This is a genomic window from Achromobacter sp. 1011811831 (assembly GCF_059760905.1).
The window spans coordinates 1-115343 of sequence record NZ_JCBANG010000001.1; the positions used below are offsets into that span (position 1 = coordinate 1).

General features: G+C 68.7%; 71 protein-coding genes (1 of these 71 running past the window's edge). 37 read left to right on the forward strand and 34 right to left on the reverse strand.

What is annotated here, in order from left to right:
• The first annotated feature begins 275 nt into the window (after positions 1–275).
• From AC6LJ9_RS00005 to AC6LJ9_RS00050, 10 genes are all read left to right on the forward strand, one after another.
• Positions 276–1190, forward strand: coding sequence for a LysR family transcriptional regulator (locus tag AC6LJ9_RS00005; RefSeq protein ID WP_498146012.1), 915 nt, complete (start codon positions 276–278; stop codon positions 1188–1190).
• 601 nt (positions 1191–1791) lie between these two features.
• Positions 1792–2469 carry a LuxR C-terminal-related transcriptional regulator gene (locus AC6LJ9_RS00010; RefSeq protein WP_498146013.1) on the forward strand — a complete coding sequence of 226 codons (678 nt, stop codon included), beginning with the start codon at positions 1792–1794 and terminating at the stop codon, positions 2467–2469.
• A gap of 240 nt (positions 2470–2709) precedes the next feature.
• On the forward strand, positions 2710–3501 hold the full coding sequence (locus tag AC6LJ9_RS00015) for a SapC family protein (RefSeq protein ID WP_498146014.1): 792 nt from the start codon (positions 2710–2712) through the stop codon (positions 3499–3501).
• 14 nt (positions 3502–3515) lie between these two features.
• Positions 3516–4370: a hypothetical protein gene (locus tag AC6LJ9_RS00020; RefSeq protein ID WP_498146015.1), complete on the forward strand. Its 855-nt coding sequence runs from the start codon at positions 3516–3518 to the stop codon at positions 4368–4370.
• Positions 4363–5967: a TolC family outer membrane protein gene (locus AC6LJ9_RS00025; protein WP_498146016.1), complete on the forward strand. Its 1605-nt coding sequence runs from the start codon at positions 4363–4365 to the stop codon at positions 5965–5967. Before AC6LJ9_RS00020 ends, AC6LJ9_RS00025 begins: the two co-directional genes overlap by 8 nt.
• A 103-nt stretch (positions 5968–6070) precedes the next feature.
• Complete coding sequence (locus AC6LJ9_RS00030) at positions 6071–37807, forward strand: DUF4347 domain-containing protein (RefSeq protein ID WP_498146017.1); 31737 nt, start codon at positions 6071–6073, stop codon at positions 37805–37807.
• Positions 37800–39623, forward strand: coding sequence for an efflux RND transporter periplasmic adaptor subunit (locus tag AC6LJ9_RS00035; protein WP_498146018.1), 1824 nt, complete (start codon positions 37800–37802; stop codon positions 39621–39623). The genes AC6LJ9_RS00030 and AC6LJ9_RS00035 overlap by 8 nt, the downstream gene beginning before the upstream one ends.
• A gap of 10 nt (positions 39624–39633) precedes the next feature.
• Positions 39634–41787: a hypothetical protein gene (locus tag AC6LJ9_RS00040; protein ID WP_212314029.1), complete on the forward strand. Its 2154-nt coding sequence runs from the start codon at positions 39634–39636 to the stop codon at positions 41785–41787.
• 140 nt (positions 41788–41927) lie between these two features.
• Complete coding sequence (locus AC6LJ9_RS00045) at positions 41928–43910, forward strand: preprotein translocase subunit SecA (RefSeq protein ID WP_498146019.1); 1983 nt, start codon at positions 41928–41930, stop codon at positions 43908–43910.
• A 12-nt stretch (positions 43911–43922) separates the two neighbouring features.
• Positions 43923–44714: an efflux RND transporter periplasmic adaptor subunit gene (locus AC6LJ9_RS00050; protein WP_498146020.1), complete on the forward strand. Its 792-nt coding sequence runs from the start codon at positions 43923–43925 to the stop codon at positions 44712–44714.
• Positions 44715–44751: 37 nt separating this feature from the next.
• Here the strand turns inward: AC6LJ9_RS00050 and AC6LJ9_RS00055 are convergent, their stop codons facing one another.
• The 3 genes from AC6LJ9_RS00055 to AC6LJ9_RS00065 form a co-directional block, all read right to left on the reverse strand.
• A complete protein-coding gene (locus AC6LJ9_RS00055) occupies positions 44752–45483 on the reverse strand; it encodes a DUF3726 domain-containing protein (RefSeq protein WP_498146021.1) in 732 nt (243 codons plus the stop codon).
• Entirely contained in the window at positions 45483–47201 is a 1719-nt protein-coding gene (locus tag AC6LJ9_RS00060) for a hypothetical protein (RefSeq protein ID WP_498146022.1), read from the reverse strand. The genes AC6LJ9_RS00055 and AC6LJ9_RS00060 overlap by 1 nt, the downstream gene beginning before the upstream one ends.
• Before the next feature lie 176 nt (positions 47202–47377).
• Complete coding sequence (locus AC6LJ9_RS00065) at positions 47378–48250, reverse strand: LysR family transcriptional regulator (protein ID WP_498146023.1); 873 nt, start codon at positions 48248–48250, stop codon at positions 47378–47380.
• Between the two features lie 131 nt (positions 48251–48381).
• Here AC6LJ9_RS00065 and AC6LJ9_RS00070 point away from each other — a divergent pair, with 131 nt between their 5' ends.
• From AC6LJ9_RS00070 to AC6LJ9_RS00080, 3 genes are all read left to right on the forward strand, one after another.
• On the forward strand, positions 48382–49812 hold the full coding sequence (locus AC6LJ9_RS00070) for an aldehyde dehydrogenase family protein (RefSeq protein ID WP_498146137.1): 1431 nt from the start codon (positions 48382–48384) through the stop codon (positions 49810–49812).
• Between the two features lie 12 nt (positions 49813–49824).
• Positions 49825–50811 (forward strand): dipeptidase, encoded by a 987-nt coding sequence (locus AC6LJ9_RS00075; RefSeq protein WP_498146024.1) that lies wholly within the window; start codon positions 49825–49827, stop codon positions 50809–50811.
• Positions 50812–50927: 116 nt separating this feature from the next.
• Positions 50928–52505 carry a BCCT family transporter gene (locus tag AC6LJ9_RS00080; protein WP_498146025.1) on the forward strand — a complete coding sequence of 526 codons (1578 nt, stop codon included), beginning with the start codon at positions 50928–50930 and terminating at the stop codon, positions 52503–52505.
• 57 nt (positions 52506–52562) lie between these two features.
• Here AC6LJ9_RS00080 and AC6LJ9_RS00085 read toward each other — a convergent pair whose 3' ends face one another.
• The 3 genes from AC6LJ9_RS00085 to uvrA all read right to left on the reverse strand — a co-directional run bounded on the left by AC6LJ9_RS00085 (position 52563) and on the right by uvrA (position 60183).
• Entirely contained in the window at positions 52563–53195 is a 633-nt protein-coding gene (locus tag AC6LJ9_RS00085; RefSeq protein ID WP_498146026.1) for an aminotransferase class IV family protein, read from the reverse strand.
• Between the two features lie 73 nt (positions 53196–53268).
• Complete coding sequence (locus AC6LJ9_RS00090; protein WP_498146027.1) at positions 53269–54405, reverse strand: aminodeoxychorismate synthase component I; 1137 nt, start codon at positions 54403–54405, stop codon at positions 53269–53271.
• 6 nt (positions 54406–54411) lie between these two features.
• Complete coding sequence (gene uvrA / locus AC6LJ9_RS00095) at positions 54412–60183, reverse strand: excinuclease ABC subunit UvrA (RefSeq protein WP_498146028.1); 5772 nt, start codon at positions 60181–60183, stop codon at positions 54412–54414.
• Between the two features lie 213 nt (positions 60184–60396).
• On the opposite strand from uvrA, the gene AC6LJ9_RS00100 reads away from it, so the two are divergent.
• The 4 genes from AC6LJ9_RS00100 to AC6LJ9_RS00115 all read left to right on the forward strand — a co-directional run bounded on the left by AC6LJ9_RS00100 (position 60397) and on the right by AC6LJ9_RS00115 (position 63157).
• Entirely contained in the window at positions 60397–61194 is a 798-nt protein-coding gene (locus AC6LJ9_RS00100) for an IclR family transcriptional regulator (RefSeq protein WP_212314017.1), read from the forward strand.
• A gap of 37 nt (positions 61195–61231) precedes the next feature.
• Positions 61232–61882, forward strand: coding sequence for a bifunctional 4-hydroxy-2-oxoglutarate aldolase/2-dehydro-3-deoxy-phosphogluconate aldolase (locus tag AC6LJ9_RS00105; RefSeq protein ID WP_498146029.1), 651 nt, complete (start codon positions 61232–61234; stop codon positions 61880–61882).
• Positions 61875–62792, forward strand: a complete 918-nt coding sequence (locus AC6LJ9_RS00110) for a sugar kinase (RefSeq protein ID WP_498146030.1) — start codon at positions 61875–61877, stop codon at positions 62790–62792. The genes AC6LJ9_RS00105 and AC6LJ9_RS00110 overlap by 8 nt, the downstream gene beginning before the upstream one ends.
• A 236-nt stretch (positions 62793–63028) precedes the next feature.
• Positions 63029–63157, forward strand: a complete 129-nt coding sequence (locus AC6LJ9_RS00115; protein WP_006226408.1) for a hypothetical protein — start codon at positions 63029–63031, stop codon at positions 63155–63157.
• A gap of 182 nt (positions 63158–63339) precedes the next feature.
• Here the strand turns inward: AC6LJ9_RS00115 and AC6LJ9_RS00120 are convergent, their stop codons facing one another.
• Positions 63340–64287, reverse strand: coding sequence for a LysR family transcriptional regulator (locus tag AC6LJ9_RS00120; RefSeq protein ID WP_212314011.1), 948 nt, complete (start codon positions 64285–64287; stop codon positions 63340–63342).
• A gap of 233 nt (positions 64288–64520) precedes the next feature.
• On the opposite strand from AC6LJ9_RS00120, the gene AC6LJ9_RS00125 reads away from it, so the two are divergent.
• Positions 64521–65456 (forward strand): glycosyltransferase family 2 protein, encoded by a 936-nt coding sequence (locus AC6LJ9_RS00125; protein WP_212314010.1) that lies wholly within the window; start codon positions 64521–64523, stop codon positions 65454–65456.
• A gap of 63 nt (positions 65457–65519) precedes the next feature.
• Here AC6LJ9_RS00125 and AC6LJ9_RS00130 read toward each other — a convergent pair whose 3' ends face one another.
• From AC6LJ9_RS00130 to AC6LJ9_RS00195, 14 genes are all read right to left on the reverse strand, one after another.
• The gene (locus tag AC6LJ9_RS00130) at positions 65520–66269 is read right to left on the reverse strand and encodes an ABC transporter ATP-binding protein (protein WP_212314009.1); all 750 of its coding nucleotides are present in this window, start codon (positions 66267–66269) and stop codon (positions 65520–65522) included.
• Positions 66270–68063, reverse strand: a complete 1794-nt coding sequence (locus AC6LJ9_RS00135) for a branched-chain amino acid ABC transporter ATP-binding protein/permease (RefSeq protein WP_498146031.1) — start codon at positions 68061–68063, stop codon at positions 66270–66272. It lies immediately after the preceding gene.
• Positions 68060–69097: a branched-chain amino acid ABC transporter permease gene (locus tag AC6LJ9_RS00140; RefSeq protein WP_212314007.1), complete on the reverse strand. Its 1038-nt coding sequence runs from the start codon at positions 69095–69097 to the stop codon at positions 68060–68062. The genes AC6LJ9_RS00135 and AC6LJ9_RS00140 overlap by 4 nt, the downstream gene beginning before the upstream one ends.
• A gap of 246 nt (positions 69098–69343) precedes the next feature.
• Entirely contained in the window at positions 69344–70495 is a 1152-nt protein-coding gene (locus tag AC6LJ9_RS00145) for an ABC transporter substrate-binding protein (protein WP_212314006.1), read from the reverse strand.
• Between the two features lie 186 nt (positions 70496–70681).
• The gene (locus tag AC6LJ9_RS00150) at positions 70682–71410 is read right to left on the reverse strand and encodes an SDR family NAD(P)-dependent oxidoreductase (protein WP_212314005.1); all 729 of its coding nucleotides are present in this window, start codon (positions 71408–71410) and stop codon (positions 70682–70684) included.
• Positions 71411–71442: 32 nt separating this feature from the next.
• Positions 71443–72228 (reverse strand): cyclase family protein, encoded by a 786-nt coding sequence (locus AC6LJ9_RS00155; protein WP_498146032.1) that lies wholly within the window; start codon positions 72226–72228, stop codon positions 71443–71445.
• 70 nt (positions 72229–72298) lie between these two features.
• Entirely contained in the window at positions 72299–73540 is a 1242-nt protein-coding gene (locus AC6LJ9_RS00160) for an SDR family NAD(P)-dependent oxidoreductase (RefSeq protein ID WP_498146033.1), read from the reverse strand.
• Entirely contained in the window at positions 73537–74706 is a 1170-nt protein-coding gene (locus tag AC6LJ9_RS00165) for a thiolase family protein (protein WP_498146034.1), read from the reverse strand. Before AC6LJ9_RS00165 ends, AC6LJ9_RS00160 begins: the two co-directional genes overlap by 4 nt.
• A complete protein-coding gene (locus AC6LJ9_RS00170) occupies positions 74703–76355 on the reverse strand; it encodes an AMP-binding protein (protein WP_498146035.1) in 1653 nt (550 codons plus the stop codon). The genes AC6LJ9_RS00165 and AC6LJ9_RS00170 overlap by 4 nt, the downstream gene beginning before the upstream one ends.
• 9 nt (positions 76356–76364) lie before the next feature.
• Positions 76365–76856, reverse strand: a complete 492-nt coding sequence (locus AC6LJ9_RS00175; protein ID WP_498146036.1) for an aromatic-ring-hydroxylating dioxygenase subunit beta — start codon at positions 76854–76856, stop codon at positions 76365–76367.
• Positions 76857–78173 (reverse strand): aromatic ring-hydroxylating dioxygenase subunit alpha, encoded by a 1317-nt coding sequence (locus AC6LJ9_RS00180; protein ID WP_498146037.1) that lies wholly within the window; start codon positions 78171–78173, stop codon positions 76857–76859.
• A 40-nt stretch (positions 78174–78213) separates the two neighbouring features.
• On the reverse strand, positions 78214–79191 hold the full coding sequence (locus AC6LJ9_RS00185) for a PDR/VanB family oxidoreductase (RefSeq protein ID WP_498146038.1): 978 nt from the start codon (positions 79189–79191) through the stop codon (positions 78214–78216).
• Between the two features lie 34 nt (positions 79192–79225).
• A complete protein-coding gene (locus AC6LJ9_RS00190; protein WP_498146039.1) occupies positions 79226–80785 on the reverse strand; it encodes an indolepyruvate oxidoreductase subunit beta family protein in 1560 nt (519 codons plus the stop codon).
• 9 nt (positions 80786–80794) lie between these two features.
• A complete protein-coding gene (locus AC6LJ9_RS00195; RefSeq protein ID WP_498146040.1) occupies positions 80795–83020 on the reverse strand; it encodes a thiamine pyrophosphate-dependent enzyme in 2226 nt (741 codons plus the stop codon).
• A 394-nt stretch (positions 83021–83414) separates the two neighbouring features.
• Between AC6LJ9_RS00195 and AC6LJ9_RS00200 the strand changes: the two genes are divergently transcribed.
• The 6 genes from AC6LJ9_RS00200 (at position 83415) to AC6LJ9_RS00225 (ending at position 89804) form a co-directional block, all read left to right on the forward strand.
• Entirely contained in the window at positions 83415–83918 is a 504-nt protein-coding gene (locus AC6LJ9_RS00200; protein WP_498146041.1) for a MarR family winged helix-turn-helix transcriptional regulator, read from the forward strand.
• 222 nt (positions 83919–84140) lie between these two features.
• Entirely contained in the window at positions 84141–85712 is a 1572-nt protein-coding gene (locus tag AC6LJ9_RS00205; RefSeq protein ID WP_212320572.1) for an ABC transporter substrate-binding protein, read from the forward strand.
• 59 nt (positions 85713–85771) lie between these two features.
• Positions 85772–86761 carry an ABC transporter permease gene (locus AC6LJ9_RS00210; RefSeq protein ID WP_498146042.1) on the forward strand — a complete coding sequence of 330 codons (990 nt, stop codon included), beginning with the start codon at positions 85772–85774 and terminating at the stop codon, positions 86759–86761.
• Complete coding sequence (locus AC6LJ9_RS00215; RefSeq protein ID WP_392412240.1) at positions 86761–87675, forward strand: ABC transporter permease; 915 nt, start codon at positions 86761–86763, stop codon at positions 87673–87675. Before AC6LJ9_RS00210 ends, AC6LJ9_RS00215 begins: the two co-directional genes overlap by 1 nt.
• A gap of 156 nt (positions 87676–87831) precedes the next feature.
• Positions 87832–88806: an ABC transporter ATP-binding protein gene (locus AC6LJ9_RS00220; RefSeq protein WP_103272650.1), complete on the forward strand. Its 975-nt coding sequence runs from the start codon at positions 87832–87834 to the stop codon at positions 88804–88806.
• Entirely contained in the window at positions 88803–89804 is a 1002-nt protein-coding gene (locus tag AC6LJ9_RS00225) for an ABC transporter ATP-binding protein (RefSeq protein WP_498146043.1), read from the forward strand. Before AC6LJ9_RS00220 ends, AC6LJ9_RS00225 begins: the two co-directional genes overlap by 4 nt.
• A gap of 83 nt (positions 89805–89887) precedes the next feature.
• On the opposite strand, the gene AC6LJ9_RS00230 is transcribed toward AC6LJ9_RS00225, so the two are convergent.
• Together AC6LJ9_RS00230 and AC6LJ9_RS00235 are read right to left on the reverse strand one after the other, a co-directional pair.
• A complete protein-coding gene (locus tag AC6LJ9_RS00230; protein WP_498146044.1) occupies positions 89888–90388 on the reverse strand; it encodes a hypothetical protein in 501 nt (166 codons plus the stop codon).
• A 179-nt stretch (positions 90389–90567) separates the two neighbouring features.
• Entirely contained in the window at positions 90568–91365 is a 798-nt protein-coding gene (locus AC6LJ9_RS00235) for an AraC family transcriptional regulator (protein WP_498146045.1), read from the reverse strand.
• Positions 91366–91457: 92 nt separating this feature from the next.
• On the opposite strand from AC6LJ9_RS00235, the gene AC6LJ9_RS00240 reads away from it, so the two are divergent.
• From AC6LJ9_RS00240 to AC6LJ9_RS00265, 6 genes are all read left to right on the forward strand, one after another.
• The gene (locus AC6LJ9_RS00240) at positions 91458–92411 is read left to right on the forward strand and encodes a DMT family transporter (protein WP_103272654.1); all 954 of its coding nucleotides are present in this window, start codon (positions 91458–91460) and stop codon (positions 92409–92411) included.
• Between the two features lie 97 nt (positions 92412–92508).
• Positions 92509–94182, forward strand: a complete 1674-nt coding sequence (gene ettA, locus AC6LJ9_RS00245; protein ID WP_103272655.1) for an energy-dependent translational throttle protein EttA — start codon at positions 92509–92511, stop codon at positions 94180–94182.
• 127 nt (positions 94183–94309) lie between these two features.
• On the forward strand, positions 94310–94519 hold the full coding sequence (locus tag AC6LJ9_RS00250; protein ID WP_498146046.1) for a type II toxin-antitoxin system VapB family antitoxin: 210 nt from the start codon (positions 94310–94312) through the stop codon (positions 94517–94519).
• Positions 94506–94883 carry a type II toxin-antitoxin system VapC family toxin gene (locus tag AC6LJ9_RS00255; RefSeq protein WP_498146047.1) on the forward strand — a complete coding sequence of 126 codons (378 nt, stop codon included), beginning with the start codon at positions 94506–94508 and terminating at the stop codon, positions 94881–94883. Before AC6LJ9_RS00250 ends, AC6LJ9_RS00255 begins: the two co-directional genes overlap by 14 nt.
• A 61-nt stretch (positions 94884–94944) precedes the next feature.
• Positions 94945–95478 carry an isochorismatase family protein gene (locus AC6LJ9_RS00260; protein WP_498146048.1) on the forward strand — a complete coding sequence of 178 codons (534 nt, stop codon included), beginning with the start codon at positions 94945–94947 and terminating at the stop codon, positions 95476–95478.
• Between the two features lie 190 nt (positions 95479–95668).
• Entirely contained in the window at positions 95669–95896 is a 228-nt protein-coding gene (locus tag AC6LJ9_RS00265; protein ID WP_103272657.1) for a YMGG-like glycine zipper-containing protein, read from the forward strand.
• A 131-nt stretch (positions 95897–96027) separates the two neighbouring features.
• Here AC6LJ9_RS00265 and minE read toward each other — a convergent pair whose 3' ends face one another.
• The 4 genes from minE to AC6LJ9_RS00285 all read right to left on the reverse strand — a co-directional run bounded on the left by minE (position 96028) and on the right by AC6LJ9_RS00285 (position 100128).
• A complete protein-coding gene (gene minE, locus AC6LJ9_RS00270) occupies positions 96028–96300 on the reverse strand; it encodes a cell division topological specificity factor MinE (RefSeq protein ID WP_212319664.1) in 273 nt (90 codons plus the stop codon).
• A gap of 3 nt (positions 96301–96303) precedes the next feature.
• A complete protein-coding gene (gene minD, locus AC6LJ9_RS00275; RefSeq protein ID WP_103272659.1) occupies positions 96304–97119 on the reverse strand; it encodes a septum site-determining protein MinD in 816 nt (271 codons plus the stop codon).
• A 117-nt stretch (positions 97120–97236) separates the two neighbouring features.
• Positions 97237–98103 carry a septum site-determining protein MinC gene (minC, locus tag AC6LJ9_RS00280; RefSeq protein ID WP_498146049.1) on the reverse strand — a complete coding sequence of 289 codons (867 nt, stop codon included), beginning with the start codon at positions 98101–98103 and terminating at the stop codon, positions 97237–97239.
• A 228-nt stretch (positions 98104–98331) separates the two neighbouring features.
• The gene (locus tag AC6LJ9_RS00285; protein ID WP_498146050.1) at positions 98332–100128 is read right to left on the reverse strand and encodes a glutamine--tRNA ligase/YqeY domain fusion protein; all 1797 of its coding nucleotides are present in this window, start codon (positions 100126–100128) and stop codon (positions 98332–98334) included.
• 153 nt (positions 100129–100281) lie between these two features.
• Here AC6LJ9_RS00285 and AC6LJ9_RS00290 point away from each other — a divergent pair, with 153 nt between their 5' ends.
• Complete coding sequence (locus tag AC6LJ9_RS00290) at positions 100282–101625, forward strand: cytochrome ubiquinol oxidase subunit I (protein ID WP_498146051.1); 1344 nt, start codon at positions 100282–100284, stop codon at positions 101623–101625.
• Positions 101622–102677 carry a cytochrome d ubiquinol oxidase subunit II gene (locus AC6LJ9_RS00295; RefSeq protein ID WP_103272663.1) on the forward strand — a complete coding sequence of 352 codons (1056 nt, stop codon included), beginning with the start codon at positions 101622–101624 and terminating at the stop codon, positions 102675–102677. The genes AC6LJ9_RS00290 and AC6LJ9_RS00295 overlap by 4 nt, the downstream gene beginning before the upstream one ends.
• Positions 102678–102762: 85 nt before the next feature.
• Here the strand turns inward: AC6LJ9_RS00295 and recQ are convergent, their stop codons facing one another.
• Both recQ and AC6LJ9_RS00305 read right to left on the reverse strand, forming a co-directional pair.
• Positions 102763–104592, reverse strand: coding sequence for a DNA helicase RecQ (gene recQ / locus AC6LJ9_RS00300; protein WP_212319672.1), 1830 nt, complete (start codon positions 104590–104592; stop codon positions 102763–102765).
• A gap of 94 nt (positions 104593–104686) precedes the next feature.
• Positions 104687–106027, reverse strand: coding sequence for a fimbrial protein (locus AC6LJ9_RS00305; RefSeq protein ID WP_498146052.1), 1341 nt, complete (start codon positions 106025–106027; stop codon positions 104687–104689).
• 229 nt (positions 106028–106256) lie between these two features.
• Here AC6LJ9_RS00305 and AC6LJ9_RS00310 point away from each other — a divergent pair, with 229 nt between their 5' ends.
• From AC6LJ9_RS00310 to AC6LJ9_RS00330, 5 genes are all read left to right on the forward strand, one after another.
• The gene (locus AC6LJ9_RS00310; RefSeq protein WP_103276329.1) at positions 106257–106958 is read left to right on the forward strand and encodes a response regulator; all 702 of its coding nucleotides are present in this window, start codon (positions 106257–106259) and stop codon (positions 106956–106958) included.
• Positions 106959–107107: 149 nt separating this feature from the next.
• A complete protein-coding gene (risK, locus tag AC6LJ9_RS00315; protein ID WP_498146053.1) occupies positions 107108–108643 on the forward strand; it encodes a sensor histidine kinase RisK in 1536 nt (511 codons plus the stop codon).
• A gap of 87 nt (positions 108644–108730) precedes the next feature.
• Positions 108731–109804: a Holliday junction branch migration DNA helicase RuvB gene (gene ruvB, locus AC6LJ9_RS00320; RefSeq protein ID WP_212315148.1), complete on the forward strand. Its 1074-nt coding sequence runs from the start codon at positions 108731–108733 to the stop codon at positions 109802–109804.
• An 89-nt stretch (positions 109805–109893) separates the two neighbouring features.
• Complete coding sequence (locus AC6LJ9_RS00325; protein WP_498146054.1) at positions 109894–110871, forward strand: threo-3-hydroxy-L-aspartate ammonia-lyase; 978 nt, start codon at positions 109894–109896, stop codon at positions 110869–110871.
• A gap of 81 nt (positions 110872–110952) precedes the next feature.
• Positions 110953–111864: a complex I NDUFA9 subunit family protein gene (locus tag AC6LJ9_RS00330; RefSeq protein WP_498146055.1), complete on the forward strand. Its 912-nt coding sequence runs from the start codon at positions 110953–110955 to the stop codon at positions 111862–111864.
• A 27-nt stretch (positions 111865–111891) separates the two neighbouring features.
• On the opposite strand, the gene ruvA is transcribed toward AC6LJ9_RS00330, so the two are convergent.
• The 5 genes from ruvA to dusB all read right to left on the reverse strand — a co-directional run.
• A complete protein-coding gene (gene ruvA, locus AC6LJ9_RS00335) occupies positions 111892–112464 on the reverse strand; it encodes a Holliday junction branch migration protein RuvA (protein ID WP_103272670.1) in 573 nt (190 codons plus the stop codon).
• Between the two features lie 96 nt (positions 112465–112560).
• Positions 112561–113106 (reverse strand): crossover junction endodeoxyribonuclease RuvC, encoded by a 546-nt coding sequence (gene ruvC, locus AC6LJ9_RS00340; protein ID WP_212315136.1) that lies wholly within the window; start codon positions 113104–113106, stop codon positions 112561–112563.
• Positions 113106–114695, reverse strand: coding sequence for a bifunctional phosphoribosylaminoimidazolecarboxamide formyltransferase/IMP cyclohydrolase (purH, locus tag AC6LJ9_RS00345; protein WP_498146056.1), 1590 nt, complete (start codon positions 114693–114695; stop codon positions 113106–113108). Before purH ends, ruvC begins: the two co-directional genes overlap by 1 nt.
• A 105-nt stretch (positions 114696–114800) precedes the next feature.
• A complete protein-coding gene (locus tag AC6LJ9_RS00350) occupies positions 114801–115040 on the reverse strand; it encodes a helix-turn-helix domain-containing protein (protein WP_006217670.1) in 240 nt (79 codons plus the stop codon).
• A gap of 36 nt (positions 115041–115076) precedes the next feature.
• A protein-coding gene (gene dusB, locus AC6LJ9_RS00355) for a tRNA dihydrouridine synthase DusB (protein ID WP_498146057.1) crosses the window boundary here: on the reverse strand, positions 115077–115343 show its 3' end. Its footprint extends 759 nt past the window's final position; 267 of the gene's 1026 nt are visible here — the last part of the coding sequence; its start codon lies off the right edge, out of view — the gene reads right to left on this strand; the stop codon is at positions 115077–115079.

Here is a 115343-nt window from a genome sequence, read left to right on the forward strand (position 1 = left end):
GCGCCGGCCGGCGCGTCGCCGCCTGGACAGGCGGCGGCCTCGGGGCTGGCGGGGATGGCGGCGCTCATGGGCGCCTCCGGCCGCTGGGCGCGGCGATGGATGGCGTGGACATGCTTGTCTCCAGGTTGTCGCCGGCCATGGCGCGGCCGGGCGGCGCCGGCGCGTCGTGGTCGCTGGCTTGTTATCCGGGAATGATCCGGCAGTCTGGCAAATTAATAAATAGAATCTGGAAAATTAAACAGATCACCAGAATGAATATTGGTGGAGACAAGCGCATGGACTTGAAAGACCTGGACCTGAACCTGCTGGTCGTCTTCAACGAGCTGCAGAAGCATGGCCGGGTGGCGGCCGTGGCGCAAAGCCTGGGCATCTCGCAGCCCGGCGTCAGCAACGCGCTGGGCCGGCTGCGCAAGCTGCTGGGCGACGAGCTGTTCCTGCGCACCGCGCGCGGCATGGTGCCCACGCCTTACGCGCAATCGCTGGCCCGGCCCATCGCCGACGCGCTGGGTGCGCTGCACAGCACGCTGAACGCGCGCGCGTCCTTCGACCCGCGCGGCAGCGAGCGCGGCTTCGTGATCGGCGTCAACGACGTGGGCGAATCCTATTTCCTGCCTAGGCTGATGCGCACGCTGGAAGGCATGGCGCCGGGCGTCACCATCCGCACGGTGCGCACCACCTCGATGGACGTGAAGGACGAGATGGAGCGCGGCCGGGTGGACCTGGCGATGGGCTTCCTGCCGGCCTTGAAGGCTGGCTTCTTCCAGCGCCGGCTGTTTCGCCAGCCCTATGTCTGCATCTTTCGCCAGGATCATCCGCTGGCGCGCTCGGGCGTGTCGATCCGCCAGTTCCGCGCCGCCGAGCAGGTGGCCATCGTGTCCGAGGGCACCGGCCATGGCGTGGTGGACGAGGTCATCGAGCGCGCCGGCATCCGGCGGCGGCTGCGGCTGACGGTGCCGCATTTCATGGCGGTGGGGCCGGTGCTGCAGGCCACCGACATGATCGCCGTCGTGCCCCGGCGCTTCGCCGACTGCGCCTGCAAGCCCTTCGGGCTGGCCACCGCGCCCTGTCCCGTGAAGATCCCGGAGTCGGTCATCAATGTGTTCTGGCACGCGCGCAATCACCGGGATCCGGCCAATCAGTGGTTGCGGCAGGTGGTGGTGGACGAGTTCGCCGACCAGGGCGGCGCTTGATTCCGGGGGCGGCGGAGCGGGCCTGGCGGCACGCGGCGGTGGATATGCCGGCCCATCTCGACAATATTATTAATTATCTCGACATTAATAAGGGCAATCGCGAAGCTTATTAACAAGGTTGCGACGAATGCGCTGGAAGGGAGTATTCGGTCCCTCGTCTGGAATACCGTCTTTCCAGGCGAAAGTCGGCGTTGGAAGGGATTTTCGGATCCGGGCTACGAGGGATTGTCCTACGACCAAAGTCTGATGCCGCCCGCTGGGAATGCTGCTATCGTGCGACCGCCACCCCTCGTGGCTGTACGAAAGACTGATGCGCGGCCGGATTATGGAAAACAAGTCGTGAAATTAATTTCATCACAGATTTCAATATATATCGAATTTGTGCCCATATAAATTGAATTGATTTCAGGCTTGGGGTTTTCCATGGAACGCAGGGTAAACACCGGCTGGGATTCCAGTAATCCTGAAAATACCCGGTGCTATGCTCCGCTCCCGGAATTCGCAGTATTGGTATTCAGCCTTCCGCACGAATCTGATCCGCCGTCGGCTGCCATGGCGCATGCACGGCGCCGTATGGCCTTGTCGCTTCCGTCTTGATTCCATGTCCGCCCAATCGTCCGTCTTCGACTTCGTGCTGCGCCAGCCCGTACTGTTGGTCGGGGCGGAGCCACAGGCACGGACCCGGCTCGAGGGCATCCTGATGCAATTCGGCTACGAGCCGGCATCGCTGTGTTCCGCCGGGTCGCTGGCCGAGGCCAGGACCAGCTTCTCCCGCCAGCCCGTGTCCGTGGCGCTGGTGGACCTGGACCTGCCCGACGGCAGCGGCGTGGATCTCATCGCCGAAATGTATGCGGCCAACCCTGACATGACGATCGTGGTGGTGTCGGCCTGGCGCCTCGAGGATGACGTCCTGGCCGCGCTGCGCGCGGGCGCGTCGGGCTATGTGTTCAAGGAGCGCGACGACATCGAGGTCGGCGCCGCCATCCGCAGCGCGCTGAGCGGCGGCGCGCCGCTGGATCCCTTCGTGACGCGCCGCCTGATCCAGGAATTCCGCGGTCCGCCAGTGGAGCAGCCCGATGCGGCGGACCCCCTGAGCCCGCGCGAGAGCCAGATCCTGAGCCTGGTGGCCGCGGGCCTGGGCAACCGCGAAATCGCCGAACAACTGCATCTGTCGCGCTACACCGTCGAGCGCCACATCAAGCACATCTATCGCAAGTTGCTGGTGTCGTCCCGCACGAAAGCCGTGCATGCCGCGCGGGCGCGTGGCTGGCTGAGCTGAACCCGGTCCGAGTCGGGGGTTCGGACTGGTCCGACGCGAAATACCCAATTTCAGGCATAGACGGCTGGCGACACGATTCGGTCTAATTGTTTCTAAATCTCAGGGCGACCGGCGCGCGCTGGAAATGCCCGCCAATGCGCCAAAACCCGCGAATATCCAGGGTTTCCCGAGAGTTGCGCGACAGCCGCTGCGCGCATGTCAACGAAAAGACGAGTAACAGTTTTACAGGGGGTTTACCAAATGTCCGCAACCGCTTTTTACGAACGCGCCGTGGCGCTGGACCGTGCCGCGCACCAAGACACGAAGATCCAGATCCAGCCGGATCACTATGCCTTCGCCCGCGACACCAACGCGCTGCCCATCGCCGCCAGCGAGTTCGCCGACGCCGGCCGCCACTATCCCATCGTCTTCGTGGGCGACGAGCACAACAACTTTCATGTCGCCGTGCTGCTGGGCCTGGAAGACCGCTCCAATCTCTTCGTGACGGCGGATGGCATGTGGCAGGCGGACACCTATGTGCCGGCCTTCGCGCGCCGCTATCCCTTCGTGCTGGGCACCACGTCCGAGGCAGAGCGCCTGGCGGTGTGCATCGACGAGTCCTATCCCGGCATCAACGGCGTCGAGGGCGTGGCGCTGTTCGAGGACGGCAAGGAAACCGGCTACCTGACGCAGATGATGGAATTCCTGCGCGTCTTCCAGGGCGAGATGGAGCTGACCAAGCAGATGGCGCAGCGCCTGAACGAGCTGGGCCTGCTGACGGCCAAGACCATCACCATCTCGCAGGCCGACGGCGAACGCTACCTGAGCGGCTTCTGGGTCGTGGACGACCAGAAGTTCACGGGCCTGGATGACGTGCGCGTGGTCGAGCTGCAGCGCGCCGGCATCCTGCGCCTGATCGAACTGCACCGCGCCTCGCTCGGCAACGTGCCGCGCCTGGCGGCGATGCTGGACGACCAGCGGCGCCAGCGCGCCCAGCAGCAGGAGGAAGTCTCGTCCTCCACCGACGCCGCGCCGCGGCAAGCGGCGGCCTGAGCCTGGCGGCTGGCATGACGACCGCGACGCTGACACCGGCGCCCGGCGCCGGCGACGAACAGGTGCACATCCCCCTGCATACCTTGCGGGGGGAGCGCCGCCTCTGGGCGGACCGCCTGTTGTCGCTGTTCAAGGACAAGCAGATCGACGGCGTCGAATGGTCGATGAAGTTCTCGGCCGCCGGCCTGGTCGGCAACCGCTTCCTGCTCGGCGTGCGTCGCGAGCACTGGCGCCAGCTCGATTTCTCGACGCTGTCGCGCCAGCTGGCCATCCCGCAGTCCCTGTGGCTGCGGGTGATGCAGGACATGGAGCAGGCGCGCGCCATGTTCTTCGCCTACGAGCCTGACATCGGCGACGGCGGCACCTATCGCATCTACCTGGAATTCATGCCCGCGCCCGAGGCGCTGCGCCAGCACGGCGTGCTGCCGCTGGGCTGCGGCTACAAGTGGCATCCGGAAGATGAGAGCGTGGCGGCCGTGACCGCCTATCGCATGCGGCACCTCGACACCCGTGCCGCCTTCGACGGGCACCTGCAAGCCTATCTGGAGCGGCTGGCCCTGCCGGTGCTCCGAGGAACGGCCCGGGACATCATCGCCCGCGCCGCCGAGGCCGCCGATCCGGCGGGCTTCATGTTCCTGGAAGTGGACGAGGCCGACACCCGGCGCGACTCCTTCACCGTGACTTTCCGTGGCGCGCATCTGCCGCTGCGCGATTTCATTCCCGATCTGTTGCGCCTGGCCGGCAGCCTCGCCTTGCCCGAGAGCGAGGTGCTGGCCCTGCTGGTGCCCGACGAGCCGCGCAGCCTCTACAGCCTGGCGGCCGGCACGGCGCGGGACGGACATGAGTTCCTCACTGTTTACTATGACTGATCTCCATCGATACGCCACGCGCCGCCGGCGCTGGATGACGCCGGCCGCCCTGGCCGCCATGCTGGGGCTGACGGCCTGCGCCGCGCGCGCGCCGCAACAGACCGAAGCCACGCCCGCGCAGATACAGACCGACGCGGGCCTGCTGCGCACCGAGCCGGTGGGGCCGCAGGAGCGCGACCACGCGCTGCCCGCGCCCAGCGCCCGCATGGACCAGGTCGCGCCCTTGCCGGCGCCGCGCTTCGACGACAAGACGCAACTGCCGGCGCCCGCCGCGTACCGGGCCGACGAGATGCCGGCCTACAACGCCGCCGAGTTGCCCGCGCAGGCGGATCCCATGACGCTGGACCAGGTTTACATGGTGGCGCTGCAGAACGATCCGCAGCTGCGCGGCGCCTACCAGGAACTGCAGGCGGTGGGCTATGGCGTGATGGCGGCCCGCGCCGGGCTGCTGCCCAGCGTGACGGGCGAGGCCAACCGCTCGCGCGTCAAGCAGAATGTGATCAACAGCCAGAACGCCGTCTACCAGACCGGCCAGGCCAACTGGAACGAGAACGGCTGGGCGCTGACCCTGACCCAGCCCATCCTCGACCTGGGCGCCTTCCACAAGTGGCGCCAGTCGCAGGAAGCCGAGCGCAAGGAAGTGGCCAGCTACGCCTATGCCCAGCAGGACCTGATGCTGCGCACGGCCACCGCCTACCTGAGCATCCTGGCCGCCCAGGACCAGATCGAGCTGACCGAGGCCGAGCGCAACACCACCCAGAAGCAGATGGAGCTGGTGCGGGCGCGCTACCGCAGCGGCCAGGAAACCGAGGTGGGCGTGAGCGAGGTGCAGGCCCGCCTGGACCTGCAGGAAGCCAACACGCTGCTGGCCCGCCACGACTACCTGGACAAGCAGCAGGGCCTGCAGGAAATCATCGGCTACGGCAACGTCAGGCTGCACCGCGTGCGCAAGGACCTGCCCATGGCGGTGCCGCAGCCCAACGACGTGCAGGTCTGGCTGCGCACGGCGCTGGAACAGAACTGGTCGATCCGCGCGGCCTCGGCCGCCGTGGCCGTGGCCGAGAAGGAAGTGTCGGTGCAGCGCGCCGGCTACTACCCGAGCATGGCCCTGCGCGCCTCGACCGGCCGCAACGAGACCGGCGGCAGCCTGTTCGGCGGCGGCAGCACCGTGGGCGACACCCGCGTCACGCTGAACCTGAGCGTGCCCATCTTCCAGAGCGGCTACACCTACGGCATGAGCCATGCGGCCGCCAGCCGGCTGGGCGCGGCCTCGTCCGAACTCAGCCTGGCGCGCCGCAAGGTGCAGCGCCAGGTGTTCTCCTCGTTCCAGAACATCGTCATCGGCATGGACCGCATCAAGGCGCTGGACAGCTCGGTGCAGTCGTTCGAGCTGGCGCTCAGGCAGAAGGAAGAAGGCTTCAGGGCCGGCCTGAACGATGTCGTCAGCGTGCTGGACGCGACGCGCAATCTCTACAACGCCAAGCGGCAGCAGGCCGAGGCGGGATACAACTTCGTGCTGGACGGGCTGAAGCTCAAGCAGGCGGCGGGAACCTTGAACGCGGCGGACATCGCGGCGATCAGCCAGCAGATCCTGTAGTCCTGCCTGGCGGCATGAACAACAGACAGGGCCATCCCGGCGGGATGGCCATTTCCGATCTAGGCCGGAACGGATCCGGCGACATTGAACATCGGGTAGCGATATGAGCATCAAGAAACTGGCGCGCAAACTCTGGACCGGCCGTTCCTCCCGCGAGGTGCAGCAATCCCTGTTCCGGCGGCGGCCGCTGTTCGAGGCGCTGGAGCGCCGCTACCTGATGTCGGCCGAACTGGTGCCGCCGCCTCCGCCGCCGGCCGGCGAGCAGGCGCCGGTGACGATGCCCGCCCAACCCGGGCAGGCCGGCGCGCAGGCCAAGAAGACCAGCGCGCCGGGCGCGCATCCCTACCTGGTCGAGCGCGCCGCCTTCCAGAAGCAGGGCGTGCTGGGCGAGCAGATCTCGCTGGATCAGTATGCCAAGGCCAACGCCGCGCGCCAGGGCGACGCCAAGGCCTGGCTGCCGGGCCAGGCGGCCGGCCAGCCCGCGCCCCTGACCGCCATCGAGGGCTACACCACGCAGTCCGAGCGCACGCCGGTGCGCCAGATCATCTTCGTGGATCCGTCCATCGACAACGCCGAACAGATGGTCCAGGGGCTGTACAGCCTGGTCAGCGGCAAGACCGAAGGCCTGGGCGGGCTGGCCCGGCCCACGGGCGAGGGCCCGCAACTGCAGGTGCTGCGCAGCCATGACACCGAGATCATCGTGCTGGACGGCCGCTATGACGGCGTCGACCAGATCACCCGCATCCTGGGGCAGCACAAGGACCTGGCGGCCGTGCAGATCATGAGCCACGGCACCGCCGGCTCGCTCACGCTGGGTTCGGCGACGCTGGGCCAGGGCCAGCTCGATTCCTACAAGGACCAGCTGCGCGCCTGGGGCGACGCGATGGCCGAACAGGGCGACATCCTGCTCTACGGCTGCAACGTGGCCGCCGGCAAGGGCGGCGTGGCCTTCGTGGACAGCCTGTCCGCCATCACGCGCGCCGACGTGGCCGCGGCCACGCATACCGTCGGCAGCGCCGCGCTGGGCGGCGACTGGGTGCTGGACTACCGTCACGGCGCCATCGAGGCCACCACGCTGACCGTGGCGCGCTGGGATGGCGTGATGGCGACCTCCACCGGCGTGCAGACCGGCGGCTCCACGCTGGTCGGCGTGGCGACCAACGACAAGCTGGTGGCCTACGGCAGCGGCAACACCTTCGTGTTCAACAACAGTTCCACCGCCGCGACCACGACCATCGAACTGCGCCAGGGCATGAAGCAGGAGAACGGGGTCTGGGTGCGCAACCAGGACGACGCCAACGACAACAACACGCTGGACTTCTCGGCGATCAAGGGCAACGTCACCGCCATCATCAGCAACAACGACAGCTACCAGATCCGCTACACCACGGTCGACGCCAACAACAACTGGACCGAGCGCACGGTCAACGTGGTGTTCAAGTCGGCCGACGGCAGCCAGAGCCTGAAGATCGGCGACAAGACCTTCAACCTGGTCGGCACCTCGCAGAACGGCAAGACCTTGCTGGACTACAGCGGCTATGCGACCGGCGTGACGGTGGACCTGTCCGGCCCCACGGCGAGCGGCAATGGCGAAGCCGTGCCGCCGCCGCCGCCGACCGGATTCGGCTACGTGCGGGCGATCAGCGGGGTGAAGGGCTCGGCCCAAGGCGGCAACCGCATCACCGTGGTGGGCGACACCACCGTCACCATCAGCAACGCGCAGGACATCATCAAGGGCAGCGGCGGCGGCAACACCTACATCGTCGGCGCCGGCATCAGCGGATTCACCCTGACCCAGCAGGCTGGCCAAAGCGGCAACACACTGGACCTCTCCCAATTCGGCGCCGACATCACCGCCCGCGTGCAGACGCAGGGCGGCGTGAGCGTCTACCTGGGCGCCGGCGTGGCGCGCGACGGCAGCATCAACAGCCTCGCGGGCGCCACGGCGCTCGTCAGCAATCTCGATATCCAGATCTTCGTCGGCGTGGCGGGCAAGACCACGCTGGACTACTCGGCCTACGAAGACAACGTCAGCGTCAACCTGAACTACCAGGACGAGGCCACCGCGCTGTACGACGCCAGCGGCCTGAGCGGCGTGCTGAACATCGCCAACGTGATCGGCGCGGGCGGCAAGTACGGCAACGACATCGTCGGCAGCCTGGGCGACAACATCATCACCGTGGCCAACAGCCGTGGCGTCAACCGCATCAGCGGCGGCGGCGGCAACGACATCATCTACGGCAACGGCAACCTGAACGGCGGCACCACCGAATACATCGGCGGCGTGGAAAGCGACGCGACGCTGACGGGCGACAGGACCACGGCGGTGCTGACCAACACGCCGCCGGGCGCGACGGCGGCCACCCGGGTCGATCTGCACGGCGTGGGCGCGGTGACCCTGCAGGACTATCGCACCATCGACAGCGCGGCGGCGCCGGGCAGCGCCTATCACGCCGCCACCCTTGTCACGCTGGACGGCTCGGGCTATTCCGGCGACCTGACCCTGATCGGCAGCGCCGGCGCCAACGTGCTGCGCGGCGGCCTGGGCAACAACACGTTCACCGGCTATCAAGGGAACAACGATCTCTGGGCCCGGGCGGGCGCGCTGAGCAACAAGCTGTCCGAGAACGGCAGCTGGAACTTCGTCCTGACCAACACGGGCCTGCAGGCCACCCATGTGGACGACGGCCTGGGCACCAATGGCGGCGCCGGCGCGGTCCTGAGCAACACGCTGCATGGCACGTTCACGGACGCCATGCTGAACGGCGGCCTGAATGCCACCCTGATCGATGCCTCGGCCTTCTCGGGCAACACCGTGCTGGTGAGCGGCCTGATGGCTGGCGGCGTGATCAAGGCCGGCAACGGCGCCAACCGCCAGCACCAGATCATCCTGCTGGGCGGCGTCTACGACATCACCGGTGGCACCGGCCTGAACGCCAGCACCGAGCTGGTGGCCATGGCCGATGGCCTGACGGGCGCGACGGCGGCCGAGCTGAAGGCCGATGCCGACGCCCGCAAGGGCGCGGGCTGGCTGGCCCTGCGCACCAGCAACGCCAGCGCGGGCTGGGACGGCTGGATCCAGCGCGGCGCCACCGACATCACCGGATCGAAGTTCCGCAACATCACGTCCGCCAAGGTGGTGGGCGGGGACTACAGCAACTGGATCGATACCTCCGAGTTCAGGGGGCGGGTCAGCATCGACGGCAGCGCCGGCCGGGCGAACACCTTCATCATCGGCAACGCCTACGTCAGCGACGTCATCGGCTCGGCCGGCGACAACACCATCCGCGTCGCCACGGGCGCCAACAGCCTGACCGTCACCAACGGCCGCCTGACCTTCGCCGCCAGCGGCGGGCAGACGCTGGTCTCGACCTTCACCAACGTCAACGATTTCGCCATCACCGTGCAGGACGATGGCCGCGTCGTCGACACCACCGGCTTCACCGGCGTCACCACCAAGACCTATCTCAGCGACCTGAAGAGCGGCTACCAGGCCAGCAACGGTCCCGCGCTGAGCCTGCTCTTCCCCGCAGCCGGCAACGCCCGCGTGGACGTGGGCCTGGAAGGCATACGCACCATCCAGGACCTGATCGACGCGATCAAGGCCAGCGTGATGGTGGACGCCGCCGGCGCGCCGCTGCGCGTCGCCGTGGAAGGCCCCAATGCCGGCAAGCTGCTGGCCGCCTCCGACACCAGCACGCGCTGGGACTATCTGTACGCGCTGGACGCCAGCCTCAACGCCCAGGGACAGCTGGAAATCCGCTATAGCCAGGATGCGCTGAACGCCGGCCTGTCGGGCGCCTACACCCTGCTGCCCGGCATGCAGGCGCAGCTCAACGCCGACGGCACCACGTCCAGTTCCACGGTGGCCGTGTCGCAGGCCGCCTGGCAGCTGGGCCTGATCGCGCAAGGCGCGCTGCAGCGCGGTTCCGACGCCAATGGCGTGCTGCGCGGCGACGCGCTGGCCGTTGGCCACCGCACCGAGTTCACGCTGGCCGGCGGCAATGCCCTGGTGCGCTCGGGCGGCGGCGACAACACCTATATCGTCAACTACGGCATGGGCGCCAGCGATACGGGCGAAGGCAACCGCATCCAGACGCAGGCCGGAACCGGCACCCATCATCTGGTGGTCAATACGAAGCAGAGCGTGGTGCTGGCGTCCGGCGCCGGGGCGACGGACAGCGTCTATTACCTGAACGGCGCCACTCAGCTTGGCAAGGTGCTGTTCACCGCCGGCGCCATGAACGACGCCGCGCTGTACGCCCGCAACGCAACCGGCTCGGTGACGCTGGACGCCACGGCCTGGAACGCGCCCGTCACGCTGGCGAGCCACGGCGGCTTCAACATCCTGAAGGGCAACGCCAGCAACGTCAGCTTCGTGGTGCAGCAGCCGGCCGTCACCGGCGGCGCGCAGGTTGTCCTGTCGCTGGCGCAGGCCGGCGGCAGCAACAACACGGTGCAGATCTTCAAGTACGCCGCCGAGGCGACCGGCTCGGCTCCGGCCGTCTCGACCTCGCTGTCCGAGCTGCTGCAGGCCAACGGCGCGCTGGTCGGCGTCAAGATGGACGCCAACACCGACAACGTCGGCTACGTGCTGGACCTGGGCGACAAGGGCGTGGTCGACATCGACCCCGGCAAGGCCGCCGCCGGGCGCAACGTGACCGTCAAGGGCGGGACCTACACGGTCGAGCATGACATCACCGTCGACAACCAGCACACGCTGCGCCTGGAAGGCCAGCAGATCACGCTGGGCAAGGACACGGGCGCCAACATCCTGCTGACGGCCGGCGCCATCCAGGTGGTGGCGCAGAGCTATCGCCCGTGGCGCAGCACGGTCGCGCAGATCTACACGGTCGAGGCCGCCATCACGGTCAAGAACGCCACGCTCTGGGCGACCAACGCCAACGGCGGCGGCATCAGCCTGGACGCCAAGCTGGACAGTTCCCTGTACAAGCAGCCCGACAACGGTCCGGCGTCCAGCGGCATCTGGGGCAAGATCACCGGCGGCGCGAGCAAGGCGCTGGAGGCGGTGAAGGCCTTCACCGACACGGCCGGCGCCATGGCCGCCTGGGCCGGCATCAAGTACAGCACGTCCATCAATGTCGGCAGCAATGCCAGGCTGGTGTCCAACAGCGACATCTCGGTCAAGGCCAGCAACACCGTCAAGGTGGAGCTGAGCCCGCTGGTGGCCAAGATCGCCGGCATCGCCGTCGGCGTGCTGGAAAGCTATTCCCGCGTGACCATCGACGGCAGGCTGGTGGCGGCCAAGAGCATCACCGTGCGGGCCGACAGCGACCAGTCGCTGATCATTTCGCTGACGCCGGGCCAGATCGGCGCCGTGCCGGCCGTGATCGGCGTGGGCGTGAGCGTGGTGCTGAGCGATGCCTCCGTGCGCATCGGCAGCGGCGCCAGGCTGGAGACGGGGCTGCGCGCGACCGTCGATCCCTATACCTACGTCGCCAGCGGCGTGGGCGGCGACGTGACCGTCGCGGCCCAGACCAAGCACAAGGTCGGCATCAGCATCTCGGTCTCGGGCAGCATGGCCGAGAGCGACGATACCAAGGTCGTGCCGCCTGCATCGGGCAGCACATCCACCGGCCCCGCCCAGGAGTCGGGCAAGTACGACGCCAAGTACGCCAAGGTCGGCGCGGCGGTGGGCTTTGCCTACAGCCAGGTTAACACCGAAGTCTTCATGGACGGCACGATCGTCGCGCGCGACGCGGGCAAGGTGCTGGTGCAGGCGCTGACGCTGGACGGCGGCAGCGCGATCTCCGTGAAGGCGATCCTGGGCGGCCGCGCCGCCACGGGCGGCGACTATGCCAGCAAGGTGCAGTATGAAGCCAAGTCGGCCGTCATCGGCAAGGTCGCCACGCCTATTTCCGGCGCGGTGACCAAGGGCCTGGGCACCGGCACGCAGTACGTGAAGTCATTCTTCGGCGCGCTGGTCGAAGACAGCAACAGCCGGACCTTCAAGGAGAAGCTGCGCGACGTCAAGGCCAAGAAGGACGCGCAGAAGATCGTTGACTACGACAAGGACATCCAGAAGGAGATCGACAAGCCGTCGACCGAATTCCAGGTCGGCGCCGCGCTGGGCATGGCGATCAACAACTTCAGCACCACGGTGCGCATCGGCGATGGCCAGAACGCCGCGCAGATCACGACCGCGGGCGGCGCCGTGCAGGTCGAGGCGCGCAGCAACTACAACACCAAGCTCACCGTGATGAGCGGCGTCGACGACAAGGTCGTCGCCGACAAGCAGGCCTTCCTGAAAAAGAAGAACGACGTCACCACCGACCAGGTCAAGCGCAACGTCGGCCCGGACGGCTCCGACCTGGGCGCGGCGGCGGCGGTGGTGGTCAGCATCGACGACATCAAGACCATGTCGAGCGTTGCGGCCAACGCCAGCATTTCGACCAAGGGCGGCGCCGTCGCCGTGTCGGCGCAGAGCCTGAACCAGATCGACCCGAACAAGCTCTGGCTGGTCAACCTGTACGCGCCGTTCGACGGCATCGAGGCCAAGTGGAAGGCGGCCGACGGCACCTCGGCCAAGATGGGCGTGGCGACCGGCGCGGCCAAGGCCTTCCTGAGCAATCTCCAGGCCACGCTGACCAGCACGGGTGGCATCTCGTCCAGCTTCAGCAGCTGGGTCAGCGCGACCGCCAAGAGCAAGAAGCTGGCGCTGTCGGGAGCCTTCTCCATCGACGTGCAATCGACCCAGACCCGCACGACCGTGGCGGGCCTGATCGACACGCGCGGCGGCGCGGGCGGCGCGGCCGGCAACGTCGACATCAAGGCGCTGAACTCGACCCAGCGCATGAACCTGGTGGGCAACATCATCCTGCCGTCGATGTCGATCGGCGGGGAAAAATCGCTGAAGCAGGCGCCCGACCGCGAAAAGACGCAGGGCCGGCTGGCCTACGGCAAGGACCTGGCCAAGGGCTTCCTCACGCCCAAGGTGGACGGCTTCGACTACGGCAGCCAATCCAAGGACGGCTCGGCCATCGGCGTGTCGGTCTATGTCAATGTGGCGACCCACGACACCCAGGCCGTCGTCGCCGACACGGCCAGGATCTACTCGAAGGACTTGAACGTCGAGGCCGGCAACGAGCTGGTGTCGGTGACGCTGGGCGCGTCGGGCGGACAGGCCAAGACGGTGGCCGTGAACGGCGTGGTGCTGGTCAACGTGACCAGCGCCACCACCGTCGCCCAGGTGGCGCGCGGCGCCACGGTGGCGGCCACGGGTACGGCGTCGATCCAGGCGCACGACGCGACCTGGGTCGGCACCGTGGCCGGCGCCGCCGCCGGCTCCCAGGCCGTGGGCGTGGGCATGAGCGTGGCCATCAACGACGTCAACCGCGATACCCAGGCCCTGATCGGCCAGCGGCGCGACGACGCCACGCCGGTGACGGGCGCCGCCGGTTCGTTCTCGGCGGGCAAGCTGCTCATCGGCAGCGAGAACAAGGGCTTCGTCGGCAATCTGGCCGTCTCCGGCTCGCGCGTTTCCAGCCCGGTGGCGGGCGCGGGCGACGGCACAGGCGCGGGCGGCGCGGGCGGCACCTCCGGCGGCGGCACCGACGTGCTGGGCACCAAGGCGCCGGCCAGCCAGGGCGGCGCGACGCCGGGCAAGGACAGCGCGGCGCCGGATCCCGACGAGCTGCTGTCGCTGTCGGACATCCTGAAGGAACTGAGCAACTCGACCTCGACGCTGACGCAGGACAGCGGCTCGGGCTCGGGTTCGGGCGGCGGCGGCAGCCAGCAGCAGTCCAAGGCGGGCGTGGCGATATCCGGCGCGGTCGCCGTGAACATGGTCAACGACTTCGCCCAGGCCTACATCAACGCGGCCGGCCTGACGATCACGATCGGCGGCGACGCCACCATCAGCGCGACCAACGGCACCCATGCGCTGGCGCTGTCCGGCGCGGTGGCGCTGGCGCAGTCCGACAATGCCAAGACCAACGTCGGCATCGCCGGCGCCTACAGCATGAACGGGCTGGGCGGCGAGGCGCGCGCCGAGGTGGCCCTGGTGGGCAGCCTGCTGGTGGCCGGCGACCTGGCCCTGTCGGCCCGCCGCACGGGCGTGGCGGTGACGCTGGCGGCCGGCATGGCCGGCGCCAAGGGCCAGAAGGGCGTGGCCCTGGCCGGCTCGGCCGCGGTGACCACGGCCAGCTACAAGAACATTGCCCTGCTGGGCAACGCGAACAAGATCACCGCGCGCGACGTCAAGGTCGAGGCGCGCGACAGCAGCGTGCTGGCCACCGTGGCAGGCGCTGGCGCGGTCAGCGACGGCAAGGCAGGCGTGGGCGCGGCGGTGGCCGTGAACATCAGCAACACCCGGGTCGAGGCCGGCATCCGCCAGGCCATCGAACTGCTGTATACCGGCAAGCTCGACGTGTCGGCCGAGTCCAGCCAGGTGGCGGTGGGCTTCGCCGGCGCGCTGGGCATGGCGCGCGACGGCGCGGGCGTGGGCGGCTCGGTGACGGTCAATGTGGTGAGCAACCGCATCGAGAGCTATATCCTGAACAGCCAGGTCCGCTACGACGGCGCGGACAGCAGCGGCCACGACATCAAGGTCAGCGCGCTGGACAAGACCACGCTGATCGCCATCACCGGCGCCGCCGGCGTGGGCAAGAAGGCCGGCGTGGGCATCGCCATCAGCTACAACGAGATCGGCAACGCGGTGCTGGCCGGCATCCAGGGCTCGGTGGTGAACAACAAGGGCGGCTCGGTCAGCGTGACCGCCGAGGACAACTCGGCCCTGGGCGGCGGCGCGGTGGGCGTCGGCGTGGGCATGGGCGAGGCCATGTTCGCGGGCGCGGGCTCGATCCAGGTCAACCGCGTGCATTCGGCGGTGGCGGCCTATGTGCTGCCGCGCTATGTCAACAACGCGGCCGTGGCCGGCAGCAGCGCCATCACGGCCAACGCGCTGACGGTCAAGGTCACCGAGAACAACACGCTGGTGGCCGTGACCGGCGGCGTGGCGGTGACGCTGGGCGGATCCGTGGCCGTGGGGGCCTCGGTGAGTGTCAACGAATTCAGCTCGCGCACCAGCGCGCTGATCGAGAACAGCGCGATCGATGTGCAGGGCAAGCTGGACGTGTCGGCGCATTCCTCGCCGCTGATGGTGTCGGTGGGCGCGGCGGGCGCGCTGTCCAAGAAGTTCGCGCTGGCTGGCGCGGTCAACGTCAACATGATGCGGGGCGCCACCGAGGCGCGCATCTCGAACAGCACCGTCAAGGCGGGCCAGGCGGCCGGCTTCTCGGGGCAGGCCGTGCGCGTCAATGCCTCGGATGCGTCGGCGCTGTACGCCATCACGGTGGCGGGCGCGGTGGCGACCGAGGGCGCGGCCGTGGGCCTGGCCGTGGCCGTCAACATCATGGGCGGCAATACCGCCTTCGACCGCAACCTGCTGAGCTTCGACAGCAAGCAGCTGGCCGATTCGGGCGCGCAGGTGCAGATCGCCGAGGTGGCCGGCAACGGCTCGCCGGCGACCAATCCCAAAGTGACCGCGGCCATCGTGGCCAGCGACGTGCGCGTCACTCGCGGCGACATCAACGTGTACGCCGGGCTGGTGGATCCGCTGGCGGCGGGCGGCAACGCCCAGCTGAACGGCGGCAGCGTGCTGGCGGTGAACGACGGCGCCATCACGGTGAACCAGGGCGGCAGCTCGCTGACCTTCACCGGCGCGGCCGCCGAGATCATCAACGGCAAGGACACGACCGGCAACGCCGGCATGAGCGCGCCGCAAGGCAGTTCCGGCAAGGAGTTCTCGGGCTGGCAGACCGGCGACGGCATCTACCTGAGCGCCGGCGCCGGCAACATCACGCTGGCCGACGGCAGCAGCCTGCGCGGCGACCGCATCTACTACATCATCCGGCGCGCGGCGCCGGACGGCAAGGCCATCATCCAGCTCGCCGACACCCAGGAAGACGCGCTGCGCGGCAAGGCGCTGGCGTTCGGCGCGGTGAGCAACATCGCTGGCATCCGCTTCGCCCACGTGCGCATGCAGGAGGCCACGCGCGTCAACCTGCAGCCGTACCACGGCGTGGACGCGACGGTGGCGGTGGACAGTGCCAACAACCGGCTGGTGGTCAACGCCCCGTTCGATGGCGTGCAGGAAGGCTCGGCCATCGTCTACAGCGGTTCGCTGGCCAATGGCCAGATCGAGAACGTGCTGGCCAACCGCATCCTGCGCCAGGGCCAGGACGTGCTCAAGGTCGGCGTGACCTACTACGTGGCCAATCTGGACCGGTCCGTCAGCGGCCAGGTGTCGTTCCAGCTGCGCGACGGCCAGGGCAATCTGGTGAACTTCAGCGGCGCCACGACTGCCGGCGCGCCGCAGCGCTTCAGCGTGGACAATCCCGCCGGCGCGTTGCTCAACGCCAATGGCAGCCTGACGCTGCCCAAGGCGCATGGCCTGGCGACGGGCGACAAGGTGGTGGTCAACCTGGGCGCCCAGGGCGTGCTGACCGGGCTGGTCGACAACCACGTCTATGTGGTCGAGGTGATCGACAGCAACACGCTGCGCTTCAAGCAGGTCGACGGCAGCGCCGTGACGCTGGCCCAGCTGGGCTATGTGTCCGAATTCAACGCCGCCACGGGTCGCTACCAGTACTACCTGGCCGATGCCGCGGGCAACAAGCTGCTCGACGGCCAGGGCAAGCCCAGCGCCGTCAATCCGGATGCCATGATCGGCATCACGCGGGTCAAGCTCGACCAGCAGACCTCGCAGTCCACCACCACGACCAAGCCCGACGGCACCCAGCAGACCGTCATCAGCCAGGGCCCGGCCCAGGACGCGACGCTGAGCGCCGCCTCGGGCAATGCGCGCAATCCGGCCGAGAACAGCCTGGGCCTGGCCACCGACGGCGGACTGGCCACCGGCGACCTGGTGGTCTACCAAAGCCAGGGCACGGCCATCGCCGGCCTGGTGGACGGCCAGCGCTACTACGTCATCAATGTGTCCGAGAACGGCAGCTACCGCTATCAGCTGGCCAGCTCGCTGCAGAACGCCAAGGACGGCATCGCCATCCAGCTGGGCGCGACCAGCGGCTCGGGCGGTGTCACGCTGCGCAAGGTGGTCGACAAGCTCGACAGCGGTGGCGGCATGATTTCGCTGGACATCGGCGCGCTGACGCAGGGCCATGGCCTGACCAACAGCATGCTCAGCATCACCGTGGCTGGCGCGGGCGGCAAGTCCCTGGGCGGCGCGGGCGCCATCGGCGTGAACCTGTCGCGCACCGAAGTGCAGGCGGTCATCGACAACAGCGGCGCGGCCGCCGGCACGCAGCTGCGCGCCGATGCCGGACGCGTCTCGGTCTCGGCCCAGGACAGCAGCCGCATCGTCACGGCCACGGGCGCGCTGGGCATCTCCACCACGCAGGGCGCCTCGGCGGCCATCGGCGCCTCGGTCGGCGTGGCCGACATGCAGAACGGCGTGCGCGCCCTCATCCGCGGCGCGCAGGTGACGGCGCAGGCCGTGCAGGTGAGCGCGGAAGAACGCGCCAGCATCTACAACGTCTCCGTCGGCCTGGCCGGCGGCGCCGGCGTGGCCGTGAGCGGCTCGCTGGCGGTCAACACCATCCAGAACACGGTGTACGCGGGCATCACGGACGGATCGACGATCACGGCCACCACCGGCGACATCCGCATCACCGCCCGCGACACGGCCAGCATCTCGGCGCTGGCCGGCAACGTGTCCGTGTCCGTCGGCGGCCGCGTGGCGGCCGGTATGGCCTTCGCGGTCAACCGGGTGTTCGACACCGTCTACGCGGGCGCGGTGGGATCGGCGCTGTCCGCCGCGGGCGACATCGTGGTCCAGGCGACCTTCGCCCGGCCCGACGACATGCCGCCGGGACTGGACGCACAGATCTCCACCATGGCGGTCAGCGGCGCGGTCGCGGCCGGCGGCTCGGGCGCCAACGTGGGCTTCGGCGGCTCGGCGGTGCTCAACTGGATCGCCAACACCATCACGGCCGAGATCGCCGGCACCGCCAGCGGCCAGGCCGTGACGGCGGGCGGCGACCTGCTGGTCCAGGCGCGCGACGCCTCCACCATCAACAGTCTGGCCGGCGCGGTGGCGCTGGGCCTGGGCAGCCAGGGCGCCAGCGTCGCCGTGGGCGCCAGCCTGTCGTACAACTACGTGGGCGGCGCGCCGCTGGGCATCTCGCGCTCGCATTCCGTGAAGGCGCTGATCCGCGACACCGAAGGCCTGGTGAGCGGCGGACACGTGCAGGTGTCCTCGCGCTTCGAGGGCGCGATCAACAACATCACCGTCGCCGGCAGCGTGGCCGTGGGCACCGTGGCGGTGGCGGTGGGCGGCTCCGTGTCCATTAACCGGGTCAACAGCCGCAACGAGGCAGGCATCCGCAATGCCCGCCAGATCGAATCGCGCGCGACCGGCGGCTCGCTGGCGGGCGTGGCGGTGCAGGCGCGCGACGACGGCTATGTGCTGGCCGTGGCCGGCGGGCTGGGCGTGGCGGTGTCGCCAGGCAGCGGCGCGGGCATCGCGGCCGGGGTCGCGGCGACCGACAACCGGATCGGCAACCAGACGCTGGCCTACATCGACGGCACCAGCGAGACCAATGCGGGCTCGACCACCCTGGTGCGCACGCAGACCGGCATCTCGGTCGACGCGGTCAACAATTCGCGCATCGTCTCCGTCTCCATCGGCGTGGCGGCGGCGGTGGCCGCGGGGCAGGGCTTTGCCGGCGCGGGCGCCGGCGCCGGCAGCGGCAACACCATCGAAGGCTCGGTCGAGGCGCGCCTGACGCGGGTCGACACGCCGTCCAGCGGCACCCTGAATCAAGGCGCGGTGCGCGTCTCGGCCGCGAACACGGGCAGCATCGTGACCGTGGCCGGCGCTCTGGGCGTGGCGGTATCGGCCGGCAGCGCCGGCGTGGGCGCGTCCATCGGCGTGTCGGTGGCGATCAGCAGCATCGCCACCACGGTGCGCGCGCGGGTGGAGGATTCCGTCCTGCGCGTGGCCAATGCCGGCGTGACCGTCAAGGCCAGCGACGAGGCCAGCATCACGGCGATCGCCATCGGCGGCGCGGTCGCGGTGCAGGCCGGCGCGGCCGGCGTGGCCATCGCGGTCGGCACCAGCGTCGCCGTCAACAAGGTATTCAACACGGTCGAGGCCACGGTCTCGGGCGGCCGCATCGAGACGGGCGGCGGCAAGCTGACGCTCAGCGCCACCCAGCAGGCGGATATCCTGTCGGTGGTCCTGGGCGCATCCGTCGCGGTGTCGGCGGGCAGCAGCGCCAACGCCGCCATCGGCGGCGGCGGCGCGCTGGCGCGCAACGTGATTTCGGCCAGCGTGCGCGCCGGCATCAGCGGCGCCACCATCGACACCCGCGCCTCGGGCGGCGTGGCGGGCGCGGTGGACGTGCTGGCCCTGGGCCTGTCGCGCATCAACGCGGTGGTGTTGGGCATGTCGGCCTCGGTCTCTGTCAGCCAGTACGCCGCGGCCTCGGCCTCGATCGGCGTGGCCATGGCCGAGAACGTCATCGGCTACGACGTCAACAGCGCCGGCCAGGTGGTCGCGCTGGGCGCGGGCCGTCCGGCCAATGAGATCGTGGCCTTTATCGACCGTAGCGCCGTCACGGCGGGCGCGGTCAGCGTGGACGCGCGCAACGTCTCGTTCAAGGCCAACGGCGACGTGGACCGCAAGCAGAGCATCGACGCGGTCGTGGTGGCCGGCGCGGTGGCGGTGTCGGTGGCCTATGCGCCGCCCGTCGTCGACGGCGCCAGCCTGGCCGTCTCCGGCGCCGGCGCTGGCGCGCGCGCGGTCAACAAGATCCAGACCGGCATCACGGCGCGCATCAGCGACCAGAACCAGCAGAACCGCTTCGAGGCGGGCAGCGTGACCGTCAGGGCGCTGGACCAGGCCGAGATCAACAGCACCATCGCCGCGGTGGCGATCGCCGTGGCGGTGTCGCTGGGCGCGACCGCCGCCTTGTCGGTGGCGGCCTCGCTGGCGCAGAACGAGATCGGCAACACCACGCTGGCGACCATGGACGGCGTGCGGATCGCCGGCGCGCCGGCGATCACGGTCAAGGCCGACAGCCAGGCCGCCATCACGACCGTGTCGGTCGCGGTATCGGTGAGCGTGGGCGCGGGCCTGGGCGGCGTCTCGCTCGCGGGCGGCGGCGCCAATGCGCGCAACCTGATCGGCTCGTCCGCGACGGCGCTGGTCAACGGCTCGCGCATCGACGGCAATGCCGGCAATGCCTTGAATATCGATGCCGACATGAGCGGCACCATCAAGGCGACCGTGGTGGTCGCCAGCGTGGGCTTCACGGCGGCCGGCGCCTCGCTGGCCATCGGCTCGGCGCTGGCCGAGAACAGCATCACGGAAACGGCCGGCGCGCGCGCCGGACTGACCGGCAGCAAGCTGTCCAACCTGGGCGCGGTGTCGGTCACGGCCGACAGCGTGCAGCGGCTGGAAGCCAAGGTCGGGGCCGGCGCGGTGGCGGTGGCCATGGGCGGCGTGGCGCTGGCCGGCGCCGGCGCGGCGGCCTTCAACACGAGCAAGGCGGTCACCCGTGCCTATGTGGACGGCCTGACCCAGGTCGACGCCGCCGTGCGCGCGGCCGAGAGTCTGACGGTCAAGGCGACCAATACCTCGACGCTGGAGGCGACGGCGGTCGGCGCCAGCGCGGCGGGAACGGGTTCCGGCCTGGCCCTGTCGGTGGGCGCGGCCGTGGCCGGCAACAAGACACTGGGAGCCGTCGAGGCCTATGTCGACAACAGCCTGCTGTCGGTGACCGGCACGGGCGCGCAGATGGCGCGCCTGAGCGTGGCGGCGCAGGACGGCAGCATCCTGAAGGCCAAGGCCGTCGGCGCCTCGCTGGCCTTCTCCATGCAGGGCGGTTCGGTGTCGGTGGGCGCCACCGATGTCAAGAACGTGGCGGCGGCCAGCGTGCAGGCGCGCGTCAGCGGCGCCACGGTCACGGTGTCCGACGGCGTATCGGTCACGGCCAAGGAAACGGCCACGGTGGACAGTGTCTCCGTGGCGGCCTCGGCGGCGGTCGCGCTGACGGGCGTGGCGGTTGCCGGCGCGGGCGCCGGCAGCTCCCAGGTGGTGGCGAACGAGACGGGCAGCCGCCTCACGGGTTCGACCGTGACAGCCGGCACAGGCGTGTCGGTCACGGCCGAGAATACGTCGACCATTACCGCCGTGACCGGCGCGGTGGCGGCCAGCGTTACCGGCGCCGGCCTGGACGCCAGCATGGGCGTGTCCATCGCCAGCAATACCTTCGGCACCTATTCGGGTGACGGCGTGACGCGCACCAACGGCGCGCAGGCCTATATCGCCAACAGCACCGTCACCGTGGTCAAGGGCAATCTCGATGTGCTGGCGACGTCCAGCGAGACCCTGAACAGCGTCAACTTCGCCGGCGCGCTGGCCGTGGTCGGCGCGGGCGTGGCGGTGGCCGGCTCGGGCGTGCAGGTCAGCAACCGCTATGCCAGCAACACCTCGGCCTACATAGACGGCTCGACGATCACCGTCGGCATCGACGGCGAGCGCGGCTCGCTGACGGTGCGGGCCAAGGACGACAGCATCATCGAACGCTCGGCGGCCTATGGCGTGGCGGCGTCGCTGGGCCTGGCGCCCGGCGCCAGCGTGTCGCTGGTGGTGTCGCTGGTCGACACCACGGCGGAAAACACCGTGTCGGCCTATATCGGCACGGCCGGCGGCAAGGAGGTCGGCGCCTACGACAATCTGTCCGTGCTGGCGCTGGAGAAGACGCAGTTCAAGAACCTGGAGGCGGTGACGGCCTCGGTCGCGGCCAGCGCCGGCGTGGCTGGCGCGGGCGCCGGCGTGCGCGTGACCAACAACACGCGCAACAACGTCAGCGCCCGCATCACCGGCAATGGCAAGGTTGGCGCCCTGGGCGCGCTGGCCGTGAAGGCCGACACCAATGTGCTGGCGGAAATCGACCTGACCCAGGTCAGCGTGGCCGTGGGCGTGATCGGCGCGGCGGTGGGCGTGGGCGTCGCGGAGAACATCTCCCGCGACACCACCACGGCCTCGGTGTCCGAGGCGCAGGTGTCGGCGCCGAGCGTCAGCGTGGACGCGCTGGTGGCGGTTGATTTCAGCCGCACCCAGACCGCCGGCGTGGCCGCCACGACGGGCCTGGCGGTGAACGTTAACAAGGCGAAGGTGGATATCGGCGCGACCACGCTGGCCGAGGCGCGCAACGGCGCCGTGCTGAACGGCGTGGGCGTGACCACGGCGTCCGGTCGCACGCCCGGCCTGGTCAGCGTCAACGCGCAAGGCACGTACTATGGCAAGGCCTATTCCAAGGCGATCACCGGCGGCGTGATCGGCGTCGGCGTGATGAGCGCCGAAACCGTGCTGCAGGGCTCGCTCAAGGCCGTGGTCGACAACGCCAGCCTGCGCGGCGACGTGATCGGCGTCACGGCCAAGGCGACGACCGACCGCAACGGCGAGGCCGGCCTGCTGGCCGAGGCGCGCTCGCTGGAAGTGGGCGGCCTCACCATCTCGGTGGACAGCGCCAAGTTGACGACCAGCCTGGATGCGCGCGTGGAAATCTCCAACCGCGCGCAGGTCGACGGCACGTTGCTGAATATCTCGGCCAGCCAGGCGCAGTCGGTCAGCGTCAGCATGGACGCCGGCACCATCGCCCTGGTGGCGGGCCGGCAGGGCAAGATCGAGGCCGACATCGGCGGCTCGTCCTATGTCGGCATCAGCGGCGGGGCGCGGGTCATCGGCAACAAGGTCGACATCCGCGCCAGCAACACCGTGCGCGGCGAATCCGCGCTCAACGCCTATTCGGTCAAGCTGGTGGGCGCCGACGTCAGCAAGCACGACGTCAAGATCCGCCCGCAGTCCGTCATCGACGTGAGCGGCGCGCGCGCGGCCGGCGGCACGATCGACACGGCCGGCGCGACGGTGGTGCAGGCCAGGGGGAACTACGGCACCCCGGGCATGCTGGACATGGTGGCGACCAACGACATCATCTACACCCAGCGCAACAAGATCACAGGCGTGGCGGGATTCACCGTCACGCTGTCGACCAACCACCTGAGCACCGACGGCGCGCTGGCCCAGGTCAAGATCAACGGCGCCTTCGTGCGCAACACCTTCGGCGACGTGACGCTGGCGGCCAACACGCGCGGCGTGACCACGACGATCAGCGACATGCTGATCATCTCGGTGGCCAGCGCGAGCAAGACCGACAGCAACAACGATCTGACCGTGCGCAACAGCATCCAGATCGACAATTCGTCGATCGAGGGCGACAACATCCTGGCGCTGGCCGGCAACAGCAAGGTCTCGGATCCGCTGTCCACGGGCTATCTGCTGGCCAACGACAACGTCTCGTTCACGATGGTGGGCGTGGCGCAGATCCCGCTGGTCAACAGCGGCGCCAAGGCGCGCCAGATCAACACCATCCTGATCGACGGCGTGGCGGCCAACGGCTCGCTGATCAAGGCGCAGCGCAACGTGCGCCTGGAAACCAACCCGTCGATGCTGGACCAGGCCAAGGTGAACGGCTCGGTGCAGGTGATCGGCCTGAACCTGAACCCGACGGTCAAGCTGGCCGCCGGCGTGGTCGACAAGGCATCGAGCAAGGTCGCGACCTCGTCGGCCACGCGCATCATCGCCGGCGTGAACAACGCGGCGAACGTGTTCGTGATTCCGGCCGAGCTGCTCAAGGCCCTGGCCCAGGCGGGCGTGCTGGTCCTGCCCACGCAGGCCAACCCGACGGTCTCGTTCGACCCGAACTCGCCCGCCGTCAAGGCCATCCTGGAAAAGCTGCTGGGCGCCAACTCGACCAGCCTGAACGGCGCCGGCGGCACGGTCAACATCGACGTGCGCTATGAACTGACGGCGTTCCGCGCGCAGGACATCGAGGTCAACGTCACGACCGGGATGGTCATCAAGAAGGGCAACGACTATTACTACTACGACAGCCTGGACAGCCGCAACCTGAACCTGGCCACGGAAAACTACGGCAACAGCTACTGGAAGAAGAACCCGCCCTCGCTGACGCAGGACGACAAGGACGGCGCGCTGGACTGGGACTTCGGCAGCTTCGCGGCCGACAAGGTGGGCAGCATCTACTACGTGCTGAAGACGGTGGACCTGGGCCAGCCGGTGCTGCGCTACGCCAGCCAGCAGAACATCATCAGCCAGCAGATCCGCACGCTGACCAAGATGCAGTCCGAGCACGCCTCCGACCCGCAGGCGGTGGCGCGCTACCAGGCCAACATCGCGGCGCTGCAGCAGCAGCTCAAGAGCCTGCAGCTGACGGACAGCAAGGGCCGCTACCTGGATTCGTTCTACACCTTCTACGTCGATATTCCCAACCTTTACGCGTCCGGCGGCTCGGTCTACGTGAGCGCGGCCGATACCAGAGGGGTGAAGACGGGCGGCATCGACGCGCGCGCCAACACGCAGATCAACATCGTCAACGATTCGCCGATGCTGATGAACGTGAACGATGCCGTCGTGATGGATGGCACCATCATCCGCCCGGGCTCCGATGGCGAGATGAAGATCTTCAAGTCCGGCCATCTGTACATCAATGACGCGTCGGTCAAGGGCGCGACCGGTTCCGACGTGGCGGAAGTGCGCGTATTGCAGCTGAAGAACGGCTGGGCCGACGACCCGTTCGGCGGCGCGCTGGACGCGGAGATGATGGCGCTGGTGGGCAGCGCGCCGGTGGACCTGAACCTGCTGGGCGCGGTGGTCAACCCGCTGGGCAAGGTCTCGGTGGTCAACACGCTGGGCAGCATCAACGTCACCGGCACGATCTCGGCGCTGAGCCTGGACATCCAGGCGAAGGGCAACTTCAGCCTGCAGAGCGACGGCTGGTTCAATACCGGCGCCGATCCCACGGTGCTGGAGAACAGCTGGAAGTTCATCGTCGACTACTTCAAGAACAACGCCGCCAACACCGGCGCCAGCGAAACGGCCTCGGACGTGCTGCTGAAGTGGGGATACCGCAACCTCGGTTCCTTCTCCTCCTACCTCACGAGAGACAAGGCGGCCAGCGATTCGCGCATCTTCGCGCTGGGCGCGGTGAACATCTCGGCCCTGACGCTGAATATCGACGGCAAGATCCAGAGCGGGGTCACGGACGCCTATATCCGCATCGATTCGTCCTTCCGGGGCGACAAGAACAAGTCGTTGCAGGACAACAATGGCTACGCGAGCAGCGGCGTGTCGTACAGCGCCGACGGATCCATGAACCGCTTTGGCGCGATCACGGGCCGCTTCGACTACGCCACGCAGACCATCATCCTGGATCCGATCCGGCTGGCCGGAGGCAGCATCACGCTGACGGGCCAGATCATCTCGGTGGGCAACGGCAATCTGATCGTCGCCAACGGCTACGCCTCGGTGCGCATCGACAACCAGACCACCTACGCGCTGGTGACCGGCGACATCGACGTCAGCACCTACCGCAAGGGCCGCATCGAGATCATCGACACCGCGCGCGGCCAGCGCGACCTGTACGAGCTCAACGGCGCGGACCAGGTGGTGCACACGGTCTGGAACAAGTTCGTCCAGGTGACGAACGCCGGCTTGGGGCAGCCGGGCTGGGTTTGGGTCTACGACAGCGGCAGCGGCCCGGGCAACACGGCCGGCTCCAGTGCCGTGGTGGGGAACCTGGGCGGCCAGCTGACCACCACCTACAAACCGGCCCAAGGCCAGGTGATGGTCTGGGTCATGGGCTGGGAATCCAGCGAAACGACCACGACCACCTACGTCACCAAGCAGCTCAACCTGATCGGCGACGGCGTCGATCCGCTGGGCTGGCTGACCAACAAGAACACCACCAAGAAGGGCCCCTACGTCACCTATGCGCAGTCGCGCCCGGTGCTGGTGTCGACCGTGGTGGCCTACACCAGTGAATCCTCCGTGCCTGGCGTGCTCAAGGACCAGCTCGGCGGCAAACTCAAGGACGTGGTCCTGCCCAACTACGTGGAAGGCAGCGGCAAGCAGGAACTGAGGGCGGACCCGAACGGCCCGATCTACATTCCGGGCCTGGGCCGCTTCAGCGTGGTGACGGTGGGCGGCCAGCAGCTGGAGAGTTCCGACTTCGTCGTCACCTACCGCAAGTACAACACCAGCGTCATCGTGCGCAACGACGGGCCGCATTCCAGCGGCGGCGGCTGGCTGCGCACCAAGACCACCACGCTGACGCAGGTGGTCGAGAAGAAGCAGCAGGAGCTCTATACCTTCTACGTGCCGGCCTCGCAGGACATCAACCTGACGTTCCTGGGCTCCAGCGCGCAGCCGAACGCGGTCTATATCCGCAGCAACGGCGACGTGACGCTGGGCGGCAACGTGATCGTCGGCAATGGCAAGACCGTGCGAATCGAGGCGGTGTCGTCGTCGAAGTCGACGTCCATCACGACTCGCGGAGAGGTCGGCATCCTGGCGCGCGATCCCAATGGCCAGATCCAGCCCGGCACGGCCTCGGTGAATGTCGAGGCCTACGCGCTGGGCGGTTCCATCCAGTTGAACGTCATGGGTTCGGCGGGCTATACCCGGGCCGAGGCGCGCAACGATATCAGGCTGACCTATTTCTCCGAGGGCGGAACCAGCTCCCGCGCCATGTTGCAGAAGGTGGCTTCGTCGGCCGGGACCGTCTACATCGAGGCGCTCAACGGCATCTACGCGCACGCCTCGGCTGGCAACGACGCCGTGGTGCTGGGCAACCGCGTCGAGCTGAACGCCGGCTACGGCGCCATCGGCACGGCCGCCAAGGCGCTGTCCATCCATGCGCGCCAGGGCTTCGCGGCCCAGGCCGGGCTGGCCGGCGGCGTGGCCGGCGCCGACAAGAGCATTTACATCGCGCAGAACGTGGCCAACGCCGACCTGGTGCTGGTCAAGCCGGTGAACTGGGTCAATCCGCAGGCCTCGGTGTATTCGCAGCTGGGCAGCGTGAGCATCACGCTCAACGGCGGCTCGCTGCTGGACGGCGAGAAGGCCGATACCCGCAGCGCGACCGAGAAGGCCTATCCCACGGTCACGGCCAGGATCCTGGCGGACCTGAACGCGCAGATCGCGCAGTACGAAGGCTATTGGTCGGGCGTGCGGGCATTGCAGGTGGCCAGCATCACGCTGGGCGGCGCCGGGACCTTCCTGAGCACCCAGCTCGAAGGCGATGGACGCTACCTGGCCGTGGCCTTCGAGCGCGCCGGCGACTACGAGGCCCTTTTGAAGGCGGCGGTGGACGGCGGGCGCCTGGTGCGCCTGGCGTACAACAACAGCCTGAACGGCAACGCGCGCCAGGAAATCCTGGGCAAGCTGATCGCGGTGTCGAACGACGGCCTGAACTACCGCTTCCAGTTCTCGGTCTACGATTCGGCGACCGGCCTGTTTGCCGCGCCGGTGTCGATGGCCTCGCTCGGCTATACCGCCGGCAGCCAGGGCGTGTTGTTCGGCCCGGCCTATGGCCTGGCCGGCGCCACCGACACGTCCAACGCCAACCTGCCGATCCGCTTCACCCTGCCGGCGACGCTGCCGGCGTCGACCTTGGGGTCCGGCGTCCTGCAGATGACGTTCACGCAGGCGCAGCTGAACCAGCTGGCCGCCAGCGGCAATGGCGCGGACGTGCTGGCCGCGCTGCGCAAGTACACCTATGTGGAGATCGGCGGCCAGAAGCTGCTGATCGACCAGATCCTGCCGGTCATGAAGAACGGTGGGTACTGGGGATCGCAGGACTTCGACACGGTGCTGATCACGCTGAAGACGCCCTATGTGGGCATCTCCGCGTCGACCAACGGCCATGTGTCGCTCAACGTGGTGCTGGGCGGCGGCAGCGGCGAGTATGGCGGCGAGAACTACGCCGACAACGTCAAGGCCGCGCGGCCCGGGGTGCCGGCCAACGGGACGCAGGTCGCGAACCCGCCGGCTGGCGACACCGACATCACGAACGCGGTCATCGCGGCGATCAACGCCTACAACACCGCCCATCCCTCGGCCAAGATCGCGACCGGCCCGGGCTCGCTGTACGACCTGCTGACCAACACCTCGCTGGGCAAGGCTGGCTCGGTGATCCAGCGCAGCGTCACCAGCAATACCATCGCGCTGGCCGGGGCCGCCCTGGGCTGGCAGATTCCGGCCAACGTCTCGTCGGTGCAGGAATACGTCGCCTGGCTCAACGACCCGGCCAACGGCCTGGTGGGCAGCGAGATCAAGCTGACCATCGACGGCGTCGAGGTCACGCGCCGGATCCAGTCCTTCGACCTGAAGCGCGCGGACGGCTCGACGTCCATGGGGATCTACCACCCGGACAACTATCTGTCGCTGGTGCTGGACGATACCGTCACGCTGAAGAACTACTACGTGCGCAACGGCAGCGATGCCGTCATCGCCCGGCAGTTGCCGTCCGAACTGAGCTTCGGCCTGACGGGCCTGGGCAAGGGCGACAACAAGGGCGAGATCGCCTATGCGATCCGGCGCGGCCTGGGCGCGACCGCGCTCATGCAGGGCTCGCTCGCGGTGGACAGCCGCTCGGCCTGGGGCTGGTGGGGCAATCAGAACCTGACCTTCTACCAGTACACCGAGACGACGACGGGCGGCGCGGCCAGGTATGGCAACTATGTGAGCCTGGGCAACGGCTTCAGCTGGGACCTGAGCGCGTCCAACCTGAGCGACGCCGCGCGCATCCAGATGCTCAACGCGATCAAGTCCCTGCTTGCCAGCGGCCAGAACATTTCGCTGACCGGCCTGGACCTGTTCATGACCAACGATGGCACCACGCGCACGGGCCATCAGCTGGGCGTCTATGACAACGGCAAGCTCAAGATCGTGTCCGTGGTGGACGAGTTCGGCAATCCGCTGACGGCCCAGAGCCCGGACAGCGCCTGGCTCAAGGGCCGGATCGTGTTCGCCGGCGATGTCTACGCCGAGGAATCGCAGCTCAAGGCGCTGTATGCCTACCGCAATCTGGACACCAATGATCCGAACTGGAGCCAGAAGCCGATCGATCTGGGCGGCATGGTCATCAACGCGGGCATCCGGCTGGTCGACTCCGGCTTCGCGCAGCAGTCGCTGGCCGCCAAGGGCGCGGCCTCGCTGACGCTGGCCGGCAACGACGCGCTGACGCGCGGCCAGCGCGTGGAGCTGAGCTTCGCAGGATCCAGCCAGACGCTGGTCTACTACATCAAGAGCGTGAACGGCCGCGTCGTGACGCTGGCCGACACGGCGGACAACGCCTTCCTGCCCAACGGCGAGGCGCTGACGCTGGAGCAGATCCTGAAGGCCGTGGGCGCCACGCCCGGCGCCATCTCGGTCAGGCTGCTGGACGCCTCGGCCAGCGGCGCGTCCGTCGCCACGGACGATGTCATCACCCTGACCAAGACCGACATCGTGCCGGTGCTCGATGCCGCCGGCAACGTGACCGGCTACCGCAATCTGCAGAACTACGACCGGGTCTACCTGAACGACGCGCTGGCCAAGGACGGCAAGACCATCAGCCTGCAGAACAACGTGGCCTACTACGTGCTGGTCGAGGGCGGCAACCGCGTGCGCCTGTTCGCGTCCAAGGAACAGGCCATGCTGTACCAGCAGTTCGAGCAGCTCAAGCAGACGCCGGACGGGCAGGCCCTGATTAAATCGCTGTTCACCGACGCCGGCATCATGCCGCAGTTGCTGACGGGATTCGCCGCGGCCAATCTGCGCGGCACGTTCACGGTCAGCACGCACCTGTTCCAGGCCCAGGCCGTGGCGGATCCGGCGGGCCTGAGCGCGCAGATGCAGGCGCTGCACGAGCAGTTCAGGAACCAGGCCTACGACCCCAATCACCTGCCGTCCAGCCTGAACCTGACGGGCGTCCAGGACCTGGTGAAGTCGGTGCGCAACCAGGTGGTCTATGACTACGCCGTGAACAAGGAACTGGCGCAGACGGCCGAGTATCACAATTACTGGCGCGAGCGCCTGAGCTCGGCCGTGGGCGCGTCGTCGGCGCTGACGGGGCTGGCCGACGGCAGCTTCAAGCTTGCCAACATGTTCATCGTGGACGACGGCAAGGGCGGCCTGCGCGCGCTGGCGACCGGCGACGAGATCTACTTCCGCGACGCGGTCGGCGGAATGCGGGCCGACACGGCCTACTACGCCATCGTCGGCGCCGACGGCAGCATCCGCCTGGCGGCCACGCTGGCCGACGCCATGCTCTACCAGACCGGCGCGGGCCAGAACGATGCGCTGCTGGCCCTGTATCCCGGCATGGGCAAGGCCGTCACGGTGGACTTCAAGGCCGCCGACCTGGCGAGCGCGCAGGCCTATGTGCGCAACTATGTGCAGAAGACCGACGCGCCGGCGCAGACGGCCGACGAGATCGCGTTGTACGGCAGCAGCTACCAGACGGGGTATTTCTTCTATTTCTCGGCGGCGACGCTGCGCAATATCGAGAACAACCTGCTGTATCCGGTGTCGGCCACCATCAACGAAAAGGTCTTCGACATCGACAGCCAGTCCGAAGGCGTGCCGCCGGCGGATCGCTTCCTGAACGTGAAGGCGGGGCAGGGCATCACGCTGCGCACCTCGGGCCAGGGCTCGATCGGCGCGCGGCTGGGCGAATATACGCTGAAACTGCCCGACCTGAGCACGATCAGCGGCGACCAGCGCGCCAACATCTTCGACGCGCTGCCGGAAGCCGACAAGGCCATCCTGTCGCGCGCCAATGCCGCCAACCTGGCGGGCGTCTATCACACGCTGTACCGCTACATCGGGCCCGCCGGCACGGTGCCGCTGGACCGCGCCCAGGTGGACTTCACCGACGCCAGCCTGTGGCGGGCGGTCAATCCGATGTTCTCGAACGATGCCGCGCTGCAGCTCGGCGCCAGGCTGGCGGCGGGCTCCGAACTGCAATTCCTGTTCGCCGACCGTTTTGGCCTGTTCGAGAACAGCCGCGAGGTGTTCGTCTACAACAGCCGGATGCTGGAGGGCGCGACCGGCGGACAGCTGGCGCAGCTGCAGGCGAACATCGCCGCGGCCCGCACCGCCGGCCTGCAGGTGGTGGACATCGGCAGCGGCTTCCTGGACCCGGTCTGGAAGGCCGTCGAAGTGCCATTCGTGGCGCAGGACGGCGCCAGCGCGCAGCAGCTGAAGACGGGCGCGCTGGTGGGCGATATGCGCGATCCGCGCTATCTCACCATCAACCTGACCCGCTCGCTGGCGGTACAGGCGGTCGACGGCGTGGTGTCGGCCTACAGCGACACCACGGTGGGCCTGGACTCGCCCCGGGGCAGCATCCGCCTGGGCGACATCCATGCCGCCAAGGGCATCACCATCACGGTCAGCGCCCAGGGCGGTTCCATCATCGGCACCGACGCGGGCACGCTGGAAAGCCAGGGCCAGGTCAGCCTGGTCGCCAACCGCGACATCGTGGGCGGCACGCGCGACGCCAACGGCATCTACCAGTACGACGGCGCCAAGGCGCTGCAACTCAACCTGGGCGCGGGCCATGCGCTCTATGTCGAGGCGGGCGGCGTGGCGCGGGTGGCGCAGCAGGGCGGCGTCGACCTGAACCTGGTGCTGGCCAATACCAAGGGAACGGCCCAGGCCGGCTCCAGCTACCAGGCCGACGCCAACCTGCGCGTGGGCCAGGTGATCGCCAGCGGCAACGTCACGCTGCAAGCGGGGCAGTCGATCCTGAACGCCACGGCGGCGGGCCAGCGCCAGTACGCCAACGTCACGCTCAGCGAGCTGAGCGCGCAGGCGCTGGCGGCGCTGGGCTATGCGCGGGAGGTGGTCCTGATCGCGGGGCAGTCCGTCGGCCAGCTGGGCGCGGACCTGTCGGCGGAAGGTTCGCCCGTGCTGGTCAATCTGTCGGCCGGCGACAGCCAGGCCGTGCTGAAGGCGCAGGCCGGAACCAGCCTGAACGTCTATGGCCTGCATGGCCTGCGCCTGGGCGGCGTGACGGTGGCGGACGGCAATGGACTGCGCGGCGACGCGCGGATCTACGCGCTGGAAGACATCCTGAACGGCACGGCGCCGGGCCAGACCGCGCTGACCGCGCGCAATGCCTGGCTGGGCACCCTGTCCGGCGGCATCGGCGTGGCGGCGCAGACGCTGCTGACCGATCTGTCGGGCTATCTGATCGCGCTGGCCCAAGGGTCGGTGGCGATCAGCCAGCTGGGCGCGCATGACCTGGCGCTGGCGCATGTGGAATCGCGCAACCGCGACGAGATCCGCCTGAGCAGCCTGGCCAGTATCGTCAACGACAAGACGGCGCATCCGGGCCTGTCCGCCGGCCGCGCCGATCCGGTCGTCATTGGCGGCAGCCTGTACTTCACGGCGGCCGGCTCGGTCGGCGGCTACGGCCAGTCCGACGCGGCGGGCGCGGCGGTCAACGACGCGCTGATCGTGGCGGCCATCGGGCCGCAGGCCACGCTCAATGCCACGGCCGGCGGCGACGTCGCGCTGGTGCAGGTGGCCCAGGCTGACGATGCGCTGGGCGCCACGCAGACGCTGGCGCTCAACGTGGGCCGGATCGAGGCGCGCAACGTCTGGCTGGCGGCGCGCTCCAGCGCGGCCGGCGTGGGCGGGGACATTCATGTGGCGGCCGGTTCGGCGCTCAGCGCCGTGGGCGTGGCCAGCTTGCTGGCCGGCAACAACCTGTATGTCGCCGCTTCGTCCAATGGTCAGCCCGGCGGTCTGATCTCGGCCGGACAGCGCATGAACCTGCGCGTGGACCGCGATGATCGCGGCGCCTACGGCAAGGCCTCGGCCATCACGATAGACGGTCGCCTGCTGGCGCCGGAAATCGTCATCCACGGCAGCGAGACCGGCGCCAACACCGTCCGCTTCGGCGCGACCGCCGACGCTGGCGGCGCGCTGGACGGCAACGGCTTGCTGACCCAGGGCAACACGATGCAGATCCTGGGCGGGTCCGGCCAGGACGATATCGAGATCCGCGCGCGCCTGATCGCGCAGCAGCTGCTGACGGTGTCCACGCAGGACGGTGATGACCGCGTGGCGCTGCAGTCTACCGAAACCTCGGGCGGCGTGCGCATCGAGACGGGCGCGGGCGACGACACGGTATCCGTGATCGGCACGCGCGTCGGCGGCGGACTGTCCATCTTGACCGGCGACGGCGGCAACGTCGTCACGCTGGACACGGCGACGGTGAGCGGCGATACGTCCATCACGAGCGGCAAGGACGCGGACCAGATCACGCTGGTCAACAGCGGCCTGGCCGGCGGCCTGACGATCGACGCCGGCGACGGCGGCAACATCATCAAGCTGGACACCACGACGGTGGGCGGCGATACGTCCGTCACGACCGGCAAGGACGCGGACCAGATCACGCTGGTCAACAGCGGCCTGGCCGGCGGCCTGACGATCGACGCCGGCGACGGCGGCAATATCGTCAAGCTGGACACCACGACGGTGGGCGGCGATACGTCCATCACGACCGGCAAGGACGCGGACCAGATCACGCTGCTCAACAGCGGCCTGACCGGCGGCCTGACGATCAACGCCGGAGACGGCGCCAATGTCGTCGCGCTGGACACGGTCACGATGGGCGGCGATACGTCCATCACCACCGGCAGGGACGCCGACCAGATCACGCTGACCCGGACAGTCGGCCAGGGCATGCTGCGGATCGACGCAGGCGACGGCGACAACCGCGTGCTGCTGTCCGAGACCGTCCAGCACGGCGCGACGACGATCCTGACCGGCAAGGGCCAGGATCTCATCAGCCTGTCGATGGCGGACTTCCTGGGCCGTTTGCACGTCGAATCCGGCGCCGGCAATGACAAGATCTGGATGTCCCGGATCCTGCTGGGGGCTGGGGCGACGGTGCTGGGCGGCGATGGCGACGACTACATCTATCTGTCGGCGCGGGCGCTGGCGGGCGGCGTGTCGATTTCCGGGGGAGCGGGCAACGACCTCATCGTGCTGGACCAGCTGCCGTCGCTGAGCAGCCAGCAGACCGTTCCCGGCCAGGTCGATCGCGTCGACGTCGACGGCGGCGCGGGCTCCAACCGCGTCATCGTCAATCTGGCCGAGGCGCTGACCTCCGTGCTGATCAATGTCCATCATTCCGACGGGCAGGGCCGCGAGAACCTGGCGGGAGTCAATCAGCTGACCATCAATGGCACCGCGCAGGACGAGACCTTCCTGTTGCGCGCCGGCTATCTGGCCAAGCTGACGCCGCAGGGCGCGGGCTACGCCGACGCGGTGCAGCGCGTGAACTACGACCGGACCAGCACGGGCGGGCTGCGCCTGAACGCGGTGGACGGCGGCAATCGCTTCTACATCGACGACACCGGCACGCAGGTCGTCATCGACGGCGGCCGCGGCAGTGATCCGGCCAAGCGCAACGAGTTCCAGATCGGCCAGCTGTATGGGCTGGACCGGCTGCCGCCCAGCGTGGCGGAGGGCGACCGGATCGATACCGTGCGCACCACGCAGGGCTATCTGTCGCGCGGCAACAGCCATGGCATGACGATCTACGGCGCCGAGAACAGCGTCAACGTGTTCCGCGTCTACAGCAATGCCGCGCCGCTGGCGCTGCATGGCGGCAAGCGCGACGACGCCTTCATGGTCTACGCCTTCAAGCAGGATCAGGCGCAGGCCGGCGGCGCGCGCGGCTATGTGGTCAACGGCGAACTGTCCATCGACGGCGGCGCGGGCGTGAACACCTACACCACGCTGGGCACGGAAGAGGACGATGCCTTCGCGCTGACGCAGGAAGGCCTGCGTGGCGCGGGGCTGAACACCCGCTACCAGAACATCCAACGGGTGAACCTGGACGCGCGCGAAGGCAACGACCACATCTATGTGCTGTCCACGCGCAGCAATGTGATCACCACCCTGATCGGCGGCAGCGGCAGCAACACCTTCGACCTGTCGGGCGATGTGGCGGGCAATACCATCGTCAGCGGCCGCGATGGCTCGCGCGGCGTGCTGGACGGCAAGCAGCCGGTCGTCGTCACCGCCCAGCCGGGCGCGCTGAACGGCGGCGGCGCGCCGCTGGCGCTGTCGGTGAACCTGGACACGGGCATCCTGCCGCGTCCGGCCAGCGGCCAGGCCTATGTGTCGCTGACCAGCGCCATGCTGGCGTCCGCGCTCTACGGCTCGCTGGCGCAAGGCACGGGCCTGTCCGTCGCCGATGGGCTGGCGGCCGTGCGCCAGGGCCTGCAGGGCCGTGGCCTGCTGCTGTCGACCGACGGCGGCCAGACCTGGCATGAGAGCGTGGTGCTGGCGTTCGACGCCAATGGCGCCGGCGGGCAGGGCTGGGATACGACCCGGCAGGTGCTGGTCAAGCTGGAGGATGGCACGGGCATCGGCCTGCCGCCGGCGAGCCTGGCCGGCCGCGACCTGCGGCTGTCGGCCACGCTGTTCACGACGCTGCCCGGCATGCACGATGTGGCCCTGCCGTCCATCGTCGTGCCGGTGGCCGATCCGGGCCACGCCGGACCGCCCAACGATCCGGGCAAGGTGCGCGCCCCGCGCGCCACCGACCAGCCGGCGATCGTCGTGGATCCGGTCACGGGCGTGAGCTACGCCAACTATCCGGACCAGCCGCATGATGTGTCCGGCATCCAGGGCAGCCTGCTGATCGAGGGCGGCGCGCTGGACAAGCCGGACTACGACGGCGCGCTGCGCGCCGGCGTGGGCCTGCCCGGGGAAACCGACGCGCCGCTTGGCGCGCGCAACACCGGCCAGGCGCCGACGGCGGCGGCCAACAACCGCATCCGCCTGTTCGACGACGGCACGCTTACCGGCCAGGTGGGCATGCAGGACATGGCCGGGCAACTGAGCGGCCTGGGCCGGCTGTACAACAACCCGCAGGCGGGCGACTTCGGCCGCATCACCGGGCTGGGCATGACGCCGGGCGTGGGCGCGGCGGCGGGCAGCATCTTCCAGGCCAGCGAAGCCGGCGTCCATGGCTATGACCGCGGCATCGTCTTCCACGGCGTGCAGTCGGTCAACGCCATGCTGGGCCAGGGCGACGATACCTACACCGTGCGCCATGCGCCGGTGGGCACCGTGACCCTGGTGCAGGGCGGCGGCGGCAACAACACGCTGGTGGTCCAGGGCGATACCGTGGGCGGCGCCAGCCGGCCGGTGCTGCTGTTCGGCTCCACCAGCCAGGACGATCGCTACTACACCGCCACGCCGGGCCACCGGGTGGCGGGCCAGGCGCTGGCCTTCGGCCGGGCGGGCAACAACGTGCTGGACGCGCGCGGGGCGACCCAGGGCGTGATCCTGTACGGCGGCGCTGGCGACGACCTGATCCACGGCGGCTCGGGCAACGACCTGATCGCCGGCGGCGGCGGCAACAACACGATCCACGCCGGCCACGGCAACAACATCGTGTTCGGCAACGCCGGCCTGAACATCGACCTGGGGGCGCCCATGGACATGCGCAGCTCGCCGGACCTGCGTTCGCTGTACGCGCTGACGCTGGTGCTGAGTCCGGACCAGGCCGCCGGACAGGCGGTGGGCGCGGCGGCGGACCGGCTGGCCGGGGGCGGCAACACCATCACCGCGGGCGACGGCAACAACATCGTGTTCGCCAACTTCGGCCGCATCGTGACGGTGACGCCGGTCAACTACCTGCGCGACCGGGGCGATTTCATCGATCCCGCCGCGCCGGGCGGCGAGGCCCGTTACCTGGCGGGCGCCGGCCTGCTCGCGCTGGAAACCATCAATGTGGCGGCGACGGGCAGCAATGCCATCTCGGTTGGCAGCGGGCGCAACGTGCTGTTCGGCGGCATGGGCGACGACAGCATCCGGGCGGCCGGCGGCTTCAACCTGATGGCCGGCAACGCGGCGCAGGCGCTGTATACGGCGGCGGGGCGCATCCTGTCCTTCGCCTCCACCTTCCCCTCGCAGGGGGGCAACAATTCGCTCTACAACAATGGCGAAGGCGTGATGATCGGCGGCGTCGGCAACGACGTGCTGGAAAGCGGCGCCGGATCCAACGTCATGTTCGGCGACAACGGCAGGGTGACGTTCGTCAACGATCGCTTCAGCGTCGCCGAGACGCTGGACATCGCCTACGGCGGCAACGACATCCTGCTGGCGGGCACCGGCGGCAATTTCATGCTGGGCGGCAGCGGTTCCGACATGTTCCGGGGCAGTTTCTCCAAGGACGTGATGGTGGGCGATTTCGCGGCCATCTACTTCGATCAGTCCGGCAGCCGCATCGTCAACCTGACGCGCTTCGGCCCGGGCGGCAACTCGCCCGACCTGATCACCCGCTCGCTGGAAGCGCTGTATTCCTGGCCCGGCACGCTGGGGCATGCGCCGCATCCGGTCTTCGAGCGCGCCTGGACGCAACGCAGCGTGGCCTTCCTGTCCGCCGGCCACGCCGCGCAGGATGGCGGCCGCGTCAGCGTGGCGCCGGAGCGTCCGGATATCGTCATCGAACGCCACGACGGCGGCATTTCGATCTATGCTGCCGGCGATGCCGCGCCTGGCGAAGTCAGCATGCGCGGCGGCGCCGGTGCGTCGGACGCAGGCCGGAGCATGGCGCCGTCCGGCGCGGCCGGGACGGAAGCACCGGGGGACGGCGCGCGTCAGGAGCAGGATGAGCAGCAGCAAGAGCCGCAGGCCAGCGGGCAGGAGCAGGATCCGCGTCCGCAGGCAGCCGCCGGCGAGGCGGCGCCCCGGCCGTCCGCCGAGCCGGAGCGGGAGCCTGACGAGCGCGCGGCCCTGGCGGCTGGCGTGGGCGTGCTGGGCCTGTCCGGCGCGCTGGGCGCGACCGGCTCGGTGGTGTTCAATTCCAAAACCAATACATGGGAGAACAAGGCCCGCCGCAAGACCGGAGTGCGCATGATCCGCCAGGACATGCCGCTGGAGGAGGCGCAGGCCCTGAGCGAGGATGAATGATCCGATCGTCGCCGCGCAGGTGAAGCGCGCGGACCTGGCCTGGTGGTCGGCGCTGTCTTCCAGCGCCGACCGGCAGGCGTTCCTGCAAGCCTGGGTGGCCCTGCAGGCCAGCCAGCTCGCGGACCTGCGCCATGGCGCGCTGATCCTGGGCGAGCCGGACACCGGGCCGTTCGAGGTGGCGGCCGCCACGCCCGCCGGCAGCCGTCCCGGGCCGGGTTTCTACAACCTGGTGGACGACTGCCTGCAGGGTCGCGAGACGGCCGTGGCCGCCGACGGCCGCGCGCTGACCGTGGCCTATCCCATCGTGCTGGGCGGCCGCCTGCATGGCGTGGCCGCCTTCGAGACCGCGCCGCAGCCGCCCGAGCCCGTGGTGCAGGCCCTGCGCTGGGGGGCCGGCGTGCTGGAGGCCTGGCTGCTGCAGGGCGAGCGCAACGACAGCGCGCTGACCATCGAGCGGCTGATGTATGTGGTCAACAGCGTCGCGCGCGCCTTGAAGGAGGGCCGCTTCAAGGACGTGGCGCTGACGCTGGTGACCGACCTGGCGACCCGCATGGAATGCGACCGCGTGAGCATCGGCTTTCGCCAGGACGGGCGCATCAAGGTGCAGGCGCTGTCGCACAGCAGCCGCCTGGTGCAGAACATGAACCTGGTGCAGGCGGTGGCCGAGGCCATGGACGAGGCCGTGGACCAGAACACCACGCTCTGCCTGCCCCTGGACGAGGGCCGCACCATCCAGCTGCGCGCCCACCACAAGCTGGCGCGCGAGTTCGGCAACCGCCATGTGCTGACCGTGCCCTTCGCGCCCGACGCCGAGGCGCGCGGCGCCCTGTTGTTCGAGCGGCCGGACGGGCGCGGCTTCGACCGCCAGGACATCGAGCTGTGCCAGAGCGTGGCGCTGCTGGCGGGCCGGGTGCTGTACCAGCGGCTGCGCCAGGAGCGGCCGCTGTGGCGCAAGGGTCGCGACGCGCTGCTGCGCGAAGCGGGCCGCTTGTTCGGCGCGCGCTACATCGGCCGCAAGCTGCTGGTGCTGGCCGCGGTGGCGTTGGTCCTGTTCGCCGCGCTGGCGCACGGCCCCTACCGCGTCGGCGCGTCCGCCACCGTGCAGGGCGTGGTGCAGCGCGTGGTCGCGGCGCCGTTCGAGGGCTATATCGCCGAGGCCGCCCGCCGCGCCGGCGACGAGGTCAGGCAGGGCGACGTGCTGGCCGTGCTGGATACCCGCGAGACCGAGCTGGAGCTGCTGCGCGCCGGCAACCTGGAGGTGCAGTACCGCCGCCAGGGCGAGGAGGCCATGGCGCGCGGCGACAGCGCCGCCGCCGCCATCGCCCAGGCGCAGGCGCGCCAGGCCATGGCCCAGATCCAGTTCTACCGGCAGCAGATCCAGCGTTCCAGCCTGCGCGCGCCGTTCGACGGCGTGCTGGTCAGCGGCGACCTGAGCCAGCAGCTGGGCGAGGCGGTCAAGCGCGGGCAGGAGCTGTTCAAGCTCTCGCCGCTGGACGGCTACCGCCTGTGGCTCGACGTGGAGGACCGCCAGATCGACGACGTGGCGGTGGGGCAGACCGGCAGGGTGGCGTTGGCCGCCATGCCCGACCGGCAGATCCCGTTCACGGTCACGCGCATCGTGCCGCTGGCCCAGGTCCAGGAAGGCAAGACCGTGTTCCGCCTGGAGGCCAGCCTGGCGCCGGGCGAGAGCGCCACGCTGCGTCCGGGCATGGAAGGGGTGGGGCGTATCGACATCGGCGAGCGCCGCTACGCCTGGATCTGGACCCACGGCTTCATGGACTGGCTGCGCCTGAAGTGGTGGGCCTGGTTCGGGTAGGAAGCGGAACATGACGGCCACCGCCCTCTACAGCAATTCCTGGCACCGCGTCAGCGCGCTGCGGCCGCGCCTGCGCTCGCACATCCACATCCAGCGCCACACCTACCGGGGGCAGGTCTGGTACGTGATGCAGGACCAGAGCAACGGCGAGTTCCACCGCTACACGCCCGAGGCCAACCTGCTGATCAGCCTGATGGACGGACGCCGCAGCGTGCAGCAGATCTGGGAGACCGCCTGCGCCCAGCTGGACGACGACGCCATGCCGCAGGACGAAGTCATCCGCCTGATGTCCCAGCTGCACCGCGCCGACGTGCTGATGACCGACCGCGCGCCGGACGTGCGCGACCTGGTGCAGCGCCGCCGGCGCCAGCGGGCGCAGAAGATCAAGCAGTACGTCGGCAATCCCAGCGCGCTCAAGCTGCCGCTGCTCGATCCCGACCGCTGGCTGAGCGCCGCGCTGCCGTACTACCGCTGGCTGTTCACCTGGGTGGGCGGGCTGCTGTGGCTGGCCGTGGTGCTCTACGGCGCCTCGCTGGGCGCCATGCACTGGAAGGCGCTGACGCACAACGTCTGGGACCAGGTGTTCTCGGCCGGCAACGTGCTGGCCATGGCGCTGGTGTATCCGCTGGTCAAGGCCGTCCACGAGCTGGGCCACGCCTGCGCGGTCAAGGCGCGCGGCGGCGAGGTCCACGAGATCGGGCTGATGTTCCTGCTGCTGGTGCCCATTCCCTACGTGGACGCATCGGCGGCGGCCGGCTTCGCCGACAAGCGCTGGCGCATGCTGGTGGGGGCGGCGGGCATCCTGGTGGAGCTGTTCCTGGCGGCGCTGGCCATGATCGCCTGGACACAGCTGGAGCCGGGCCTGGGCCGGTCCGTGGCCTACAACGTCATCATCCTGTGCGGCGTGTCCACGCTCTTCATGAATGGCAATCCGCTGCTGCGCTATGACGGCTACTACGTGCTGTCGGACGCCATCGAGATTCCCAACCTGGGGCAGCGCGCCAATGCCTGGCTGGGCTATCTGTTCAAGCGCTATGTGCTGGGCCTGGCCGCCGTCGAGGCGCCGCGCGCCAGCCGGGGCGAGCAGTGGTGGTTCGTGGGCTACGCGCTGCTGTCCTTCGTCTACCGCATGTTCATCATGTTCCTGGCCATCTTCCTGGTGGCGGGGCAGTTCTTTTTCTTTGGCGTCCTGCTGGCCTGCTGGGCCATCCTGAACACCATCGTCATGCCGCTGTGGCGGCTGGCGCGGCAGCTGTTCACCGACCCGCAGATCCAGGCGCGCCGGGGACGCTCCTATGCCATCACCGCGCTCTGCGTGCTGGCGGCGGCGGGACTGGCGGGCGCCGTGCCCATGCCGTCCTCGACCGATACCGAGGGCGTGGTCTGGGTGCCGCCGTCGGCCCAGGTGCGCGCGCCGGTGGCCGGCTTCGTGCGCGAGCGCCAGGCGGCGGACGACGCGCTCGTGGCGGCGGGCGCGCCGCTGCTGGCGCTGGAGAACGATGAACTGCAGCGGCGCGACGCCATGCTGGCCGCGCAGGTCGACGAGTACCAGGCACGCTACGTGCAGGCCCATGCCCAGAACCCGGTGCAGGCCGCCATCACGCGCCATCAATGGCAGAGCCTGCTGACCGAGAAGCGCGCGGTCGATGAACAGGTGCAGTCGCAGCAGGTGCGCAGCCGGCACGCCGGCCGCTACGTCTCGGCCCAGCCCGAGGACATGACAGGCCGCTACGTCCAGCGCGGCGAGCTGCTGGGCTATGTGCTGACCGAGGCCGAGACGGTGCGCGTGGTGGTGCCGCAGTCCAGCCTGGAGCGGATCCATCGCTCGCTGGAAGGCGTGCGCGTGCGGTTGGTGCAGGACGCGGGCCGCGTGTTCGAGGCGCGCGTCCTGCGCGAAGTGCCGTCGGCCACCGACGAGCTGCCCAGCATGGCGCTGAGCCTGCAGGGCGGCGGCAGCATCGGCGTGGATCCGCGCAAGTCGCAGGAAGGGCGGGCCAAGTCGGCGGAGAACCTGTTCGTCATGGACCTGCAATTGCCGCCGGACGCGCCGCGCGGCTACGTGGGCGCGCGCGTCTACGTGAAGTTCTCCCACGAGCCCCGGCCGATCGCGCTGCAGGCCTATGACGCCGTGCGCCAGATGGTGCTGCGCCAGCTAAAACTCTAATGGAGGAAACCCACCCCCGCAGCGCTGCGCGCTTCCCCCTCAAGGGGGCGCCACTACGGACCGGCATAGCCGGATCCGTGTGGCCCTGGTCGTGACGGTTTTGCCAAGTTGTGACGTTCCACTTCGTGGATATGACTGAAATGGATATTTGTGCTGCTTTGGCGCCCGACCCGCTCTATCCCGAAAGGGAGAGCGAGCGGCACGCCAACAAGCTGGAGGCCTGGGGCACGGCGGCGCTGCGCTGGCTGGCGCGCAAGCGGCGCCAGCCGCTGTGGCGCACCCGCCGCATCCTGGCGCAGGTGCATCGCGAGGCCGGCCGGCTGGCCGAGCTGGATCTGGCCGGCGTGCGCGCGCGCGCCGACGAGGTGGCCTTCGACCTGCGCTGCAACGGCATCACCCAGGCCGGCGCCGCGCGCGCCTTCGCGCTGGTGCGGCAGGCGGGCAGGCTGGCGCTGGGCAAGGCGCATTTCGATGTGCAACTGCTGGGCGGCTGGGCCATGCTGCAGGGCATGGTGGCCGAGATGAACACCGGCGAGGGCAAGACGCTGACCGCCACGCTGCCGGCCGCCACGGCGGCGCTGGCCGGGCTGCCGGTGCATGTCATCACCACCAATGATTATCTGGTCGAGCGCGACGCGCAGATCATGACGCCGCTGTACCAGGCGCTGGGCCTGAGCGTGGCCTGGGTCAGCATGGAAATGGATCCGGCCGAGCGGCGCCGTGCCTACCAGGCCGACATCGTGTACTGCTCGAACAAGACCCTGGTCTTCGACTATCTGCGCGACCTGATCGTGCTGGACGACGACAAGGACGAGGACCGCCTGCGGCTGGAACGGCTGCGCGGCGGCGACGGGCGCGTCGGCGAGCTGTTCCTGCGCGGCCTGTGCTTCGCCATCGTGGACGAGGCCGACAGCGTGCTGGTCGACGAGGCGCGCACGCCGCTCATCATCTCGGGTGTGCAGGAAGAGGACGGCGGCGCCGTCACTGCCCAGGCCATGGAACTGGCGGCGGGCATGCGCGAGGAACATTATCTGATCCAGCGGGACCAGCGGCGGGCCGCGCTCACCGAGTCCGGGCGCGAGCACCTGCGCCAGGCCTGCGCCGCCCTGCCGGCGCCCTGGGGCATTCCGTTCCGGCGCGAAGAGCTGATCCTGAGCGCGCTGACCGTGCTGCACCTGTACCGGCTCGACGAGCAATACATCGTGCGCGACGACAAGGTCATGGTGGTGGACGAGTTCACCGGGCGCGTCATGCCCGACCGTTCCTGGGGCCAGGGCCTGCACCAGATGATCGAGCACAAGGAAGGCCTGGAGCTGAGCGATCCGCGCGCCACGCTCAAGAGCATCAGCTACCAGCGCTTCTTCAAGCACTACCTGCTGCTGGCCGGCATGACGGGCACGGCCGCCGAGATCCGGGCGGAGCTGGGCCGCGTCTACAACCTGCCCGTGGTGCGCATTCCCACGCATCGCAAGTCGCGCCGGCTCCACGCGCCGGACAGCGTGCACCGGACCATGGCGGACAAATGGGCGGCCGTGCGCGAACGCTGCCGCGCGCTGCACGCTCGCGGCGTGCCGGTGCTGATCGGCACGCGCTCGGTGGCGGCGTCGGAGGACGTGGCGCGGGTGCTGGCCGAGGCGGCGCTGCCGGCGGTCGTGCTCAACGCCAAGCAGGACGCCGACGAGGCCGCGCTGGTCGGGCGCGCCGGCGAGATCGGCAGCATCATGATCGCCACCAACATGGCCGGTCGTGGCACCGACATTCCCCTGTCGGACGCCGCGCGCGAGGCCGGCGGCCTGCACGTCATCCTGACCGAGCGGCACGAGTCCGCCCGCATCGACCGCCAGCTCGAAGGCCGCAGCGGCCGCCAGGGCGATCCCGGCCATGCCGAGGCCATCCTGTCGCTGGAGGACGCCGTGCTGGACAGCGTCAGGAACAGCGTCTGGGCGCGGCCGATGGATGCGCTGCTGGCGATGAGATTCCCCGGCTGGCGTGCCGTCGCGGCGCGCTGGTTGAGCCACGCGCAGGCGCGCACCGAAAGAAAACTGGCCCGCGAACGCCGCAGCATGGTGTCCGCGGACGAAGAATTGGAAAATTCCCTGTCGTTCTCCGGACAGGGAGACTGAGGTCCGTTGAAGATGAAGATTCCCGCCGCATTCCGTCCCGCCTGCCTGGGCCTGGCCGCCGCGCTGGCCAGCGCCGCGCAGGCCCAGGGCCTGCCGCCCGATGCCGCCTTGCCGCCGCTGACCAGCCTGGGCGCGCCGGCGGACAGCCTGGGCCATCCCATGGCCTGCCTGATCGAGCCGTTCCAGGTGTCGGAGCTGGGCAGCCCTTCGGCCGGCGTGCTGAACAAGGTGCTGGTGCAGCGCGGCGACGAGGTCAAGAAGGGGCAGGTGGTGGCCGAGCTGAACACCAATGTGGACGAGGCCACGCTGCAGCTGCGCCGCGCCGAGGCCGCCTACCTGGGCCGCGTGGTGGAGCGCAACGCCGACCTGTACCAGCGCAAGCTGCTGCCCGCCGGCGACTACGACGAGATGACGTCGCGCAGTCGCCAGGCGCAGCTGCAGGTCGCCCTGCAACAGGCCATCCTGGCCGAGCGCAGCATCAAGAGTCCGTTCGACGGCGTGGTGGCCGAGCGTTATGCCGGCCCCGGCGACCGCATCAACGACAACAAGATCGTCAAGCTCGCGCAGATCGATCCGCTGGTGGTCAAGGTGGTCGTGCCCGACGGCCTGTACGGCCAGATCAAGGCCGATGCCGGCGCCCAGGTCACGGTCAACCAGGCCATCAGCGACAAGCCGCTGCAGGCCAAGGTCTGGCGCATCGACAGGGTGATGGACGCCGCCAGCGGCACCTTCACCGTGCTGCTCAAGGTCGAGAACAAGGGCAACGCCATTCCGGCGGGGATACGCTGCTCGATCCGGTTCTGAGAACCTGGAAGGCTTCGCGCTCCCCCGGCCTACAGGCTCATCGACCGCCCGCGCCGCTGCGCGACTGTTCCGAGTTCTCCACCAAGACCGCTTCGGCGAGCCGGTTCAGGCGTTGCCACAGCGTCGGGGACACCTCCGTGCCGTGTTCCAGCGCGCGCCGGCCGGCCTGTGCGTAGTCCGCCGGCGTGACCCGTCGGGCGATCCGGGCGGCGCCGGCCTCGAGGGCGGGAGCAGGCAGGGGCTCGATATCCAGCGTCAGCGTCAGGGAGCGTGGCGATTCCGCAGCGCCGCGTTCCGGCAGGGCCGCCGTCTGGTAGCTCGGATAATCGGCGCCGCTTTCGATCCAGGCGGTGTGGCGATGCGCTGGCGCATCGCCGTCGTCCCATCGCGCCTGGGCCCAGCAGCCCTTGCGGGCGCAATCCGCCAGCAGCTTGAGGACGCACTTGCGATCGCGGCAGTCCAGGATTTCCAGCTGGATCCGGCCTTGCCGGGACGCGCGCAGGCAGGCCAGGTCCAGCAGGGACGGCAGGGCGTCCAGCGCGCTGCGACCATGGCATCGTGCGACCAGGCGGCCGGGAGCCGGGGCGCTCAGTTCGGTGGCGGGCAGCGCGGGGTCGGCCTGCCACGCCAGCGCGTCCAGGCCGTCTTCGCCATGCAGCGGCAGCCAGCCGGCCATGGCGGCGGCATCCTCGTATTGGCCTTGCGGGTAGCCTAGCCCTTCGAAGACGCGTTTGAGCAGGGCGGCCAGTTCGTTGGCGGAGATCAGCATCAGGCGGTTTCCTGGGCGGGAGCGAGTGGCAGGAACCAGTCGTCGTCAAAGGGCTGTCCGATATCTTCCAGCAAGGGAGCCCCCTGGAACATGGTGTTGCGGACCCACAGGCGCGAGCGCGGGTCGAACTTGCTCACGCCGAAGAAGGACAGCTTGCAGCGCAGCAGGTGCATGGGCAGCACGTCGCGGTCCAGCAGGTTGGCGCGGATTTCGCCGTAGCGCGTCGCCGCCATGGTCTGGATGCGGCGAACGATCCCGCGATCCTCGGGATGGCGGAAGAGAAAATCCGCGACCCGGTCGTGAGGATGCGTGGCCAGGTCACGGACCAGCCGCCGGTGGCATTGCTGCGCCAAGAGGGCGATGCCCAGCGGCATCTGTTTTTCGCGGCCCGCGTCGATGCCGCACAGGCCGAGCCGGGGTTCCTGCTTTTCCTGCGACCGGTACCAGAATGTCGCCTGCGCGCCGTCGGCGTCGAAGTCGATCTCCAGGGCCCAGCGGTAGGCGGATTCGATCAGCGCGCGCAGCTCGGCGGCCGGCATGTCCGGCCTCAGTTCCAGACGCTCGGGCAGCGCCAGGCGTTCATCCAGGTCGTCCACCCGCTCAGGATGCAGTTCCAGCAGGATGCAGTTGAGCAGTTCCTGGCCCTGCAGGCTGCAATGGCGCGTCGTCCAGTCCAGCAACGTATTCCAGGATTCCAGCCGCGCGCCTTCCAGCCAGCCGGACAGGGCTTGCATGTCCGCGAGGGTGCGCTGGTTGTTGCCGATCTGCCATTCGTCCTCGGTGTGGGTCTCCCGGATATGGCGGATGGCGCGGTCCAGCAACCGCGGCAGGCGTGCGCGCGCGCCGGCGGCGACGGGCGCGGCGACGATGCGGGCGAGCGCCAGTTCGCGCATCTCGACCCAGCGGCTGATGAGCTGTGGATGATTGATGAGGTAGGGCGCCATGCCCAGGCCCGTCGAATTGCCGATGCCGATGTAGCGCTTGAGCGCCGGTTTCAGCGCCACCGCCGTGGCGGGCGCGCGATGGCGGGCGATATGCTCGGCCTGCCGCAGGCTGAAGTTGCGCAGCATGAAACAGGTGAACATTTCCGCGGCGAAGGGACGGGCGAAATCAGGATGCTTGCCCCGGATTTTTTCCCAATCGGCCATGCCCAGCTTGCCGCTGCCGTAGACCGCCGTGGTGCGGTACAGGTAGCCGACGCGCGTGATCCGGGCCGCGTCGGGCTGCCGCCCCTGGGCCAGCGCGTCCACGACATAGTCGAAATTGCGCACGCTGCGGTTGGCGCGCGACAGCACCATCGTCCGGGCGTCCAGCCTGCCGGCTTCCTGCAAGGGCACGTTGCGGCGCAGGCTGTCCAGCTGGTCCGGATCGACCTCGCCTTCGCACAGCGCCATGGTCAGGTCCCATTCGCTGGCGATGACGCGGTCGTTGCGCTTTTCCGGCGCCAGGTACTGGGAGAACAGCACGAAGCTGAACAGTCCGTTGGGCGTGCGGATGCGGTAGATCGCCGTGCCGTAGCCATCGGCGTCCAGCTCGAAGCGCGAGGCGTCGATCCGCCAGCGCTCGCGCATGATCCGGCGCACCAGGCCGCGCATGAAGCTCAGGCGGCTCTGATGCAGGCTGCCCAGCCGTTCCAGGTCCATGACCTGGCCGGCCGGGCGCATGGGCAGGGTCGCGGCTTCGGCCTGGCTGGTTTCCCTGGTGCTGAGCGTGTTCATGCTTGGACTCTCAATGGAACGGCGCCGTGCGTTCGCGACAGGATGGCGGACAGCGGGATGCGAGGCGTCGATGTGCCGTCGATATTGGGACAGGCGGGCCGGCGACGCAATTCAGATCGGTCTATTGCTTGATAAGCAGAATTTATGGCGACACTGTTTTTGATGAGTGGGGCTGTTCAGTTCCGGGAGGCGAGGCCGTTGTCGCGCAGGATGAAGTCGAACAGCGCCTGCGCGGCCACCGGCAGCGAGCGATTGGCCAGGCGCACCAGGCCGATGTCGCGGCTGGCGAGGGGCGCGGCCAGCGGAACGAAGCGCAATGCGGCGGACTCGGCGGGAAACGCCAGGCGGGGCAGGGTGGTGATGCCCATGCCGGCCTCGATCATGGCCAGCAGCGAAATCATGTTCGAGATGTAGATCTGCGATTCGGCGATCAGCTCGCCGGCGCTGGTCCCCGCGAGCAGCCGGGACGTGCCGTTGGCGATCAGCCGGTGGCCGCGCAGCTGCTGCCAGTCGAGTTTTTTCCTGGCCGCCAGCGGATGGTCCCGGTGGCAGACCACGCCGATGCTGTCCTTCCAGATCGGCGTGAAGTGCAGATCGCTTTCCGGTTCCCAGACGCTGGAAATGCCGAAATCCACTTGCCGGTTCTTCACCATGGCCAGCACCGCCTCCGAGCTGTCGTCGAACAGGCTGACATGCAGGCCGGCATCCTGGCCGATGAAGCGCGTGAGGATATCCGGCAACAGGCGGCTGGCGACCGATGGCACCGAGGCGATGCGCAGATGTCCGGACTTGTTCCGCGCCACCAGGTTCATCTCGCGCATCACGCGGTCGTGATGGTCGATCAATTCCCTGGCGTAGGCGAGGAACTGTTGGCCGAAGGGCGTCAGGTCCGGCTTGATGACGCGCGCGTTGCGCTTTTCGAACAGGGGCTGGCCCAGCTTGTCTTCCAGGTCGCGGATGGACAGCGATATGGCGGGCTGGGTGCGATGCGCCCGCTCCGCGGCGGCATGGAACCCCTGCAGCTCCACGACCCAGATGAAATGGCGCAACTGGACGATCCTGAGGTCTGGCAACACGGTAAGTTTCACTTATCAAGCAATAGTTGGAACTAACTTTATTTTATATGTACCGGCTCCTACCATGCGATCAACAGCATAGGGAGGCAGGCATGGCCAGCAGCATATTCAGCAACTACATCAACGGCGCCTGGGTCGAGGGCGCTTCCAGCATCGTCAATCGCAGCCCCGCCGACACCGAAGACGTGGTGGGGCGCTATGCGCAGGCGGACGCCGATCAGGTCGATCAGGCCATCGCGGCGGCGGCCGCCGCCCAGCCCGCCTGGGCGCGCAGCGGGCTGGAGGAACGCTGGCGCGTGCTCATGGCGATCGGTGACGAGCTGATCGCGCGCAAGGCCGAACTGGGCGAGCAGCTGTCGCGCGAAGAAGGCAAGACGCTGGCCGAGGGCGTGGGCGAAGTGCATCGTTCCGGCCAGTTTTTCCACTACTACGCGGCCGAAGTGTTGCGGCAGCTGGGCGAGACGGCGGACTCCGTGCGCCCGGGGGTAGAAATCGAGGTGCGCCGCGAGCCGGTCGGCGTGGTCGCCATCATCACGCCGTGGAATTTCCCGATGGCCACGGCGGCCTGGAAGATCGCGCCGGCGCTGGCCTTTGGCAACGCGGTGGTGTTCAAGCCCGCCAATGCCGTGCCGGCCAGCGCCTGGGCGCTGACCGAGATCATCTCGCGCCAGCCCCTGCCCGCCGGCGCCTTCAACCTGGTCATGGGCAGCGGCGCCGGGGTCGGGGAGCGGCTGATCCAGTCGGCGGCGATCCACGCGCTGAGCTTCACGGGCTCGGTCGAGACCGGCCGCCGGGTCGCGGCCGCGACGGCCGCCAATTTCGTGCGCTGCCAACTGGAAATGGGCAGCAAGAACGCCCTGGTGGTGCTGGACGACGCTGATCTGCCCCTGGCGGTGGAATGCGCGGTGAATGGCGCGTTCTTCGGCACCGGGCAGAAGTGCACCGCCTCATCCCGCCTGATCGTGACCGAGGGCATACACGATCGCTACGTGCAGGCGCTGGTGGAACGCATCGGGCAGCTGAAGGTCGGCCATCCCTTGCGCGAGGGCGTGCACATCGGTCCGGTGATCGACGAGGGCCAGCTGGCCCGGAACCTGCGCTACATCGAGCTGGCGCGGGGCGAGGGCGCGCGGCTGGCCTGCGGCGGCGAGCGCATCGAGGATGAGCGCCCCGGGTACTACATGCGTCCCGCGCTGTTCGTCGACACGCGCAACGACATGCGCATCAACCGCGATGAGGTCTTCGGCCCGATCGCCTGCGTCATCAAGGCGCGCGATTACGAGGATGCGCTGACCCTGCTCAACGACACGCGTTTCGGCCTCACGGCCGGCATCGTCACCCGGTCGCTGCGGCATGCCAGCGATTTCAAGCGGCGCGCCCGCACCGGCTGCGTCATGGTCAACCTGCCCACCGCCGGCACCGACTATCACGTGCCGTTCGGCGGCCGTGGCGATTCCAGCTTCGGCCCCAGGGAGCAGGGGCAGTACGCCCGCGATTTCTATACGGCGGTCAAGACCGTCTACATCCGTCCTTGAGGAAACATGATCATGCAAGAAATGCTGGTGATCGACGGCCTGCAATATTCCAACTGGAGCGAGGCGCTGTTCCGCCAGATGCGCGAGGGCGGCCTGAGCGCCGTGCACGCGACGATCGCCTACCATGAGACCGCGCGCGAGACGCTGTCGCGCATCGGGGAGTGGAATCGCCGCTTCGAGGCCTGGCCCGAGCTGATCCGCCCCGTGCGGCAGGCGTCGGACATTACGCTGGCGCAACGGGAGGGGCGGGTGGGCGTATTCTTCGGCTTCCAGAACTGCTCGCCCATCGAGGACGATATCGACCTGGTCGAGGTGTTTCGCCAGCTGGGGGTCTTCGTCATGCAGCTGACCTACAACAACCAGAGCCTGCTGGCCTCGGGTTGCTACGAAAGCGAGGACAACGGCATTTCGCGCTTCGGCAGGCAGGTGATCGGCGAGATGAACCGCGTCGGCATGCTGATCGACATGTCGCACAGCGCCGAGCGCAGCACCCTGCAAGCCATCGAACTGTCCGCGCGGCCGGTGATCATTTCCCACGCCAACCCCAGCAGCTTCCATCCTGCCCGGCGCAACAAGTCCGATGCCGTGTTGCGCGCGATCGCGCAATCCGGCGGGCTGCTGGGCTTCAGCACCTATCCCTTCCATCTGCGCGGCGGCCCGGCCTGCCGCCTGGACGAGTTCTGCGACATGGTGGCGCGCACGGCGGATCTGATGGGCGTGGACCACATCGGCATTGGCACCGACCTGTGCCAGCAGCAGCCGCTGCAGGTGCTGGAATGGATGCGCAACGGCCGCTGGAGCAAGGCCAAGGATTATGGCGAGGGATCGGCCGCCAACGCGGGCTGGCCGGCGCCCCTGCCGTGGTTCCGTGACAGCCGGGACTTTCCCGTGATCGCGGCGGGCCTGCGCGAGCGGGGATTCGTCGATGACGAGCTGCGCAAGATCATGGGGCTGAACTGGCTGCATCAGCTGGAGCATGGCACCGCGCCACGGCCTTGAGAGCCGGCGGGGCCATGAAGAAAACCCCACGCCACGCCCGTTCACGCGGGCTGGCAGCCCCCGATGAGGTCCTGTGCCTCGGGGCGGCCCGGGGAAAAAATAACGAGGAGACAATCATGAACGAGATTCCGGCCCGCGCAGCGGGCGGCGAGCGGGCGCGGCCCGCGCCCATGCAGGGCATGGACTGGCCGCTGCTGGCCATCAGCGGCGGCTTTCTGCTGTGCTTCCTGGCGGCGGCCCTGGTGGACATCGACGCCGTGTCGGCGCTGGTCGGTGCCTTGTTCGCCTGGTCGACGAAGGCGTTCGGCCTGTACTGGCAGATCCTGATGCTGGCGACCTTCGTCATCAGCCTGGGCATCGGCTTCAGCCTCTGCGGCCGCGTGCGCCTGGGCGGCGTGGACAGACGGCCCGACATCAGCACCTTCAACTGGATCGCCGTGATCATGTGCGCGCTGCTGGCGGGCGGCGGCGCGTTCTGGGCCGCCGCCGAGCCCTTGATGCACTTCGCCAGTCCGCCTCCCCTGTTTTCCCAGATGCTGCCGAAGACCGAAATGGCGGCGCACGTGGCGCTGGCGCAGTCCTTCGTGCACTGGGGCTTCCTGGCCTGGGCCGTGCTCGGCAGCCTGCTGGCCATCGTGCTGATGCACCTGCACTACGACAAGGGCCTGCCGCTGGCGCCCCGCACGCTGCTGTATCCGCTGCTGGGCGAGCGCGCGCTCAAGGGGATGATCGGCAGCCTGGTCGACGCCGCCTGCATCATCGCGGTGGTGGCCGGCACCATCGGCCCGATCGGCTTCCTGGGCCTGCAGATCAGCAATGCGCTGCACGCCGTGTGGGGCCTGCCGAACGACCTGACCACTCAGTCCATCACCATCATCCTGGTGACGGCCACGTACACCACGTCCTGCCTGGTGGGACTGAACGGCATCCGCGTGGTCAGCGAGATCAATGTCTGGCTCATGATCGGGTTGGCGCTGTTCATGATCGTGGCCGGGCCGACGCTGTTCATTCTGTCGGCCTTTCCCACGGCGTTCGGCTTGCAGCTGGAGTACTTCCTGCCGATGACGACGTATCGCGCGGATCCGAAGTGGCTGGACTGGTGGACCATCTTCTACTGGGGCTGGTTCATCGGCTATGCGCCGATGATGGGCCTGTACGTCGCCAAGGTGTCGCGCGGCCGCAGCATACGCCAGATCATCGGCACCTTGTCCATCGTCGCGCCCTTGGTGACCATGTTCTGGTTCACGGTGGTGGGGGGCGCCGGCATCGGGCTCGAATTGCAGAATCCGGGCAGCGTCACGGCCCATGGCAGCGAACCCGAGGCGATGCTGCTGGGCATTACGCAGAATCTGCCCTGGGCAGGGCTGGTGTCCGCGCTGTTCATCTTCCTGAGCTTCATTTCGGTCGCCACCAATGGCGATGCCATGGCCTATACCGTGGCCATGGCCATGTCCGGCAACGACACGCCCAGGAAATGGCTGCGCGCCTTCTGGTGCATCGGCATGGGACTGGCGGCCGTGGTGTTGATCACGATCGGCGCGGGGGGCGTGAGCGCGCTGCAATCGTTCATCGTGATCACCGCCGTGCCGGTCTCGCTGCTGATCCTGCCGGCCTTGTGGGATGCGCCGCGCATCGCGCTGGCGATGGCGCGCGAGCAGTTGGGCCAGCGGCGCGACGCGGGCGAGACGGCCTAGTGTGCTGTCCCGCAGATACACTCGCCGTCCGGGTGGACGGCTAGCGCCGGCGTCGGCTCAGGCCGCGCGCAGCGTCACGTCGATCCAGCCGCGCAAGGCGTTGGACAGGCGGATCCCGTCGGCCGCGTGCAGGTCGGCCAGGGTCAGCACCTTTTCCTTCGCCTGGCCGGTTTCCAGCAGCTCGGCGCGCTGCACGCCGGGCAGGCAGCCGCAATCGACCGGCGGCGTGTACCAGTGCGCGCCCAGGCGCAGGTAGACATTGCTGCGGCTGCCTTCGCACAGCTCGCCGCGCTCGTTCAGGTAGAGCAGGTCGAACAGGTGCGGGTGGGACGGCAGCCACTCGATGGTCTTGGTGTACCAGGGGCGGTGGGTGGTCTTGTAGCGCAGCAGCGGTTCGGACGAACGCAGCGCTTCGGGCGCCAGCATTACTTCCTGCACGGCCGGCAGCGGCGGCAAAGGGGCGGTCTGGATGCTGCGGCCGCCGTCGCGCGCCACCAGCAGGCGCAGCCGGTGCGGGCCGGGCGCGGACAGGGCCAGGGCGGTGACCAGGATGTCGGCCTCGACGGCGGGGCCGGCCCAGGCATAGTCCAGCGCCTTGCAGGAGGCCTCCAGCCGCTTCAGGTGCCGCGCCAGCAGCGGCATGCGGCGCTGGGCATCGACCAGGATGGTCTCGATCAGTTCGGGTTGCATGGGACGCTCCTGGGGAAGGGGGACGGGCGCGGGCCGCGTTCTATCCTACTACCGGCCCGAGGGGTTTGGGCCTTCAGCCCTTGAGAATGCGGGCTTTCCAGTGGCATTCCTGCCATTCGGAGGCCGGGTCGGAGTCGTGGACGATGCCGCCGCCCACGCCGTAGACGCCGGCGCCGGCCGCGTCCACGACCAGCGTGCGGATCGCCACGTTCAGCGAGAAATCGCCGTCCGGCGCCAGCCAGCCGATGCTGCCGCAGTACAGGCCGCGCGGCGCGATCTCCATCTGGCGGATGCGGCGCATGGCGGCGATCTTGGGCGCGCCGGTGATGGAGCCGCAGGGGAACAGCGCGCGCAGCACGTCTTCCAGCGAGGCGCGGGGGGCGCGCGCCGAGACGGTGGACGTCATGGTCCAGACCGTGGGATAGCGTTCCAGCGAGAACAGCGCGTCCACCGTCACCGAGCCGGGCTCGGCCAGCCGGCCCAGGTCGTTGCGCAGCAGGTCCACGATCATCAGGTTCTCGGCGCGGTTCTTCTCGCTGGCCAGCAGCTCGCGGCCCAGGCGCTCGTCCTCGGTCCGGTCGGGATGGCGCGGCGCCGTGCCCTTCATGGGCCGGGTGGTCAGGCGCTCGCCGTCGCGCCGGATGAACAGTTCGGGCGAGAAGGACAGCACGCTGCGCTCGCCGTCCTGGATGAAGGCGGCGTGCGCCACCGGATTGCGGGCGGCGATGCGGCGGTACAGCGTGGCCGGGTCACCGGCCAGGCGCAGGTCCAGCGGCTGGGTGTAGTTGACCTGGTACAGCTCGCCGGCGCCGATCAGGTCGCGGATCTCGTCGATGCGGCGCAGGTAGTCGGCCTCGGCCATGCGCGGCGCGGCGGGCGTGAGCGTGGCGGCGGGCGCGTCCGGGCCGGGCGAGTCCCAGGGCGCTTCGTCGGTCTTGCCGTCGAAGACCAGCGCGCGCAGCCGGGGCCGGCCGTCGTCGGCCGGCGGCGTCCAGGGGCCGGCGGGCGCGGCCCGCGCGGCCTCGGGCAGCAGCCATTCGCCCAGCTCGTAGTCCAGCATCAGCGCGACCCAGCGGCCCTGGCGGCGCTCGGCCTCGATGGCCTGCAGCGCCGGGCCGACCTCGGCGGCGGCGCGCGCCTCGATGCGGGAGCGGAAACCGTCCAGCCGCAGGGCGCGGCCGGCCAGCCGGTCTTCAAAGCGACAAAGCATGCTTGTCTATTGTTGATGGGTCAGGAATTCCGTCAGGACGCGGCCGGTGTGGGACTTGTCCTTCAGGGTCATCACGTGTTCCGGCGAACCTTGGGCGACCAGCTGGCCGCCGCCGGTGCCGCCCTCGGGGCCCAGGTCCAGCAGCCAGTCGGCCTCGGCGATCACGTCCAGGTTGTGCTCGATCACGACCACGGTGTTGCCCGCCTCGACCAGCCGGTGCAGCACGTGGATCAGTTTCTCCACGTCAGCCATCGACAGGCCGACCGTCGGCTCGTCCAGCACGTACAGCGTGTGCGGGATGCGCGAGGCGCGGCCGGTCTTGATCAGGCCGTCGGTCAGGCGGGCCTTGGACAGCTCGGTCACCAGCTTGATGCGCTGCGCCTCGCCGCCGGACAGCGTGGGCGAGGGCTGGCCCAGCGTCAGGTAGCCCAGGCCCACGTCCTGCATCAGTTGCAGCGGTCGGTGGATCTTGGGATGGGCGGCGAAGTAGCCGATGGCGTCGTCCACCTCCATGGACAGCAGCTCGCCGGCGTTCTTGCCGCGCATCTGCACGCTCAGCGTGTCCTGGTTGAAGCGCGCGCCGTTGCAGGCGTCGCAGGGCACCTTCACGTCCGGCAGGAAGTTCATCTCGATGGTGCGCATGCCCTGGCCCTCGCAGATCGGGCAGCGGCCGTCGCCGGTGTTGAACGAGAAGCGCGCCGAGGTCCAGCCGCGCATGCGGGCTTCGCGCGTGTCGGCGAACTGCTTGCGCACGTCGTCCCAGAAGCCCACGTAGGTGGCGGGGCAGGAGCGCGGCGTCTTGCCGATGGGGGTCTGGTCCACTTCCAGCACGCGGTCGATGGCTTCCCAGCCGGTGATGCTGTCGCAGCCGGCCCAGCCGGGCGCCTTGCCCTGCGAGACGGCCTGCATCAGGTTGTCCAGCAGCACTTCGCGCGCCAGCGTGGACTTGCCCGAGCCGGACACGCCCGTCACCACGCTCAGCCGGCCCACCGGGATCTGCGCGTCGACATGGCGCAGATTGTGCAGGCGCGCGCCGCGGATCTGGATCATGGGCGTGTCGGCCTCGACCGGGCGGCGGCCCTGCAGCGGGTGCTTGAGCGGCTGGGCCAGGTAGCGGCCGGTGACGGATTCGGGGGCGTCGATCAGGTCCTGGGCGCTGCCCTGGGCCACCACGCGGCCGCCGCGCACGCCGGCGCCGGGGCCGATGTCGATGATGTGCGAGGCGCGGCGGATGGTGTCGTCGTCATGCTCGACCACCACCAGCGTGTTGCCGTTGCCTTCCAGCCGCGCCAGCGCGTCCAGCAGGATGCGGTTGTCGCGCGGGTGCAGGCCGATGGTGGGCTCGTCCAGCACGTAGCACACGCCCTGCAGGTTCGAGCCCAGCTGCGCGGCCAGCCGGATGCGCTGCGCCTCGCCGCCGGACAGCGTGGGCGCGGCGCGGTCCAGCGCCAGGTAGTTCAGGCCGACTTCCTGCATGAAGTTCAGGCGGCCGCGGATCTCGGTGAGGATGTCGCGGGCGATCTCGCCCTCGCGGCCGCGCGCCACCAGCCCGGTGAAGAAGGTGTGCGCGTCCGATACCGGCAGCGAGGCCAGCTCGGCGATCGACTTGTCGCGCCAGCGCACGGCGCGGGCCACGCGGTTCAGGCGCTGGCCGTCGCACTGCGTGCAGACCTTGGCCTCGCCTTCGTACCAGGCGTTCCAGGCGGTTTCCTCGCCGGTCTGTTCCTCGTCGAAGCCCTGCAGTTGCAGGCCGGTGCCGAAGCAGCCGGTGCACCAGCCGTGCTTGGAGTTGTACGAGAACAGGCGCGGATCGGGTTCGGGGAAGCTGATGCCGCAGGACGGGCAGGCGCGCTTGACCGAGAAGTGCTGTTGCTGCAGGTCGCTGTCCAGCGCCTCGTGCAGCTTGTTGACCGGCCAGACCACGGACATCACGCCCTGGCCATTCTCCAGCGCGCTCTTGACCGCGGCGCGCAGCTCGGCCTCGTTGGCCGGATCGACCACCACGTCCGCCACCGGCAGCTCGATGGTGTGTTCCTTGTAGCGGTCCAGGCGCGGCCACGGGGCCACGGGGATGAATTCGCCGTCGACGCGCAGGTGCGAATGGCCGCGCGCGCCGGCCCACTTGGCCAGGTCGGTGTAGTAGCCCTTGCGCGCGGTGACCAGCGGGGCCAGGAGGCCGATGTGCTCGCCCCTGCGCTCGCGCAGCAGGCGGGCCACGATCTGGTCGGTGTTCTGCGGCTCGACGGCGACGTTGCAGTCGGGGCAGTATTGCGTGCCGAGCTTGACGTAGAGCAGGCGCAGGAAGTGATGGATCTCGGTCATCGTGGCCACGGTGGACTTGCGTCCGCCGCGGCTGGTGCGCTGCTCGATGGCGACCGTGGGCGGGATGCCGAAGATGGCGTCCACGTCGGGCTTGCCGGCCGGCTGCACGATGGCGCGGGCATAGGCATTGAGCGATTCCAGGTAGCGGCGCTGGCCTTCGTTGAAGAGGATGTCGAAGGCCAGCGTGGACTTGCCCGAGCCGGACACGCCGGTGATCACGGTGAACTTGTCGCGCGGGATCTCGACGTTGACGTTCTTCAGGTTGTGCTCGCGCGCGTTGCGGATCTCGATGGACATGGCGCTCTGGCGGCGCGCGCGCATCAGCGATTGCAGCGGCGTGCCTACGCCGGCGCCATAGGGCGCGTCCGGCTCGGCGATGCGAGCGCTCAGGCCGGCCTGTTCGGCTTCCTGCGCGTCGATGTCGCTGGACACGACCACGTCGGCGACCGGGGTCGGCAGGATGCTGGTTTCATAGTCGCGCAGCGCCGCGCCGGTATGCGACTTGGGGTTGTCCATCAGGTCCTGCGGCGTGCCGGTGCCGATCACCAGGCCGCCGGCGTCGCCGCCTTCGGGACCCAGGTCGATCAGCCAGTCGGCCGCGCGGATCACGTCCAGGTTGTGTTCGATCACCAGCAGCGTGTGGCCGGCGGCCAGCAGCTTGCGGAAGGCGCGCATCAGCCGCGCCACGTCGTCGAAGTGCAGGCCGGTGGTGGGTTCGTCGAACAGGAACAGGCTGCCCTTCTTGGCGACCTTGGCGGTGGAGATGCCGCTGCGCGCGGCCTCGGCCAGGTGGCCGGCCAGCTTCAGGCGCTGCGCCTCGCCGCCGGACAGCGTGGGCACGGGCTGGCCCAGGCGCACGTATTCCAGGCCCACGTCGCCCAGCGGCGCCAGCCCGGTCTGCACGTCGCGCAGGCCCTTGAAGAAGTCCAGCGCCTCGCTGACCGTCATCTCCAGCACTTCGTCGATGGACGCGCTCTTGCCCAGGTGCTCGACGCGCACTTCCAGCACTTCGGGGCGGAAGCGCTTGCCGTCGCAGTCGGGGCAGCGCAGATAGACGTCCGACAGGAACTGCATCTCCACGTGCTCGAAGCCGGTGCCGCCGCAGGTCGGGCAGCGGCCGTCGCCGCCGTTGAAGCTGAAGGTGCCGGCGGTGTAGCCGCGCTCGCGCGCCAGCGGCGCCTGCGCGAACAGCTTGCGGATCGCGTCGAAGGCGCCGACATAGCTGGCCGGGTTGGAGCGGGCGGTCTTGCCGATGGGGGTCTGGTCCACCATGACCACGTCGGCGATCTGCTCGGCGCCCAGCAGGCGCTGGAAGGCGCCGGGGGCCTCGGTCGGCTTGCCCTTCTGCTTGAGCAGGGCGGGGTAGAGCACGTCCTGCACCAGCGTCGATTTGCCCGAGCCGGACACGCCGGTCACGCAGACCAGCCGGCCCAGCGGCAGCTCGACCGAGACGTTCTTCAGGTTGTGGGCGCTGACGCCTTCCAGGATCAGGCGCGGCGTATTGGCCGCCACCGGCATGGGGCGCGGCGCCTCGACGCGCAGGCGGCTGCCGAGATAGTCGCCGGTCAGCGTGGGCGCGGCGCGCAGCGCGGCGGGCGTGCCGTCGAAGACGATGCGGCCGCCGCGTTCGCCGGGGCCGGGGCCGATGTCGATGACGCGGTCGGCGGCCACCATGACCTGCGGGTCGTGCTCGACCACCACCAGCGTGTTGCCGGCGTTGCGCAGCCGGTGCATGACCTCGACCACGCGGTGCATGTCGCGCGGGTGCAGGCCGATGGACGGCTCGTCCAGCACGAACAGCGTGTTCACCAGCGAGGTGCCCAGCGCCGTGGTCAGGTTGATGCGCTGCACCTCGCCGCCGGACAGCGTGCGGCTCTGGCGGTCCAGCGTCAGGTAGCCCAGGCCCACGTCGCACAGGAACTTCAGGCGCGCGCGCACCTCGGTCATGAGCAGGTCGGTGGCGGCGTCCAGCGCGCCGGTGAAGGACAGCTTGTCGAAGAACACGCGCACGCGCTCGATCGGCAGCAGCATCACGTCATGCACCGACAGGCCGTCCAGCGCGTCCAGCTGTTCGCGCGTCCAGCTCGCGCCCACAGGCATGAAGCGGCGGTAGCGGCCATCGTCGGGCGGCAGCACGGCGTCGGCTTCTTCTTTCGTGCCCAGGCGCCACAGCAGCGCGTCCGGCTTCAGGCGCGCGCCGTTGCAGGCGGGGCAGGGCGTGTAGCTGCGGTACTTGGACAGCAGCACGCGCACGTGCATCTTGTAGGCCTTGGTTTCGAGCCAGTCGAAGAAGCGCTGCACGCCGTACCACTGGTGCTTCCAGGCGTCGTTGCCGCCCTTCCAGTCGGGCGTGCCGTGCAGCACCCAGTGCTTGTGCTCGGGCTTCATGTCCTTCCAGGGCACGCCCAGCGGCACGCCGGCGCGCGGCGCGTACTTCTGCAGGTCGTCCTGGCATTCCTTGTAGGACGGCGTGGTCCAGGGCTTGATGGCGCCTTCGAGCAGGGTCTTGGTTTCGTCCGGGATCACCAGGCCGAAGTCGATGCCGATGACGCGGCCGAAGCCACGGCAGGATTCGCAGGCGCCCAGCGGCGAATTGAACGAGAAGCTGCTGGGCAGCGGATCGGTGTACTCGATATCGCAGTCGGCGCAGTGCAGGCGGTCGCTGTATTTCCAGACCTGGGCGTCCTGGCCCTCGTCGTCCATGACGTGCACGGCCAGGTGGCCGGCGCCCATGCGCAGCGCCGTGTCCAGCGCTTCCATCACGCGCTCGCGCTCGGCGCTGGAAAAGCGGAAGCGGTCCTGTACCACGTGCAGGATGCGGCGGGCCTCGGCGCCGGCCTTTGCGGCCTTGCCTTTTTCCTTGCCCTTCTTCGCCGGCGCGGCGGCGCGCGGCACGGCGTTTTCCTCGGCGTGCACGCGGGTGTAGCCCTGTTGCTCCAGGAAGCCGCGGACTTCTTCTTCGGTGAAGTTGGCCGGCACCGCGATCGGGAAGGTCACGACCAGGCGCGGATCGCCGGCGGCGGCCGAGCGTTCGGCCAGCGCGTGGAAGATCGAATCGGGCGTGTCGCGCCGCACCAGCTTGCCGCAACCCCGGCAGAACAGGCGCGCGCCGCGCGCGAACAGCAGCTTCAGGTGGTCGTTCAGCTCGGTCATCGTGCCGACCGTGCTGCGCGAGCTGCGCACCGGGTTGGTCTGGTCGATGGCGATGGCCGGCAGGATGCCCTCGATGCGGTCCACCTGCGGCTTGTCCATGCGATCCAGGAACTGGCGCGCATAGGGCGAGAAGGTTTCCACGTAGCGGCGCTGGCCCTCGGCGTACAGGGTGTCGAAGGCCAGCGAGCTTTTGCCCGAGCCGGATACCCCGGTCACGACCACGAGTTCGCCCGTGGCGATGGTCAGGTCCAGGTTCTTGAGGTTGTTCTGGCGTGCGCCAACGATGCGGATTTCTGAGCTCATGGGGCGGTATCGTAGCCTGAAGGAATGGGCCGGTCCGGGCGGCCTCGGCGCCGCTGGTTCCGGGCGCGGCGATATGGAATAATTGCCTATATCGTGAGCATGGTGTCTATATTATGGACAGCATGCCGCGCCAAACTGTACAAATAAACAGTATCGCAGATTCGTCTGAAAATCGTGCGTCATGCGTTGGGCACACTAGTAACCCGATAACGGATGGGGAATTCCTTGCTGGAGACCAAGGTGGCGGGCGCCGCGGCGTTCGCCAAGTTCATGACCGTGCTGCAGGCCGTGGCCGACGCGCAGCAGCCGCCCACCGCGGCGGCGCTGGCGCGCGCCTGCGGCTATCCCAGACCCACGGTCTACCGGATCCTGGCCGCGCTGGCCGAGCAGGGCATGCTGATGGAAAGCGGCGGCGGCTATCGTCTCGGGCCGCGCCTGTTGCAGCTGGCCAGCCGCTCCTGGTCCCAGTTCGACCTGCGCGCCGCGCTGGCGCCCGAGTTGCAGGCGCTGCGCGACGCCACCGGCGAGACCGTGCACCTGGCGGTGCCGGCCGGCACCGAGATGGTCTATATCGACAAGCTGGAAAGCCCCGGCCCGGTGCGCATGGTGTCGCGCGTGGGCGCGGGCGTGGCCCTGCATTCCAGCGCCGTGGGCAAGGCCTATCTTGCCGCGCTGGGCGAGGCCGAGCGCGAACGGCTGCTCGGCGGGCTGCCGCTGGAAGCGCGCATGCCGTCCACGCTGGCCAGCCTGCCGGCCCTGCGCGCCGCGCTGGCCGAGACCGCCGCGCGCGGCTATGCCGTCGACGACGAGGAAAACGAGCCCGGCATCGTCTGCTACGGCGTGGCGCTGCGCGACGCGGGCGGCCGGCCGGTGGCCGGCGTCAGCGTCAGCACGCTGCTGTTCCGCCGCCGCGACGATCCGCAATCCGCCTATATCGATCCCCTGCTGCGGCTGCGCGATGCGGCCGCCGCCAAACTCGCCATGCTGCCGGCGGCTTCCGGCGCCGTCTGAGCGCCGTATCCGTCCGAACTCCCACCAAAGGAACCCCATGAACGCCTCCGCCGATTCCCGCGCCTCCAAGCTGGCCGCCCTGCTGGCCGCCAGGGTGGTGCCCGTGCTGCGCTATACCGACGCGTCCGCCGCCGCCTATGCGGCCGAGGTCGCGGTGGCCGCCGGCTGCACCACGCTGGAACTCACCTGGACCATCCCGGGCGTGACCGACCTGCTGCGCGCGCTGCGCGACAAGCACGGCGACGCGCTGCTGCTGGGCGTGGGCACCGTGCTGGACGAAAGCCAGGCGCGCGAGGCGCTGGTGGCCGGCGCCGACTTCCTGGTCTCGCCGGCCCTGGCGACCGAGGCCGTGGACATGGCCCATGCCGCCGGCGCGCTGTGCCTGCTGGGCGCCTTCACGCCCACCGAGGTGCTGGCCGCGCGGCGCGCGGGCGTGGACATGGTGAAGATCTTCCCCGCCGACACCGGCGGCCCCAAGCACCTGGCCGCGCTCAAGTCGGTCTACCCGGACACGGTGTTCTGCCCCACGGGCGGCGTGACGGTGGACAACATGGGCGCCTATTTCGCCGCCGGCGCCAGCATCGTCGGCATCGGCAGCAATCTCTATGACAAAGCCGCCTTCGCCGCGCGCGATACCGCCGCGCTGGTGAAGCAGATCATCCAGACCCGCGAGGCCGCCCATGGCTGATATCGATATCGTCGCCCTGGGCGAACCCCTGGTCGAACTCAACCAGACCCGCGCCGGCGAGCCGCAATACCAGCAGGGCTTCGGCGGCGACACCTCCAACGCCGTCATCGCCGCCGCCCGCCAGGGCGCGCGCTGCGCTTACCTGACGCGGGTGGGCGGGGACAGCTTCGGCGCCCAGCTGCTGGAATTGTGGAAGACCGAGGGCGTGGACACGTCCGGCGTGGAAGTGGACCCGGACGCGCACACCGGCCTCTACTTCGTGCAGCACGGTCCGCAGGGTCATTCTTTCAGCTACCTGCGGCGCGATTCCGCCGCCAGCCGCATGACGCCGGCCAGCCTCAAGGGCCAGCTGATCGAGCGCGCCCGCTACCTGCATGTGTCGGGCATCAGCCTGGCCATCAGCACCTCGGCCTGCGATACCGTGTTCGCGGCCATCGAGCGGGCCCATGCCGCCGGCGCCCAGGTCAGCCTGGATTCCAACCTGCGGCTGCGCCTGTGGCCGGTGGACCGCGCCCGCGCCATCCTGCGCGAGGCGCTGCGCCAGGCCGACCTGTTCCTGCCCAGCATGGACGACATGCAGCACCTGACCGGCAACGACGACCCGGAACGCACGCTGGACTGGATCCGCGACGCCGGCGCCACCGGGGTGGTGGTGCTCAAGCTGGGCAAGGACGGCTCCATCATCGACGACGGCCACGGACGCAAGCCGGTGGCGGCGCTGCGGGTGGACGCGGTCGACGCCACCGGCGCGGGCGACTGCTTCGCCGGCAGCCTGCTGGCCCGCCGCTGCAAGGGCGATTCCTGGGAGGACGCCGTGCGCTACGCCAATGTGGCGGCGGCCCTGTCCACGCTCGGGTATGGCGCGGTCGATCCCCTGCCCAGCGCGGAGCAGGTCCAGGCGAAACTGTAGGATCCGCCCACGATTTGGAGTCTTTTAGGGCCGGTTGGCGTGTTTTCCGGATTTCAGGCTAAAATGCCAAGTTATCCGAATTTTCCGCCAGCCTGTCGTTAGATGGTGACTGGGTTGTGCGGGCGATGGGCTGGGTGCCAGTTGGTAGATACCAATTGCGGTTGCCGCAGCCTGATTCGCAAATCCGATACCCGCAAATCCGGCTACCCGCCAACCTACTACGCAGGAGAATCAACATGGCAGAACGCAAGCGCGTCCGTCGCAACACCCTGGAACGCCGTTGCCTGGGCAAGGCCTTCAAGCGCCTCTTCGTCAAGTCGCCCAAGGGCGTCTTCAAGATGCTGGAAAAGATCAAGCGCGTCTAAGCCCTGACGCGAGGCGCGGGGCCGACAAGGCCCGCGTCCTGATCTAAAAAAAACCCGCCTGGCGCGAGCCACGCGGGTTTTTTGTCGTCTGCGCTCTGCGGCGCCAATCCGGCCAGGGGGCACTGGTCAGGGTAAGCGCTTGCTGACGGCGCGCCGCCAGCAAGCGGACACGCTCTTGGCAGCTACTGCGCCGGCCCCAGCATCGGCAGGATGAAATCCATGAACGCCCGCGTCTTGGCCGGCTGGATGCTGGACGGGTAGGTGACGTAGATGGAGATCGGGTCCACCGACCAGCCCGGCAGCAGGCGCTTGAGCGAGTTGCGCTTGATGATGGGGTCGAGCGCGCGGCAATGCGGCATGCGGGTGATGGCCAGGTCCAGGCCGGCCAGCGTGCCGGCGATGCTCATGTTGTTGGCGGCCAGGTGGCCGCTGACCGGCACCATCTCGCTGATGCTGCCGTTGTGCAGCATCCAGTGCGAATGCTCGTCGTCGATGGTGGTGCGCAGGCACTGGTGCCCGCTCAGGTCCTGCGGCGCCAGCGGTTCGCCATGGCGCTCCAGGTAGCGGTCGGACGCATACAGGTAGTTGTCCAGCCGCACCAGCTCCTGTACCACGGCGCCGCTATGGCCGCCATTGCCCTGCTCGCCCGTGGGCGGCAGGTTGTAGTCGGAGTTGCGGCCGAAGCGCAGCATGACGTCGAAGGGCGTGCCCTGCGTATCCGAGGCGGTCAGCATGCTGAGGTCGAACTCGCATTCGATGTCCGGATAGCGCTCGGTGAAATCGTTGATGATCTCGGGCAGCAGCCAGATCGCCAGGCTGTAAGGCATGGACACGCGCAGGTTGCCGGAGGGGCCGCCGGCCAGCGCCAGCAGCTGTTCGTGCGCCAGGCGGGCCTCGTCGATCAGACCCTGGCAGCGGCGCATGTAGGCCGCGCCGGCCTCGGTCAGGTCCAGGCGGCGGGTGTTGCGGTTGATCAGGCGCAGCCCGATGGCGCGCTCCAGCTCGTTGATGCGGCGGGACAGCGTGGACGTGGGCATGTCCAGCGCGCGCGCGGCCAGGCTGAAACTCTTGCGCTTGGCAACTTCCACAAACAGGGCGATGTCGTTGAGCTGGACGGTCGGGGCTTCCATGGGCGTTCCGGTTTTTGCCGCCCGAGTTTACGCCACTCCGGCGGCCCGGATCGGCGAACCATGGCTGATCGCCGGAGATCGGGCGACTTCTTGTCAGATTTGATTGCAAATTCAAATGCCGTGGCATGGGCGGGCACGCGCATATCCCCTAAACTTCAGGCGAAAACACCAACGAAGACACCAAAATCAAGACCGCAGCGGTTCCCAGACGATCGCAAAGGGGCATAGCAGGCATGGCCGATACACCACCGTTCTTTACCATTCTGACCCCAACCTACAACCGGGCGGGCACGCTGCACCGAGTGTATGAGTCGCTCTGTCAGCAGACCTTCAAGGACTTCGAATGGGTCGTGGTGGATGATGGTTCCACGGACAACACGCACGCCTCGGTGCTGGCCTGGCAGGCGCGCGCGGCCTTTCCCATCCGCTATGTCTGGCAGAACAACCAGCACAAGAAAACGGCGTTCAACCGTGGCGTGCGCGAGGCGCGCGGCGAGTTGATCGTCGGGCTGGACAGCGACGACGAAATGCCGCCGGACGCGCTGCAGATCTTCAAGTCGGCCTGGGACTCGATCCCGCCCGCGCGCCGCGACTCCTACGTGGCCGTGACCGGCCTGTGCGCCCGGCCCGACGGCTCCGTCGTCGGCGACCGCTATCCGCAGGACGTGTTCGACAGCACCGCCGTCGACGTGTATTTCCGCCACCGCATCAAGGGCGAGAAGTTCGGCTGCATGCGCACCAGCGTGCTGCGCAAGTTTCCCTTCCCAGAGGACGTGGCCGGCTTCGTGCCGGAAAGCCTGGTGTGGTGGGCGATCTCGCGCGCCGGCTATCTGAGCCGCTTCATCAACCAGGTGGTGCGCGTCTACCACGACAGCACGGACAGCCTGAGTCGCGGCACGGTCGCGGTGGGCAGCAATGCCCAGGGCCTGTACCTGCTGGCCTGGGACATGCTGCAGCACCATCTTGAATACTTCCGCTACCGTCCGCGCGAGTTCGTCATGGCGGCGGCGCGCTACACGCGGTTCCGCCTGCACCTGGAACACTCGGGCGTGGCCAACGCCGTGCAGGCCTACCGCCTGACGCGGCCGCTGGGCCGGCTGATGGTGGGGCTGATGTGGCCGCTCGGCTACGCGCTGTACCGTCGCGACCGGCGCCGGGGCATCGCCTAGCGTCAGCCGTTTCCCCGGCGGCCAGCGCCGGGGCCAATGCGCGCGGATGTCGGCGTCGCTGCTTCAGGCCGGCGCCTGCGCCGCCGCGCCGTGTCCCAGTCCCAGATAGACCTCGACCACGCGCGGATCCTGAGCCACCTGCGCTGCCGGGCCCTCCAGCGTCACCGCGCCGGTTTCCAGCACATAGGCATAGTCCGCCACCTGCAGCGCGGCGCGCGCGTTCTGCTCGATGAGCAGGATGGACACGCCCATGTCGCGCAGGCGCGCGACGATGTGGAAGACCTCGCGCACGATGCGCGGCGCCAGGCCCAGGCTGGGTTCGTCCAGCATCAGCAGCTTGGGCTTGGCCATCAGCGCGCGGCCCACCGCCAGCATCTGCCGTTCGCCGCCCGACAGCGTGCCGGACAATTGGCCGCGCCGTTCGCGCAGGCGCGGGAACAGCTCATAGACTTCGGCCAGCGTGCCGTCGTGGTCGCGCAGGCCGCGCCGGTAGCGGTCGAAGGCGCCCAGCATCAGGTTGTCCTCCACCGTCATCTCGGAGAACAGCTCGCGCTTTTCCGGCACCAGGTTCATGCCGGCCGCGACCATTTCCTCGATCTCGGCGTGCTCGCGCGGCTTGCCGTCGAACACGATGCGTCCGCTCGAGGGCAGCACGCCCATGATGGCCGACAGCAGCGTGGTCTTGCCGGCGCCGTTGGGGCCGATCACGGTCACGATCTGGCCCTGGCCGACCGCCAGGTCCACGCCCGTGACGGCCTCGATCTTGTCGTAGGCCACGCGCAGGCCTTGCACTTCCAGCAGTTTCGCCGCCATTTATTCCACTCCGCCCAGATAGGCTTCAAGCACCGCCGGATTGTGCTGGATCTCGGCCGGCAGGCCCTCGGCGATCTTCTCGCCGAAGTCCATCACGACCACGCGGTCCACCAGGCCCATCACGAAGTCCATGTCGTGCTCGACCAGCAGGATCGCCATGCCTTCGGCGCGCAGCTTGCGCAGCAGCTCGGCCAGCTCGCGCTTTTCCTGGTAGCGCAGCCCGGCCGCCGGCTCGTCCAGCAGCAGGATGCAGGGATCCGAGGCCAGCGCCCGCGCGATCTCCAGGATGCGTTGCTGGCCCAGCGCCAGCGAGCCGGCCTCGTCATGCAGGTGCCGGCCCAGGCCCACGCGCTCGACCTGGCGCGCGGCCTCGGCCAGCAGGCGTGATTCCTCGGCGCGGTCCAGCCGCCAGGCGGCAGGCATGACGCCGCGATGGCCGCGCAGGTGCGCGCCGATCGCCACGTTCTCCAGCACGCTCATGCGGCCCAGCAGGCGCACGTGCTGGAAGGTGCGCGACAGCCCCAGCCGCGCGATGCGGCGCGCGCCGGCGCCGGCCACCGGCTGGCCCAGCAGCGTGACCTGGCCCGAGGTGGGCGTGTCCACGCCGGAGATCTGGTTGAACATGGTGCTCTTGCCGGCGCCGTTGGGGCCGATCAACGCCAGGATCTCGCCCGCGCGGATCTCCAGGTTCATGGCGTTGTTGGCCACCAGCCCGCCGAACTTTCGCGTCACGTCCACCGCCTTGAGCACCACCTCGCCGCGCGGCGGCATGGGCTTGCGCGGCAGCGGCGCGGCGTCCAGGTCCAGCTTGCGTTCGATCTTGCGCACCGGCACCCAGCGCGTCAGCAAGGGCCACAGACCGCTGCGCGCGCGGTGCAGCAGCAGCACCATGCCGAAGCCGAACACGATGACCTCGAAATTGCCGGTCTGGCCCAGCACCTTGGGCAGCAGGTCCTGCAGCCACTGCTTGAGCACGGTGAACACGCCCGCGCCCACCAGCGCGCCCCAGACCTGGCCGGCGCCGCCGATGACGGTCATGAACAGGTATTCGATGCCCATCTGCAGGCCGAAAGGGTTCGGATTGACGAAGCGCTGCATGTGCGCGTACAGCCAGCCCGAGGCGCAGGCCTGCAGCGCGGCGATGATGAATATCACCATGCGCGAGCGGGCCGTGTCCACGCCCATCGACTCGGCCATGACGCGGCCGCCCTTGAGCGCGCGGATCGCGCGGCCCTCGCGCGAGTCCAGCAGATTGCGGGTGGACCAGACCGCCAGCAGCAGGAAGGCCCAGATCAGGTAGTAGATGGTCTCGCCCTGGTCCAGCGCCTTGCCGAACAGCGAGATGGCGGGAATGTCCGGAATGCCGGTATGTCCGCCCAGGCCTTCCATCGAGCCGAAGGCGAAGTACAGCGACAGGCCCCAGGCGATGGTGCCCAGCGGCAGGAAATGGCCGGACAGCTTGAGCGTGATCGCGCCCAGCAGCCAGGCCACCACCAGCGTCAGCAGCAGACCGGCCAGCAGCGTCAGCCAGGGCGAGGCGCCCAGCCAGCCCAGCCAGGACGGCAGGCTGTCGGCGCGCGTGGTCAGGATGGCCGTGGTGTAGGCGCCCAGGCCCACGAAGGCGGCCTGGCCGAAGCTGGTCAGCCCGCCCACGCCGGTCAGCAGCACCAGGCCCAGCGCCACCAGCGCGTACAGGCCGATGTAGTTCAGCAGCGTGACATAGAACGGCGGCAGGAATGGCGGCGCCAGCGCCAGCAGGGCCAGGAAGGCCACGAGGACGAAGCGGGGATTCATTCTTCTTCCTCTTCGACGTGATGGCTCTTGAGCGAGCGCCAGAGCAGCACGGGAATGATCAGGGTGAACACGACGATTTCCTTGTAGGCGCTGGCCCAGAACGAGGAGAAGGCCTCGATCAGGCCCACCAGCACCGCGCCCGCGGCGGCCAGCGGATAGCTGACCAGTCCGCCGATGATGGCGCCGACGAAGCCCTTCAGGCTGACCATGAAGCCCGAGTCGAAATACATGGTGGTGATCGGCGCGATCAGGATGCCCGACACCGTGCCGATCAGCGCCGCCAGGAAGAAGGTGGCGCGGCCGGCGAACACCGGCGAGATGCCCATCAGGCGCGCGCCCAGCCGGTTGAAGGCCGCCGCGCGCAGCGCCTTGCCGTACATGGAACGCTCGAAGAACTGGTACAGCACGACGATCAGCAGCGCCGACACCGCCACCACCCACAGCGCCTGGCTGTTGACGTTGACCGGTCCCAGCGTCAGCCCGGCGTCGCTGAACGGCGCGGTGCGAGCGCCTTCGGCGCCGAAGGCCAGCAGGCCCAGCCCGACCAGCGCCAGGTGCACCGCGATCGAGACGATCAGCAGCACCAGCGTGGACGCGGCCGCGATCGGCTGATAGAAGAGGCGATACAGCTGCGGCCCCATCGGCACCACCAGCAGCAGCGTCAGCAGCGCCTGGACCGTCATCGGCAGCTGCGCCAGCGGCAGGCGATACAGCAGGCCGGCCAGGACCAGCGGATAGACCGCCTTGGCGGCGATGCGCCAGACGCGCACGCGCGCCGGCCGCTTGCGCCAGGCCAGCAGGTCACAGACGACTTCGGCCAGCGCGAAGGCCAGCAGCAGCCACACCAGCGCCACCGGCTTGCCCGCCTGCAGCGAGGCCATGGTCAGCGCGCCGAAGGCGACGAACTCGCCTTGCGGAATGAATAGGACGCGGGTAACGGTAAACACCAGCAGGATGGACAAGGCCAGCAGCGCATAGATCGCGCCGTTGGTGATGCCGTCCTGCCCGAGTATCAGGGCGATCTGAGCATTCATGCAGAATTCCGGGTAAGACAGACAAGCACACCAGGCACGTTACTTCTCCACGCCGCACGTAAATATGAAACAGCTGCCGCCCCATCGGGATGCCACGGATCCGGCTTTGCCGGTCCGTGAGCATGCCCCCTTTGAGGGGGAGGCGCGTGAGCGCCTCGGGGGAGTGCCATCCTCACGGAGCCGGCTTTGCCGGTCCGTCGGCATGCCCCCTTGAGGGGGAAGCGCCAAAGGCGCTTCGGGGGTGGTCTACTTCACCAGCGTCCAGTTACCGTCCTTCACGGTGATCAGCTCGCGGCCGCGATCATCGAAACCGCTGTGGTCGGCGGCCGTCATGTTGTAGACGCCCTGGGTGCCCACCAGCTCCTTGGTCTGCTCCAGCGCGTCGCGCAGCGCGTTGCGGAACTCCTTGGTGCCCGGCTTGCCGGCCTTCTCGGCCAGCGGGACGGCCTTTTCCAGCAGCAGGCCGGCGTCGTAGACGTTGGCGCCGAAGGTGGCGGGCTTGGAGCCGTTGAGCTTCTCGTAGGCGGCGATGTAGTCGGCCGCGACCTTCTTGGACGGGTTGCTGTCGGGCATTTCCGGCAGCACCAGCATCAGGCTGGCGGCCAGGATCGTGCCTTCGACCTTCTTGCCGCCCAGCTTCAGGAAGTCGGGCAGCGCGGCGCCGTGGGTCTGGTAGAACTTGCCCTTGTAGCCCTGGTCGAACAGCGTCGTCTGCGGCAGCACGCTGGCCGCGCCGGGGGCGGCCACCAGCACCGCGTCGGGCTTGGCGGCCAGGATCTTCAGCGCCTGGCCGGTGACCGAGCTGTCGAAGCGCAGGTAGCGTTCGTTGGCCGCGATCTTGATGCCCTTCTCGGCGGCCAGCGCCGAGAACACCTTGTACCAGTTCTCGCCATAGGGATCGTTCAGGCCGATGAAACCGACGGTCTTGATGCCGGTCTTGGCCATGTGGTCGACCAGCGCGCGCGCGATGATGTCGTCGTTCTGCGTGGTCTTGAAGACCCACTTCTTCTGCTCGTTCATCGGCAGCACCACGGCCGCCGTGCCCACCGGCGCCAGCATCGGCACGCCGGCCTCGGCGGCGAACTGGATCACGCCCATGGCGTTGGGCGAGCCCGAGGGGCCGATCAGCGCGTCCACGTTCTGCTCGGAGATCAGCTTCTTGAAGGCGGTGACCGAGTTGGTGGAATCGCTGGCGTCGTCCAGCGAGATGTATTCCACCGTCAGGTCGCCGATCTTCTTGGGCAGCAGCGGCACGGTGTTCTTCTGGGGGATGCCGACCAGGGCGGTGGGGCCGGTCGACGAGGACACGACGCCGACCTTGACCTGCGCCAGCGCGGGCAGGGAGAACAGCGCGGCGGCGGCGAGGGCGGCGGCCAGGGGGAGCTTCTTCGACAGCATGGCAAAACCTCCGGAGTGGGAGCAGAGTTTGGTGCGGCTGAAAGTTGGGGACAGCCGGTGTTGCGGAGACTGCGGCGGGTGGCGCGGCGCCGGCGGCGGGCCGCCGGCGGACGAACGGCAAGGCAATGCACTGTAGACGCGGCGCATGCGCTTACCTATCCGTCAAAACCCGTAGCGCAACGCGCCTCAGATCGTGATCGAGCTGACGCTGGCGCCGCCGCAGACGTACAGCGTCTGTCCGGTGATGAAACTGTTGGCCGGATCGGAAAAGAACATGACCGCGCGCGCCACGTCGTCCGAGCGCCCCAGGCGCTTGACGGGGATGCCGTTGGCGATCTGCTTTTCGCGCTCGCTGCCGGCCTCGATCACGTCGTAGAACATGTCGGTCTGGATGGGGCCGGGCGCGACCACGTTGACGGTGATGCCGTGCGGCGCCAGCTCCAGCGCCCAGGTGCGCGCCATGCCGATCATGCCGGCCTTGGTGGCGGAATAGGCGGTGCGGGTGGGCAGGCCCAGCGCGCCGCGCGAGGACATCATCACGATGCGGCCGAAGCCGCGCTCGCGCATGCCGGGCAGGGCGGCCTGCACCAGGCTGATGGCCGCGCCCAGGTGGATCTGCGTCAGTCCGTGCAGTTCCTGCTGCGTGACGTCGGGCAGCAGGTTGGGCCAGATCACGCCGGCGTTGTGGATCACGTGGCTGACCGGATGGCGCGCCACCGCCTCGGCGGCGGCCTGGGCCGTGGCCTGCTCGTCCAGCAGGTCCACCTGCATGTGGGTCAGGCGCGGATGGCTCATCTCGCCCGCGCGCCGCGCCATGGAAATCACGTCATAGCCGGCGTCCAGCATGGCGCGGCAGATCTCGGCGCCGATCCCGGCGCTGCCGCCGGTGACGATGGCCGCTGGTGTTTGCTTCATGTTCATCCCCTGTGTTCTTGTTGTGCGTGTCTTCAGGCCTTGGGCGTTATTGCCAGGACGCGTAGCGGGCTGCCCGAGCCGCTGCGGATCTTCAGCGGCGCCGAGAAAATCACGGCGCCGGTGGGCGGCAGCTGGTCCAGGTTGGTCAGGCATTGCAGGCCGTAGCGGTTGTTGCCGTGCATGTAGTAGTGGCAGGGGTACGGAGGATCCAGGTGCTGGGCTTGCCCCGCGTCCGTGCCGACCGATTCGGTGCCGAAGCCGTGCACGTCGCGTTCCTTGATCAGCCAGGGCACCACGTCCGCGTCCGGGCCGGGCGAATGCGCGCCGTCTTCCTTCATGTTCAGGTACTCGGCCGGCTTGGCGCGCTTGGACCAGTCGGTGCGCATCAGCACCCAGGAGCGCGCCGGGATGCGGCCATGCTTCGCTTCCCACTGCTTGACGAAATCGATCGTCAGCAGGAAGTCGGGGTTGTCGCGCGCCTCGGCCGAACAGTCGATCACGCAGGCGCTGGCGATGAAGGCTTCCACAGGAATCGTGTCGACCGTGTTGTCGGGCTGGTCCTTGCCGGAGATCCAGTGCGCCGGCGCATCGAAGTGCGTGCCGGTGTGCTCGGAGCAGGAGAAATTGTTCCAGTACCAGGCCGGGCCGCGCTCGTCGTAGCGCGAGATCTCCTCGATGCGGAAGGGCCAGGCCTGGCCGAACTCCGGCGGCAGCACGATGGTGGGGAATTCCGGCGTCAGCGTCTCGGTCAGGTCGACCAGCCGGATGCGGCCGGCGACCAGTTCGGTCATGAATTGGGCGAGGATGTTCTGGCTCATGCTGCGTCTCCTTGTCGGTTGCTGCTCGGTCCCGCGCGGGGCGCGAGGCGTTTGGGGGCGTGGACGGGCGTCAGGCGCCCAGCTCGCGCTCCAGTCCCTTGGGGTTCTCGGCCATGCGGGCGCGGAATTCCTGCGCCACGTCGCCCACGTACACGTCCTCCACGCCGTCGCGCAGGGCCTTGACGATGGCGGCGGCGACGGCGGCGGGGGCCACGCGCGGCGGCGGGGTGCGCTGTTCCCATTCATGGTCCAGCGGACCGGGAAACACGTTCAGCACGCGCACGCCGGCGCCGCGCATCTCGGCGCGCAGGCACTGCGCCAGCGACAGCGCGGCCGCCTTCGAGGCGGACCACATGCCGCGCGCGGGCAGGTTCATGTGGGCGTAGATGGACAGCACGTTGACCCAGGCGGCGGCGCTGTTGACGCCGTCGGCGGCGCGCGCGCACAGGCCGGGGCCGAAGGCCTGCGCCAGGCGCATCATGCCCAGCACGTTCACGTCCAGCGCATCGCGCGCGGTGTTGACGTCCTTGCGCTGCATCAGCCCGCCTTCGCGCTCCAGGTCGGCGGTGTTGACCAGGATCTCGACCTTGCCGCCGATGGAGGCCGCCGCGCGGTCCACCGAGTCGGTGTCGGTCACGTCCAGCGCCAGCGCCTGCACCCGGACGTCGGCCGCCAGCGCGTCGTAGGCCGGGTCGCGCCGCCAGGTCTGCGGGTCGCCCAGGAACACCATCGGGCAGCCGGCGTCCAGCAGCGCGCGCGCCACCGCCTGGCCGACCGCCGACTTGCCGTCGGTGACCAGGGCGCGGCGGAACTTGGGGTCACAGGAGGTTTCGCGCAGGGTCTTGTCGTCTTCCATGTTCGGCGTGTTCCTTTCTGGCAGGGCGATCATCACGGCCTGGCCGCTGCGGTCGAGCTTGAGCGCCAGCCGCACCGGCGCGCCGTCGGCGCAGTCCTGGTGCACGTGCGCCACCACCGAGGGGCCGGCGGCCATGCGCACCGTGCCCACGCGCCAGGGCAGGCGCTCGCGGAAATACAGGTCGTTGCTATGGTGCAGCGTGGTGCTGACCAGCAGCGTGCCGGACGGATCCACCGCGCGCCAGGACAGCTGCTCGGACAGGCAGCCGCCGCAGACTTCGCGCGGCGGATACTGGACCGCGCCGCAATCGGCGCAGACCTGCAATTCGAAGCGTCCCTCGGCCGCGGCGGCGGTCAGGCCCAGCGCGGCGCGGCTGCGCCAGCCGGGCGGCAGCGTGGGCTGGCGCGTGCGCGCGACCGGGTCCTTCTTGGGAGGCTTGGCCAGGGGCTGGGTCATGCGTCGCTCCGCGCCAGGATGGCCGCGGCGGTGCACAGCCCGCGGTCGTAGTTGATCATGCCGAAGCCGCTCACCATGCCGATGCGAGCGTCAGCCACCTGGGTGCCGCCGGCCGTGCCGGTCAGCTGGCGCAGCGCTTCGGTCAGGCCCAGGTAACCGCCGGCGGCGCCGGCCTGGCCGACGGACAGCTGGCCGCCGTTGGTGTTGAACGGAAAGCTGCCATCGATGGTGAAACTGTGGCGGCGCACGAATTCCGGCCCCTCGTTCTTGGCGCAGAAGCCCAGGTCTTCCATCTGCATCAGGTTGATGACCGGGTAGTCGTCGTAGGCCTGCAGGAAATCCATGTCGGCAGGCGCGCTGCCGGCCATGCCGTACAGCTCGTCCACGTCCATGGTCCAGCCGCCGCGCGTCTGGATCGGGTCTTCGATCCAGGCGTTGTGGCGCTCGATGGTGGACAGGATGCGCGCATGGGGCAGCTTGAGCGCCCGCGCGCGCGACTCGCTCATCACCAGGAAGGCGTCGGCGCCGGCGCAAGGCATGACGCAGTCGAACAGATGAATGGGATCGGTGATGACGCGCGCGCCCAGGTACTGTTCCAGCGTCAGCGGCTTTTTCATCAGCGCGTGCGGGTAGCGCAGCGCGTTGTCGCGCTGGGCCACGCAGAGCTTGCCGAAGTCTTCGCGGGTGGCGCCGGACTCGCGCATGTAGTGCGTGGTCAGCAGCGCGAAGCTGGCGTTCGGGCCGCCGGCGCCATAGGGATACACGGCGTCCTGGGCGAAGCGCGAGAACTGGCTGACGGTATTGCGGAACGAGTCCACGTGATTGGTGTCGCCCGCGATGCAGGCCACGACCTCGGCGTCGCCGGCCTGCACGGCGCGCGCGGCGCGCCGCAGCGCGGCCACGCCGCTGGCGCCGCCCATGGGGATGTGATCCAGCCAGCGCGGGCTCATGCCCAGGTGCTGGACCAGGCCCACGGCGCTGTCGGGCGCCAGCGTGAAGCTGGACACGCACAGCCCGTCCACGTCGGTCTTGGCGAGGCCGGCCTGGCGGATCAACGCGCCAAGGGCGCGGCCCAGCCACCAGTGCGCGGCATGCGTGCTGTAGCGTTCATAGGGAATGGTGACGGGCAGCGCCGCCACCACGCCGTCATAGCCGAGGCGGCTCATCTCGCGGCTCCCGCGTGGGATTTTTCGGGGCTTTTCTTCTTCATCGCGCAGGTGTCCACGCAGTGCGCGGTGCCGGGCAGCGTGGGCGCCAGCGCCTTCATCTCGCCGCGCTGGATCTTGTTGGTGGTGGTCAGCGGCAGGCTGTCGACGAAGGCCACATAGCCGGGCGCCTTGTAGTAGGCCAGCTGCTCCAGGCTCCATTGCACGATGGCGCGGGCGGCTTCCTGCCGGGCCGCGTCGCCGTCCAGCGCATCGGCCGGCACCACGCAGGCCAGCACCTCGTCGCCGCGCACCGCGTCCGGCACGGCGGCCACGGCCACGGCCTTGACCAGCGGGTGCTGCATCAGCACGCTTTCGACTTCCACGGCCGAGATGTTCTCGCCGCTGCGGCGGATCACGTTCTTCTTGCGGTCGACGAAGCGCAGCGCGCCGTCGGCCCCGCGGCGCACGATGTCGCCGGTGTGGAACCAGCCGCCTTCCCAGGCCTCGTCCGTCGCGGCGGCGTCCTTCAGGTAGCCGGCGAAGAAGCCGTAGCGCGGATCGTCGCCGGCATGGCGTACCAGCAGCTCGCCGGGTTCGCCGGCGGCGGCCTCGGCGCCCGCGTCCGTGACGATGCGCACCTGCACGTCGTCTTCCTCGGCGCCGAAGCAGCTGCTGCCGATGTGGCGCGGTTCCTGGTTGGCGATGATGACGGCTCCGGCGCCCGTTTCCGTCATGGCCCAGGCTTCCAGCAACGGGAAACCGAAGCGCGCCTCGAAGGGCGCATGCAGCTTGCGGTCCACGCCGGCGCCGAAGCCGAAGCGTATGCCCGGCTGAGCGTCATCGGGCGAGGGCTCGGCCTTCATCAGGATGGCGGGCATCACGCCCAGGTAGTGCAACACGGTGGCGCGCGATTCGCGCACGCTGTCCCACCAGCTGCGCGGGTGGAAGCGGTCCAGCGGGATCAGGCAGCCGCCCGTCAGCACCATGGCCATGGCGGAATAGGCCATGGCGTTCATGTGCACCAGCGGCAGCGGGGTCAGCATGCGTTCCTGGCCGGGGCGCAGCGCGGCCAGGCCGCCTATGCGCGCGTACCAGCCGCCGGCGTGCAGGAAATAGCGGTTGGGCAGGATGCAGCCCTTGGGCCGGCCGGTGGTGCCGGACGTGTACAGCAGCGCGCACTCGCTCAGCTCGCCCGGCTCGCTGCCGGCCAGCGGCGCGGCGAAGGGCGCGGTGGGCGGCGCGTCGTCAGGACCCATCACGCGCAGCTCGCGGCCGGCGCGCGCGGCCGCGGCCTGCAGGTCAGCGTGGCGGCCGGGCAGGGCCACGGCCAGCGCGATTTCGGAATGGCCGGCCAGGTATTCGAGTTCGGCGGCGCGCAGGTCGGGATTGATCGGCACCACCGACACGCCCAGCGCGTTGAGCGCGAACCAGTGCAGGAAGAAGGCGGGGCGGTTTTCCAGCAGCAGGCCGGCGCGGTGGCCGTGGCCGTAGCCGGCGCGCGCATAGGCGGCGCGCAGCGTCTCGATGGCCTCGGCGGCCGCGCCATAGGCCAGCTCGCCGGCGGCGATGCCGTAGGCCTCGGCCGTTTCGGGCAGGATGCACAGGAAGGGCTGGGCGCCGTGGCGGGCCGCGCTGTCGCGGAAGGCTTGATGGACTGTCGCGCTCACGACCGGCTCCTACATGAACAATTGGATGTTGCCGAAGGCGGCGTCGCAGTTCACCAGGTCGACGCGTTTCAGGCGGATGCGCAGCGCGCCGTCCTGTTCGACCAGGTGATGCGTGGCCCAGCCGGCATACAGGGTTTGCGCGTCCTGGCGCGTCTCGACGTAGTGGAAGGCGGTGCGCACCACGTGGCGGCCTTCGGCGGGCGCGGATTCGGGATGACCGTGCTCGACGGTCGGCGCCTGCAGCAGATGGTGGCAGCGGCTCTTGGGTTGCTGCGAGAAGGTGCGCTGGCCGGCCAGCCGCTCGACGCGCACGCGCAGCAGCAGCTTGTCCTCGTACATCAGCGAGGCGTGCAGCCTGGCGTCGGTCTGGCCGTGGGCCAGCGGCATCCAGTAATGGCCGTCCTCGGTGTACAGGTCCAGCCAGTCCTCGAAGCGCAGCTCATCGAGCATGCGCGCCTCGGCGTAGACGAAATCGATCAGTTCGCGGTCGCTGACGGCCATTCAAGCCTCCTGTCCGGTCATGTAGCGGCCCCACGCGCGGTACTGGTTGCGCATCTGCCATTCGTTGGTGCCATTGGTGACGACGTTCTTGCGGCCCAGTTCGTCGGGCGAGTAGAGGCGGCCGACGTTGACCCATTCGCGGGCGCGCGATTGCAGCCCGTCCTGGGCGCGCTCGTACATTTCCAGGTCATCGTGTCCGACCACGGAGGTGGGCGCGTTGATGAGCCGGTTGTACATCAGCGTGCGTTCCAGCAGCAGGTCGGGCGCGCCGACCAGGCGGAAGGTCCAGGATTCGACCAGCGTGCGGTCGGCGGCGATGGGCTTGAAGACGCGCAGCGTCTGGATCGGACCCTTCACCATGATGTTGGGGAAATAGACGGTGTTGTGGCGCACATCGCCCAGGATCTGCCTGGCGCGTTCCTCGCCATAGGCCGCCGTCATGGCTTCCCAGTAGCCGGGCACGCCGGAGTAGGCGGCGTGGATCGAGTCGGCCACGCCGGTATGGCCGTGGCCGTTTTCCCACACGCGGATGCCCATGTTCTCGAAGAACTCATAGGGCGAGATGAAGGGCGCGAACAGCTCCACCGCCATGGGCTTGGGCGTGCCGGCGGGCGCCTGCTCCCAGACCTTGACGGCGGTGCCGGCCGAGGACTCGTGCGCCACCATGGGGTGACAGGTGTCGGTCTGGTTGTCGACCAGCATCTTCCAGTTGCAGCGGTGCATGTAGCGCATCACGCCGCCGGCGACCTCCAGCCGGCCCTCGGGCGAGCGGTCGGCCATGTTGTCCAGCGTGGTCAGCGATTCGCCGAAGAAGTCCTCGAAGGACTGGCCTTCGGGATTCAGGCGGCAGAACACGAAGCCTCGGTGGTTGCGCACGTCCTTGACGGCGGCCATGCCCTGGCTGGCTTCGCACTGCTCCAGGCCGGTGTTCTCGTAGCCTTTCTTCAGCGGGATGGACAGCAGGCTGCCGTCGGTCTTGAAGGTCCAGGCGTGATAGGGGCAGCGGAAGAACTTGCCGGTGTTGCCGCAGGCCTCGCCGGCCACCATGGTGCCCTTGTGCGGGCAGCGGTTGTGCAGCACCCGCACCGAGCGGTCGCCGTGGCGCACCATGACCACGGGCTGGTTGCCGACGGTGGTGGTGACGTAGTCGCCGGGGTTGGGCACCTGGCTGTCGTGGCCGACATAGACCCAGGTGTTGGCGTACAGCCGTTCCATCTCCAGCTCGAACAGCTCCTGGTCGATGAACAGGTCACGGTGCACCTCGGTCTCGCGCAGCAGGGCGCGGATGGCGTCGGGGTTGTCGCGGTATTTGGCCATGTCGGTTCGCTTCCTTGGTTGGGGCGGCGGCTGGGTGTTCCTAGAGATCCAGCACCAGGCGCGCGGACTTGGCGCGCGAGATGCAGATCTGGATGATCTTGCCGCTGGCCTTCTCGGTGTCCGAGAGGTAGTAGTCGCGGTGGTCGGGCTCGCCTTCCAGCACGGTGGCCTGGCAGACGCCGCACTCGCCGCGCTTGCAGTCGTACATGGGATCGCAGCCTTCCTCTTCCATGACGTCGACGATGGTCTTGTCGGCGGGAATGGTCAGCACGCGGCCGGACTGGCGCAGTTCGACCTCGAAGGGCTGGTCGCCCGCCTGCGGCGCGGCCGTGGCGAACAGCTCGAAATGCACGTGGGCGTCGGGCCAGTGGCGGGCCTTGGCGCCGGCGATGACGGCGTCGATCAGGCCCTTGGGGCCGCAGACGTACAGGTGCTGGCGCGGCGAGGCGGCGTCCAGCAGCGCCTGCAGGTCGAAGCGGCTGGCGGGATCGTCGTCGCCATGCAGCGACAGGCTGTCGCCGGCCAGCGCCTGCAGCTCGGGCACGAAGGCCAGCTGGTCCTTGCTGCGGCCGCAGTAATGCAGGTGGAAGGCGCGGCCGGCGGCCCGCAGCGCGGCGGCCATCGAGGCCACCGGCGTGATGCCGATGCCGCCGGCGATCAGCAGCACCGGCTCGTCGCCGGCGGGCGCTTCGTGCAGCGGGAAGTCGTTGCGCGGGCCTTCGGCGGCCAGGGTGTCGCCCACGGCCAGCGCGTGCATGTGGCGCGACCCGCCCTGGCTGTCTTCCTCCAGGCGCACGCCCAGGCGGTATTCCCCGGGCGCGGCGAAACAGCCGGCGTCCGGCGTCAGCTGCACCAGCGAATAGCTGCGCGGCTCGCGCAGGCTGGGCACGATGATCTTCAGGTGCGCGCCCGGACCGAAGGCGGGCAGCGCGCCGCCGTCCTCGCGCGCCAGGCGGAAGGAACGGATCAGCGGCGATTCCTGCCGGACTTCGCGGACGATGAGTTTCAGGGTTTGCACGGCGCTTGCCTCTTGCGTGATTCGTCGGGGAGTCTCAGGCCGCCAGCTGGTCGGCCAGCTGGCGTTCCATGGGGCCGCATTTCTCGTTGGCCAGGGCCGTTTCGCGCAGCGCGCGCAGGCTGGCGGCCGCGTCGGGGCGGCCGGCCAGTTTCTCGGCGGCCGCGAGCAGCTGGCGGTATTTGCCGCCGCCGCGCACGTGGGTGTCGCTGTAGCCCTTCACCAGGCGGCGGCAGTTGACCGTTTCCACGGCCAGCGCATAGTCCCGCGGCGCCAGCCGCGCGACCAGATCCAGCCATTGCTCCAGGCCGGCCTTCTCGATCTGGTGGCGCAGCGTGGCGCGGCGGAAGCGCCGCATGCCGGCCAGCGTGTACAGCATCAGGAAACCGCCCAGCGTGCCGCTGCGCATGAGGCGGCCCTTGCCCAGACGGCGCTCGACGAAGCCGCCGAAGGCCTTGGAGTTCTCCAGCCAGCGGCCCAGCCCGGCGGGCAGGGTGCCGCAGATTTCCTCCAGGCGCGGATGCATGAATTCGGTGGTGTAGACCAGCTGGTCCGGACGCGCGCCGACTTCCTGGCGCACGCGTTCGAAGCGCGTGGCGCGGGTCTTCAGGTCGGCCACGCGGATCACGTCGTCGTAGGCCATGGCCGTGGCCAGGTAGCGGGCGGCGGCGCAGGTCAGTTCCCATTGCCGCGCCTCGCCGCCGTGGCGCGCGTCCAGGTCGCGCAGCGCCTTCATGCGCTCCAGGTATTCGCGGGCATAGGCCAGGTCCTGGAATTCGAGCTGGCGGCGCACGCCGGCCGTCAGCATGGGCTGGGCACAGGCGGGAAAGTCGCGCCGGATCATGTCCAGCAGCGGCTGGGTGCGCGCGCTGGCGGCTTGTTCCGGCGCGGCCGGCACGGGACGCGACAGATCGATGGGCGCGGGCTGGGCCGGCGCCTGGGCGGCGGCGTCGAAGCCCAGCGCGAAGGCGCGCAGGCTGGCGTCCACGCCCAGGCCGGCGCGGCGCACGGTGGCCTCGAAATCATCGCGCGTGAAGGGCAGGGCGCCGCTGCCGGCGACCGCGCCGAACAGGCTGGCGCTGATGACGCTGCCGGCGCGGTCGGCCAGGTCCTGCAGGTCGAAGCACATGAAGCGCCTGGCGGCGGCGCGGCCCGCTTCCAGCACCTTGTTCGGATCGGCGATGCCGTTGCCGGGCGCCGATTTCTCGCTGACCGCGTAGCTGCGGTGCGAGGAAGTGATCAGCACGCTGCGGTCGGGCGTGACCAGGCCGCGCTGGATGGCGCGGCCGCCTTCCATCAACTCGGCCGCCACCACCAGGTCCACGTCGCCCGGCGTGGGCATCAACGCCAGCGCGGGCGCGCGGCCGGCGCGCTCGACGTCGGCCTCGGGCAGCAGTTCCAGGTAATAGATGGTGGCGCCGGTGCGCTGGGCCACGCCCGGCACCGAGGTGGTCTGCGCCCACCAGCCGGCGTGTTCGGCCATGTCGACGATCCAGTCGGCGAGCACGCCGCCGCCCTGGCCGCCCATGGCCAGGACGGCGATCTTGATCGGCGAGGCGGCGCGCAAGGCGGCGGAAGTGTTGATGCTGCTGTCCATGTCCGAGCCTCAGAGTGCGAGTTGCGCCAGGCGCGCCGCGCGGCGGCGCTGCAGGAAACCGATCACCGCCCCGCGCACGCGGGCCAGGAACTTGTCGCCGCCGGTGGGGTTGTGGACGATGTCGGCGCGATAGAACGAGGGGCACAGCACGGCGGCATGGGCCACTTCGCCGCAGTTGCCGCAGCCCACGCAGCTGCTTTCCACGTGCGCGACCGGGTCTTCCTTGAGCGGATCGCCGCTGTCCTTGACGGTCAGCGAGGGGCAGCCGGACAGCCGGATACAGGCGTGGTCGCCGGTGCAGACATCGGGATCGACGCCGAAGCGTTCCTTGACCGCGCGCTTGCCTTCCTTGACCGCCTTGTTGAACAGCGGCTTGATGCGGCGCTGCTTGTTCAGCATGCACTCGGACTGCGCGATGATGACCTTGGGGCCCTTGACGTCGGTGGTGAGCGCTTCCTCGATGGTGGCGCGCACCTTGGCCACGTCGTAGGTGCGGTCCAGCGTGCGCACCCATTGCACGCCCACGCCGCGCACGGCGCGGTCGATGGGGTTGTTGGTGGAGCGGTCGGGATTCTCGGCGCGCGAGGACAGGATGTCCTGGCCGCCGGTAGCCGAGGCGTAGTAGTTGTCGACGATGACGATGACGCCGTCGTACTTGTTGAACACGGCATTGCCGATGCCCGAGGCCAGGCCGTTGTGCCAGAAGCCGCCGTCGCCCATGATGGAGATCGGGCGCTTGGCCGCCGGCACGTTGAAGGCCGCCGCGCTGGACGCGCCCAGGCCGTAACCCATGGTGGTGGCGCCCAGGTTGAAGGGCGGCAGGATCGAGAACAGGTGGCAGCCGATGTCGCAGGAAATGTGGTGCTGGCCCAGCGTTTCCTGCGCCAGCGTCAGCGCCGAGAAGATCGGGCGCTCGGGGCAGCCGGTACAGAAGCCGGCCGGGCGCGGCGGCACCACCGCCGCCAGTCCCTCGACATGCTTGTGGAAGGTGATGGGCTGCTCGACGGGTTTGGCGGGCCGGGCGCGCGCGATCTCGACGATCTCGGGCTGGCCGGCGCTGGCGGCGGCTGCGTCGGCCGCCACGGCCGGATGCGTCTGCAGCGATTCGGGGCGGTTGCGGCGCAGGAATTCGCGCAGGCCTTCGCGCATGACCTGGGTGGTGTACTCGCCGGCCATCGGCAGCACGTCCTTGCCCGACAGCTGCGTGGCGATGCCGGCCTTGCGCAGCACCGCGTGCAGGTTCTGCTCGATGTAGTCGGGCTGGCCTTCCTCCAGCAGCAGCACGGCGCGCTTGTCGCGGCAGAAGTCGATGACCTCGTCCTCGATGACGGGGTAGGTCACGTTCATGACATACAGCGGGATGCGGCTGTTGCCGAAGTGGTCGGCCAGGCCCAGCAACTGCAGCGCGCGGATGACGCCGTTGTACAGGCCGCCCTGCAGGATCAGGCCGATGTCGGACTGGTCGCCGTCGAAATGCTCGTTGAGCTTGTGTTCCTTGATGTAGCGGATGGCGGCGGGCCAGCGGTCCTGGATCTTTTCCTGCTCGTGCAGGAAGGATGCGGGCGGCAGCACGATGCGGCTGGTGTCGCGCGCGGGGCTTTCCAGCGCCTGCGCCAGGCTGAAGGCGGGACGCTTGTTTTCCTTGGCGATGAAGCGGCCGTGCACGTGGCAGCCACGGATGCGCAGCTGCAGCATCACCGGCGTCTTGCTGGCCTCGGACAGCGAAAAGCCGTCTTCCACCGCCTTGACCATGCTTTCAAGATTGGGGCGCGGGTCCAGCAGCCAGATCTGCGATTTCATGGCGAACGCGTGCGAGCGTTCCTGCATGATGGACGAGCCCTCGCCGTAGTCCTCGCCGACGATCACCAGCGCGCCGCCGGTGACGCCGCCGGACGCCAGGTTGGCCAGCGCGTCCGAGGCGACATTGGTGCCGACCGTGGATTTCCAGGTGACCGCGCCACGGATCGGATACATGACCGAGGCCGCCAGCGTGGCGGCGGCGGTGGCTTCCGAGGCGCTGGCCTCGAAGTGCACGCCGAGTTCCTGCAGGATCTCGTTGGCGTCGGCCAGCACGTCCATCAGGTGCGAGATGGGCGACCCCTGGTAGCCGGCCACATAGCCCACGCCGGACTGCAGCAGGCCCTTGGTGACCGCGAGGATGCCTTCGCCGCGGAACTCTTCGCCCGCGCCGATGCGCAATTGCTGGACTTCTTTCTTGAAGGACCTTTCAGCCATCTCGAACCCCTAGTCGCGGACCGCTGCGCGGGTCCTTGCGCCTTGCTGCTCCGCAACATCGAATGGCCGCGGATCCATGTTCTAAAAAATACTTTAGAAGTCAACTTTTTAGCTGTCAACAAAAAAGATGAAATTTCATGGAATCAAAAAAATATCACGCTAAAACAAGGGTGTATATACTGGCTATCCTTGAGGTCCTGACCCGCCAATCAGTCCCGACATAGTGCAAAAACGGGTTGCGATTCCGGGTATACCCTGTGCTGCGCAACAGCATTGCGGCACATCATGGCGCGGCCGCGCATCGCCGTGGTGCAATGCGCGTTCCGATGGCCCGCGGCAAGCTTGCGGCACGGGCATGACAATCTCGAACAACCGGGCGCGGGAGCGTACAGACATGGCGTGGCAGAAGCAGAAGAGCATCCAGGCCGGCGCCGGCGGCGGGCGTTTCGTCGACGGCTATCTGGCCTATCTGCTGGCGCAGGCCAGCCAGCGCATTTCCGCCGAGTTCCACCTGCAGGTGCGCGCTGCCGGCCTGTCGGTCACCGAATGGCGGGTGCTGGCCAGCCTGGAAGGCAGCGCCGGCGAGACCATCGGCACGCTGGCCGTGCTGGCCATCACCAAGCAGCCCACGCTGAGCAAGGTGGTGCAGCGCATGGAGGCTGACGGCCTGGTCGAGCGCACCGGCGTGCGCGCCGACCGGCGCCAGACGCGCGTGTGCATCACCACCAAGGGCCGCAACCTGATCGCGGGCCTGTGCGAGCAGGCCTTGCAGCATCAGAAGGCCGTGCTGGCGCCGTTCGGCGAAGAACGGGCGACATTGCTGATAGAGATGCTGGAAGTGTTGATGACCGAGCACGTGCCGCTGGAGATGGCGACGGCCGAAGAGGGCGAGGATTGAGCGTTCCGACGACAGCCGAGTTCCGCATTCCGGGAATGTCGCGCGTCGCGTCTTCGGTCGAACGCTGTTTGCTTCGATTATTTTGTTACGAGCATATGCGTCCCTGTTTTGAGGCGCTCTCTGAAAACCGCCTCCGGTACGCATAAACCCTGAATTGACGCGGGTTCCGGCGCTAGGCAATATCGCGCCGGTATTTTCAGACTACAGTCAGGAGTTGAACCTATGCGCCGCACTTTGATTGCTATCGCGATCGCCGCCGCCGTGGCCCTGCCCTCGATCGGACAGGCCAAGACTTTCCGCTGGGCCGCCCAGGGCGACATCCTTACCTTCGACCCGCACTCGCAGAACGAAGGCATGACCATCGCCGCCAACAGCTATGTGTACGAACCGCTGGTGGACTACGACAAGTCCTTCAAGGTGGTGCCGCGCCTGGCCACGGAATGGGAGCAGGTCTCGCCCACGCTGTACCGCTTCAAGCTGCGCCCCGGCGTCAAGTTCCACGACGGCGCGGCCTTCACCGCCGAGGACGCGGTGTTCTCGATCCACCGCGCCATGGCGCCGACCTCGAACTACAAGGCCTACACGACCGGCATCAAGGAAGCGCGCAAGATCGACGACCTGACCATCGAGGTCGAAACGTCGGCGCCGAACCCGGTGCTGCTGCGCCAGCTGACCAACGTGTTCATCATGAACAAGGCCTGGGCGGAAAAGCACAACATCGCCAAGCCGCAGGACTACGTCAACAAGGAAGAGACCTACGGCGCCCGCAACACCAACGGCACCGGTCCCTACAAGCTCAAGACGCGCGAAGTCGACGTGCGCACCGTGTTCGAAGAGAACAAGGACTGGTGGAACAAGGCGGGCAAGGTCGGCAACGTGACCGAGGTGGTGTTCACCCCGATCAAGCAGAACGCCACCCGCACCGCGGCCCTGCTGTCCGGCGAGATCGACTTCGTGCTGGACCCGGCCGCCCAGGACCTGGACCGTCTGCGCCAGTCGGCCAAGGTGGTAGAGGGCAACGAATACCGCACCATCTACCTGGGCCTGGACCAGAAGCGTCCCGAGCTGCAGTACTCGAACATCAAGGGCAAGAACCCGTTCCAGGACATCCGCGTGCGCGAGGCGCTGTACCGCGCCATCGACGTGGACGCCATCAAGCGCGCCGTGATGCGCGGCCTGTCGGCGCCCACCGGCACCATGATCGCGCCGCAGGTGCACGGCTGGGCCGAATCGGTCCACAAGCGCGTGCCCTACGATCCCGAGAAGTCGCGCGCCCTGCTGAAGGAAGCCGGCTACGACGGCACGCTGAACTTCACGCTGGACTGCCCGAACAACCGCTACATCAACGACGAGGCGATCTGTCAGGCGGTGGTGGGCATGTGGGCCAAGGTCGGCGTGAAGGCCACGCTGAACGCGATGCCGCGCTCGACCTACTTCCCCAAGGTGCAGTCGTTCGACACCAGCGCCTACCTGTTCGGCTGGGGCGTGCCGACCTTCGACGCCATGTACACGCTGCAGAACCTGATCCGCACCAAGGGCGAGGGCGCGGACGGCATGTACAACCTGGGCAACTACAGCAACAAGGAGCTTGACGCCGTCATCGACAGCATCAAGACCCAGACCGACGCCGCCAAGCGCGACGCCGACATCATCAAGGTGCTGGAAGGCCACGCCAAGGACTTCGGTCACATCCCCCTGCACGACCAGGTCATTCCCTGGGCCATGCGCAAGAACGTCACCGTCATCCATCGCGCCGACAACCGTCTGGTCGCCGATTGGGTCAAGGTCGACTGATCCAGGCCAACCCGCAGGCGGCGCGCTGAGGCGCGTCGCCTGCCTGCCTATTCCCGCCTATGTTTGCTTTCATACTCCGCCGCCTGTTGCAGGCTGTGGCGGTGATGCTCACCGTCGCGCTGTTGGCATTCGTGCTATTTCAATACGTCGGCGACCCCGTCACCATCATGCTGGGCCAGGACGCCACCGATGCCGAACGCATCGAGCTGCGTGAGCGCCTGGGCCTGAACGAGCCCGCCGTCGTCCAGTTCGGCCACTTCGTCGCCAATGCCGCGCAGGGCAACTTCGGCATCTCCCTGCGCCAGAGCGAACCCGTCTCGACCTTGCTCAAGTCGCGCCTGCCGGCCACGCTGGAACTGTCGCTGGTCGCGGCGGTGCTGGCGCTGGTGGTCGGCGTACCGCTGGGCGTGTATACCGCGCTCAAGCGCAACAGTATGCTGTCGCAGCTGCTGCTGGCCGGATCGCTGCTGGGCGTGTCGCTGCCCACCTTCCTCATCGGCATCCTGCTGATCCTGGTGTTCTCGGTGCAGCTGGGATGGCTGCCCAGCTACGGGCGTGGCGAGACCGTCAGCCTGGGCTGGTGGTCGTCGGGCCTGTTCACGGCCGATGGCTGGAAGCACCTGATCCTGCCGTCGATCACGCTGTCGTTGTTCCAGATGACGCTGGTGCTGCGCCTGGTGCGCTCGGAAATGCTGGAGGTGCTGCGCTCGGACTACATCAAGTTCGCCCGTGCGCGCGGGCTCAAGCGCCGCGCCATCCACTTCGGCCACGCGCTCAAGAACACGATGGTGCCCGTCATCACCATCACGGGACTGCAGCTGGGCGGCATCATCGCCTTCGCCATCGTCACGGAAACCGTGTTCCAGTGGCCGGGCATGGGCCTGCTGTTCATCCAGGCCGTGCAATTCGCCGACGTGCCGGTCATGGCCGCCTATCTGTGCCTGATCGCGCTGGTCTTCGTGGTGATCAACCTGATCGTCGATCTTCTGTATTTCGTCGTGGACCCGCGCCTGCGCGCCGGGATGACCCGCGCCGGGGGGGCTCACTGATGCGCGCCGTACTCAAACGCTGGTGGGACAGCGACCTGGCCTGGGCCTGGCGCCGCGCCCCGGTCGCCATCGCCGCCACCATCCTGCTGGCGCTGCTGCTGATCGGTTCCTTTGGCGCCGGCTGGGTGGCGCCGCACAATCCCTTCGACCTGACCAAGGTGGAACTGCTGGACGCGTTGCTGCCGCCGGCTTGGCAGGCCAATGGCCAGCCGACCTACCTGCTGGGTACCGACAGCCAGGGCCGCGACCTGTACTCGGCCATTCTGTACGGCACGCGGGTGTCCCTGCTGATCGGCCTGGCCGCGGTGGCGCTGTCCATGGTCATCGGCATCGTGCTGGGCCTGGTCTCGGGCTACGCGGGCGGGCGCATCGATGCCTTCATCATGCGCGTGGCCGATGTGCAGCTGTCGTTCCCGGCCATCCTGATCGCGCTGCTGATCGACGGCGTGGCGCGCGCCGCGGTGCCGCGCGAGCTGCACGAGGTGATCGCCTTCCCGGTGCTGGTCGGCGCGATCGCGCTTGCCGGCTGGCCGCAGTACGCCCGCACGGTGCGCGGCTCCACCCTGGTGGAGAAGAACCGCGAATACGTGCAGGCCGCGCGCGTGATCGGCGTGGCCTCGCCCGTCATCATGTTCCGCCACGTGCTGCCCAATGTGCTGGGTCCGGTGCTGGTGCTGGCCACGGTGCACCTGGCCACCGCCATCATCACCGAGGCGACGCTGTCGTTCCTGGGCGTGGGCGTGCCGCCGACGTCGCCGTCGCTGGGCACGCTGATCCGCATCGGCAACGATTTCCTGTTCTCCGGCGAATGGTGGATCGTCATCTTCCCCGGACTGGCGCTGGTGCTGTTGGTGCTGTCGGTCAACCTGCTCGGTGACTGGCTGCGCGACGCGCTCAACCCCCGCCTGATGTGATGTGGCCCACCCCCGAAGCGCTGCGCGCTTCCCCCTCAAGGGGGCATGCCTGCGGACCGGCAAAGCCGGCTCCGCGGCATCCCGATGGAACCGTCTACGCTCCGTGGGGTGTGCATGTCGCGGCAGTACGTGGACAACTGAATTTGAGATATATCCATGAGCGCATTACTTGAAGTCCGCAACTTGCGCGTGGAGTTCCCCACGCGCCGCGGCACGCTGCGCGCGCTGGACGACGTGTCCTTCTCGATCGAGGCGGGCGAAGTCCTGGGCGTGGTCGGCGAATCCGGCGCTGGCAAGTCGCTGACCGGCGCGGCCATCATCGGCCTGCTGGAGCCGCCGGGGCGCGTGGCCGCCGGTGAAATCCTGCTGGGCGGCCGCCGCATCGACAACCTGCCCGACGAGCAGATGCGCCGCGTGCGCGGCCGCGAGATCGGCGCCGTTTTCCAGGATCCGCTGACCTCGCTGAATCCGCTGTACACCGTGGGCCGGCAGCTGGCCGAGACCATCGTCACGCACCTGGACCTGAGCTGGTCGCAGGCGCGCACGCGCGCGGTCGAACTGCTGGCGGCCACCGGCATCCCGGCGGCGCGCGAGCGCATCGACCACTATCCGCACCAGTTCTCCGGCGGCATGCGCCAGCGCGTGGTGATCGCGCTGGCCCTGGCCGCCGAACCGCGCCTGGTGGTGGCCGACGAGCCCACCACCGCGCTGGACGTGTCGATCCAGGCGCAGATCATCGAACTGCTCAAGCGCCTGTGCCGCGAGCAAGGCACGGCCGTCATGCTGATCACCCACGACATGGGCGTGATCGCCGAGACCGCCGACCGCGTCGCGGTGATGTACGCCGGCCGCGTGGCCGAGATCGGCCCGGTGGCCGACGTGATCCACAAGCCGCGCCATCCCTACACGGCCGGCCTGATGGGTTCGATCCCGGCGCTGGACAGCCACGCCCAGCGGCTGGTGCAGATCGACGGCAGCATGCCGCGCCTGAACGCCATCCCGACGGGCTGTGCGTTCAATCCGCGCTGCGGCCAGAAGCTGCCGCGCTGCACGCAGGATCGTCCTGAATTGATGGCGGCCGGCACTTCCCGAGCCGCCTGTTGGCTTCATGAAGAGAAGGTGGCGGCATGAGCGGCACTCCCCCGTTGGTAGAAGTCCGGGACGCGGCCCGCTGGTTCGACGTGTCGCCGCCGTGGCTGGAGCGCAAGCTGTCCGGCAAGCCCAAGGTCATGCTGCGCGCCGTCGACGGCGTGTCCTTCGATATCGCGCGCGGCGAGACGCTGGCGCTGGTGGGCGAATCGGGCTGCGGCAAATCCACCGTGGCACGCATGCTGGTCGGGCTGTACGGCCTGACGCGCGGCGATATCCGCTTCGACGGCCAGCCCCTGTCCGGCATGGCCGAATCAGGCGGCCGGGCCATGCGCAAGCGCCTGCAGATGATCTTCCAGGATCCGTATGCCAGCCTGAATCCGCGCTGGCGCGTGGGCCGCATCATCGCCGAGCCCATGCTGACCCACACCACCATGACGCCGGCCGAGCGCACGGAGCGCGTGGGCCAGCTGCTCAAGCAGGTGGGGCTGGATCCGGCCGACCAGGGCCGCTATCCGCACCAGTTCTCGGGCGGCCAGCGCCAGCGCATCTCGATCGCGCGCGCGCTGGCGGTCAATCCGGAGTTCCTGGTCTGCGACGAGCCGACCTCGGCGCTGGACGTGTCGGTGCAGGCGCAGGTGCTGAACCTGATGAAGGATCTGCAGCGCGAGCTGGGCCTGACCTATCTGTTCATTTCGCACAACCTGGCGGTGGTGCATCACGTGGCTGATCGCGTTGGCGTGATGTACCTGGGCCGCATGGTGGAAGTCGCGCCGCGCGACGAGCTGTTCGCGCGGCCGCGCCATCCATACACGCGCATGCTGCTGGAGGCGATTCCCGACATCAATGGCGCCGGCAAGCCGCGCACGGCGGTGGCGGGCGAGGTGCCTAATCCGCTGAACCCGCCGTCGGGCTGCACCTTCCATCCGCGCTGCCCGCATGCCAACGAACGCTGCAAGACCGAGGCGCCGCAGGCGCTCGCGGCCGGGCCGGCGGTGGTGGCCTGCCATGCGGTGCAGGAGGGGCGGATCACGGCCTGAGGCGCGATCCGTGGCGTCCGTCCGTGGCGGCGCGGACGCCGCGATTTCAAGCGCGGGCAGGCGGCGGCTCGTGGCCGCGTGGCTCAGTGCCGATGTTCGCCATCGACCGCGCCGTCGTCTTCGTCATCTTCGTCCTCTTCATCCTCGTCGTCCTGCGCCAGGTCAGGATCCTCGGTCAGCGCGAAGGGCAGCACGTCTTCCAGGCTGTCCGACCAGGCGGACTCCTCGCCATCATGGTCCAGCTTGACGAAGCGCTCGCCCTCGCCGAGCGTGATCTGGATGGCCCACAGGTACAGGCAGTCGTAGGTGTCGTCGTCGGCCGGCGGCAGGCCGCCGCGGTTGCCCAGCAGGCGCGCGCCCGTGCCGCCCAGCTGCACGTGGACCTGGGATTCGTCGGCTTCGGCCTTCTCATCCAGCGGCACGCCGAAAGTCACCCATTCGGTGCCTTCCTCGCCCAGCACGACTTCGGCCAGCACGGGCTTGCCCAGGAAGGCGCTGAGGGCGTCGGCCGTCTTGGCCAGCATGTCCAGCTCGGTCGAGCTGAAACGGGTCAAGGAGGCGGGAGGCGTGGCGGAGGCGGACATGAGGATTCCTGGGCGCGCCCGCGCCATGAGGGCGCGGCGCAGCATGAGATTGAGTAGCTTGGGGATTCGAGTCAGGCGCTATTGTCGCGCGTTCGGCCATGCCTTGCATCGGACGCGTGGATGACGCGGTTCGCAGGGGGCGCGCCGCCAGCCAGGGGCGGCGGATGGCGCGCAATGTCCTACGGCGATGCCCGCGGAGCGTCGCCGCTGCGACGCCGCGCGCTGTCGGGCGATTCCCCGGTCAGCCGTTGGAACATCGCGATGAACGCCGAGGGCGTGCTGTAGCCGAGTCGGCGCGCGACGTCCTGCACCGGCAGTCCCGCGTCCAGCATGCCCAGCGCGCTGACCACGCGCAGCCGCTGGCGCCAGTCGTTGAACGACATGCCCAGATGCTGCTGGCAGTGGCGCAGCAGCGTGCGCTCGGTGATGCCGGCGGTGGCGGCCCAGTGCGCCGCGCCGCGCTTGTCGCCGGGCTCGCGCTGCAGCGCAGCCAGGATCGGGGCCAGCGGCAGCTCGGTGGTGGACGGCAGATAGCTGGCGTAGGCGCGCGCCTGGCGCGTCTGGTCGATCACCACCTGCGCCATGCGCCGGTCTTCCGGCGTATCCGGATAGGTGATGCCGCGCCGCTCGAAATCGGCCAGCACGGCACGCATGACGGGGCTGATCTCGAGCGTGCAGGGAGCGGCCGGCAGGCTGGCGCAGGCCGCCGCGGGGATGTCGATGCAGGCGTAGTGGACCTCGCCCTCGTTCTGGCAGCAATGGGACACGCCCGGCGGTATCCAGATGGCGTACTGCGGCGGCGACAGGTACAGCACGCCTTCGATGCCGATCTCCATGATGCCGGAGATCGCGAAGTTCAGTTCGCCCCAATCGGAGCGGTGGCGCGCCATGCTGGAATGCGGCGTGAAATGCAGGATGCGGCAGGCCAGCGGGTAGGGCAGGTGGCTGGCCAGCTGGGCGGAGGAAGCGGGGTCCATGTCCGGATTCGAGCGTGTATTGTCTGAAATTCATTATATGCCTGGAGTCAGACAAGTCCTACACTGAGCGCTCGTTCCCGCAAGAGCGCATCATGCAGCAAGCTTCCGTTTCCCATCCTCCCGCCCGTTACCTGTTCTTCCCGCTGCTGGCGGCCCTGATCTGGTCGGTCAACATGATCGTCACCAAGATGTCCGCCGGCCTGATCGCGCCCGCCGCCATCGGCTTCTACCGCTGGGCGCTGGCCGGCGCGCTGCTCACGCCCTTCGCCTTGCCGGGCGCCTGGGCGCAGCGCGCCCAGATCCTGCGCCACTGGCCGAAGCTGGCCGTGCTGGGCGGCCTGGCGATGGCGCTGTACCAGGGGCTGGCCTATGTGGCCGCGTCGACCACCACCGCCACCAACATGGGCATCATCACCGCCATGATCCCGTTGCTCACCATCGTGGTCAGCGCGCTGGTGCTGCGCGAGCGGCCCACGCTGATGGCGCTGCTGGGCGGGCTGGTGTCGCTGGCCGGCCTGTCGCTGCTGATCGGCGAGGGCGACCCGGCCCGGCTGCTGCAGGTGGGCGCCAATCCGGGCGACCTGCTGATGGGTGTGGCGGCGCTGGCCTATGCGCTGTATGGCGTGCTGCTGCGGCTGTGGGCGCTGCCGCTGGGGCCGTGGCAATCGCTGTACGCGCAGATCGCCTTCGGCACGCTGTTCCTGCTGCCGACCTTCCTGCTGGCGCCGCCGTCGCCGCTCAATGCCGACAACCTGCCGCTGGTGCTGTACGCCGGCGTGTTCCCGTCGCTGTTCGCGCCGTTCCTGTGGATCCAGGGCGTGCGCCATCTGGGGCCGAACCGCGCCAGCATCTTCCTGAACGTGATGCCGGTGGTCACCGTGGCGATCGCCGCCACCTTCCTGGGCGAAAAGCCGCACCTGTTCCACCTGGTCGGCGGCGCCATGGCGCTGGCCGGCGTGATGCTGGCGCAGATGCGCGTGGGGCGGCCCGCGAAGGCGCGGCGCAAGGCGGCGGAGCAGGATCCGTCCCTGTGCAAATCGTCCTGAGACGGGCGCGCTCAACGGCGCGCGGCCGCTGTCGCGCGCCGGCAAGGGTTCCGGCCTACAATCGACGGTTTCCCAGTCTCATATCCGATACGAGCCCATGGCCCAATACGTCTACACCATGAACCGCGTCGGCAAGATCGTGCCGCCGAAGCGGCAGATCCTGCGCGACATCTCCCTTTCGTTTTTTCCTGGCGCCAAGATCGGCGTGCTGGGCCTGAACGGCTCGGGCAAGTCGACGCTGCTGAAGATCATGGCGGGCGTGGACCGCGAGATCGAAGGCGAAGCCATCCCCATGCCGGGCCTGAACATCGGCTACCTGCCGCAGGAGCCGCAGCTCAACCCCGAGCACACGGTGCGCCAGGCCGTCGAGGAAGGCCTGGGCGCGGTGGTCACGGCCAAGAAGCGCCTGGACGAGGTCTATGCCGCCTATGCCGAGCCGGACGCTGATTTCGACGCGCTGGCCGCCGAGCAGGCCGAGCTTGAAGCCATCATCGCCGCCGCCGCCTCCAGCGGCGCCGACGACATCGAGCACCAGATGGAAATCGCCGCCGACGCGCTGCGCCTGCCGCCCTGGGACGCCATCGTCGGCAAGCTGTCCGGCGGCGAGAAGCGCCGCGTGGCGCTGTGCCGCCTGCTGCTGTCCAAGCCCGACATGCTGCTGCTGGACGAGCCCACCAACCACCTGGACGCCGAAAGCGTGGAGTGGCTGGAGCAGTTCCTGCACAAGTTCCCCGGCACCGTGGTGGGCGTGACCCACGATCGCTACTTCCTGGACAACGCCGCAGAATGGATCCTGGAACTGGACCGCGGCTACGGCATTCCGTGGAAGGGCAACTACAGCTCCTGGCTGGAGCAGAAGGAAGACCGCCTCAAGCAGGAAGAGGCCTCCGAGTCGGCCCGGCAGAAGACCATCAAGAAGGAACTGGAGTGGGTGCGCCAGAACCCGAAGGGCCGCCAGGCCAAGGCCAAGGCGCGCCTGGCCCGCTTCGAGGAACTGTCGTCCTACGAATACCAGAAGCGCAACGAAACCCAGGAAATCTTCATTCCGGTGGGCGAGCGCCTGGGCAACGAGGTCATCGAATTCAACAACGTCAGCAAGGCCTATGGCGATCGCCTGCTGATCGACAATCTCAGCTTCAAGATTCCGCCGGGCGCCATTGTCGGCATCATCGGCGCCAACGGCGCTGGTAAATCGACGCTGTTCCGCATGATCGCGGGCCGCGAGCAGCCGGATTCGGGCGAGGTCAAGATCGGCCAGACCGTCAAGCTGGCTTACGTCGACCAGTCGCGCGACGCGCTGGAAGACAAGAAGACCGTGTTTGACGCCGTGGCCGACGGCGCCGACCTGCTGACGGTGGGCAAGTTCGAGATGTCCTCGCGCGCCTACCTGGGCCGCTTCAACTTCAAGGGCGGCGACCAGAACAAGGTCGTGGGCCAGCTGTCCGGCGGCGAACGCGGCCGCCTGCACATGGCCAAGACGCTGATCGCCGGCGGCAACGTGCTGCTGCTGGACGAACCGTCCAACGACCTGGACGTCGAAACGCTGCGCGCGCTGGAAGACGCGCTGCTGGAGTTCCCCGGCAGCGTCATGGTCATCAGCCACGATCGCTGGTTCCTGGACCGCATCGCCACGCACATCCTGGCGTTCGAAGGCGACTCGCAAGTCGTGTTCTTCGACGGCAACTACCAGGAATATGAAGCCGACAAGAAGCGCCGCCTGGGCGACGAGGGCGCCAAGCCCAAGCGCCTGCGGTACAAGGCGCTGAAGTAAGGCGTTCTGGTAATACAGTCCTAAAATCCCGGCCGATTCGCGCCGGGATTTTTTTCGAATGCTAGAATCAAAAATGGCATCATTTGATGCTGCCTTATGTTCACTACTTTTTCGAGGGGAGACAGGTATGCGCACCACCGTGACCCTGGATGACGACCTGCTCGAATTGGCCCGCACCTATACGGGAATTCAGGAAACGTCCGCGCTCATGCAGCGAGCATTGACGCAGCTTGTCCAAAGGGAGGCCTCCAAGCGCCTGGCAAAACTGGGCGGTAGTTCGCCCAAATTGAAAGCCATTCCGCGTCGACAAGCGGAAGCTAGCGATGATCTTGGTTGATACCTCGATCTGGATAGATCATCTGGCCGAAGGCGAGTCGCGATTGGCGCGTTTGCTGGAAGACGAGAGTGTCTTGATGCATCCATTCATCATGGGTGAATTGGCGCTTGGTTCGCTTGGACGACGCGACCTCGTGCTCGGCGCGATGACGCTGTTGCCGCAAGTCGTAAGGGCCAGCCACGACGAAGTCATGCACTTTCTCCATGCGGAACGAATGTTCGGCAAGGGCATCGGCTATGTCGATTTGCACTTACTAGCCTCCACTCGGCTGACACCGGGCGCCGCACTATGGACCAAGGACAGGCGCTTGCAGGCGCTTGCTCATGCGCTGGACTTGGCCGTCGAGCCGCCGCGATATCATTGAACCAAGCGCGCTGTGCCCGCCGCACCATTGATGCCGCGCCCGCTTTCCTGGAGATCCCCCCATGCTGCTGCCCGCCTCCGATTCCACGCTGCTCATCGTCGACATGCAGGGCCGCCTGATGCCGGTGATCCACGACGGCGATGCGGTGTTGGCGGCCAACGTCAAGCTGGCCCAGGCCGCGCGGCTGCTGGAGGTGCCGGTGGTCGCCACCGAGCATCACAGCAAGATGCTGGGCGTCACCGTGGCGCCGCTGGCCGAACTGGTGCAATCGACCTTCCAGAAAATGCACTTCTCGTCGGCGCGCGAGCCGGGCTTCGAGGGCTGGCTGCCGGCCGCGCGCAAGACCGTGCTGGTGACCGGCTGCGAGGCGCACATCTGCGTGCTGCAGACCGTGATCGGGCTGACCGAACTGGGCTATCGCGCCGTGCTGGTGTCCGATGCGGCGGGCTCGCGCAAGCCGTCCGACCATCATGCGGCGCTGCGCCGCGCGCGGGCCCATGGCGCGGATATCGTCACCACCGAAATGGCGATTTTCGAGTGGATGGAAACCTGCGAGCACCCGCGCTTCCGCGACGTGTTACGTCTGGTCAAATAGCGGCCCCAGCTGCAACATTGTCCCCAGGGAACGCAAAGATTATCTCGCTGTTTGACACAATTCCTGGGCAAACCTCACAGCGCGCAGGCGAATATTTTGCGATCCTGAAGGCTCCAACCCAAGAGGGAAGCGCGCGCTCGCAACACGCAGGATCCGGCGCTTTTCCGGGAACAAGAACAGGAGTCCCATCATGAAAATCGCATCCATCACCAAGATCTGCGCGGCGACCGCGCTGGCTGTCACCATGGCGGGCTGCTCGTCGTGGGACAGCATGAGCCATCGCCAGAAAAGCACCGTGGGCGGCGCCGCGTTGGGCGGCGTGGCCGGCGCGGTGATCACCAACGGCGGCATCCTCGGCACGGTCGGCGGCGCGGCCATCGGCGGCGTGATCGGCGACCAGGTCGGCAAGCGTCGCTGACGCGGCGGCCGCATTCCGGCCACCCATGAAAAAACGCCCGGCGATGCCGGGCGTTTTTCTTTGGCCGGCCGCCGCGTGGCGGCCGCGCTCCGCTGCGCGCGGGCGGGAACTTGCGATCCCGCCGGCGGGCGTCAGGCGTTGGGGCTCGAGGTCTCGCTTTGCGGCATCTCGATCTTCACTTCCAGGACTTCCAGCGTGTCCTGGCGTTCCAGGTGCACCTTGATGTCTTCGGGGTTGATCTTGACGTACTTGGAGATCACGGCGATGAGTTCCTGCTGCAGCTGCGGCAGGTAGTCGGGCGAATCGCCGCGGCCCCGCTCGTGGGCCAGGATGATCTGCAGCCGCTCCTTGGCGACGGAGGCGGACGTTTTCTTTTGACCGAGCAGAAACGACAGGAAGGACATTGCTTACTTGCCTCCGAACAGGCGTTTCAGGAAACCGGGCTTTTCGTAGTCGGTGAAGCGCAGGGCCTTGTCTTCGCCCAGATAGCGGGCGACGACGTCCTTGTAGGCTTCGGACACGTCGGTGTCTTTCAGGTGGATGGCCGGCAGGCCCTGGTTGGACGCCTGCAGCACGGCTTCGGATTCGGGAATCACGCCGATCAGCTTGATGCGCAGGATGTCCTCGATGTCGGTCAGCGACAGCATCTCGCCGTCGACCACGCGCTTGGGGTTGTAGCGCGTGAGCAGCAGGAATTCCTTGACCGGCTCGTTGCCTTCCACGGCGCGCTTGGACTTGGCGGCCAGGATGCCCAGGATGCGGTCGGAGTCGCGCACGGACGAGACTTCGGGGTTGGTCACGACGATGGCATCATCGGCGAAGTAGGCGGCCATCAGCGCGCCGGTCTCGATGCCGGCAGGCGAATCGCAGACGATGTATTCGAAGCCCATTTCCTTCAGGTCGTTGATGACCTTTTCCACGCCTTCCTGGGTCAGCGCGTCCTTGTCGCGGGTCTGCGACGCCGGCAGGATGAACAGGTTCTCGAGCTGCTTGTCCTTGATCAGGGCCTGGTTCAGCGTGGCTTCGCCCTGGATCACGTTGACGAAGTCGTACACCACGCGCCGTTCGCAACCCATGATGAGATCCAGGTTACGCAGGCCGACGTCGAAGTCGATGACAGCGGTCTTGTGGCCCCGCATCGCGAGTCCCGCGGAAAAACTGGCGCTGGTCGTGGTCTTGCCCACGCCGCCTTTGCCGGAAGTCACCACAACGATGCGTGTCATGACGATCAAACCCTTATGTTCGAATAAATCGCGTTATCGTAAAGCAAAAAGCCCGTGTAAGGCTTCTTACAGAATGTGTGTAGTTGATTTGCGCTCTTGCGCGAATCGGGTGTTGCGTCAGGCCTTCAGGGCCTCGATGCGCAGCGTGTCGCCGTCCAGCCGGATCAGCGCCGGCTGGTTGTGCAGCGAGCGGTCGAGCTTGTCCTCGACCACGCGATACACGCCGGCCACGGCCAGCAGCTCGGCGTCCAGGTGCGTGGTGAAGATGCGGGCCGTGGCATCGCCGCGCGCGCCCGCCATGGCCTTGCCGCGCAGCGGGCCGTACACATGCACGTTGCCGTCGGCGATGACCTCGGCGCCCTGGCTGACCATGCCGATGACCACCAGGTCGGTGTGGCGCGCATAGACGCGCTGGCCGGAGCGCAGCGGCTTGGTGATGACCAGCGCCGACGAGGAGTGCGGCGCGAAGGCGGTCGGGGCAGGCGCCGAGGTGGCGCTGGCGGCCTCGCGTTCCGGCATGGGGTTGGGCGAGGGCGCGGCCTTGCCGGCGGGCGCGGGTTCGGCGGTGTCGCTGGGCGCGGTCGCGGTCGTCACGGCGGCGGCCTGGATCGAGGGCACTGGCGTGGAGACGTCATTGGCCGGGGCCATGTCCACCGCCTGGGCGGGACGCGGGGCCGGCGTGGACAGTTCCACGGGTGTCAGGCCCGCCTTGCGGGCCGCTTCCAGGTTGGCGCCTTCGGCCACCACGCCGATGGGCGGCAGGTTGTGGCCGCGCAGCGCGGCGATCAGCGCCGGCCAGTCGATGGCTTCCTCGACGCGGCTGGCGTCGACCACCACGGGTTCGTTCTCGAAGAAGCTGCCGGCGTCGGCCATGCGCTTGGCCAGCGCGGCGCTCAGGCGCTCGGGATCGGCGCTGTGCAGGACCACCCGGATCGCATACAGGGTGGCGCTCTTGAAGTCCAGGGCTAGGGATTCAGTGTTCATCTTGGTGTGGGACGGCGGCCGGGCACGGGAAAAAGGGCCCGTTCCGCCGGCGCGCGGATGTCGGGCATGATAACCCGCCGGGGGCGGTTTCTTCCGGTTTGGCTCAGGGGAAATCGGGGTGTTTTCCGCCTTTTTCTGCCGGCCCGGACGCTTGCCTCGACGGCCCGGTCGAGCCTCGGAGATGCAAAAAGGGCGCCCGGAGGCGCCCTTTGGCCGAAGCAACCGGAATCAGCCTTGCACCCACGAGTCGCGCAGGGTGACTACGCGGTTCAGGACGGGGTTTTCCGCCGTCGATTCCTTCAGGTCCGCCGTGAAGTAACCCAGGCGCTCGAACTGCCAGGTCGCGCCCGGCGTCGCCACGGTGCCCGGTTCCAGCCAGGCCGTGACGGTCTGCTTGGAGTTCGGGTTCAGGCAGGTCAGGAAATCCTTGTCGCCGCCGTCCGGACGCGGGTCGGCGAACAGGCGGTCATACAGATGGATCTGCGCGGGCACGGCATGCGCGGCGCTGACCCAGGTGATGTTGCCCTTGACCTTGACGCTGTCGGCGCCTGGTGTGCCGCTCTTGGTGTCCGGCAGGTATTCGGCCTGGACTTCCACGACCTCGCCGGCCTCGTTCTTGGTGAAGCCGGTGCAGCGCACCACATAGCCGTATTTCAGGCGCACGGTGTTGCCGGGGAACAGGCGGAAGTACTTCTTCGGCGCTTCCTCGCGGAAGTCGTCGCGCTCGATCCAGAGTTCGCGCGTCAGCGGGAATTCGCGATGGCCGGCCTCGGGGTCGTGCGGATTGCGCGGCGCCGTGCAGGTTTCGCTCTGGCCCTCGGGGTAGTTGGTGATGACCAGCTTGAGCGGGTCCAGCACCGCCACCGAGCGCGCGGCCACCGGATCCAGGTCGTCGCGCACGGCCTGCTCCAGCAGGCTGTAGTCGATGCGCGAGTCGGACTTGGACACGGCGGTGCGGTCGCAGAACAGGCGGATCGACGACGCGGTGTAGCCGCGGCGGCGCAGGCCGAAGATGGTGGGCATGCGGGGATCGTCCCAGCCGTCGACATGGCCTTCGCGCACCAACTGCAGCAGCTTGCGCTTGCTGGTGACGATGTAGCTCAGGTTCAGGCGGGCGAATTCGTACTGGCGCGGCAGCGGCCGCGCCAGCTTGCCCAGTTCGGCCAGGCGCGCCAGGATCCAGTCGTAGAACGGGCGCTGGTCTTCGAATTCCAGCGTGCAGACGCTGTGCGTGATGCCTTCGAGCGCGTCCTCGACCGGGTGGGCCCAGCTGTACATCGGGTAGATGCACCACTTGTCGCCGGTGCGGTGGTGATGGGCGTGGCGCACGCGGTACATGACCGGGTCGCGCAGGTTGATGTTGGGCGAGGCCATGTTGATCTTGGCGCGCAGCACCAGGCTGCCGTCGGGATGCTTGCCATCGCGCATCTCGCGCAGCAGCGCCAGCGATTCGGCGGCGGGGCGGTCGCGCCAGGGCGAGTTGATGCCCGGCTCGGTCAGCGTGCCGCGGTTGGCGCGGATTTCGTCGGCGCTCTGCGCGTCCACGTAGGCGTGGCCGGCTTCGATCAGCGCTTCGGCGAACTCGTACATGTAGCCGAAGTAGTCGCTGGCGAAATACAGGTTGTCGTTGCCGTCGGCCTTCCAGTCGAAGCCCAGCCAGTGCACGGCCTCGATGATGGCGTCGACGTACTCCTGGTCTTCCTTCTCGGGATTGGTGTCGTCGAAGCGCAGGTGGCAGACGCCGCCGAAGTCGCGCGCCAGGCCGAAGTTCACGCAGATGCTCTTGGCGTGGCCGATGTGCAGGTAGCCGTTGGGCTCCGGCGGGAAGCGCGTGCGGATCCGGGCCGGGTCGGGCTGACCCTGCTGCTGTACCGCCGCCGGGCCGGGCTTGCCCGCCCAGCGCTTGTCCTGGTAGCGGTTGGCCTGGAGATCGTCCGTGACGATGTTCAGCAGGAAATTGGACGCGGCCGCGGGGGCGGCGGCGGCCGGAGTCGGCGAGGAAGGCGGCGTCGGGGCGGAAGTCATTCTTGAAAGAATAGGAAAAAGCGGCGACAAAGCGTCAATTTTGCCATGATCCGCAAGGAGGGCCTCCGGGGGCTGGTCAAGCCGGGTTGCAAATGGCTCCCATCTTCCGGGGACAGGCTCTACACTTATGGGCCTGTCTACCCTGTTGGCATCATGGATATATCCACTCTATCACTGGCCCGTGCGCAGTTCGTGACCAGTCTGAGTTTCCTGGCGCTGTTCCTGTCCGTCGCCCTGGCGCTGGCCTGGATCCTGCTGTTCTTCAAGCTGCGCGCCCGCATGAGCGGCAACGGCGGCTGGACCGCCGCCTATCGCTTCTGGGTTCGCATCTTCGCCCTGTCCTTCGTGCTGACGCTGGCGGCCAGCGTGCCGGTGCTGATCCAGCTCGGCAGCCTGTGGGCGGGCCTGATGGACAAGATCGGCAACGTGGCCGGTCCGTTGCTGGGCTACGGCATCCTGTCCGTCTTCATCCTCAAGTCCTGCTTCCTGGGCGTCATGCTGTTCGGCCAGCGCCGCGTGTCCGACGGCGCCCATACGCTGGCGGTGCTGATGGTGGCGGTGGGCCAGATGGTGGCGGTGTTCTGGGTGCTGGCCCTGCAATCGTGGATGCAGACGCCCGACGGCGCGCTGCTGGTGGATGGCCGCTACCAGGTCTACGACTGGTCGGCCGTGGTGTTCAATCCGTCGATCGGCTGGCGCATGGCGCAGGTGGCGCTGGGCTCGGCCCTGGCGGCCGCGTTCCTGATCATCGGCGTGACGGCGCTGCAGGCGCTGCGCCGGCCGCTGGGCGACGGCGAGCGCTGCGCCTTCAAGGCCGCGCTGGTCATCGCCGCCGCCGCCGCCTTGCTGCAAGGGCCCGCGGCCGTGGGCGCGGCGCAGGTGATGGCCAAGTACCAGCCGGCCAAGGCCGCCGCCGCGGCGGGCTACTGGGAAAGCGGCGCCAAGCCCGGCCTGGTGCTGTTCGCCTGGCCGGATGCGCTGTCGCACCAGAACCAGGCCGAACTGGCCATCTCCAATGCCGGCGGCCGCTGGCTGCATCGCAACGACGACGGCTCCTTCCAAGGACTGGACAAGTATTCCGGCATGCTGCCGCCCGTGGCGCTGACCTTCTGGTCGCTGCGCGTGGCGGTCGGGCTGGGACTGCTGATGCTGGCCGCGTCCTGCGTCACGCTGATGTGGACCTGGCGGCGCGGGCTGGATCCGTCCAGCCTGCCGCGCGGGTGGCTGCGGACGCTGTGCGGCATGATGTTCTCGGGCGGCATCGCGGTGGTGGCGGGCTGGTGGGTGTCGATCATCGGCCTGCAGCCCTTCGTGGTGAACGGCACCATCACGCAGACGGAGGTGCTGGGCACGGCCTCGTCCGGCGCGGTGCTGTACGGCCTGATCGGCTACGGCCTGCTGTACGCGCTGTTGCTGGCCGCGTTCGCCGGCATGCTGTTCCACGCGGCGCGCTACGGCGTGGTGCCGGTGCGCAAACTGGGCGGAGGTGCGCAATGATCGCGATGCTGGCCGCTTCGCAAGGACTCAATCCCGACGATCCCTCGTTCTGGATGCCGCTGGCCTTCATGGCGCTGCTGTTCGTGGTGATCGCCGCCGGCGTGGTGCTGGACGGCTTCGACCTGGGCGTGGGCATCCTGCTGCAACTGGCGCCGGCCGAAGAGCGCGGCCGCATGATGAGCCTGCTCAGCCCCTGGCGCGACGCCAACGAGTTCTGGCTGCTGCTGGGCATGGGCCTGTTCGCCTCGGCCTTTCCCTTTGCCTGGGGCGCGGTGCTGGGCAAGCTGTATGGCCCGCTGACCTTCATGGTGCTGGGCGTGGTGCTGCGCAGCGTGGCGTTCGAGTTCCGCATCCGCGCCCGCAACGAACACAAGCCGCGCTGGATCTTCGCCTTCTGGGCAGGGTCGCTGATGACGGCCTTTGGCCAGGGCATGCTGCTGGGCCGCATCGCCACGGGCTATCAGTCCGACGCCGGCTATGGCTGGTTCGCGCTGTTCGTGGGCCTGTGCGCGGTGGCGGCCTATGTGCTGCTGGGCGCGTCGTGGCTGGTGATGCGGGTCGATGGCGACCTGCAGCGCCGGGCCGCGAACTGGGCCCGCCACGCCATCCGCTGGACGGCCGTGGGCATGGTGGCGATCGCGGTGACGCTGGGCCTGGCCAACGCGGGCATCTTCTACAAGTGGAGCAACATCGCCCATCTGAGCCTCGCGGCCACGGTCTGGGTGCTGATGCTGGGCGGCTTCGTCGCGGCCGAAATGCTGCTGGCGCGCCTGCCGGGGCAGGCCGACCGTTTCAGCTGGCTGCCCTTCGTGCTGTGCGTGGCGCTGTTCCTGCTGATGCTGTGCGGGCTGGCCTACAGCCTGTTCCCCTACCTGATCCTGGACGACATGACGCTGTGGGACGGCGCCGGCGCGCTGGGTTCGATGCGGCTGGTCATGGCGGGCGCGGTGATCGGGATTCCGGTGGTGCTGGTGTTCAACATCCTGGCGTACCGCTCGGTGTTCGGCAAGGAGCGGCCGCCCGTGCCGCTGCTGCCGCCGCCGTCGCCCTGACCCGGGGCGCGAAACCTGCGCGCGGCGCTTGCCGCGCGACATGCACAGCGCGGCGCCCAGGCGCCGCGCTTGCGTTTTGACGGCCTCAGACGATGGGGCGCGCCACCCGCTGCAGGATTTCCTCGCCGTAGGCTTCGAGCTTGCGCGCGCCCACGCCGCTGATGTGGCTGAGCGCGTCCAGCGTCTCGGGCTGAGCCAGCGCGATCTCGCGCAGCGTGGCGTCGTGGAAGATGACGTAGGCCGGCACACCGTGGCTCTTGGCCACTTCGCCGCGCCAGGCGCGCAGCGCCTCGAACAGCGGTTGCAGCTCCGGCGGCAGGTCCACGGTGGCGGCCTTGACGCGCCCGCTGCCGGTCTTGCTTGCGCGGCCCTTCTTTTCGGATTCGCGACGCAGCATGAGCTGGTGCTCGCCCTTGAGCACGGCGCGGCTGCCTTCGGTCAGCGCCAGCGTGCCGTAACCCTCGTTGTCCACGGTCAGCAGGCCCTGCGCCAGCAGCTGGCGCAGCACGCCGCGCCAGGCGGTGTCGCTCAGGTCGGCGCCGACGCCGAAGACGCTCAGCGTCTCGTGGCCGTGCTGCTTGGTGCGCTCGGTGGACTTGCCGCGCAGGATATCGATGATGTGGCCGGCGCCGTAGCGCTGGCCGCGTTCCTTCCATAGCCGATACACGGCCGACAGCACTTTCTGCGCCGCCACCGTGCCATCCCAGGCCTGCGGCGGGTCCAGGCAGACGTCGCAGTTGCCGCAGGCGCTGATGTTCTGGCCGAAGTAGGCCAGCAGCCGCACGCGGCGGCATTCGACCGTCTCGCACAGGCCCAGCATGGCGTCGAGCTGCTGGCCCAGGCGTCGGCGATAGGCTTCCTCGCCGGGCGATTCGTCGATCATGCGGCGCTGCTGCACCACGTCCTGCAGGCCGTAGGCCAGCCAGGCCGTGGCGGGCAGGCCGTCGCGGCCGGCTCGGCCGGTTTCCTGGTAGTAGCCTTCGACCGACTTGGGCAGGTCGATGTGGGCCACGAAGCGCACGTCGGGCTTGTCGATGCCCATGCCGAAGGCGATGGTGGCCACCATGACCACGCCGTCCTCGCGCAGGAAGCGCGACTGGTTGGTGGCGCGCACCTGGGCGCTCAGGCCGGCGTGGTAGGGCATGGCGTCGATGCCCTGGTTGCACAGGAATTCGGCGGTTTCCTCGACCCGGGCGCGCGACAGGCAATAGACCACGCCCGATTCGCCTTCGTGTTCGTTCTGGATCATGTCCAGCAGCTGCTTGCGCACCTCGTTCTTCTCGACGATGCGGTAGCGGATGTTGGGGCGGTCGAAGCTGGAGACGAAATGGCGCGCCTCGTCCAGCGACAGGCGCTGCGCGATTTCGCTTCGAGTGGCCGCGGTGGCGGTGGCCGTCAGCGCGATGCGCGGCACGTCGGGCCAGCGCTCGTGCAGCATGGACAGGCCCAGGTATTCCGGCCGGAAGTCATGGCCCCATTGGGATACGCAGTGCGCTTCGTCGATGGCGAACAGCGCGATGCGGCCGCGTTCCAGCAGCTGCAGGCAGCGGTCGGTCAAGAGGCGTTCCGGCGCCACGTACAGCAGGTCCAGCTCGCCCGCCAGGAAGGCCCGCTCCACGTCGCGGGCGACCTGCCATTCCTGGGTCGAGTTCAGGAACGCGGCGCGCACGCCGAGTTCGGTCAGCGCGTCGACCTGGTCCTGCATCAGCGCGATCAGCGGCGACACGACGATGCCGGTGCCTTCGCGCACCAGCGAGGGGATCTGGTAGCACAGCGACTTGCCGCCGCCCGTGGGCATGAGCACGAGCGCGTCGCCGCCGCCGATCACCTGGTCGACGATGGCTTGCTGGTCGCCGCGGAAGGATTCGTAACCGAAGACGCGCTGCAGGATTTCAAGGGCGCGCGCGTCAGACATGGGGGTAGGCCGGAAGCATCATGGCCGGGATTTTAAGCCCCAATCCGGCGGGCGGCCGCCGGGGGTGACTTTTCCGTCCGCCGCGAGGCCGGGGCTACCACTGCAGCCAGGTGCCGCGCATGAAGGTCTCCACCGGCATGCTCAGGTTGGCGCGCCATTCGTAATTGCCGGTAAGGATGTCGCGGTCCGCTCCCACCGCCAGCTTCACGGTCGGCGCCACGAACATGCTGTGCGCCAGGCCGACGCGCTGCGATGACAGCGTGGTGCCTTCGCGCAAGCCGGAATAGGTGCCGCTGAGCGTGCCCCAGCCATGGATGGGCACGCCGGCGGACAGCGTGTTGCGGGTCTGCGCGGTGCCCACGCCGCCGCCGCCGTAACTGGACAGGTCGCCGAAGCCGGCGCCGATCTGTTCGTTGGTATAGCCCAGGTTCAGGTTCTCGGACACGTCGACGTTGTAGCCGAAGCGGTAGCGCCAGGCGTTGATGGCGTCGAAGGAGCTTTGCGTGGCGCCGGCCTGGATCGTGCCGTAGTCGCCGGCCTGGTAGGTGGTGCCCATGCCGCGGGTGGTGAGGGTGGGCGCGCTCTGCATCTGGCCCTCGACCGTGAGCGCCGGCGTCAGGCCGTAGCGCACCGTGCCGCTGCCCACCGAGGCGCCGTAGTCGACGGCGCCGGAGCTGGCGCCGGGGGCCATGCGGTTGAGCCGGCCGACCGACGAGGAGTAGCCGAAGCGGCCTTCCGGCAAGGCGGCGCCCGAGCCGGTCCAGTTCGAGATCTGCAGGCCGCCGACCGGCGCCGCGCTGCCCCAGGACGGGGCGTTGGTACTCAGGTTGCCGACCGCCACGGCCGGGCCGCTGGTGTCGCGGTAGGTCCAGTTCTGGTCGCCATAGCGCAGTCCGCCCTGTCCGCCGACCGAGGAAAACCAGGCGCGCGAGCGCCGCGAGACACCGGAGTACACCATCACCGGGCCGCGGGGGATGTCGGCGCTTTCCAGGTCCAGCGCATATTCCGGCGGTGGTTCGGGCGGCGCCTCATGGCCGCAGCCCAGCGGGGCGGCAGGGGGCGCGGCGTCGCCGCTGCTGTTGCCGGACAGGGACGCGCCCAGGCCGGGGATCGCGGCGCCGTCTTCCGCCGGGGCCGGGGCGGGGGGCGCCTGGACGGCGCTGTCCTGGCCGGGCTCGGCCGGCTGCAGGTCGCAGGGCGTGGGATCCAGCGGCACGGCGCGGTTGTCGAAGGACGGAGCCGGACGCACCGGCACTGTCTGCACGGGCGACAACGCGCCGATGCCGCGGGCGGCATATTGCGGGGCGCCGGCGTAGGGCGGATAGGTTGAAGGCGCTTCGAGCGGACCGCCGACGGCCGGCGCCAGCGGGCAGGCGCAAGCCGCCGTCAGCGCGACACACGACAGCCGCCCGCGCCAGGATGCGGGAACGGCCATAGACATGCAGTGTAGAAAATGCGCGCCGCCATATCTGTAAACGATTCTTAGAAAACCGGACCAGCGGCTGCAAGCGGGAGCTATTTTACGTCCGCGACGAGGCTGGTCCGTCCGGCGCCGCCCGCGCATGGAAAGGACGGGTAAATTCGGCAAACGTCGTGCAACAGGTATATTTCAGATGATTTCCTGGCTCTTGCGGCCGGGCGCGGAGCGGCCCACTATGGCATCCATGGAAAATCCCCACACCAAATTGCTGGTTGTCGATGACGATCCGGCGTTGCGGCAATTGCTGGCCGATTACCTGAACCGGCACGGCTACGACACCTTGCTGGCGCCGGACGCCAGCGACCTGGCCAATCGCATCACCCGTTATGCGCCCGACCTGCTGGTCCTGGACCGGATGCTGCCCGGCGGCGACGGCGCCGACGCCTGCCGCCGGCTGCGCGAGCAGGGCGAAGACATCCCCGTCATCCTGCTGACCGCGCGCGACGAGGCGGTGGACCGGATCATCGGCCTGGAGGCCGGCGCCGATGATTATGTCGGCAAGCCCTTCGATCCGCGCGAATTGCTGGCGCGCATCGAGGCCGTGCTGCGCCGCAAGCGCGGTCCGTCCGCATTGACCAAGGATGCGCCAGTCGCTTTCGGCCCCTTCGTGTTCGATCCCGCCACCCGCCAGCTGTCGCGCGAGCAGGTGGTGGTCAAGCTGACCGGCGGCGAAATCAACCTGCTCGAGGCGCTGGTGCGCAACGCCGGCAAGCCATTGTCGCGCGAGCGCCTGCTGGCGCTGGCGCGCGACGACGATGGCGGCGAGCGCAACGACCGGGCCATCGACATCGCCATCCTGCGGCTGCGTCGCGTGATCGAGACCGATCCCAAGCAGCCGCGCTGGATACAGACGGTCTGGGGCATCGGCTACCGCTTTTCCCCATAAAGGATGAAGCCCACCCCCGAAGCGCTGCGCGCTCCCCCCTCAAGGGGGCGCAGCTGCGGACCGGCGGAGCCGGATCCGCGCTGCCCAGGTCGGCGGGAGGGCATTGTTTGGTTGGGTGGCATATGGTGTGGCGGCGGTTTGGATAAGTGATGCGATTCTCTCTTGGGTTCCTGGTGCCGCGCTCCTTGCGTGCGCGGCTGATTCTGCTGATCCTGGGGGCGGTGCTGCTGACGCAGGCCGCCACGCTGGTCACGGTCACGTATTTCCGCCACAAGTTCATGGAAGACGTGGCCATCGGCTATATCGTGACCACGATCCGCACCTTGCGCGCGGCCGTTTCGCAGGTGCCGGCCGAGGAGCGCGCGGAATTCGTGCGCGCGGCCTCTCAGAACCAGTGGCGGCTGTGGTCGCGGGTGCTGCCGATCGAGGCGCGGTTGCAGCGCTTCGGCGGCCGCCATCCGCCGCCGCCCCGGGGCGGGCCGAGGCCGCCGCCGGTCAACGCCACGCCCGTGCCGCACGCGCCGGGGGACATGACCCGCGAAGAAGACGAGGAACGCTCCGCCGCCCGCGCGGCCGAGCGCATGCTCGACCGCCGCGAGGGCGGTTCGCCCTATCGGTCCGAGGTCGACGATGTCCGCCGCGACCTGCGCGGACTGGTGCAGCAGCTCAATGAACGCCTGAACGACGGCACGCGCGTGGCCCTGTCGCGCGGCCCCACGCCCGAGATCTTCATTTCGCTGGCGCCCAATTCCGACAGCGAGGACGTGCCGCGCCTGCGCGAATGGCTGGTGATCCCGCTGGAGCGGCTGGACCCGCCCGTGTCGACGCCGCTGGCCGCGGCCTGGCTGGGCGGCCTGGGCCTGCTGCTGTTGCTGGCGGTCGGGTTTTCCTGGCACATCACGCGTCCGCTTACGCGCCTGGCCGACGCCGCCGACCGCCTGGCCGCCGGACAGCCGCAACGCGTGGATCCCGCCGGTCCGACCGAGACCCGGGCGCTGGGCGAGCGTTTCAACGCCATGCTGGACGCGCTGGCCGAATCGGATTCCGTGCGCCGCACGCTGTTGGCCGGACTGCCGCATGACCTGAAGGGGCCCTTGTCCCGCATGTGGCTGCGCATCGAGCTGGCCGACGATTCCAAGCTCAAGGACGGCCTGCGCGCGGATCTCCAGGACATGCAGCACATGGTCGACCAGTTCATCGGCTTCGTGCGCGGCACCGATCCGGCGGCCTACCGGTATGCGTCCATGGCGCTGCAGGACTGGCTGGGCGAGCGCGTGCGCGCCTGGCAGGGCGCGGGCACCGACATCCGGCTGCACGGCGCCGAGGATCCGGCCCTGGTGGTGCAGGCGGACGCCGTGGCGCTGGGCCGCCTGCTGGACAACCTGATCGGCAACGCGCTGAACCACGGCGCGCCCCCGGTCGATGTCACCCTGCACCAGGAAGGTCGCCACGCGGTGCTGGACGTGGCCGACCACGGCCCGGGCATCGCGCCCGAACGCCGCCGCGAGGCCCTGCGGCCCTTCAGCCGCCTGGACGACGCCCGCACCCGCACCGGCAGCGTGGGCCTGGGGCTGGCGCTGGCCGAGGCCATCGCCCGCGCCCACGGCGGCTCGCTGGAACTGCTGCAGGCCGAGACGGGCGGCTTGTGCGTGCGCGTGCGGCTGCCTCTGTCGGACGCCGCCTAGTGCGCGGACCCATCCGCGGGACGGCGCGCTTGGCCGGGCCATCTACGGTACGATGCTCGTTGCATTGTCCCTAGCCGTTTCCGCACCATGGCCATCCAGTCCGATTCGCTCTCCTCCCGTCCCGACGCCGCCCGCATCGTGGCGCCCCAGCCCGCGTCGCCCAACGAGGAGTCCATCGAGCGCGCCCTGCGGCCCAAGGCGCTGCAGGAGTACGTCGGCCAGCAGCGCGCGCGCGAACAGCTGGAGATCTTCATCGCCGCCGCGCGCAAGCGCGGCGAGGCGCTGGACCACGTGCTGCTGTTCGGCCCGCCGGGCCTGGGCAAGACCACGCTGGCCCACATCATCGCGCATGAAATGGGCGTGCAGCTGCGCCAGACCTCCGGCCCGGTGCTGGAGCGTCCCGGCGACCTGGCCGCGCTGCTGACCAACCTGGAAAAGAACGACGTCCTGTTCATCGACGAGATCCACCGCCTGTCGCCCGTGGTCGAGGAAATCCTGTACCCGGCGCTGGAGGATTTCCAGATCGACATCATGATCGGCGAGGGCCCCGCCGCGCGCAGCGTCAAGCTGGACCTGCAGCCCTTCACGCTGGTGGGCGCCACCACCCGCGCCGGCATGCTGACCAATCCGTTGCGTGACCGCTTCGGCATCGTCTCGCGGCTGGAGTTCTACAACGCCGCCGACCTGGGCCATATCGTCACGCGCAGCGCGGGCCTGCTCAACGCCGAGATCACGCCGGACGGCGCCGCCGAGGTCGCGCGCCGCGCCCGCGGCACGCCCCGCATCGCCAACCGCCTGCTGCGGCGCGTGCGCGACTACGCCGAGGTCAAGGCGCGCGGCACCATCGACGCCGACGTGGCGGGCCGCGCCCTGGCCATGCTGGAAGTCGATCCGCAAGGGCTGGACCTGATGGACCGCAAGCTGCTGGAAGCCATCATCCACAAGTTCGACGGCGGACCGGTGGGCGTGGACAGCCTGGCGGCGGCCATCGGCGAAGAGCGCGACACCATCGAGGACGTGATCGAGCCCTACCTGATCCAGCACGGCTATCTGCAGCGCACGCCGCGCGGCCGCACCGCCACGCTGACCACCTGGCGCCACCTTGGGCTGACGCCGCCCGCCGGCACGGCCAGCGCCAGCGGGGATCTGTTCGGCAAGTAGCCGTGGCGGGCCGGCCGCCACGCGGCGGGATGGCCTGGGCGGGTATATGATCCCAGGGTTTCGACCCCCGCGATCTGAGGACCCGTCCCATGCAGCCTGATTTGCCCACGAATCTCCCCAGCTACGACGACATCGTCCGCGCCAGCGAGCGCCTGGCCGGCCACGCGCACCGCACGCCCGTGCTGACCTCGGCCACCGCCGATGCGATCGCCGCGGCCTCGCTGTTCTTCAAGTGCGAGAACTTCCAGCGCATGGGCGCGTTCAAGTTCCGCGGCGGCTACAACGCCATCGCGCGCCTGACGCCGGCGCAACGCGCCGCGGGCGTGGTGACTTTCTCGTCCGGCAACCATGCCCAGGCCATCGCGCTGGCCTCGCGCATGCAGGGCGTGCAGGCCACCATCATCATGCCGCTGGACGCCCCCGCGGCCAAGCGCGCCGCCACCGAGGGCTACGGCGGCAAGATCGTGACCTACGACCGCTACACCGAGGACCGCGAGGAAATCGCCCGCCGCATCCAGGCCGAGACCGGCGCCACGCTGATTCCGCCCTACGACCACGAGGACGTGATCGCGGGGCAGGGCACGGCGGCCAAGGAGCTGTTCGAGGAAGTGGGCGAGCTGGACTACCTGTTCGTCTGCCTGGGCGGCGGCGGCCTGCTTGGCGGATCGGCGCTGGCCGCCTATGCGCTGAGCCCGCGCTGCCTGGTCTACGGCGTGGAACCCGAGGCCGGCAACGACGGCCAGCAATCGCTGCGCAAAGGTGAAGTGGTCCGAATTCCCGCGCCCAAGACCCTGGCCGACGGCGCCGCCACGACCCACCTGGGCAACCTGACCTTCCCGCTCATCCAGAAGTACGTGCGCGACATCGTCACCGTGACTGACGATCAACTGGTGTCGACCATGAAGTTCTTCGCCGAACGGATGAAGATGGTGGTGGAGCCGACCGGCTGCCTGTCCACCGCGGCCGTGCTGCAGAACGTGGTGCCGGTGCGCGGCGCGCGCGTGGGGATCATCATCAGCGGCGGCAACGTCGACCTGCCGGCCTACGCCAAACTGCTCTCCATTTGATTTTTCAACGCCGGCGCGCGCTTGCGGATGCGTTGGCCGCAAGGCAGAATCGGGCTGAATCCTGACGAACAGGGGCTGCTCATGCGTATCCTTGTCATCGGCGGCACCGGTTTCATCGGCCGTCGCCTGGTCGCCCGGCTTTCCGGCGGCGGACAGCACCAGATCCTGGTGCCCACGCGCAGCTATGGCCGCGGGCGGGATCTGCAGATCCTGCCCGGCGTCACGCTCATGGCCGACGACGTCCACGACGACGCCACGCTGGACCGCCTGATGCGCGGCTGCGACGCCGCCATCAACCTGGTCGGCATCCTGCACGGCAATGCCGGCAAGCCCTACGGTTCCGATTTCGCGCGCGCCCATGTGACGCTGCCGCAGCGCGTCGCGCAGGCCTGCAGGCGGCAGGGCGTGCGGCGCCTGCTGCACATGAGCGCGCTGGGCGCCGATTCCGCCGGCGCCAGCATGTATCAGCGTTCCAAGGGCGACGGCGAGGCTGCCGTCCGCCAGGAACTCGACGGCTGGCGCGACGGCGGCTGGACCATCTTCCGTCCGTCCGTGGTGTTCGGCCCGGATGACAACTTCACCAATCTTTTCGCCCGCCTGGCGCGCTGGCTGCCCGTGCTGCCGCTGGCGGGCGCGCATGCGCGCATGCAGCCGGTCTACGTGGGCGACGTGGTGGCCGCGATGGCGGCGGCGCTGGACGACACGCGCGCCTGCGGCAAGGCCTATGAGCTGGGCGGGCCCCAGGTGTACACGCTGGGCGAGATCGTGCGCCTGTGCGCCGCCTGGAGCGGGCATCCGCGTCAGGTCTGGCCCATGCCGATGGGGCTGGGCCGCCTGCAGGCGCTGTTTTTCGAATGCCTGCCCGGCGAGCCGCTGATGTCGCGCGACAACCTGGATTCGCTGCGGCGCGACAACGTCTGTTCGGGGCCGATGGCGCCCGAGCTGCGGGTGGTGCCGACCGGGCTGGAAACAGTGGCGCCCAGCTATCTGTAGCGCCCGTGGTTAGTGCGGGCCGCGACCTTAGCGCACCAGCGCCTTGAGCGCCAGCTTGATGCCATCGGACACGCCCACGCCTTCGGGCAGCGTCTTCAGCGCCGACAGCGATTCCTTTTCCGAGTAACCCAGCGCCAGCAGCGCGTTCAGGATGTCCGACTGATTGTCGGGCGTGGCATGCGCCTGGGCGCCGATGTCGGCGCCGAGCTTGCCGCGCATTTCCAGCAGCAGGCGTTCCGCCGTTTTCTTGCCGATGCCTGGCACGCGGGTCAGGCGGCCGGATTCCTGCAGCGTGATGGCCTGGGCCAGGTCTGCCACCGACAGGCCGGACAGCACCGACAGCGCGGTGCGCGCGCCGATGCCGCTGACCTTGATCAGCTCGCGGAAGGCGCTGCGCTCGCCGGCCGTGGCGAAGCCATACAGGATGTGGGCGTCCTCGCGCACCGTCAGGTGCGTGTAGAGCGTGACGCGCGCGCCGTTCTCGGGCAGCGCGTACAGCGTGCTCATGGGCACGTCGATGTCGTAGCCCAGTCCGTTGACGTCCACGCAGACGGTGGGCGGCAGTTTCTCGATCAGGGTTCCGGTGATGCGTCCGATCATGGCGGGAAGATGGCGTGAAAGGTGGAGCTGCGCGCATGCGCGGCGGGATGCGGGGATTCTATACGCGCGGCGCGGGCCGCGGGAGGGCGGGGTGGCTCAGCCGACCAGGCGGCCGTTGCGCAGCCGGGTCTGTCCGCCGCCCAGCGCCGCGCCCAGGCGGCCGAGCTTGTCCTGCAGCGGACCGGCGTGCGCGTGGCAGATGGCGCAGGCCAGCGCGTCGGCCGAGTCGGGGGCCGGCGTGCCGTCCAGGGACAGCAGGTGCTGGACCATCATCTGCACCTGTTCCTTGGCGGCGCGGCCGGTGCCGACCACGGCTTTCTTGATCTGCAGCGCGGTGTATTCGTGCACGGCCAGCGCGCTGTCGGCCAGCGCGCACAGCGCCGCGCCCCGCGCCTGGCCCAGCAGCAGGGTCGAGGCGGGGTTGGTGTTCAGGAAGACGATTTCCAGCGCGGCCACGTCCGGCCGGGTTTCCTGCGCCACCTGGCGCAGGTTGTCCAGGATGACCTTCAGGCGTTCGGACAGCGCCAGCGACGGCGGGACCACGATGGTCCCGCTGGCGACGTAGCGCAGGCGCATGCCGTCGGCATCGACCACGCCGAAGCCGGTGCGGCGCAGGCCGGGATCGATGCCGAGGATGCGCATCAGTGGCGGAAGTGACGGGTGCCGGTCAGCACCATGGCGATGCCGTGCTCGTCGGCCGCCGCGATGACTTCATCGTCGCGCACGCTGCCGCCGGGCTGGATCACGCAGGTCGCGCCCGCCGCCACCACCACGTCCAGGCCGTCGCGGAACGGGAAGAAGGCGTCCGACGCCACGGCCGAGCCCTTGAGCGTCAGGCCGGCGTTCTCGGCCTTGATCGAGGCGATGCGGGCCGAGTCGATGCGGCTCATCTGGCCGGCGCCCACGCCCAGCGTCATGCCGCCGCCCACGAACACGATGGCATTGGACTTGACGTACTTGGCGACCTTCCAGGCGAAGGCCAGATCGTCCATTTCCTGTTCGGTGGGCTGGCGCTTGGTCACGACCTTGAGCGCGTCGCGCGGCACGTTGTAGGCGTCCGGGGTCTGCACCAGCCAGCCGCCGCCCACGCGCTTGACGTCGAAGGCGTTCTGGCCGGCGCCCATCGGCACTTCCAGCACGCGCACGTTCTTCTTGGCGGCCAGGATGGCCAGCGCCGCGCCGTCATAGGCCGGCGCCAGCAGCACTTCCAGGAACTGCGCGCTGACGGCTTCGGCCGTGGCGGCGTCGACCGGGCGGTTGAAGGCGATGATGCCGCCGAAGGCCGAGGTCGGGTCGGTCTTGAACGCCTGCTGGTAGGCGCCCAGCGTGTTGGCCGCGACGGCCACGCCGCAGGGGTTGGCGTGCTTGACGATGACGCAGGCGGGCGCCTCGAAGCTGCGCGCGCATTCCCAGGCCGCGTCGGCGTCGGCGATGTTGTTGTACGACAGTTCCTTGCCCTGCAACTGGCGGTAGTTGCCCAGCAGGCCGGCCGGACGCTGCGGATCGACGTAGAAGGCCGCCGTCTGGTGCGGGTTCTCGCCGTAGCGCAGGGCCTGCTGCTGCCTGACCTGCAGCGTCAGCGTGCCGGGCCATTCGTTGCGGGCCGGGGCGGCGTCCTGCTTGGGCTCGGCTTCGGCCAGGCTGCTCAGGTAGGCGGCGATGGCGCCGTCATAGGCGGCGGTGTGGGCGTAGACCTTGCCGGCCAGCTCCAGGCGCAGGCCGTAGGAGGTGTTGCCGCCCTTGTCCATTTCGCCCAGCACGCGCGAGTAGTCCACCGGGTCGATGACCACGGTCACGCCGCCGGCTTCGGTGCCGTGGTTCTTGGCGGCGGCGCGCAGCATGGCCGGGCCGCCGATGTCGATGTTCTCGACCGCGTCGGCGAAGGTGCAGCCGGGCTTGGCGACCGTTTCGCGGAACGGGTAGAGGTTGACCACCAGCATGTCGATGCGGTCGATGCCCGCCGCCTTGATGGTGTCCATGTGCTCGGCGCTGTCGCGGCGCGCGAGCAGGCCGCCGTGGATCTTCGGATGCAGCGTCTTGACGCGGCCGTCCAGGATCTCGGGCGAACCGGTGTGGGCGGCGACCTCGGTGACGTTCAGGCCGGATTCGGCCAGCAGCTTGGCGGTGCCGCCGGTCGAGAGCAGGCGCACGCCGCGCGCGGCCAGGGCGCGGGCAAATTCAACGATGCCGGTCTTGTCGGACACCGAAAGCAGGGCGGTTTCGATTTTCATGGTGAGGGCGGAGTGGGGCGCGGGCGCCTTTCTCGTTCGGGTACTGGATGGGAAATCTGGAAGGGGGCGGCCCGTGCCGGGCGGGTCGTCCGCTGGCGTGGGGATCTATACCTGGATGTTGTGGGCGAGCAGCTTCTTGCGCAGCGTGTTGCGCGTGATGCCCAGCATTTCGGATGCCCGCGACTGGTTGCCGCCGGACCGTTCCAGCGCCACTTCAAGCACCGGGCGCTCAACGCAGCGCATCACCATGTCCCACATGTCGTGAGGCTCGGATTCACCCAGGTCTTCGAAATAGCGCTCCAGGCTGGCGCGCACGCATTCTTCCAGGACATCTTTCTTGCTCATCGGAGTACAGATATTTTTATGTTGGTGTTGAGGCGGTCATGCCGCCAGCAGGGCTTGAACGGCCGGCGCCGGGTTGCGGTCGCCGTCGTTCGATAGTGCGAGGAACCATTCCGACACCGCCCGCCATTGGTCGCGGGTGTTGTCGATGAGGTTCATGCGGTCGCGGAACGAATCCGCGTCCGGCAGGCCTTCCAGATACCAGCCGATATGCTTGCGCGCCGTGCGTACGCCGGTGTGCTCGCCATAGAAGCGGTAGTGGTCGTCGAGGTGTTCGAGCAGCAGCTCGCGCATTTCCCCATGGGA

Excerpts from the sequence above, each read along its gene's own strand:
- AC6LJ9_RS00005 (WP_498146012.1), top strand. The coding sequence starts at position 276 with ATGGACTTGAAAGACCTGGACCTGAACCTGCTGGTCGTCTTCAACGAG.
- AC6LJ9_RS00010 (WP_498146013.1), top strand. The coding sequence starts at position 1,792 with ATGTCCGCCCAATCGTCCGTCTTCGACTTCGTGCTGCGCCAGCCCGTA.
- AC6LJ9_RS00015 (WP_498146014.1), top strand. The coding sequence starts at position 2,710 with ATGTCCGCAACCGCTTTTTACGAACGCGCCGTGGCGCTGGACCGTGCC.
- AC6LJ9_RS00020 (WP_498146015.1), top strand. The coding sequence starts at position 3,516 with ATGACGACCGCGACGCTGACACCGGCGCCCGGCGCCGGCGACGAACAG.
- AC6LJ9_RS00025 (WP_498146016.1), top strand. The coding sequence starts at position 4,363 with ATGACTGATCTCCATCGATACGCCACGCGCCGCCGGCGCTGGATGACG.
- AC6LJ9_RS00030 (WP_498146017.1), top strand. The coding sequence starts at position 6,071 with ATGAGCATCAAGAAACTGGCGCGCAAACTCTGGACCGGCCGTTCCTCC.
- AC6LJ9_RS00035 (WP_498146018.1), top strand. The coding sequence starts at position 37,800 with ATGAATGATCCGATCGTCGCCGCGCAGGTGAAGCGCGCGGACCTGGCC.
- AC6LJ9_RS00040 (WP_212314029.1), top strand. The coding sequence starts at position 39,634 with ATGACGGCCACCGCCCTCTACAGCAATTCCTGGCACCGCGTCAGCGCG.
- AC6LJ9_RS00045 (WP_498146019.1), top strand. The coding sequence starts at position 41,928 with ATGGATATTTGTGCTGCTTTGGCGCCCGACCCGCTCTATCCCGAAAGG.
- AC6LJ9_RS00050 (WP_498146020.1), top strand. The coding sequence starts at position 43,923 with ATGAAGATTCCCGCCGCATTCCGTCCCGCCTGCCTGGGCCTGGCCGCC.
- AC6LJ9_RS00055 (WP_498146021.1), bottom strand. The coding sequence starts at position 45,483 with ATGCTGATCTCCGCCAACGAACTGGCCGCCCTGCTCAAACGCGTCTTC.
- AC6LJ9_RS00060 (WP_498146022.1), bottom strand. The coding sequence starts at position 47,201 with ATGAACACGCTCAGCACCAGGGAAACCAGCCAGGCCGAAGCCGCGACC.
- AC6LJ9_RS00075 (WP_498146024.1), top strand. The coding sequence starts at position 49,825 with ATGCAAGAAATGCTGGTGATCGACGGCCTGCAATATTCCAACTGGAGC.
- AC6LJ9_RS00080 (WP_498146025.1), top strand. The coding sequence starts at position 50,928 with ATGAACGAGATTCCGGCCCGCGCAGCGGGCGGCGAGCGGGCGCGGCCC.
- AC6LJ9_RS00085 (WP_498146026.1), bottom strand. The coding sequence starts at position 53,195 with ATGCAACCCGAACTGATCGAGACCATCCTGGTCGATGCCCAGCGCCGC.
- AC6LJ9_RS00090 (WP_498146027.1), bottom strand. The coding sequence starts at position 54,405 with ATGCTTTGTCGCTTTGAAGACCGGCTGGCCGGCCGCGCCCTGCGGCTG.
- uvrA (WP_498146028.1), bottom strand. The coding sequence starts at position 60,183 with ATGAGCTCAGAAATCCGCATCGTTGGCGCACGCCAGAACAACCTCAAG.
- AC6LJ9_RS00100 (WP_212314017.1), top strand. The coding sequence starts at position 60,397 with ATGGGGAATTCCTTGCTGGAGACCAAGGTGGCGGGCGCCGCGGCGTTC.
- AC6LJ9_RS00105 (WP_498146029.1), top strand. The coding sequence starts at position 61,232 with ATGAACGCCTCCGCCGATTCCCGCGCCTCCAAGCTGGCCGCCCTGCTG.
- AC6LJ9_RS00110 (WP_498146030.1), top strand. The coding sequence starts at position 61,875 with ATGGCTGATATCGATATCGTCGCCCTGGGCGAACCCCTGGTCGAACTC.
- AC6LJ9_RS00115 (WP_006226408.1), top strand. The coding sequence starts at position 63,029 with ATGGCAGAACGCAAGCGCGTCCGTCGCAACACCCTGGAACGCCGTTGC.
- AC6LJ9_RS00120 (WP_212314011.1), bottom strand. The coding sequence starts at position 64,287 with ATGGAAGCCCCGACCGTCCAGCTCAACGACATCGCCCTGTTTGTGGAA.
- AC6LJ9_RS00125 (WP_212314010.1), top strand. The coding sequence starts at position 64,521 with ATGGCCGATACACCACCGTTCTTTACCATTCTGACCCCAACCTACAAC.
- AC6LJ9_RS00130 (WP_212314009.1), bottom strand. The coding sequence starts at position 66,269 with ATGGCGGCGAAACTGCTGGAAGTGCAAGGCCTGCGCGTGGCCTACGAC.
- AC6LJ9_RS00135 (WP_498146031.1), bottom strand. The coding sequence starts at position 68,063 with ATGAATCCCCGCTTCGTCCTCGTGGCCTTCCTGGCCCTGCTGGCGCTG.
- AC6LJ9_RS00140 (WP_212314007.1), bottom strand. The coding sequence starts at position 69,097 with ATGAATGCTCAGATCGCCCTGATACTCGGGCAGGACGGCATCACCAAC.
- AC6LJ9_RS00145 (WP_212314006.1), bottom strand. The coding sequence starts at position 70,495 with ATGCTGTCGAAGAAGCTCCCCCTGGCCGCCGCCCTCGCCGCCGCCGCG.
- AC6LJ9_RS00150 (WP_212314005.1), bottom strand. The coding sequence starts at position 71,410 with ATGAAGCAAACACCAGCGGCCATCGTCACCGGCGGCAGCGCCGGGATC.
- AC6LJ9_RS00155 (WP_498146032.1), bottom strand. The coding sequence starts at position 72,228 with ATGAGCCAGAACATCCTCGCCCAATTCATGACCGAACTGGTCGCCGGC.
- AC6LJ9_RS00160 (WP_498146033.1), bottom strand. The coding sequence starts at position 73,540 with ATGACCCAGCCCCTGGCCAAGCCTCCCAAGAAGGACCCGGTCGCGCGC.
- AC6LJ9_RS00165 (WP_498146034.1), bottom strand. The coding sequence starts at position 74,706 with ATGAGCCGCCTCGGCTATGACGGCGTGGTGGCGGCGCTGCCCGTCACC.
- AC6LJ9_RS00175 (WP_498146036.1), bottom strand. The coding sequence starts at position 76,856 with ATGGCCGTCAGCGACCGCGAACTGATCGATTTCGTCTACGCCGAGGCG.
- AC6LJ9_RS00180 (WP_498146037.1), bottom strand. The coding sequence starts at position 78,173 with ATGGCCAAATACCGCGACAACCCCGACGCCATCCGCGCCCTGCTGCGC.
- AC6LJ9_RS00190 (WP_498146039.1), bottom strand. The coding sequence starts at position 80,785 with ATGGACAGCAGCATCAACACTTCCGCCGCCTTGCGCGCCGCCTCGCCG.
- AC6LJ9_RS00195 (WP_498146040.1), bottom strand. The coding sequence starts at position 83,020 with ATGGCTGAAAGGTCCTTCAAGAAAGAAGTCCAGCAATTGCGCATCGGC.
- AC6LJ9_RS00200 (WP_498146041.1), top strand. The coding sequence starts at position 83,415 with ATGGCGTGGCAGAAGCAGAAGAGCATCCAGGCCGGCGCCGGCGGCGGG.
- AC6LJ9_RS00205 (WP_212320572.1), top strand. The coding sequence starts at position 84,141 with ATGCGCCGCACTTTGATTGCTATCGCGATCGCCGCCGCCGTGGCCCTG.
- AC6LJ9_RS00210 (WP_498146042.1), top strand. The coding sequence starts at position 85,772 with ATGTTTGCTTTCATACTCCGCCGCCTGTTGCAGGCTGTGGCGGTGATG.
- AC6LJ9_RS00215 (WP_392412240.1), top strand. The coding sequence starts at position 86,761 with ATGCGCGCCGTACTCAAACGCTGGTGGGACAGCGACCTGGCCTGGGCC.
- AC6LJ9_RS00220 (WP_103272650.1), top strand. The coding sequence starts at position 87,832 with ATGAGCGCATTACTTGAAGTCCGCAACTTGCGCGTGGAGTTCCCCACG.
- AC6LJ9_RS00225 (WP_498146043.1), top strand. The coding sequence starts at position 88,803 with ATGAGCGGCACTCCCCCGTTGGTAGAAGTCCGGGACGCGGCCCGCTGG.
- AC6LJ9_RS00230 (WP_498146044.1), bottom strand. The coding sequence starts at position 90,388 with ATGTCCGCCTCCGCCACGCCTCCCGCCTCCTTGACCCGTTTCAGCTCG.
- AC6LJ9_RS00235 (WP_498146045.1), bottom strand. The coding sequence starts at position 91,365 with ATGGACCCCGCTTCCTCCGCCCAGCTGGCCAGCCACCTGCCCTACCCG.
- AC6LJ9_RS00240 (WP_103272654.1), top strand. The coding sequence starts at position 91,458 with ATGCAGCAAGCTTCCGTTTCCCATCCTCCCGCCCGTTACCTGTTCTTC.
- ettA (WP_103272655.1), top strand. The coding sequence starts at position 92,509 with ATGGCCCAATACGTCTACACCATGAACCGCGTCGGCAAGATCGTGCCG.
- AC6LJ9_RS00250 (WP_498146046.1), top strand. The coding sequence starts at position 94,310 with ATGCGCACCACCGTGACCCTGGATGACGACCTGCTCGAATTGGCCCGC.
- AC6LJ9_RS00255 (WP_498146047.1), top strand. The coding sequence starts at position 94,506 with ATGATCTTGGTTGATACCTCGATCTGGATAGATCATCTGGCCGAAGGC.
- AC6LJ9_RS00260 (WP_498146048.1), top strand. The coding sequence starts at position 94,945 with ATGCTGCTGCCCGCCTCCGATTCCACGCTGCTCATCGTCGACATGCAG.
- AC6LJ9_RS00265 (WP_103272657.1), top strand. The coding sequence starts at position 95,669 with ATGAAAATCGCATCCATCACCAAGATCTGCGCGGCGACCGCGCTGGCT.
- minE (WP_212319664.1), bottom strand. The coding sequence starts at position 96,300 with ATGTCCTTCCTGTCGTTTCTGCTCGGTCAAAAGAAAACGTCCGCCTCC.
- minD (WP_103272659.1), bottom strand. The coding sequence starts at position 97,119 with ATGACACGCATCGTTGTGGTGACTTCCGGCAAAGGCGGCGTGGGCAAG.
- minC (WP_498146049.1), bottom strand. The coding sequence starts at position 98,103 with ATGAACACTGAATCCCTAGCCCTGGACTTCAAGAGCGCCACCCTGTAT.
- AC6LJ9_RS00285 (WP_498146050.1), bottom strand. The coding sequence starts at position 100,128 with ATGACTTCCGCCCCGACGCCGCCTTCCTCGCCGACTCCGGCCGCCGCC.
- AC6LJ9_RS00290 (WP_498146051.1), top strand. The coding sequence starts at position 100,282 with ATGGATATATCCACTCTATCACTGGCCCGTGCGCAGTTCGTGACCAGT.
- AC6LJ9_RS00295 (WP_103272663.1), top strand. The coding sequence starts at position 101,622 with ATGATCGCGATGCTGGCCGCTTCGCAAGGACTCAATCCCGACGATCCC.
- recQ (WP_212319672.1), bottom strand. The coding sequence starts at position 104,592 with ATGTCTGACGCGCGCGCCCTTGAAATCCTGCAGCGCGTCTTCGGTTAC.
- AC6LJ9_RS00305 (WP_498146052.1), bottom strand. The coding sequence starts at position 106,027 with ATGGCCGTTCCCGCATCCTGGCGCGGGCGGCTGTCGTGTGTCGCGCTG.
- AC6LJ9_RS00310 (WP_103276329.1), top strand. The coding sequence starts at position 106,257 with ATGGAAAATCCCCACACCAAATTGCTGGTTGTCGATGACGATCCGGCG.
- risK (WP_498146053.1), top strand. The coding sequence starts at position 107,108 with ATGCGATTCTCTCTTGGGTTCCTGGTGCCGCGCTCCTTGCGTGCGCGG.
- ruvB (WP_212315148.1), top strand. The coding sequence starts at position 108,731 with ATGGCCATCCAGTCCGATTCGCTCTCCTCCCGTCCCGACGCCGCCCGC.
- AC6LJ9_RS00325 (WP_498146054.1), top strand. The coding sequence starts at position 109,894 with ATGCAGCCTGATTTGCCCACGAATCTCCCCAGCTACGACGACATCGTC.
- AC6LJ9_RS00330 (WP_498146055.1), top strand. The coding sequence starts at position 110,953 with ATGCGTATCCTTGTCATCGGCGGCACCGGTTTCATCGGCCGTCGCCTG.
- ruvA (WP_103272670.1), bottom strand. The coding sequence starts at position 112,464 with ATGATCGGACGCATCACCGGAACCCTGATCGAGAAACTGCCGCCCACC.
- ruvC (WP_212315136.1), bottom strand. The coding sequence starts at position 113,106 with ATGCGCATCCTCGGCATCGATCCCGGCCTGCGCCGCACCGGCTTCGGC.
- purH (WP_498146056.1), bottom strand. The coding sequence starts at position 114,695 with ATGAAAATCGAAACCGCCCTGCTTTCGGTGTCCGACAAGACCGGCATC.
- AC6LJ9_RS00350 (WP_006217670.1), bottom strand. The coding sequence starts at position 115,040 with ATGAGCAAGAAAGATGTCCTGGAAGAATGCGTGCGCGCCAGCCTGGAG.